Here is a 112,732-nt window from a genome sequence, read left to right as displayed (position 1 = left end):
ACCGAACCGTCGAAGGCGTTGTAGCCCTCGTAGTCGATGAGCTCGTAGAGGCGGGCGCGGGTCTGCATCCCGGGCACCTCCGCCTTGAGGCTCCCCGAGGCGGCGAGCTCGTCGAGCCCGCGCTCGGCGGCGCCCATCGCGATGCGGAGGAGAGACACCGGGAAGATGACGAGGTTCACCCCGACGTCCTGGAGGTCCTGCACGCTGAACAGGTCGCTCTTCCCGAACTCGGTCATGTTCGCCAGGATCGGCACGTCGACGGCGGCGCGGATGGCGGCGAACTCCTCGAGCGAGGCCATCGCCTCGGGGAAGATCGCGTCCGCCCCCGCGTCCACGAGTGCGCGCGCCCGGTTCTGCGCCGCCTCGAGCCCCTCGACCGCCCGCACATCGGTGCGGGCCATGATGAGCAGGTTCGGGTCGCGACGCGCGTCGGCGGCGGCACGGATGCGCTTGAGTGCCGTGTCGAGACCGACCACGGCCTTCCCGTCGAGGTGACCGCAGCGCTTGGGGTTGACCTGATCCTCGATGTGGAGCCCGGCGACGCCGGCGTTCTCGAGCTCCTGCACGGTCCGCGCCACGTTCATCGGCTCGCCGAAGCCGGTGTCGGCGTCCACGAGCGTGGGCAGCGAGGTCATGCGGCTGATCGCCGCCGCCCGGCCCGCGACCTCGGTGAGCGTGGTGAGCCCGATGTCGGGCAGCCCCAGATCGGCGGCGATGACCGCCCCCGAGATGTAGACGCCCTCGAAGCCCTTGTCCTCGATGAGCCGAGCCGAGAGCGGGTTGAAGGCCCCCGGCATCCGCTGGATCGTGCCCGACGACAGCGCGGCGCGGAAGTCGGCGCGGCGCTCGGCGGCGGGCTTCGTCGTGTACAGCATCAGAAGATCCCCTTCGGAGTCTCGGTGGTGATGTCGGCCGTGACGGTGAGCCCGGAGAGCTCCTCGGCGGTCAGGGAGGGCAGGCGCTGCGCGAGGTCGAGGAAGCGCTCGGTCTCCGCCTCCGCCAGCACGCCGGCGGCGAGGGTGCGGAACTTCTGCACGTAGTCGGCGCGGGCGAACGGGCGGGCGCCGAGCGGATGCGCGTCGGCCACCGCGATCTCGTCCACCACCCGCGAGCCGTCGGCGAGGTCGATCTCGACGCGTCCGCCGAACGCCTTCTCGGCCGGGTCGAGCGAGTGGTAGCGGCGCGTCCACTCGGCGTCCTCAGCCGTGGTCACCTTGTTCCACAGCGCCACGGTGTCGGGACGGGCGGCGCGGGCCGGGCTGTAGCTGTCGACGTGATCCCACACCCCGTCCTGCAGCGCGACGGTGAAGATGTAGGGGATCGAGTGGTCGAGCGTCTCCCGGCTCGCCGTGGGGTCGTACTTCTGCGGGTCGTTCGCGCCCGATCCGATGACGTAGTGCGTGTGGTGGCTCGTGTGCAGCACGATGCGCTCGATGTTCGCGGGATCGCGCAGCTCCGGATGCTGGGTGCCGAGACGGCGGGCGAGGTCGATCCACGCCTGGGCCTGGTACTCGGCCGAGTGCTCCTTGGTGTAGCTGTCGAGGATGGCGCGGCGCACCTCGCCCCACTCGGGCAGCGGCACCTCGTACTCCGCATCCGGTCCGTCGAGGAGCCATGCGATCACGCCGTCCTCGCCCTCGTAGATCGGGGTCGGGCTCGTCTGCCCGCGCATCGCACGGTCGACCGCCTCGACGGCCATCTTGCCTGCGAAGGCCGGCGCGTAGGCCTTCCAGGTGGAGATCTCGCCCTTGCGCGACTGGCGGGTGGCGGTCGTGGTGTGCAGCGCCTGGCCGATGGCCTGGTAGATGGTCTCGACGTCGAGGCCGAGGAGCGTCCCGATGCCCGCCGCGGCGCTGGGCCCGAGATGGGCGACGTGGTCGATCTTGTGCTTGTGCAGGCTGATCGCCTTGACCAGGTCGATCTGGATCTCGTACCCCGTCACGATGCCGCGCAGCAGGTCGTCGCCCGTGCGACCGGTGTGCTGGGCGACCGCGAGGATCGACGGGATGTTGTCGCCCGGGTGCGAGTACTCCGCCGCCAGGAAGGTGTCGTGGTAGTCGAGCTCGCGCACGGCGACCCCGTTCGCCCACGCGGCCCACTCCGGTCCGTAGGTGCCGGGCACCCCGAACACCGTCGACCCCGGGCTGTACGGATGCGCGAGCGCCTGGGAGCGCGCGGCCACGACCGAGCCCCGGCTGAGCGAGGCGACGGCGACCGAGGCGTTGTCGATGACGCGGTTGATGACCATGTCGGCGACCTCGGCGTCGACATCGACCCGGTCGGTCGCGACCTGGGCGATCTTGTAGGCCAGCTGCTCCTCGCGGGGCAGAGCGTCGGAGGACGGATGGACGCGGACGGAGTGGAGGTTCACTTCTGTTCTCGTTCCTGTAGGGGGCGGTCGTACCCGTGTTGCCGGGCATGGTCGGTGATGGTCTCGGCGGCGGCGAGGATGTTCGCGAGGCTGCGGTGCAGGTGCACGCGGGTCGCGGCCGCCGCGAGCTCCTCGTCTCCGGCGGCGATCGCCTCGGCGATGAGGCGGTGCTCGGCCGCGGCGTCGCGCAGCCGGTCGGGGTTGTCGATGGCGAGTCGGCGGATGCGCGTGAGATGCGTGCGGACGCCCTTCAGCGACGCCACGAGGAACCCGTTCGCGGCCGACGCGTCGAGCGCGTCGTCGAAGCGGGCGACCAGGTCGTAGTAGGCGTGGCGGGCCGGATCCTCATCCTCGATCAGGCGTGCCGCATCCGCGAACTCGGCCGCGAGGCCCTCGAAGAGCTCCCGATCCGCGCTCCGCGCGGCCAGGCGTGCGGCCTTCTGCTCGAGTGCGTCGCGCACCTCGAAGAGCTCGCGTGCGTCGTCGACCGACACCGGGGTCACCACGAGCCCGCGGCCCGACTGGGCACCCACGAGTCCCTCGGCGGTGAGCGCCGCGAGCGCCGACCTCAACGGAGTGCGCGAGACGCCGAGACGTTCCGACTGCTCGATCTCGCCGAGCACCGTCCCGGGCGGGAGCTCCCAGTCGAGGATCTCGCGGCGGAGAGTCGCGTATGCGCGCTCGCTCGCCCTCATCCTCGACCTCTCTGTATACACAGACCCGTGTTCCGCGGTCGATACTACCGAGTCGGGGCCCCTCTGTATACACAACGAACCCACCCCTCGGCAGTGCCCGGGCGCCGCTAGGGTGCTGACCATGGTGCTCGCAGCTCAGATCGTCGCCGGCATTGCCGCGGCCCTCCACGTCATGTTCTTCGTGTTCGAGTCGGTGCTGTGGACGAAGCCGTCGATCTTCCCCCGCTTCGGCGTCGCCTCGCAGGAGCAGGCCGACACCACCAAGGCCATGGCGTACAACCAGGGCTTCTACAACCTCTTCCTCGCGATCGGGACGGTCATCGGCATCGCCCTGCTCGGCGGGGCAGGCGGCCCCGACCTCGTGATCGCGGGCAAGGCGATGATGCTGCTCACCACGGGATCGATGGCGCTCGCCGGCATCGTCCTGCTGACGACGGGACGGCACTACCTCCGCGCGGCCGCGATCCAGTTCATCCCCGCCGCCGCGGGCTTCGTCCTCACGCTGTTCGCGTGAGGCGCTGAGCGCGGCGGTCCTCGTCCAGCGCGGAATCGGCGTCGGCGCTCTCGACACGCGGGCCGACCTCGGACCACACCGCGTCGAGCGAGAGACCCAGGACGTCGGCGAGCGCCGCGATCGTCGAGAACGCGGGCGTCGCGACCCGACCCGACTCGATCTTGCGCAGCGTCTCGGGCGACACACCAGCATCCAGCGCCACCCGCAGCATCGAGCGCTCGCCGCGGGCGCGGCGGAGCAGTGCACCGAGGCGCCGGCCGCGCTCGACCTCCTCGGGGGTGAGCGGGAGCCTGACCATGGGTCCGATGATAGTACCGGGATAGTTTTACCGGTATTGTTCTCGGCGTGATCGAGATCCTCTCCCCCGCGCAGCTCGACCGAGCGCGCCGCACCGGCGCCCTGGTGGGCGACATCCTGCAGACCCTGCGCGAGAGGAGCTCGCCCGGGACGAACCTGCTCGACATCGACCGGTGGGCCCGCGACCTCATCCTGGAAGCGGGCGCGGAGTCCTGCTACGTCGACTACGCCCCCTCGTTCGGACGCGGCCCGTTCGGCCACTGGATCTGCACCGCCGTGAACGACGCCGTGCTCCACGGCCGACCGCACGACCTGGTGCTCGGCGACGGCGACCTCCTCACGCTCGACCTCGCCGTCACCCTCGACGGCGTCGCGGCGGATGCGGCGATCAGCTTCCTCGTGGGCGACAGCCGTCCCGCCGAGAGCGTCGCCCTGATCGACGCCACCGAGCGCGCGCTCGCCGCCGGCATCGCCGCCGCGACCCCGGATGCGCGGATCGGCGACATCTCGCACGCCATCGGCACGGTGCTGACCGACGCGGGCTACCCCGTCAACCTCGAGTACGGCGGCCACGGCATCGGCTCGACCATGCACCAGGACCCGCACGTGGCGAACGCGGGACGCCCCGGGCGCGGCTACCGCCTCCGCCCCGGACTGCTGCTCGCGCTCGAGCCCTGGGTGATGGCGGACACCGATCAGCTGGTCACGGATGCGGACGGGTGGACCCTGCGCAGCGCCACCGGCGCACGCACCGCGCACACCGAGCACACGATCGCGATCACCCCCGCCGGGCCCGAGATCCTGACCCGCGCGACGCGCTGAGTCGGCTCGCGCACGGGGTTGATGCGGACTCGGTGAACTCTCAGTAAAATAACGATCAGATAACTGGCGGGCCGTTACCGAACCGTTATATATTTCAAGAGCGTTAGTCGTTTGCTGTGGCGACTACCGCGGAATGTGATTGCAGGACACTCTTGGTGCAAGGGAGAGGGCCCGTCGTTGCCTCTACGACGGGCCCTCAATCACGTTAAGGGCGCACGCCGGAGCGGGATGACGGGGATCAGCGCCCGGTCCGCAGGGTAGGACTCGTCCGCCACGATGCCCGGCTGAGCCTCGGGAACCCTCCGGATGACGACGTGCGTCGCCGCGGAGACGAGCGCAGCGGCCTCCCCCTCCTCGTGTCGGAAGTCGACGAAGTCGCCTCCCGCTCTCACCGCGTCGCGCACGTCCGCACGCAGACGCAGCATGGTCGCCTCGGCCACGATGAACCTCGACTCGTGGATCGTGACGATGAAGGACGCCATGGGTGCTCCGCTCCGCACCCTCTACGAGGGCGCAGCACAGTCAACCCACGGCGCGACCGGGATCGTCGTGGATTGACAGCTGCACATCGCCGTGCAGTTGGCAAGGCCCCCCGAGAACGGGGGGTTTCCGTGACTTGTCCGTCCGAGGGCCGTAACGTCGCACACACGTCCATCCGGCCCATCCCGAACGGGTCCCCGGAGTTGTCAAGACGCCCCCACGCCTTGGTCTCTTCCCGAACAGACACGAACGAACGAACGACAAGGTAGGTGTCTTCATCATGGGTTTCCTCCACATCGGCCAGAACGGCTTCGCCGCGCAGATCGACGATCGCGCGCTGGCCCATCTCAAGGTGGTCATCCTCTCCGAGCTGCGCGAGGGTCACAGTCTCGCGTTCACGATGCAGCACACCCGCGACGAGGGCAGCGGACGCGACACGTTCTGGATCAACCAGAGCACCGACCTCCGCTTCCAGTTCCACGGCAACCGTTCCCCGCAGCTCAACCGCGCGTGGCTCAAGGAGCTGGCGGCGACGGCGCGCGCAGGGACGGGGCTGTACCTGACGGAGGAGCCGCTCACCCGGGCTGCCGTCGCCTGACCAGCACGGGCGTCCGCCCTCCGACGGCCCTGCTGGTCGCCTCTCGGCCGACCGCACCGTCGCGGGGCCGACCTAGACTGTCCCTCCGTGCAGTGCTCCTACTTCGACGCCGGCCTCTGCCGGTCGTGCTCGCTTTTGGAGACGCCGTACGCCCAGCAGCTGGCGCTCAAGCAGGCCCGCGTCGAGGACATGCTGTCCACGCACTCCCCCGACTGGCTGCCGCCGATCGCGAGCCCCGAGCAGGGGTTCCGCAACAAGGCGAAGATGGTCGTCGGGGGCACGACGGGGGCACCCACCCTCGGCATCCTCGACGGCCGCGGCCGGGGCGTCGACATCCGCGGATGCGCGCTGCACGTCACTCCCATCCACGACGCGCTCCCCGCGCTCGCCCGCTTCATCACGGTCACGGGCCTGCATCCGTACGACGTCCCGAGCCGACGCGGCGACCTGAAGTACGTGCTCGTCACCGCGAACTCCGACGGTGAGCTCCTGGTGCGCTTCGTCGTCCGGTCGGAGGACGTCGTGTCGCGACTGCGTCGGCACCTGCCCGCACTGCAGGAGGCGCTGCCGAACGCCGTGATCGTCACGGCCAACCTCCTGCCGGAGCACAAGGCGGTGACCGAGGGCGAGCGCGAGATCGTGCTGACCTCGCGCGACCGGCTCACCATGACGCTCGCCGGCCTGCGGCTGGAGCTGCGGCCGCAGAGCTTCTTCCAGACCAACACCCCTGTGGCGGACCAGCTCTACGGCCAGGCCCGCGAGTGGGTGGACGAGCTGTCCCCCGCCTCCGTGTGGGATCTCTACTGCGGGGTCGGCGGGTTCGCGCTCGCCTGCGCCAGCCCCGGCCGAGCGGTGCTCGGGGTCGAGACGAGCGTCGACGCCGTGCTGAGCGCGCGCGCGACCGCCCGCCTCGGAGGCCTCGACGACGTGCGCTTCGAGGCCGGCGACGCGACCGAGGCGGCTCTGCGCTCCCAGCCCGACGAGCATCCGGACCTCGTCATCGTGAACCCGCCCCGTCGGGGGATCGGGGAGACGCTCGCCCGGTGGCTCGACGCCTCCGCCGTCGAGCACGTCGTGTACTCGAGCTGCAACCCCGTGACGCTCGCCCGCGACCTGGAGTGGATGCCCGGGTTCCGGATGCGCCGGGCGCGCGCCCTCGACATGTTCCCTCACACCGCGCACCTCGAGGTCGTCACGATGCTCGAGCGGGTGCGCTGAACGCGGGCGCGTCGCCGATCCGTCGCTGGACGACCATGTCCGGGTAAGGATGACCTAACCTGGTCGGGTGCCAGATCGTCAGCCCCGCGCCCCTCGACCGCAGATCGTGCTGGAGGTGCTCCGTCGCGAGCAGCTCTCCCCTCACCTCGTCCGCCTCCACCTCGGCGGTGAGGGGTTCGACTCGTTCGCGCCCAACGGCTTCACCGACGCGTACGTGAAGATCCACTTCGCCAAGCCCGCGCTCGGGCTCGAGCCGCCCTACGACCTCGACGCGCTCCGCGAGACGCTCGCCCCGGAGGACCTCCCGGTCCGCCGGACGTACACCGTGCGCGCCGTCGACCCGGTCGAGCGCTCGCTGGCGATCGACTTCGTCGTGCACGGCACCGAGGGGATCGCCGGGCCCTGGGCGGATGCGGCGAAGCCGGGCGACCGCCTCGTCCTCGCCGGGCCAGGCGGCGCCTACCGCCCCGACCCCACGGCGGACTGGCACCTGTTCGCCGGTGACGAGTCGGCACTGCCCGCCCTCTCGTCCGCCCTCGAGGCGCTCCCCGCCGAGGCCCGGGGCGTCGCCCTCGTCGAGGTGCACGGCGAGGGCGACGAGATCCCGGTGACGCATCCGGCCGGGGTCGAGTTGCGCTGGTTGCACCGCGGGTCCGCCGTCGCGGCCGGGACGTCGACGGTGCTGTCGGATGCGGTCCGCGGCCTCGAACGACCGTCCGGCCGGGTGCAGGTCTTCGCCCACGGCGAGCGCGAGACCATGAAGGCGCTCCGCGACATCGTGCTCACGCAGTGGGGACTGCCCCGGACGGACGTGTCCCTGTCGGGCTACTGGGCCTACGGCCGCACGGAGGACCGCTTCCAGGCGGAGAAGCGCGAGCCCATCGGGCAGATCCTCCCCCGCTGAGCCCGTCCTCTCGCACGTTCGGCCGTGCCCACGTGGTCTCGCCACCTCGATCGGTGTGGCGGAACCACGTGAGCATGACGGGACGCGGTGATCAGGCCGCAGAGCGCGAGGCGGCGGGACGGCGACGGAGGGAGGGATCGCCCACCTCCGGGCCGCGGTAGACCATGTCCATCGCGCCGATGCTCTCCCCGGGCGGCACGATGGCGTCGATGCGGTCGAGCACCTCGTCCGACAGGCTCACCTCGAGCCCGGCGAGGGTGTCCTCGAGCTGCTCCATGGTCCGCGGGCCGGCGATCGCCGCCGTGACCCCGGGATGCGCGATGACGAACGCCATGGCGAGGTGCGTCAGCTTCACCCCGACCTCGTCGGAGAGCGCGATCAGCTGCTCCACCACGGCGAGGCGCCGCTCGTCGCGGAAGTGCTGCATCCCGGTCCGGGTCGACCGGAACAGGTCATTGTCCTGACCGGCGCGGTAGCGACCCGTGAGCGTCCCGCCGGCGAGCGGGCTGTAGACCAGGGTGCCCATCCCGTACCGCTCGATGACCGGCAGGATCTCCCGCTCGATCTCGCGGTCGAGGATCGAGTAGTTCGGCTGCTCGGTGCGGAACCGCTCGAAGCCGCGGCGTTCCGACATCCACTGCGCCTCGACGATCTCGGATCCGCGCATGGACGAGCTGCCGATCGCCCGCACCTTGCCCTGGCGCACCAGGTCGGTGAGGGCGGACAGGGTCTCGTCGATGTCGGTGTCCGGATCGGGTCGGTGGAGCTGGTAGAGGTCGATGTAGTCGGTCTGCAGCCGCGTGAGCGACCGCTCGACCGCCTCGACGATCCAGCGGCGGGACGCGCCCCTGTGGTTCACGTCATCGTCGACCGGGCCCCAGAACTTCGTGGCCAGCACCACCTGGTCGCGCCGCCCCTTCAGCGCCTCGCCGACCACCTCCTCCGAGTCCCCGTAGCGGTCGGCGGTGTCGACCAGGTTGATGCCGGCATCGAGGGCGCGGTGGATGATCCGGATGCCCTCCGACCGGTCGGGGTTGCCGAGCCCGCCCAGCATCATCGCGCCCAGCGCGTAGGGGGTGACCTTGATGCCGGTGCGGCCGAGTGTGCGGTACTGCATGCGTGTGATCTCCTCGTGTCGTAGGATCGACATAAACGGAACGTTGATCCTGTTACCGGACACACTAAGCGGAACAGCGTTCCGTTTCAAGGGGGTGCATCCATCGATGTCGTCGGAGACCGCCGCGCGGCCACTCCGCGCTGACGCGCGACAGAACGTCGACGCCCTCCTGGAGGCGGCGAAGGACGTCTTCGCCGAGTCCGGCGTCGACGCACCCGTCCGCGCGATCGCGGGCCGTGCTGGGGTCGGCGTCGGAACCCTCTACCGGCACTTCCCGCTGCGATCCGACCTCATCTCGGCGGTGTTCCGACGGGAGATGGACGCCTGCGTCGAGGCCGCGGACGAGCTCCAGGCCGCGCATCCGCCGGGCGAGGCGCTCGACGAGTGGGTGATCCGCTACACGCAGTTCGTGGCGGCCAAGCGCGGGCTGTCCTCCGCGCTCCACTCCGGCGACTCCGCCTACGAGCCCCTCTCCGTCTCCTTCTCGACGCGGCTCGTGCCCACCTTCGCCCGCCTCGCCGCCGCGGCACGCGACGCTGGCGAGCCCGTCGCCGACGTCGACCCCGAGGAGTTCCTCGGGGCGGTGGCAAACCTCTGCCACGGAGGCGGCCCGGACGCCGCAGCCTCGGGACGCGCCGAGCGCATGGTCCGCCTCCTCCTCGCCGGCCTGCGCTCGCCCGACGCCCCGCAGGCGAGCTGAGCGCCGTCGTCAGTCGCCGGTCAGTTCTGCAGGGAGGTCTCGACTCGAGTGCAAGACCCGGTGGATGCGGACGGCGTCGGCATCGTCGGTGTAGAAGAGGATGAAGGGAAACCGTCTGAGCGCCAGGCTCCGTAGCTCGAGGATTCCCGTCTCGGCTGCGTGGCGTGCGGAACCGAGTGAAGGGTGCATCGAGAGCAGATCGCGCGCATCCTGGAGCGCTTGGATCAGGTCGGACGCAGCCTCCCGGGCCTCAGCCTCGAGGTAGCCCTCGAGCGCCCGCACGATGTCCTCGTCCGCACGCCGAGTCGAGACGACGCGGCGAGCGGTCACGCGGCGTGGCCGGGAGCTTCCTGCACCCGGTCACGAAGCCGATCGAAGTAGTCGCCGTCGAGCTCGGAGCCCTCGCCCGATCCCATGCCGTCGATGACGAGTTCGCGGAGCCGGGCACGTGCCTGCTCACGCCTGATCAGCTCGCGCACGAACTCACTGCTCGTGCCGTATCCGCGCTCGCTCACCTGCGCCTCGACGAACTCCTTGAGGGAGTCGGGCAGGGACACGTTCATCGTCGCCATCCTTCAACGATACTGTCGATGACAAGGTTTGTCATCAACGCCACCACCGTCCACGGGTAGCATGGCCGGGTGAGCGATCCGTTGGAACCGAAGCGCGGCCCCGGAGACGACAAGGGGCGGCCGTCGAACACGCGCATCGCGATCTGGATCGGGGTGGCCGCGGTCGCGCTGTACTTCATCGGTTCGGGCGTCATCGGCATCCTGACCAACGGCAACTGAGCCGCGCCCATCAGCGGCGCGATGACGCAGGGGGGATCACCTCGATGGAGACCGCGTTCGCTCTGGGCAGCCTCGGTGCGGGGCTCGTCCTGCTGGTCGTCGCCGTCTCGCTGCGGCTGTGGTCGCTCACGCCGTGGTCCGCGCCCGGCAGCTGCAGGATGGCGCCCGCGGGCGGGGCATCACCGCGCAGCGCAGCGGCTCTGGCCATCCTCGTCGGACGGCCGCGACGGGCTGCGGCCGTCGCACTGGTCGCCCTGGAGGCGGAGGACGCGGTCGTCGTCGGGCGTCCTGAGAGGGATCGGATCCCCGAGCTGCGGATCCGCGATGTCGGTCGCATCGACGCCGACGCTCACCTCATCCTCGATGCCTACAGCACGTCCGGATCGGAGAGACGGTCTGCGCTCTGGAACGCGATCGACACGGTCGGCGAGTCCGTGGCCCGCAATGGGCTCACGGGTCGCCTCATCCGGTGGCCGGCGCGGGTGCTGATCCCGGTCGCGATCATCGCGCTCATCCTGTCGGCGCTGGTGATCGTCCTGGTCGCCCCCAGCGCGATCGCCTGGGCCGCCGCCGTCGGGACCCTCGCCGCGCTCGCGGCGATCATCGTCGTCCCCACTCGCATCCAGCGCCCGACCGCCGCCGCGGCGCCGCTGCTCGCCGACCTCCGGGCTCGTCGGGAGGCCGTGCGCCGCGGTGATTCCGCCGTCTCCAGCGGATCCGCCGCTTCCGTCGAGGACGTCGTGCTCTTCGGGCGCGCCACCCGTCTGCGTCAGACGACCATCGGGCCCGACGGCGTGACGCTGTGGCAGCTGACACGTGCCACCGATCCGGGCGCCCCCCGCGGCCGGATCATCTCGAACGTGATCGAGTTCCTCTCGTGGTGGTCCTGAGCCCCCACTGACGACCAGCGAACGCGCTGGATCAGCCGACGATGATGCCGGCCACGAGGAGGGCGACGCCGGCGAGGCCCACGACGACGAAGGCCGGGTCGACCCAGCCGGCTCGGAGACGGTCGCCCGCTGGGGACGAGAGGATCCCCACAGGGACGCGCTTGAGCATCAGGACGGCGCACGCCGCCGACGATGACGAGGACGACACCCGAGGCGCTCTGCTGCGGCGCGGGATCGTGAATCGAGGACGCCGTGTCAGCCGAGTCCGTGTCGACGGAGTCCGGCACGGCACCTGCCGCGGTCGGGACCGAGGTGGGAACAGCAGCGTCAGAGGCCGGGATATCCGCGGGCGATCTCGCGCCGGCGGTGCCCTCCCCGGCCGAGGACGACCCGCCCGACGAGACGGACGAACCCGACGAACCCGACGAACTGGACGCCGAACCGGGCAGCGGCGGCGGGTCGATGATCAGCTGCGGATACGGCGGCCCGATGGGCTCGAACTCGACCGGCGTCGGGGGTGGCGTGGGCCAGATGTCCGGCTCGCCCGAGAAGTCGCCCTCGAGGGGAGGGACGGGCCCCGGAGGCTCCAGAGGGTCGGAGATCACAGGCGGGAGCGTCGTCGGATCCGGGATCGCGGGAGGCGCCACGCAGCCGGTGACGTCGCGCGGGACCGACACGAGCGGGGATCCACCCGTCTCCCGTTCAGCGGGCGAGAGTGGCGGCGAGGAGGTCCTCGATGAGGTCGGTGGAGTAGCCGTCCGGGTTGGTCAGCCCCGCCTCGTCGTACCAGGACTCGTCGGCCTCCGGATGCGGGCCCGCGACTCCCACGTGTCCGGCGCCGAAGGGCGCGACCAGCACGGCGGGCGCCCCGTCCGGGTAGGTGGCGAGCACGTCGACGTCGGCATCCTCATCGAGGTCGAAGCCGGGTCCGTCCTGGAAGTAGACCCAGCGCTGCTCGCCCCGCCACGTGAGCGGCACCACGGTGTCGCGCGCATCCGGCACCGTCGCGCCGGGCGAGCCCGCCCATCCGTAGGCGTCACCGGGGAGGAGGTCGAAGCCGGGATCACGCCCCGCGAGGTAGGCGCCGAAGCAGAGCCCGAGGTACGACCCGCCGCGTCCGACCCAGTCGCGGACGGCCTGTGCCTGGGGAGCGAGGTCGTCCCAGGTGGTCGCGAGGTCGTCACCGCCCCCGGGCTGCACGTAGAGCTGCGCCTCGGCGAGGATCTCTGCGCTCAGCTCGGTCTCCGTCCCGGGCCCGACGAACTCGACGCGGAACGGGTCGTCGCCGCTCTCGAGGATGCTCGCGATGGTGGGGGCGCAGTCGGGACACCCCTGTGGGCCGTCGTAGACGAGCGCCAGCGGACGGGAGTCGGTCGGAGTGGGGCTCGGGGCCGAGCCCGCGCATCCCATCGTGCCCAGGAGGAGCGCCGAGGCGACGGCGCCCCCCGCGAGTGCCTTCAGCAGGGACGACCGGATGCGCAGCGACACGGACGCGCTCACCCGGCCGCGAAGAGGCCGAAGCCGAGCATCAGGAACCAGGCGATGAAGCCGAGGTAGATGAGGCGCTCGCTGGCGCCGAACACGCGCCGCAGCGGGGTGAAGAACCCGAGGATCACGCCGGCGGATCCGATCGCCATGACGATCGCGCATCCGGTGCTGAGGTTCGCGAGATTGGGGTACCCGGCGTCGTGCAGTGCCCCTCCGGCGAGGAAGCCCGCCGCGGTGACGGAGGCGAAGGCGGCGATCGCGAGGAGGTTGTGCGCTCGTCCTCGGCGGGTGCGCGGCGCCTCGGGCGCATCCATCGGCACGAACGGGATGATGGCCCGCGCCACCGCGAACACGACCAGCAGCACCACGGCCGCGGCCGCGCCCAGCGGCGCGAGGGCGAGCACGCCGCCGACGCCGGCGACCGCCGCGCCGAGCGCCGCGACGAGGTACCCGGCCCGGAACCTCGTGATCCCGTACTGGCTGACGGGGTCGATCCAGGGACGCAGGCCCGTGGGCACGACGTGCAGCACGGCGAGGCTCGCGAGCGCGACGATCGCTCCCGCGACCAGCAGCACAGCCCCCACCCCGATCACCCCATGAGCCTATCGGGCGCCACCCGGCGTCCCCATCCCCCGTCCGGGCCCCCGCCTCCGCCGTGCGTGCGCGCCTCAGGTCCCGTCCGCTGCGCCGAGCGCGGCGGTCACGAGCGGGAACTGCACCGCGAGGGCCTGCCAGAGGATCTCCTCGTCGGTGCCGTCGTAGTCGTGGGCGATGAAGTTCCGGACCGCCCGGATCCCGCGCCAGTCCACGTCTGGATGCGCGGCCCTGAACGACTCGGGCAGCCGGTCGGCGGCCGCCGAGAGGTCGATCAGCAGCGAGCGCGCGATGCGTCGCTGGTCGTCGTCCTCCGGATCGAGGAAACGCGCGCGGCCGCGCCCGACCACCCGACGGGCGCTCACGGCGAAACGCTCGATGTCGGCGAGGAGGGCGGGCACACGCTCGAGGTCGTCGTTCACAGGGCGACGGCCTCGGCGCGGATTCGGTCCATGGTCGGTCCGGTGCCCCTGTCGGACACCACGTCGACCGGCACGGAGAGGAGCTCGGAGACGTCCGCCATGAATCCGGCGAGGTCGAAGACCGATGCGTCCGGTCGCGGATGCACGAGGAGGTCGACGTCGGATCCGGCCCTCGTCTCGCCACGCGCGACCGATCCGAAGACCCGGACGTCCTCGAGACGCCGCGACTCGGCGATCTGGAGGATCGGGTCGCGCAGCATCCGGAGCCGCTCGATCGTGGGCACCAGCAGCACCTCATCGAGTCGCGCGAGCGTCTCCGCCGACGGACGACGGCGGCCCGTCTCATACGCCGCGATGTTCGGCTGGGGCACGCCGGACCGCGCGGCGAGCTCCCGCTGCGTCATCGCGACCTCGAGCCTGCGCTGGCGCAGCGCCTCTCCGCCGGTTCGGTCCTCCATGCCGACGATGATAGCGCTGCGCTATCGTCGCGCGGCCGACCCTCCGGCAACGGCCTCAGGTCAGGCGAGGAGGGCGTGCACGCCCGTGGCGATGGCGTAGATGCCGGCGCCGGCGATCGCGCCGACGACCGTGCCGTTGATGCGAATGAACTGGAGGTCGCGGCCGACCTGCAGCTCGATCTTCTGCGTGGTCTCGCGTGCATCCCACCGCTGGACGGTGTCGCTGATCACCGAGGCCAGGTCGTGCCGGTACTTCTGGACGGCGTATCCGGCGGCATCGGCGATCCAGGCGTCGATCTTCGTCGCCAGCGCCCGGTCGGTCGAGAACCGGACGCCGACGTCGACGAGCGCGGACCTCGCCGCCGACCGCAGCTCGCTCGAGGGGTCAGCCAGCGCCTCTCCGAGCGTCGCCTTGACCGCATCCCAGAAGCGGGCCGCGAACGAGCGCAGGCGGGGGCTCTCGAGGAACTCCGCCTTGATCTCCTCGACCCGGGTCGCCATCGCGGGATCGTGCTGCAGCCGATCGGTGAGGTCGACCAGGTAGCCGTCGATCGCCGTCCGCAGCGGGTGCTCCGGGTCGTCGCGAACGGCGTGCAGCAGCCCGATCACCTCGCGGTGAGCGCGGTCGTCGGCGGCGTCGCCGAGGAACCCGGGCACCCACCGCGGCAGGCGGGTGGAGACGACGCGGCCCAGCGCATCCGGATGCTCGCCGAGCCAGGTCTCGGCCGCGTCGACCAGCGCGTCGACGACCGCGCGCTGCTGGTCCGCGGCGACGAGCTCGGCCCCCACACGACCGAGCGTGGGCGCCCACTCGCGGTCGAACAGGTGCTGTCGAGCGAGCCTCTCGATGAGGCGCTCGACGTCGTCGTCGCTGAGGAAGCGCAGCACACCCTGCGCCATGACCGCGGCCTCGGCGCTCGCCCGCTCGGCGTTCGCGGGGTCGGAGAGCCACGCCCCCACCCGCTCCGCGACGCTGAAGGTCGCGAGCTTCGAGCGCACCACCTCGTCCGAGAGGAAGTTCTGCTCGACGAACTCGCCGAGGCTCGCCCCGATCTCGTCCTTGCGGCTCGGGATGATCGCGGTGTGCGGGATCCGGAGACCCAGCGGATGCCGGAACAGCGCGGTCACCGCGAACCAGTCGGCGAGCGCGCCCACCATCGCCCCCTCCGCGGCCGCGCGCACGTAGCCGAGCCACGCGTACCGGTCCTCCAGCGCGAACGCCACGGCGAAGACGACGGCCGCGATGACGAGGAGCGCCGTCGCGAGCGCCTTCATCCGCCGGAGCGCAGCGCGGCGCTCGAGGTCGGCCGCTCCGAGGAGGGTGTCGCGCGTGGTGGTCATCGTGCTCCTCCCGAACGCCGCACTCCACCGTAGTCACGCCCGCCCGCCCAGCGCCCGCGTGAGGAGGAGTTCGACGGCCGAGTGCACCCAGAAGAAGCGCTTTCCGGCTCGACTCAGCCGCGAAAGAGGGGTGTGCTCGCCCGCAGCGACGGGGGAACCCGGGGAACGACGAACCCCCTGATCCAGGGGATTCGCGGGACCAGGGGGTGAGTGCGGAGACGGTGGGATTTGAACCCACGGTGCCCAATAAAGGGCACTCCACCTTAGCAGGGTGGTGCACTAGGCCGAACTATGCGACGTCTCCCGGCTTTCGCCTCCGCCATCATAGCCGACACGGCGCTCGACGCCGAACGGTGTCACTCGTTGCCGATCGAGCAGGTGTAGTCGGCGGCGGTCTGGCCCTTCACGTCGTCGGGCAGGACGACGGCGCCGGAGGCGTCCAGCTCGCCCGGAGCCGGAGGCGCGGGCGGGGACGCCGGGTCGACGGGAACGGACGGATCCGTCGGCGCGGCAGGAGCCTGCGGATCCGTGGCCGGTGGCGAGGTCGACACGGGGGCGTTCGGGTCGGTGGTCGATGCGAGACCGCCGGTCTGGGTCAGGGTGATCGGCTGATCCGCCGCGAGGGCGGCGAACAGGATGGCGGCGGAGTCCTCATCCGGGGCGACCTTGCCCTCGGGCACCCAGTCGGCGTAGGAGTTCGGGTACGCGACGAACGAGACCTTCGAGAGGTCCATGTCCTTCAGCGCGAGCGCGATCGAGACCATGGTGTCCGGGGAGGCGAGCCGATCCGACAGCGTCATGTTCGACGCGGCCGCCTTCGCAAGTCCGTAGAGCTTCGTGGCGTCGGTCAGCGTCGAGCCCGACTTGATGGTGCGGATCATCGACGACAGGAACACCTGCTGCGAGCTGATGCGTCCGATGTCGCTGCCGTCGCCGACCCCGTGCCTGGTGCGCAGGAAGCCGAGCGCATCCGCGCCCTTGAGGTCCCACGTGCCGGGTGTGAGGAAGACGCCCGTGTAGGGGTCGTCGATCTCCTCCGCGACGCACACGGGCACGCCGCCGAGGGCGTTCGACATCTCGATCACGCCGTTGAACTCGATCATCGCCGCGAACGGGATGCTGAGCCCCGTGAGGCTCTCGACCGTGAGCACCACGCACGGCAGGCCGCCGAGCGACAGGGCGACGTTGATGGGCGCGGTGTACTCGCCGCCGTCGGGGCAGTCGGGCAGCTCGACCATGAGGTCGCGGGGGAAGCTGACGACCGTGGCGCTGCTGTGGTCCTGCGCGATGTGGATGAGCATGGTCACGTCGTTGAGGGCACCGCCCTCGTCCTCGCCGTACGCATCCCCCTGGTTCGTGCGGGTGTCGCTGCCGACGAGCACCATGTTGACGCCGCCGTCGATGGCGTCGATGCTCGGCGGCGGCGCGGGGGCCGCGCCGTCGGATCCCTCGGCGGGCAGGTCGGACAGGAGCGACACCGTGGTGACCGACCGCGTGACGTCCCATGTGGCGTAGGCGGCGAGCGACACCGTGCTCACCGCGACCACCGCGAGCGCGGCGCCGAGGAACGTCAGCACCGGGCGGATGGGATGCGACGTGCGCTGGCGTCCGTGACGGGCGAGCGGACCGCGCGAGCTTCTCCTGGCGCTGATGATCGTCCCCCGTCTCCCCGCGAACGCCTCGGTCTCGGCGCTCTGGCGTCGGTGGAGCACCCACCGCCGTGGGGGTCAGTCTGGCAGAACCGAGGATCCGTCGCGCGGAAATCCGCGCGCATCCGCGTGGCGAGGGCGGTCGTTCGCGGCCGACACCGCGGATGCCCGTCGCTCGTCACGGGATACGGGCAAGCCCGGCGCTATTCCGGAGGGATGGCTCGAATTCCGTGATGAGCGACGCGCTCCTCGGGTTCGGAGGGTGCGGATGCTGTCGCTTCGGCACCGGATGAGCGGAAGCGCGGCGTGGAGGGCGGCGCTGTCGCGCATCCGGTGTCGAGGCGGCGCGAGGTCGCGTCTGCGTCGCGGTGGAGGGCCCGACTGGGCGCGGCGCGGCTCCCGGCGCGCGGCGCGAGCGGCACGCTGTGCGCTGCGCGCCGGCTCGCGGGGAGCGGCACCCGGGGCGGCGGCACGCGGCAGGCGGGACAGCGGCACGCGGCAGGCGGGACAGCGGCACGCGGCGCAGCGGCACCTTGGGCAGCGGCACAACGCACGCGGCACACCGGCAGGCGGCACCGGCACGCGGGGCGGCGGCGGCCGGTGGGCTCAGCGGCCGGCGTTGCCGACGGTGCAGGTCGGGGCGGCGGCCGACTGCCCCGTGATCGTGGGTGGGAGGACGGTGACGGCACCGGCGGCGGCACTCCCCGACCCGGGGGCGGAGGACCCGGGGGCGGCGGACCCTGTGGCGGCGGACCCGCCGGTCGCGGTGGACGGGTCGCCGGAGTCGGGCTCGCCGGAGTCCGACGCGCTCGAGCCGGACGGGGACGGCGTCGGCACCACCCCGGAGGTGTCGGGCGCGGCCGCCACACCCACGGCCGGGACGGCGACGGGCTGGTCCGCGCCGATCGCTCCGATCAGGACGGCCGCGTCGGCGTAGTCGGGTCGCGGCATTCCCGCGAAGTCGCCCTCGTCGGACGGGACGCCGGGATAGCCCGCGAAGACCACGCTGCCGAGGTCGACCTCGCGGAGGGCCGTGCCGATCGAGGCGAGGCGCTCGGGCGACGCAAGGCTCGTCGACAGCACCATGTTCTGCGACGCCGCGCTGGCCAGCGCGTACATGGTCCCGACGTCGCCGAGCGCCGCATCCGACTTGATGGTGCGCAGGAGCGAGGCGAGGAACACCTGCTGCGAGCTGATGCGCCCCGCCTCGCTGCCGTCCCCGACACCGCTGCGGGTGCGCAGGAACTGCAGCGCGTCCATCCCCTGCAGCTCGTGGAGTCCGGCACCGAGGTGGATGCCCGTGAGGTCGTCGTCGATCGGCTGCGCCACGCACACCGGGACGCCGCCGAGCGCGTTCGACATCTCGACGACGCCGTCGAAGCGCACCTCCGCAGCGTAGGGGATGTCGAGCCCGGTGAGCCGCTCGACCGTGAGCACCGTGCAGGGGAGGCCGCCGTACGAGAGGGTCATGTTGAGCGGCTGCGCGTCGAGCGGGTCGAAGGTGCCGCCCGAGGGCGAGGGACAGGCGGGGACGGGCACGACGAGGTCGCGCGGGAAGCTGACGACGGTGGCGTTCGTCCTGTCGGCGGAGATGTGCACGAGCATCGTCGCGTCGCCGAGGCTGCCCTGGGTGTCGCCGAAGTCGGGGCTCTGGCCCTCGCGGGTGTCGCTGCCGACGAGGAGGAGGTTGACGCTGCCGCGGATGGGGCCGTCCGCGTCGGCGGCGGTGCCCGCATCCGCGCCGGTCGACGCGTCGGCCAGCTCGACGGTCTGGATGCGGCTCGAGATCGACCAGGTGGCGTATGCCGCCACGGTGACGGCGCTGACGCCCAGGATGGCCGCGGCCAGGCCGAGCCAGCGCATCACGACGAGCCAGCGACGGGTCGCGTGCTGGCGCCCATGGCGGGCGACGGGCCGGATGCGCGTCGGCCGCCGCACCTCGGCTCGTGTGGTCCGTGCCGAGAAGGTCCTGCGTCGTGGGACGGCGTCGCGTGATCCGGCCGTGGGGTCGAACGGGTCGGTCACGGCTGGTCCTCTCGTGCTCCGGCCTCGGGTGACCGGAACGACGAAAAGAGCATTCTGACGCATGAAGCTGGGAGTTGCGAGGAGTCGCGCCCACCGCCGTCGGTTCGTATCGTGGAAGCATGCTCCTGTTCGTCCCCCGCACCGCCTCGCACCGTCGCGAGCGGGCCTCCTCGGTGCGGAGCTGAGCGGCATGGCGAAGGACGGCAAGGACAAGGAGCCGAAGCGCCGGAAGCGCTCGGCTCAGCGGTGGGCGGGGAGCGACCGCGAGGTCGAGCCCCCGCACCTCAAGGCCGCCGAGGACGCGATCGAAGACGGCGTGCGGATGATCCACCACGCCCTCGTGCTGGCGCTGAAGAACCGGCTGATCGTGAGCGCGCTGCGCGACGGGGAGCCCTACTCCGCCGAACACGCCATCGACCTCGCCCAGCAGGAGCTCGACCGCGTCGTCGCCGAGCAGCAGGATTCTGCGCGGGTCGCCCGGAAGGCCCTCCGGCGGGCCAAGCTCGCGCACGGCCGCGCGATGAGCGAGCACGACTACGGGCAGCTCGACGTCGAGGCGCTCGAGCTCCGCGCGCTCGTCAACGACTCCGTCGCCGAGCGGTTCGCGGCGCAGCGCGAGGACGAGGGATTCCTCTCGTCCCTCATCGAGGAGTCGCGCGGACGCGCGTGGGACGAGCTCGGCGGCGTCGTGCGGTCGCGCCTCGCGCGCGCCGCGTCGATCGCCGACGACCCCGGCTACGCCGAGGCGCGGGCCGAGCGGATGCGCGAGGTCGCGTTCGACCTCGGCGACCTCGCCGTCCGCCCCCGCAGCTGACCCGCGCCCTCACTCCCGGGCGCGGGCGCTTTTGCGCGCGCGGCTGCGCGCGTGCGGAGGCGGATGTGACAGTCGTGGCGGGCTCCGCGCCCAGAAAGCCACCACGAGCGTCAGATCCGCCGCCGGAGTCCCCCGACCTCACGCTCACGTCCTCCCAGCAGGTCCGACCCGAGCGGATCGCCTCGAGCAGGACCGGTCGCGTCACGGATGTGACAGTCGTGGCGGGCTCCGCGCCCAGAAAGCCACCACGAGTGCCAGATCCGCCGCCGGAGTCCCCCGACCTCACGCTCACGTCCTCCCAGCAGGTCCGACCCGAGCGGATCGCCTCGAGCAGGACCGGTCGCATCACGGATGTGACAGTCGTGGCGGGCTCCTCGGCCGAGAAGCCACCACGAGTGTCAGATCCGCCGCAGGGATCCCGCGACGTGACGCTCATGCCCTCCCGGCAGGTCCGCGTGGGCGGATCGCCTCCAGCAGGACCGCTCGCATCGCGGATGTGACAGTCGTGGCGGGCTCCGCGCCCGAGAAGCCACCACGAGTGTCAGATCCGCCGCAGGGATCCCGCGACGTGACGCTCATGCCCTCCCTGCACGTCCTCCGAGTGCGGATCGCCTCGAGCGGGCCGACCGCGTCGCGGATATGACAGTCGTGGCGGGCTCCGCGCCCAGAAAGCCACCACGAGTGTCAGATCCGCCGCCGGGATCCCGCGACCTGACGCTCACAACCTCCCTGCACGTCCTCCGAGTGCGGATCACACCGAGCGGGCCGACCGCGTCGCGGATATGACAGTCGTGGCGGGCTCCGCGCCCGAGAAGCCACCACGAGTGTCAGATCCGCCGCCGGGGCCCGCGACCTGACGCTCGCGTCCTCCCGGCAGGTCCGACCCGGGCGGATCGCCTCCAGCAGGACCGGTCGCGTCACGGATATGACAGTCGTGGCGGGCTCCTCGGCCGAGAAGCCACCACGAGTGTCAGATCCACGGATGGGATTCCGGGACGTGACACTCACGTCCGACGAGGACGGAACACGCTGAGCGAGCCATGCCGAACGGCCCGCCCACCCCGGAGATGACACTCGTGGCGGGCTCGGCGCTCAAGAAGCCACCACGAGTGTCAGATCCGTGGAGGAGAGCCCGGAGACACAGGCCGCATCGGACCCCCACGACACGGGAGCCCCCACCCGAAAGGGGGGACCGGGGCGGCGGCGCGGCAGCTGTCGCCGCGGGAGGGCCGACGCTACCGTGAAGGTGACGCTCGGCACGCATCCCGGGGCAGACGGCCTCACCGACGGAGGCGGTGCGGCGGGCGTCCGCGGAGGGGGCCGCGGGGCATGGAACGGGACAGCACGACCTCGACCCGAGAGGCACTGGAGCACGGGGCGCGACGGCGCTCGCGCCTGCGCACGGGTGTCGTGATCGCCGGCGTGTCCGCCCTCGTGCTGGGGATCGCCGCGGGGGTGGGCTGGTTCCTCGTGCCGCCGTGGCTCGCCACCGTCCCGGGCGACCCGATCGCCTCCGCCACGACCATCGTCGTGACCGCCGACGAGCCGACCGACGGGAGCACCGGGACCGCGGCCGGATCGAGCGCACCCGCCTCCGCGTCCGTCGAGGTCTCGGCGGGATGGACGCCGATCGGCGTCGGACCGTTCCTCCCCGCCGACAGCGCCGTGCTGGTGTCGCCCGACGGCGCGTACCGCGCACGCCTCGAGATCACCGACGCCGGCGCCGACTCCGACGCCACCCCGGGGGCCTCCACCGACCACCTCGACGGCCTCGCGACCGCGGCCTGGAGCCGCGAGTCGCTCGACTCCGGATGCTCGGTGCGCTACACGACGGTCCAGGACGGCGAGGACGCGGTCACCGTCGCCGTGGTCTCTCCCCCGCCTGGCGCGCCCGGCGATGCGGATGCGCGGCTCGTCCTGACAGGGTCGGTGTCCGCCGACGCAGCGGACCTCTACCGCACCGTCACCGCCGACCTCGTCACCTCCGCACGCTTCGGCGACCCCGACCCCGACGCCGACGCCGTGGGCCCGACCCCGGCGAGCCCCTCGAGCCAAAGCCCCGCGACCGGCGGGAGCGCTCCGTGAGCGCGCGGCGGCGTCGGACCCGCGCGGGGATCACCGCGCTGATCGCGGCGGCGGCAGCGCTGACGCTGGCCGCCTGCGGCAGCGTGGAGACCACCCCGGGCTGGGCGCCGCGCCCCGCGGCAGCGGCGGCGGTCGCCCTGTCCGACACCCTGGCGACCGCCGCCGACGCCGTGGCCTCCGGCCTCGACGTCCGCCTGCTGTACAACGCCGACCCCGCCTCCGGCGTGGCCGCGCGGTGGGCCGAGATCCCGGGCGACTCGCCGCTCACCGCCGAGCTCCGCGGCCGGGTCTCCGCAGCGATCGCCGCCCAGGCCGCGGCGACCGGTGTGCCCTACCGTCCCGCCGCCGACGCCCCGGCGCTCTCCCCCGAGGCGCGCGGGTGCGTGCAGGGCAGCACGACGCGTCCCGCCGCCGAGCTCCTCGCCGATCCCGCGTTCACGCCGCCCGGGGGCGGTCCGACCGTCACGGTCGCGTGCGAGGTGCTCGCCGCATCCGGGCCGTTGCTCGTGGAGTCGCTGCGCATCCTCACCGCCACCGGCGGGCAGGTCGCCTCGGACGTCACGACCACCTACTACGCCGAGACCTCGGGCGGCTTCCTCATCACCAGCGACCAGCTGATCACCGACGACGGTCGGCGGGCCCTGCTGACGGACATCGTCGAGTCGCTCAAGGTCGCGGCCGGGGCGATCGAGCCGCGGATGAAGACCGACCCGGCGGGGTTCACGCCGGAGCAGCTCGCGGCATGGTTCTCGCGAGCGGCGTTCACCGCGGACGGGTCGCTCGTGGTCACGGTCCCGGACGGCCTCACCCTGCCCGAGCTCGACGATCTGGCCTCGGTGCCGCGACCCTCTCCGCTCGTGGTGACGGTGCCCGCGGCGGACGCCACAGCGATGCTCACGCCGGAGGGAGCGCAGGTGCAGGCTGCACTCGCGTCCGCTGCGCCGCTCGTCCTGCCGCCCGCGCCCTTCCGCGGGCAGGAGCAGGTCGACTGCTCGTTCTTCGCCTGTATGGCCTTGACGTTCGACGACGGACCAGGGCCGTACACGGCCCAGGTCCTCGACGACCTGGATGCGCGGCGGGCCGCGGCCACGTTCTTCCTCCAGGGCGTCAACGTGGGCCGGTATCCGGAGGCGGTGACCCGGATGGACGACGAGGGGCACCAGGTCGGCAACCACACCTGGAACCATCCCGACCTGACGAAGCTGACCGATCCGGAGATCAAGGACCAGCTCGATCGCACCAGCTCGGCGATCCGCTCGACCGTCGGGCATGCCCCCACCACGTTCCGGCCGCCCTACGGGGCCTACGACGACCGGGTGCTGGCGCAGACGTCGCTGCCCGCGATCCTGTGGTCGATCGACACGAACGACTGGCAGCTCCCCGACGACGCGACGCTCCTCGACCAGGCGGTCACCGCGGCGCGTCCCGGATCGATCGTGCTCTGTCACGACGTGCACGAGAACACCGCACGCATGGTGCCCCCGATCGTCGACGGGCTCCAGGGACGCGGCTTCACCCTCGTCACGGTGCAGCAGCTGCTCGGCGGCACGCCCGCCGCGCACACGACGACCACGCGCGGCTGAGCCCCGTGGTGGCCCTCCGCGGGTCACTCCCCGCCCTTGCGGTGCGTTCGACCCCCTCCCCTAGACTCCTCCGGGGAGGTTGAGATGGCGGGATCGACGGGATCGCTGGGCTCGGGAGGCGACCGGCGGGTGCCGATCGAAGCGCAGAGCGTGGACGCCCCGCTCACCGGGTCCGCGGTGTTCCTCGTGCTCTCGGTCGCCGACGACTCCGCGGCGCTCGACACCGTCCGCTCCGCTCTGGCCGACCTGGACGAGCTCGCGAAGACCGTCGCGTTCCGCGACCTCGGCGCGGCGTTCACCTGCACCGTTGCGATCGGCGCACGGGTGTGGCCGGGGCTCGTGCGGCGCCCCCTTCCCACCGAGCTCCACCCCTTCCGCGTCGTGCAGGGCGCGGTGCACACGGCGCCCTCGACCCCCGGCGACCTGCTCTTCCACATCCGCTCGGATCGCCGCGACCTCTGCTTCGAGTTCGAGCGGCTGCTGCTCGAGCAGCTCGGCTCGGCGGTGTCGGTCGTCGACGAGACCGTCGGCTTCCGCTACTTCGACGCCCGCGACCTGCTCGGCTTCGTCGACGGGACCGCCAACCCCGTCGGGCTCGCACTGCCCGAGGCCACGCTGGTCGGCGACGAGGATCCGGACTACGCCGGCGGCAGCTACGTCGTCGTGCAGCGGTACGCGCATCCGATCGAGACCTGGAACGCGCTCACCACCGAGCAGCAGGAGGCGGTGATCGGCCGCCGGAAGGCCGACAACGTCGAGCTCGACGACGCCGTCGAGGGGCAGAAGTCGCACAAGACGCTCACCACGATCGTCGACGACGCCGGCGAGGAGCACGACATCCTCCGCGACAACATGCCCTTCGGGAGCCCCGCCTCCGGCGAGTTCGGCACGTACTTCATCGGCTACTCGCGCCAGCTGTGGGTGATCGAGCGGATGCTGGAGCGGATGTTCGTGGGAGACCCCCCGGGACTGCACGATCGCCTCCTCGACTTCTCGGTCGCGCGCACCGGGTCCGCGTTCTTCGCGCCGTCGGCGGGGCTGCTCGCGGCGCTCGACGACGACCCTCCCGCGGCTGGCCCTGCGGGAGCAGGAGACGCGTCGGGCGGGGTGGTCGCGCCCGGCGCGCCGGGGACGGCGGGCGGGTCGAGCGCGCCGGACGGGTCGGTCACGCCGAGCGCGCCGGACGCGTCGAGCGGGTCCGTGGCACCGGTGCCGCCGGGCGCGTCGAGCGGGTCCGTGGCACCGGTGACGTCCGCCGGTTCCGCCGAAGCGCCCGCATCCGCCGGCCCGGCCGCATCCGCCGCTCCATCCGCATCCGCCCCTGCTCCTGCTCCTGCTCCTGCGGGCGATTCGTCGCTCGGTCTCGGCTCGCTCCGTCCGCCCCTGCCTCCCGAGAGGACTACGCCATGAACCACCTCTTCCGCGAGCTCGCGCCCATCACGCCCGACACCTGGGCGATGCTCGACGACGAGGCCCGCACCCGCCTGTCCCCCATGCTCGGCGCCCGCAAGCTGGTCGACTTCGACGGCCCGCACGGCTGGGAGCACTCCTCGACCTCGCTCGGACGCGTCGGCGGCGTGGTCGACTCCCCCGCGACGGCCGTGATCGCGCGCAGCCGCGTGGTCCTCCCGCTGGCGGAGGTGCGCGCGGAGTTCACGCTCTCGCGGTCCGAGCTCGATGCCGCCGCCCGCGGCGCGATCGACGTCGACCTCACCGCGCTCGACGAGGCCGCCGCCCGACTCGCCACCGTCGAGAACTCCGCCGTCTTCAACGGCTGGGAGGCGGCCGGGTTCGGCGGCATCATCCCCGCGATCCCCACCGCGACGCTCGTGCGCGAGGACGACCCCACCCGCTTCGCCCAGCAGGTCGCCGCGGCGACCGAACAGCTGAAACGCTCCGGCATCGGCGGCCCCTACGGGATCGCGCTCGACTCCGACGCCTGGGTCAACGTGGAGGGCGGCAGCGACTCGGGCGGCACTCCGCTCATCGAGCACCTGCGCCGCATCCTCGACGGACCGGTGGAATGGGTCCCCGGCATCGACGGCGCAGTCGTGGTGAGCCTCCGCGGCGGCGACTTCGTGCTCGACGTGGGCGAGGACGTCTCCCTCGGCTACGCGCACCACACCGCGGATGCGGTCACCCTGTACCTCGAGGAGACGTTCTCCTTCCGCGTCGCCACCCCCGAGGCCGCCGTCGCCTTCGTGTGATCCGCCCCGCGCCGCGCGCGGTGCGGGCGGCGCGCTGTGCGCGGTGCGGGTGGCGCGGGTGCGCGGTGCGGGCGGGGCGGTTGCCGGTGCTGCGGCGCAGTGCGGGCGGCGCGGGTGCGTAGGCAGGCGTGGGCGTGGGACGTACCGCTCGGTCACCGGGCGGCCGTATTCAGGAGGAACGCGCGCATCCGCCCGTTCTCAGGACGCATCGCCCTGAGAAGGGCCGCAGCTCCTGAAAACGGACGGGCGCGAGGGGCCCGTACGCCACGCAGAGCCCGCGGCACGCGTGCAGCAGGCGGACGCGGCACCGGTGCACCACGAGCAGCACCTGCCACGCGCAGCGGACGGGCGGCGCGGGTGCGCGGGTAGTCAGGCGCGGAGGAAGGAGGCGACGGCGTCAGCCGCCTCGGCGAGGTTCTCGGCGTGGGAGCGGCCGCTGACGCGCGGGCGGGGCTTGAGTTCGTGCTCGCCGTCGTCGATCCACTGCACCCGGATGCTCGGCGAGAGGTCGTAGCCCGGCACCTCGTCGACCGTGCCGAACGGGTCGCGCGTGCCCTGGCAGATCAGGGTCGGCGTCTCGAGGTGCGCGAGGTGGTCGGTGCGCAGCCTCTCCGGCTTCCCGGGAGGGTGGAACGGGTACCCGAGGCACACCAGGGCTGAGACGAGACCCGCGCGGTGGAGGTCGTCGGCGACCATGCTGGCCACCCGGCCGCCCATCGACTTGCCGCCGATCGCGACCGGGCCGCCCACCGCATCCGTCACCTGGTCGACCACGGCGCGGTACTCGGCGAGGAGGGTGTCGGCGCGGGGCGGGGGCTTGCGGCTCCCTTCCCGCCGCGCGGCCATGTACGCGAACTCGAAGCGCGCAGTACGCACTCCGCGGGCGGGCTCGGCCAGCAGCGCGCAGACGCGGTCCATCCAGTCGGAGTCCATCGGGGCGCCGGCCCCGTGGGCGAGCACGAGCACGGGGCCGTCCTCGGGCCCCTCCCACAGCAGCTCCACCACGTGTCCACCCTACGGAGTCGGTTGCCGCGGCCGTCGTCAGCGCACCGGATGCGGGCATCCGCCTGCCCTGAGGGTGCCGCTTGCGGCGGATCGGTGCTCGAGCGGTGGCGCCTTGGCGGAGGGCGTGGGATTCGAACCCACGGAGGCTCTCACCTCACCAGTTTTCAAGACTGGCTCCATCGGCCGCTCGGACAGCCCTCCTCGCCGCCGCGCTCCGCGCGACGACGTCCCGATCCTACCGTCCCCGCCCTTCGGCCGAGGCGCGCCCGGGATGCGGTACCTCCGCGCCCCGGATGCGGTACCTCCGCATGGGAGCCAACTCCGGACTCTCGCGCGGACACGCCGCCACAAGTCCGGAGTTACCTCCAGAGCGCCCGAATCTCCGGAGTTAGCCCAGCACCGAGCGGGACCCAGCTCCGCGCACAGCGCAAGCGCGCGAGCGCGCGCGTCAGAGCGCGCCCGGGCGCACCTCAGAGCGCGGAGAGGGCGGCGGCGACGCCGTCGTCGTCGATCGACGCGGTGGTCTCGGTGCCCACGGCGAGCACGTCCTCGGGCGCCTGCGCCATCACCACGGCACGCCCGCCTCCGGCGGCGGCCCACTGGAACATCTCGATGTCGTTGCGGCCGTCGCCGATCACGCAGACCCGCGTGCGCGGGATGTCGAGCCACGACCGCACCCGCTCGAGCCCGGTCGCCTTGTTGACGCCGTCGGGGGCGATGTCGAGCCAGGCCGTCCATCCGATGGAGTACGACACCTTGTGCAGGCCCATCCGCTCGACGACGTCGAGGAAGTCCTCCATGTCGTGCCCGGGCGAGATCACCACGACGCGCGTCGCGACGACCGCGGCGAGCTCCGAGAACGGCACCACGTGGTACGAGCGCCCGAGCACGCTGTCGGGGAAGGCCTCGGTGCAGAAGAAGTTCCCCTCCGCATCCTCGACCGCGAACAGCGCCTCGGCGAGGTGGGTGCGGATGCGGTTCAGCACCGGACCCGGATCGAACGTCTCGACGTGCTCGCGCCGGTACCCGAGCGGGGCCGACGTGTCGCGCTTCAGCGTGATCGCGCCGTTCGAGCACACCACGTACTCGGGGGCGATGCCGAGCCGGTCGAGCACGGGGAGCGTGGTGTCGACCGAGCGGCCGGTGGCGAGCATGACCTGGTTCCCCAGCGCATCCACCCGCCTGACCTCGGCGCCGACGATGTCGGACAGCGTGCCGTCCTCGTGCAGCAGCGTGCCGTCGATGTCGAGCGCGACCAGCCAGGGCGAGGGAGCAGGATCGGCGGCCACCCTAGGACGCCGCCCGCTTCGGCTCGATGACCTCGAGCCCGCCGAGGTAGGGGCGCAGCACCGGCGGCACGACGACGCTGCCGTCGGGCCGCTGGTGGTTCTCGAGCAGCGCGACGATCCAGCGGGTGGTGGCGAGGGTGCCGTTGAGGGTGGCGACCGGGGCGGTCTTGCCCGACTCGGTGCGGTAGCGGATGTCGAGACGCCGCGCCTGGTACGTGGTGCAGTTCGACGTGGAGGTGAGCTCCCGGTACGTCTCCTGCGTGGGCACCCACGCCTCGGTGTCGAACTTGCGGGCCGCGCTCGACCCGAGGTCGCCCGAGGCCACGTCGATCACGCGGTAGGGCAGGCCCAGGTCGCCCAGCATCCCCTCCTCGAAGGAGAGGAGGCGCTCGTGCTCGGCCTCCGCCTGCTCCGGCAGCACGTACGAGAACATCTCGAGCTTGTTGAACTGGTGCACCCGGAGGATGCCGCGGGTGTCCTTGCCGTGCGACCCCGCTTCGCGGCGATAGCACGTCGACCAGCCGGCGTAGCGCAGCGGCCCGTCCGACAGGTCGAGGATCTCGTCGCGGTGGAACCCGGCCAGGGCCACCTCGCTCGTGCCCGTGAGGTAGAGCTCGTCGGCGGGCAGGTAGTAGATCTCGTCGGCGTGCTCGTTGAGGAAGCCGGTGCCCTCCATCGTCTCGGGGCGGACCAGCGTCGGCGTGATCATCGGCACGAAGCCGCCCTCGATCGCGCGGTCGAGCGCGAGGTTCATCAGCGCCAGCTCGAGCCGCGCCCCGATGCCCGTGAGGTAGTAGAAGCGCGCCCCCGACACCTTCGCCCCGCGCTGCAGGTCGAACGCGCCGAGCATCTCGCCCAGCTCGACGTGGTCGCGCGGCGTGAAGTCGAACGTGGGCTTCGTCCCCACCTCGCGGAGGGTGACGAAGTCGTCCTCCCCGCCCTCGGGCACGCCGTCGACGACGATGTTCTGGATGCGGCGGGCGGATGCGGTGAACGCGGCCTCCGCATCCGTCGCCCTCTGCTGCGCGGCCTTCACGCTCGCGGCCAGCTGCTGCGCCTGGGCGACGAGCGCCTGCTTCTCCTCCTTGGGAGCGGCGGCGACGGTCTTGCCGAACGCGTTCTGCTCGGCGCGCAGCGACTCGTACTCCGAGATGGCGGCACGACGCTCGCCATCGGCGGCCAGGGCCGTGTCGACCAGCTCGGTACTGGAGCCGCGGGCCGCCTGAGACCGCTTGACGACATCGGGGTTCTCGCGCAGCAGGACGGGATCGATCACGCACTCGATCCTACCGACCACCCCGCCCCCGCCCACCCGGAGCGCGCTTCCGCCATGCTCACGTGGTTCCGCCACGCCGACCGATGTGGCGGAACCACCTCCGCATGGCGAGAGGAGAGGCGCTAGCTTGGGCATGTGGACCTGGTCATGGGCGAGGGGGGCGCGCCTCACGACGAGGCGCCCGAGCCCCTCCCGCGCGCCGCCGTGGTCGTGAACCCCGTGAAGATCGACGCGAAGCGCCTGCGCACCGTGGTCGCGGCCGCGGAGCGGGCCGCGGGCTGGGGCGAGACGCTCTGGTACGAGACCACGCTCGAGGACGCCGGCCACGAGGTCGCCCGCCGTGCGGTCGCCGACGGCGCGGCGGTGGTGATGGCCGCGGGCGGCGACGGGACGGTACGCGCCGTCGCGGAGGGGCTCCGAGGCACCGGCGTGCCGATCGGCCTGCTCCCCGTCGGCACGGGCAACCTCCTCGCGCGGAACCTCGGGATGACGCTCACGAACCTCGAGCAGGCGGTCACCACGGTCTTCACGGGCGACGACCATCGCATCGACCTCGGCATGATCGACATCACCCGCGAGGACCGGTCGCACGAGCAGAACGTGTTCCTGGTCATGGCAGGGCTCGGCATCGACGCGAAGATGATCGCCAACACCCGCAGCTCTCTGAAGAAGCGGCTGGGCTGGCTCGCCTACGTCGACGGCGGCATCCGCGCCCTGCCCAGCGTGAAGCCGGTGAAGGTGAAGGCGCAGCTGGACGGGTCGGCGTGGCGGTCGTTCAGCGCCCACACCGTGATCGTCGGCAACTGCGGCTCGCTCCCGGGCGGCATCCTCCTCATCCCCGACGCCAGGCCCGACGACGGCATCCTCGACATCGTCGCCTTCCGGCCCGAGGGCTGGTTCGGCTGGCTGAAGGTCTGGAACAAGCTCACCTTCGAGAACGGCGTCCTCCGCAAGTCGGCCGTGGGCCGCCGGATCATCGACCTCACCCACGACGTGCGGTCGGTGACCTACCGTCGCGGTCACGACATGGCCGTCCGGCTCGACGAGCCCGAGGAGATCCAGCTCGACGGCGACGACTTCGGCCTCGCCGTGGCGCTGCACATCTGGATCGACCCCGGGGCGCTCGCCGTGCGCGTGCCGGCGTCCCCGACGGCGTCCGCTCAGGCGGAGCCCGCGGCCGTCGCGGCATCCACGGCATCCACGGCGTCCGCGGCCCTCGCGGCGTCCGAGGCGGTCGCGGCGGACGGCGTTCCCTCCTCGGCACCGGAGCCGGCGTGACGTTCCGGGTCGCCTTCGTGCCCGGCGTGACGCCGACGAAGTGGGTGCGGATCTGGCGGGAGCGGATGTCGGAGCCGATCGAGACCGCGTCCGTCAGGGTCGACGACCAGCGCGCGGTCGTGCTCGCCGGCGAGGCGGACGTCTGCTTCGCCCGCCTTCCGCTCGACCGCGACGGGCTGCACGCCATCCCGCTCTGGGAGGAGCCCGCCGTGGTGGTCGCGCCGCGCGAGCACGTGATCGAGGCGGTCGACGAGGTCGCGCTCGCCGACCTCGTCGACGAGGACGTGCGGCCCGTGGCGTCGGGCGAGGAGGAGGGCGCGATCGAGCTCGTCGCCCACGGCGGCGGCCTCGTGATCGTGCCGCAGCCCGTCGCCCGCCTCTACGGACGACGCGACGTCGTGGTGCGCCCCGTCACGGACGCGGAGCCCACCAGGATCGCGCTCGTCTGGCCGGTCGACCTCACGGACGAGCAGCGCGAGCGCGTCGACGCCTTCGTCGGGATCGTCCGCGGCCGCACCTCGGCGTCGTCCCGCGGCGGCGAGCCGGCGGCCTCGTCCCCCGAGCGCGGCTCCGCGAGGTCCGGCGGGCGGGGCTCGGCGAAGTCCGGCGGAAGCGGCTCGGCGTCCGCCTCCCCGCGATCCTCGAGCGCGTCCGGCGGCTCGAAAGGGCTGTCCGGCGGCGGGCAGGGCGGACGCCAGGCCCGTCCTTCGCGCGGCGGGCCGTCCCGGCCGCGCCGCGGTCGTCGGTGAACTTTCCCTGCGATCCTCCGACACGCCTTCCGCGCGGCGACCGCCCGGCGTAGGTTTCGGGCCATGAGCGTCCCGGCGACCGCCTTCCGATCCGACGCGCTCTCCGGCGCGTTCACCGACTGGATGCGGACCCGCAGATGGTTCCGGGCCACCGCATCCAACCCTGCCCTGACCCGCGTCGGCGTCTGGGTGCTCCCCGACCCGAAGCACCAGGTGGCCATCGAGGTGCATCTGGTCCACGACGCGACGACCGACGTGCTCTACCAGGTGCCGCTCACGGCGCGGACGGCGCCTCTCCTGGGCGGCGAGGACGCCCTCGTGGAGCAGCTGCCCGACGGGGTCTCGGTCTACGACGGGCCCCACGATCCGGCGTTCGCGCGCGCTCTCCTCACGATGATCCTCACCGGGGGTCGTGCCGGCGACGTCGAGCCCGCCGAGGGCGGGTCTCCCGCCCCGTCCGACGGCCGGACCTCCGCGGTCGGACGCCACGGGCACGTCGACACCGCCGTGCGGGTGGTCGGCTCGCACGTCCTGCGCGGAGAGCAGTCGAACACGTCGATCATCATCGAGACGGTGCACCCCAACGGGAAGCCCGCGACGCCGGTCATCTGCAAGGTCTTCCGCGCCCTCTCGCCCGGCGACAACCCCGACGTCGTCATCCAGTCGGCGCTGTCGGATGCGGGCTCCCGCTTCGTGCCGCGGACGATCGGCCATGTCGAGGGTGCGTGGGCCGATCCGGCGACCGCCTCCCGCGTCGAGGGCAGCCTCGCCTTCGCGCAGGAGTTCATCCCCGACGTCGAGGACGCCTGGCGCGTGGCGCTGCGCGCCGCCGAGCACGGCGAGTCGTTCCGCGACGCCGCCTCGGCGCTGGGCGAGGCGACGGCCGCGATCCACGTCGAGCTGGCGCGCCTGTTCGACACCCGGCGAGCGTCCGCCTCGGACGTCGAGGCGGTGCTCACGAGCATGCGCACCCGCGCGGCGCAGGCGTTCGCGGACGCGCCCGCCCTCGCCGGGGAGCGGGATGCCGTCGCGGCGGTGCAGCGCGCCGCCGAGGACGCCGCGTGGCCCGAGCTGCAGCGCATCCACGGCGACTACCACCTCGGTCAGGTGCTCGCCGTGCCGGGCCGCGGCTGGGTGGTGCTCGACTTCGAGGGGGAGCCGCTGCGCCCGATCGCGGAGCGCAGCGAGCCCGACCTCGCCCTGCGCGACGTCGCGGGGATGCTGCGCTCCTTCGATTACGTCGCCGGCTCGATCTCGAGCGCCGAGCAGGCCACGGCCGAGCAGTCCGAGGCGGCGCGTGCCTGGGCGGACGAGGCGCGCGCGGCCTTCCTCGAGGGGTACGCCGCGCGCTCCGGTCTGGACCTGCGCACGCAACAGGTGCTGCTCGACGCGCTCGAGCTCGACAAGGCCCTCTACGAGGTCAGCTACGAGGCGCAGAACCGCCCGACGTGGCTCCCGATCCCCGCCACCGCCGTGCGCACGCTCGCCCACCGCGCCCGCTGAGGGTCCATCGCTCGTCCTTCATCACGGAATACGGTGAAGCTCGCCGAAGAGAGGGGCGCTTCACCGTATTCCGTGACGAGCGTCAGGCGCCGGCGACCTCGGCGGGCTCGCGGACCGTGCGGAGGGCGCCGGACCACGACTCGAGCTGGTCGAGCATCGTGGCGAGCTGCGCCGCCTGGAAGGGCAGCGGCTCGAACACGGAGAAGTCGCGGAAGTCGTTGATCAGCGACAGCGCGACCTGACCGCGCACGTCGGCGATCTGCAGCTCGCCCATGATGAGGCGCAGGTGCTCGGCCGCGCGGGCCCCGCCCACTCCTCCGTAGCTCACCACGGCCCCGGCCTTGTTGTTCCACTCGGCGTAGAGGTAGTCGATCGCGTTCTTCAGCACACCCGAGGTGCTGTGGTTGTACTCGGGCGTGACGAAGACGTACCCGTCGAAGCGGGCGATCGTCGCCGCCCAGTTCTTGGTGTGCTCGCCGGCGTACTGTCCGCGGGAGGCGGGCACGGCCTCGTCGAGGTGCGGCAGGGGGTAGTCGGCGAGATCGACTAGCTCGTACTCGGCGGTGCCTCGCGCCTGGGCGTTCTCGAGCACCCAGCGGGCGACGGCCTCGCCGTTCCGGCCGGGTCGGGTGCTGCCGAGGATGATGGCGATCCTGGTCATGGGGTTCCTTGTCTCGTGGGCCGGCGAGCGCATCCGCCCGTCGGGAAGACACGGCTCCCGGCGATGGTTGCCGATAGTGCTCAACGGCCCGCGGGGCGGATCCTTCCCGCGGAGGCACGCGCACTTTGCCGTGCGTCAGGCACGTGGAAGGACGTATCGCGAGATGACGCAGGACACCGCGACGAACCCGCTCGACCCCGTCATCCTCGGGCACTGCGCCGCCGAGGAGCGCACGTTCACGCGCGAGATGCTGACCCGGGTCGGCGACCGCTGGACGCTCGTGGTCGTGGCGCAGCTGCGCGACGGACCGGCGCGCTTCACCGAGCTCCTCACTCGCATCGAGGGCATCTCCCACCGGATGCTCACCCAGACCCTCCGATGCCTCCAGCGCGACGGGATGCTCACCCGCACTGCGTACGCGGAGGTCCCACCGCGCGTCGAGTACGCGCTGACCCCGCTCGGCCGCACGCTCCTCGAGCCGCTCGCCGCCCTGATCCAGTGGTCGAACACGCACCGCGAGGAGGTCGCTGCACACCGGGACGACTTCGACCGCTGAGCGTCCCTGCCGCGGCAGCGTCGCCACGGCGGCCTCGGCGTCGGAGGCGCGCCTGCGACACCCGCCTCCGGGGAATAGCGCCTCGACCCGTCGTGTTGAGCCCGTCATAACGTACCGCTCGGTACATAAATAGATGGGATGGACCATGGCAGACCTCGACGGCAAGACGGCGCTCGTGACGGGCGGCACCTCGGGCATCGGACTGGCGGTGGTGCGGCGCTTCGTCACGGAGGGTGCGCACGTCGTGGTGACAGGACGCAGCGCCGGGAAGCTCGACGACGTGAAGCGGGAGCTCGGCGACCGCGTGACCACCGTGCAGGGCGACGTCTCGAGCCTGGACGACCTCGACCGGGTCTACGCCGCCGTCGCCGAGCGCGGCACCGGACTGGACGTCGTGTTCGCGAACGCGGGCGGAGGCGAGTTCGCCGCGCTCGAGGAGATCACGTGGGAGCACTTCACCACGACGTTCGAGTCGAACGTCGGCGGGACGGTGTTCACCGTCCAGAAGGCGCTCCCTCACCTCAACCCGGGTGCGGCCGTGGTCCTCACCTCGTCGAACATCGATGTGAAGGGCAGCGCATCCTTCAGCGTGTACGCCGCGTCGAAGGCCGCGATCCGCAGCTTCGCCCGCAGCTGGGCCGCCGAGCTGGTCGACCGCGGCATCCGCGTGAACGCCGTCGCCCCCGGGCCCATCGCCACCCCCGGCCTGAGCGGCCTCGCCGCCGAGCCGGAGCAGGCCGAGGCGCTCCTCGGAGGCCTCGCATCGGGCGTGCCCATGCGTCGACTCGGGACGCCTGAGGAGATCGCCGACGCGGTCCTCTACCTCGCGTCCCCGCGCAGCTCCTACGTCACAGGCGCCGAGCTGTACGTGGACGGCGGGGCCAGCCAGATCTGACGATGCCGACGTCCTCGCGTGGCCACGGCGGACGACCCGACCCACTGCATCCGGCGCTAGATTCGACGGATCAGCGAGGAGGTCAGATGGCCACGCGAGGACGGCCCCGCGAGTTCGACGTCGAGGAGGCGCTCGATCGCGCGATCGAGGTCTTCTGGCGCCAGGGATACGGCGGGACCAGCCTGACCGACCTCACCGAGGCGATGGGCGTCAGCCGGCCGAGCCTCTACGCCGCGTTCGGCAACAAGGAGGAGACCTTCAAGCGGGCGGTCGACCGCTACGCGGAGATCGACATGGCTTACGTCACCGAGGCCCTGGCCGAGCCGACCGCCCTCGAGGTGGCGCGGCGCTTCCTGTTCGACAACGTCGAGGCGGTCACGACCCCGGGTCGTCCGCCCGGGTGCCTGTCGATCCAGGGCGGGCTCGCGGCGGGGCCGGAGGATGCCGAGATCGTGCGGTTCCTCGCCGACCGACGGTCCGGCGGAGAGGCGAGGCTGGCCGAGCGCTTCGCTCGCGCGCGGGCGGTGGGCGACCTCGCCTCGGACGAGGACCCCGCCGACCTCGCGAAGTACCTCAACACGGTCTCGGCGGGCCTGGCCGTGCAGGCGGCGGCCGGCGCGCCCAGGGACGCGCTCCACCGAGTCGCCGAGCGGGCCCTCCGAGCCTTTCCCGGCACGCCGACCCCCTAGACATCCGATCTCTCGCGGCCGAGAAGGCAACGGCGCGGTAGCATCCCCCTGTGGCCGTGACGGACGAGGCGATCCTCACCATCAAGCAGATGATCCTGTCCGGTGAGCTGCGCCCGGGCGACCGGCTGCCGCCGGAGAAGGAGCTCAGCGAGCGCCTCCGTCTCTCCCGCAACTCGATGCGCGAGGCGGTCAAGGCGCTCGAGGCGATGAAGATCCTCGACGTCCGGCGCGGGGACGGCACCTACGTCACCAGTCTCGAACCCGAGCTCCTCAACGAGGCGATGAGCTTCATCCTCGAGGCTCAGCAGGATCACGAGGCGATCCTCGAGATCTTCGCCGTGCGGCGCATCCTGGAGCCGGCCGCGTCGGCGCTGGCGGCGACCCGGCTCGAGGAGTCCGATCTCGAGGCCCTCCGGCGATCGGTCGACTCGATCACCGCCGACTCGGACGTCGAGGAGGTCGTCTCCCACGACCTCGCCTTCCACGCCGCGATCGCCGCGGGATCGGGCAACCGGTACCTGGCGAGCCTGCTCGACTCCCTCTCGGGACGCACCGTGCGGGCGCGGCTCTGGCGCGGGCTCACCGAGGAGCACGCCACCGAGCGGACGCTCCGCGAGCACGGCGCGATCGTCGACGCCCTGGCCGCCCGCGACGCGGCGCTGGCGGAGGCGCTCACGGTGTCCCACATCGCCGGGATCGAGGGATGGCTGCGCCGATGGTCCGAGCCGGAGAGCTCGGACTAGCTTTCAGACATCGGATGTCTATGATGGAGACATCACACAACGTGAGCGATGTCGCCACCGTCGGCGCCGATCGCTCCGATGACTTCAGGAGGTCTCTGCGATGAAGCTGGCGAGGATCGGTGACGCGGGTGCGGAGCGCCCCGTCGTGGTCACGGCGGAGGGATACCGCGACCTCTCAGCCCTCACCGACGACATCACCGGCGAGTTCCTCGCCGAAGGGGGTCTCGACCGGGTGCGCGCCGCGCTCTCGGCCGGAGAGCTTCCCCTCGTCGACGGCTCCGACCAGCGCGTCGGGGCGCCCATCGCGAGGCCGAGCGCCATCATCTGCATCGGCATGAACTACGCCGCGCACGCGGCCGAGTCCGGGTCCGCCCCGCCCGAGGTGCCGATCCTCTTCCTCAAGACGCCGAACACGGTCGCGGGCCCCCACGACGTGGCGCGCATCCCGCGGAAGAGCACGAAGACCGACTGGGAGGTGGAGCTCGCCGTCGTCATCGGCAAGCGCGCCTCCTACCTCGAGTCGCCCGCGCAGAGCCTCGAGCACATCGCCGGGTTCACGATCGCGAACGACCTCTCCGAGCGGGAGTGGCAGCTCGAGATCTCGGGCGGGCAGTGGTCGAAGGGCAAGAGCGCCCCGGGCTTCACGCCGCTCGGCCCCTGGCTCGTCACCCCCGACGAGGCCCGCTACCAGGATCTCCGGCTCACCAGCCACGTCAACGGCGAGCCGCGCCAGGACTCGCGGACCTCCGATCTCATCTTCGGCGTCGACGAGCTCGTCTACCAGCTCAGCCAGTGGATGACGCTCGAGCCCGGCGACCTCGTCCTCACCGGGACGCCGGAGGGCGTCGCCCTGTCGGGCCGGTTCCCGTACCTGAAGGCCGGCGACGTCGTCGAGCTCGAGATCGAGGGACTCGGGACGCAGCGCCAGGAGTTCGTCGACGCCTGAGCGCGTCGACCTGTCGTTGACTGGATCGAAGAGGAGGAGCATCGACATGGAGTTCGAGGGACTCGTGGCCGTCGTCACCGGCGGGGCATCCGGGATCGGTGCGGCGATCGCCGCACGGCTCGCCGAGGGCGGGGCGTCGGTCGCCATGCTCGACCGCGACCCGTCCGGGGCGGATGAGCGGCACCTCGCGGTGACCGCCGACGTGTCGGACGACGCATCGGTGCGCGCCGCGATCGCCGCGGTGGTCGAGCGGTTCGGCCGGCTCGACATCGTCGTGAACAACGCCGGCATCGGCGCCCAGGGCACGATCGCCGACAACGACGACGACGAGTGGCACCGCGTGTTCGACATCAACGTGATCGGGATGGCCCGCGTGACGCGGGCCGCTCTCCCCCACCTGCGCGAGTCGCCCGCCGCCGCCATCGTGAACACCTCCTCGATCGCCGCCACGGCCGGGCTCCCCCAGCGCGCCCTCTACTCCGCGTCGAAGGGCGCGGTGCTCTCGCTGACCCGCGCGATGGCCGCCGACCACCTCCGCGAGGGCATCCGCGTCAACTGCGTCAACCCCGGCACCGCCGACACCCCCTGGGTGGCGCGCCTGCTCGACTCGGCGCCGGACCCCGTCGCCGAGCGCGCCGCGCTCAACGCGCGCCAGCCCCACGGCCGCCTCGTCAGCGCCGCCGAGGTCGCCGACGCGGTCGCCTACCTCGCCAGCCCCCGCTCGGGCTCCACCACCGGCGCCTCCCTCGCCGTCGACGGCGGCATGCAGAACCTCCGCCTCCGCCCCGCCTGAGCCCGGCGAGGGTGCGGGCAGAGCGTCCTCTCTGAGCTCAGCGGCCCTCACCGCCTGCGGTCACCCCATCCCAGACGGCGGCCTCCCCCGTCGCCTCCCACTCCTCGAACGCGCGCGCGTAGGCCGAGGAAGCTCAGAGGGACTCGGGGACGTCGGGCTCGCCGGAGATGAGGCCGCGGAGCCAGTCGCGGGCCTCGACGAAGACGCCGTCGTCGTAGCGGGAGACGTACTCGACCGGGGCACGGTCGGCGCGCGGGTAGGAGCCGAGGAACGTGATCCGCGGGCTGAAGCGGCGGAGGCCGAGCAGCGCATCCGCGACCCGCTCGTCGCGGACGTGTCCGTCGGCGTCGACGACGAAGCGGTAGCGGCCGAGGGCGTCGCCGATGGGACGGGACTGCAGCAGCGACAGGTTCACGCCGCGGGTGGAGAACTGCTCGAGCATCTCGAGGAGCGCACCGGGCCGGTCGTCGGGGAGCTCGACGATGAGGCTCGTCTTGTCGGCTCCGGTCGGCTCGGGCATCCGCGTGGAGCGGCTCACAAGGACGAAGCGCGTGACGGAGTTGGCGTTGTCGGTGACGTCCTCCGCGAGGACGACGAGGTCGTGGTGCCGGACGATCGCGGGCGGGGCGAGCGCCGCATCCGCATGGTCGGTCGCGAAGAGGTCGAGGGCGGCGGCGACGTTCGACGTCGCGGGGATGTGCCCGTGCGTCGGCAGGTTCGCGTCGAGCCACTGACGGCACTGCGCATAGGCGACCGGATGCGCGCCGACGACCCGCACGTCCTCCAGCGTCGTCCCCGGCCGGGCGACGAGCACGAAGCTCACGCGCACGAGGTACTCGCCCACGATCCGCAGCCCGGGCGTGCGGGCGAGGGCGTCGAGCGTCGCGGTGACGCCGCCCTCGATGGAGTTCTCGATCGCGATCATCGCCGCGACGCTGCGCCCGGACACGACGTCGTCGAGCGCCTCGCCCACGTTGTTGACGCTGCGCCACTCCTGGCCCTGCGCCTCGGGCACCTGCGCCAGCGCCGCCTCCGTGAACGTGCCCGACGGGCCGAGATACGAGTACGTGTCGGACATGCCGCCAGCCTAGCGGCGAGCCACTCCCCTCCCTTCGCTGGTAGGGGCCCGGTCTCACGCCGCCCGCCGTAGGCGGCGACAAGGGGAGGTCGGTCTGGGCCGCAGTCCGTCCCCGTGTCCGAGCGAAGCGAAGGCGGCGGGAAGGGGAGGTCGGTCCGGGTCGCAGGCATCGGGTCTGGCGGGGCGCCGAAGGCGCCGGGACTGCGACCCGGACCGACCTCCCCTTCCCGCCGCCGGTCACACGAACACTGCCGAACTCGGCCCCCCGATGCCAGGATGGACGCATGCACGATCGCGCCGGCACAGTCGCCCTCCCCGAAGACCTGATCGACCCGGAGGCCCTGGTCGCCGCGTACTACGACCTGCATCCCGACGTGACCGACCCGGAGCAGAAGGTCATCTTCGGCACCAGCGGCCACCGCGGCTCGTCGTTCAACAGCGCGTTCAACGAGGACCACATCCTCGCCATCACGCAGGCGATCGTGGAGTACCGCGCCGGGCAGGGGATCACGGGCCCGCTGTTCCTGGGCCGCGACACGCACGGCCTCTCGCTGCCCGCCGAGCGCAGCGCGCTGGAGGTGCTCGCGGCGAACGGCGTCACGGTGTGGACCGACTCGCGTCACAGCTGGACTCCGACGCCCGCCGTCTCGCACGCGATCCTGAAGTACAACCGCGAGGGCCACGACGACCAGGCCGACGGCATCGTCGTGACGCCCAGCCACAACCCGCCCGCCGACGGCGGCTTCAAGTACAACCCCCCGCACGGCGGCCCCGCCGACTCGGATGCGACGAGCTGGATCGCGAACCGCGCCAACGAGCTCATCGCGGCGGGCCTGGAGGGCGTGAAGCGCGCCGAGCCCACACCGGCGGGCACCTACGACTTCCGCGAGAACTACGTCGCCGATCTCGGCAACGTGATCGACATGGAGGCGATCGCGGCGTCGAAGATCCACATCGGCGCCGATCCCCTCGGCGGGGCGAGCGTGGAGTACTGGTCGCTGATCGGGGAGCGGTACGGCCTCAACCTCACGGTCGTGAACGAGACGGTGGACCCGCGGTGGGCGTTCATGACGCTCGACTGGGACGGCAAGATCCGCATGGACTGCTCCTCCCCGTACGCGATGGCGTCGTTGATCGAGCGCCGTCACGACTTCGACATCTCGACGGGCAACGACGCGGATGCCGATCGCCACGGCGTGGTCACCCCCGATGCCGGGCTGATGAACCCGAATCACTACCTCGCCGTCGCCATCCAGTACCTCTACTCGCGGCGCGAGCACTGGCGTCCGGATGCGGCGATCGGCAAGACGCTCGTGTCCAGCTCGATGATCGACCGCGTCGCCGGCTCGCTGGGACGGACGCTGTGGGAGGTCCCGGTCGGGTTCAAGTGGTTCGTGCCGGGCCTCATCGACGGCTCGGTCGGCTTCGGTGGCGAGGAGAGCGCGGGTGCGTCCTTCCTCCGCTTCGACGGATCCGTGTGGACGACCGACAAGGACGGGATCCTGCTCGCGCTGCTGGCGTCGGAGATCCTCGCCGTGACCGGTCGGACCCCGTCGCAGCACTATGCGGAGCTCGTCGCCGAGTTCGGCGACCCCGTCTATCAGCGGGTGGATGCGCCGGCGACGAAGGCGCAGAAGGCCCAGCTGGCGAAGCTCTCCGGCGACGACATCACGGCCGACACCCTCGCCGGCGACCCGATCACCGCGAAGCTGTCGCACGCGCCGGGCAACGGCGCGGCGATCGGCGGCGTGAAGGTCACGACCGACCGGGCCTGGTTCGCCGCCCGACCCTCGGGCACGGAGGACGTGTACAAGATCTACGCCGAGAGCTTCGTCGGGGAGGAGCACCTCCGCGAGGTGCAGGCGGAGGCGAAGCGCATCGTCGACGCCGCCCTCGGCGCATAGCGCCGCCCTCGGCGCATAGCGCCGCCCTCGGCGCCTAGCGCCGCCCTCGGTGCGTAGCGCCGCCGCCTCGACACCGATTCGCACGAACCTCGGCGAATAGGGCGCCGCTTCGCCGGAAACGGTGTCGAAGCGACGGCCCACGCCGAGTGCGAGCAGAGTGGGCGCAGCGGCGGCCGACGCGCACTCCATCACCTCGACACCGGTTCGCACAGACCCCGCCGAATAGGGCGCCGCTTCGCCGGAATCGGTGTCGAAGCGACGGCCACCGGCGCGGGCCGGCGACGACGTCAGGCCGGGAGGGACGCGCCGATGAGGCGGAGGGACTCGTCCCAGACGCGGCGGGCCTCCTCGGGCGAGCGCAGGCGGGAGTAGAGCGGCTGCGGCGCCGGCGCGCCACCGAGGTGGGCGGGGCCGCCGGGACCGTAGAGGGTGCCGCTCACCGCATCCGGAGCGGTGGCGGCCAGGAGCGCGGGGAGCGCGGCGGTCTCCGGGGTGCCGACCAGCAGTCCGCGGGCGGAGAGCCAGCGGATGAGGCGCACCTGCGGGGTGTCGCCCGCGCGGCCCACCTCGGGCCGAGCGGCGAGGAGGCTGGTGGGAGCGACACCGGGATGCGAGAGCACGCTCGTGATCCCCCATCCACCCGCCTCGCTGCGGCGGCCGAGCTCCACCGCGAACAGGCCGAACGCGATCTTCGACGAGCTGTAGGCGCGCATCCCGTTGTAGCTGCGCTCCCACGCGAGGTCGTCCCAGTTGATCGAGCCCTGGTTGGCCGCCACGCTGATCTGCGACACCACCCGTGCCCGCCCCGCCCTCAGCAGCGGGAGGATCCCGGCGACGAGCGCGACGTGGCCGAGGTGGTTCGTGCCGAACTGCACCTCGAACCCGTCCGCGGTCGTCTGTCGCGAGGGCGGAGTCATCAGGCCCGCGTTGTTCACGAGCAGGTGGATCGGCCTCCCCTCGTCGCCCAGCTCCGCCGCGAGCGCGCCGATCGAGGCCAGCGACGAGAGATCGAGCCGTCGGAGCGACACCACCGCATCCGGGGTCTGCGTGAGGATGCGCCCCACGGCGGCCTCCCCCTTGACGGGGTTGCGGACGGGCAGCACGACCTCGGCTCCCGCGGCGGCCAGCCGGCTCGCGATGCGGAGCCCGATGCCGTCGCTCGCACCCGTGACGAGGGCGCGGCGGCCGGTGAGGTCGGGGAGGGTGATGTCGATGGTCCTGCGTGGCATGGTGTGCTCCTTCGTGCGTCGTCCCTCTACGATGCGGCCGGGCGGGAAGCGCCTCCAGGCCCCCCGCATCCACTGATCGCCGTGCAGTGGATAGCCGCTCGGGCAGCGGGTAGAACGGAGGGAGACGTCGGATGAGGAGGACGCTGTGATCGATCGCGCCGGTCTGGCCGACTTCCTCCGACGCCGTCGCGAGGCCCTGCAGCCCGAGGACGTGGGGATGGTGCGGGGGCCGCGCCGCCGCACCGAGGGACTGCGCCGGGAGGAGGTCGCCGTCCTCTGCCACATGTCGACCGACTACTACGCCCGCCTCGAGCGCGGGGGCGGTCCGGCCCCGTCGGAGCAGATGCTCGCCGCGATCGCCCAGGGACTGCATCTCACGATCGACGAGCGGGACCACCTCTTCCGGCTCGCGGGACACCGCGCCCCGCCGCGCGGGTACTCGAGCGACCACGTCAGTCCGGGGATGCTGCGCATCCTCGACCGACTCGTCGACACCCCCGCGGAGATCGTGACCGAGCTCGGCGAGACGCTGCGGCAGACCCCGCTCGGCGTCGCCCTCACCGGCGACACCACGCGCTTCACGGGCGCGTCGCGCAGCCTGGGCTACCGCTGGTTCGCCGACCCCGCGACGCGGGCGCTGTACGCGCCGCGCGATCACGAGCTGCTGTCGCGGATGTGGGTCTCCGGGCTCCGCGAAATCGTGTCGGTGCGGGGCCGTCCGTCGCGCGCGGCGGAGCTCGCGGATGCGCTCCTCGAGGAGAGCCCGGAGTTCCGCTCACTGTGGGACCTGCACGAGGTGGGCGTCCGTCCGAGCGACGTGAAGCACCTCGTCCACCCGGAGCTCGGAGAGCTCGAGCTGAGCTGCCAGACCCTCGTCGACCCGGCGCAGTCGCAGTACCTCCTGGTCTACACCGCCGTCCCCGGCAGTGAGAGCCACGACAAGCTCCGCCTCCTCTCCGTCATCGGCGCGACCTCCTTCGCCCCTCCCCGCTGAGCGCCCCCGCCGCCAGCCCCGACCGGCGGCACGCGCGTCCGCGGTGCGAGCGGATCGGGCAGTCGTGAACCCAGCACCGCGAGCGCCCTCCGCCCCGCGCGCCGATCCATCCCCGGCTCTACGAGTCCCTGGATCTGACAGTCGGTGCGGCCTCCCAGCCGCACAGGCCACCACAACTGCCACATCCACGGACCCAGCACCGCGATCGACCTCCGTCCCGCGCGCCGATCCACCCCTGGCCCTTCGAGCCCGCTCCCGGATCTGACACTCGTGGCGGCCTCCCAGCCGCACAGGCCACCACAACTGCCACATCCACGGACCCAGCACCGCGATCGACCTCCGTCCCGCGCGCCGATCCACCCCTGGCCCTTCGAGCCCGCTTCCGGATCTGACACTCGTGGCGGCCTCCCAGCCGCACAGGCCACCACAACTGCCACATCCACGGACCCAGCACCGCGATCGACCTCCGCCCCGCGCGCCGATCCACCCCTGGCCCTTCGAGCCCGCTCCCGGATCTGACAGTCGGTGCGGCCTCCCAGCCGCACAGGCCACCACAACTGCCACATCCACGGACCCAGCACCGCGATCGACCTCCGCCCGGCGCGCCGATCCATCCCCGGCTCTACGAGCCCCTGGATCTGACACTCGTGGCGGCCTCCCAGCCGCACAGGCCACCACGACTGCCACATCCGCGAACCCAGCACCGCGAGCGCTCTCCGCCCCGCGCACCGATCCACCCCTGGCTCTTCTAGTCCGCTCCCGGATCTGACACTCGTGGCGGCCTCCTGGCCGCGCAGGTCACCACAACTGCCATCTCCACGGACCCAGCACCGCGAGCGCTCTCCGCCCCGCGCGCCGATCCACCCCTGGCCCTTCGAGCCCGCTCCCGGATCTGACACTCGTGGCGGCCTTATCGCCGCACGGGCCACCACGACTGTCACATCCGCCGCCGCACCGCGGGGAGCGCCCGACGGCCGCGCGCGGCGCGCGACCCGGGTTCCACGAATGACGTCCGGATCTGACAGTTGTGGCGGACTCCGCGGCACTCAGGTCACCACGACTGGCAGATCCGCGGCTGCCCGACTCGGCCGGGGGGGCGCTGGAGCGCGCGCACGGTGGATACGACGTCGCCTCGACACCGGATCCCCCGGAGCGGGCGCCAGGGCGCGCCGCTGGGTGGGGATCGGTGTCGAGGCGACGGTGGTTCGGCCCCGGAGGGGTCAGTGGGCGATCACGGGCTCCGGAGCGTCATCCGAAGTCGAGGACGCGGCGGGAGCGGCCGCGGGCGCGCCCGCCGCGGCCGGGCGGGCCTTCCGGCGGAACAGGAGCGCCGACACGACGGCGCCGAGAGCGAAGAACGCGGCGCCCCACCAGTACGCGGTGGAGTAGCTGTGCACCGCCGCGTCGCTCAGCACCTGCTGCGTCACGGGAGCGTGCGACGCGACGAAGTCGGTCGCCGCGGTCGCGGCCAGGGTGTTGAGGAGCGCGGTGCCGATCGATCCGCCGACCTGCTGCGAGGTGTTCACCATGGCCGAGGCGACTCCCGCGAAGTGGCGGTCGACGCCGAGCGTCGCGGTCTGGATCGAGGCCGGCATGATCGACCCCATCCCGACACCGAGGATCATCAGCGGCGGCATGACGTTCGCCGCGTACGAGCTCGAGGAGTCGAGGAAGGTGAGGAGCACCATGCCGGTCGCGGCGACGATCATGCCGAACGGCACCATCACCTTGGGTCCGAGGCGGGGCAGGAAGATGTTCGTCGACAGCTGGGCCGTGAGGATGAGCATGCCGATCATCGGCAGGAACGACACCCCGGTCTGGATCGGCGAGTACCCGAGGGTGGTCTGCAGGTAGTACGTGACGAACAGGAAGATGCCGAACATCCCCGCGCCCGCGATCAGCACCGAGCTGTAGGCGGCGCCGCGGTTGCGGTCGAGCACGATCGACAGCGGCAGCAGCGGATGCGACGCACGACGCTGCCAGAGCACGAACGCGACGAGCAGCACGGCGGAGGCGACGAGCATCCCCCATGTGATGAAGGCGCCCCATCCGTCGGTCTCGGCGTGCGAGAAGCCGAAGACGAGCGCGAAGAGCGCCGCCGACACCAGGATGGTGCCCGGGATGTCGAGCTTCGGCCGCGGGCCGGTGCGGGCCACGTTCGCGACGAAGACGAGCGCGCCGATCACCGCGATCACGGCGATGACGTCGTTGATGTAGAGGTTCCAGCGCCAGCTGAACTGCTCCGTGAGCACTCCGCCGAGCAGCAGGCCCACCGCGCCGCCGGCGCCGGCGATCGCGCCGAAGACGCCGAACGCGCGACCGCGCTCCTTCGGGTCGGTGAACGTGGTCGTCAGCACCGCGAGGGCGGTGGGGGCCAGCAGCGCGCCGAACGCGCCCTGCAGCGCACGGGCGAAGACGAGCAGTCCGAACGAGTCGGCCATGCCGCCGAGCGCGGAGGCGAGGGCGAAGCCGACGAGGCCGATGATGAAGGCCCGCTTGCGGCCGATGAGGTCGGAGATGCGACCGCCGAGCAGCAGCAGGGATCCGAACGCGAGGGAGTAGGCGGTGATGATCCACTGGCGGTCGCCGTCGGAGAACTGGAGGTCGGCCTGCGCGGCGGGCAAGGCGATGTTCACGACGGTCGCGTCGAGCACGACCATCAGCTGAGCCAGGGCGACGGTGGCGAGCGTCAGCCACCGGCGGCTCGAGTGCGCCGGGGTCACGGCGGCGGGAGAAGGAGAGGTCATGCGGGAGACTCTATACGAAACTCGCGAGTTCCGAAACAAGAAAGTTCCTGAACATGGGAGTTCCTGAACTATGATGTTCTCATGACCGATACGACCCTCAGCGCCGAGGACGTCGACTCCACCCCGAAGCTCGGCCGCAAGCGCGATCACTCCCGAGATCCCGAGATCCTCGACGCCGCCCTCGAGGTCCTGGCCGAGAAGGGCTACGAGCGCATGACCGTCGACATGGTCGCCGCGCGCGCTCGGGCCGGCAAGGCCACCCTCTATCGCCGCTGGCCGTCGAAGGCCGAGCTCGTGATCGACGCGGTGGCGTGCATGAAGAACGCGCACCCGGTCGACCTGCCCGACACAGGCACCCTGCGGGGTGACCTGGTCGCGAACATCAAGACCCCCGCGGTGAAGGACGGGGAGCGCAAGCTCCGCATCATGGCGGGGATGGTGTCGCTGATGTCGGAGTCCCCCGAGTTCGCGGATGCGGCCCGCGCCGTGATCGTGGAGCCCCGCGCCGCCGCTCTCCGCACCCTGATCCTGCGAGCGATCGACCGCGGCGAGGTCTCCCCCGACGTCGATGTGCCCCTGCTCGCCCAGATCATCCCGTCGATGACGGCGTACCAGACGCTCATGCTGGGCAGGGCGGTCGACCGGCAGTACATCATCACGCTCGTCGACGAGATCCTGCTCCCGGCGCTCGGGCTTGCGAGCGGCGAGGAGACGACGGCGACCGCGCGCTCCTGAGCGACTCCGCGCGCGGTCATCGAAGCGTCAGGCGATGCTCCAGAAGTGCGCGGTGCCACCCGGGTTCTCGACCGTGATCGCGTTGTCGAGATCGCGGTACTGCGCGTCGACGGTGTGGCCCACGAGCTTGATGGCGACGGTGCCGTCCGGCTGCGCCGTGACCTTCGACACGATCATCGTGTGATCGACGCCGTTGTCGTTCGCGGGATCCCAGTCGAACATCGCGACGTCGCCGACCTTCACCTGGTCGCGCTGGTCGATCGACAGCAACGTCGTGTCGGGCCGGGAGGCGTAGTAGGCGTCCATCTCGTTGCCGCGGATCCAGCTGTAGCTGTAGTCGCCCGTGGTGGCGTAGTCGCTGTACCAGTCGGCATCCTGGGTCCAGCCTCGGGCGAGCATGGCCTGGTTCACGAAGTTGCCGCAGTCGTTGTCGCTGAAGACGCCCCACTCGTCGAGGTTGTAGTCCTTCCAGTACGTGAAGGCGTAGTTCATCTGGGCGTCGACGCCCGTCTGGATCTCGTACCCGTAGGTCGCCGTCGACGTGGTGGTCGCGCCGTCGGCGAGCGTCACCGTGACGGGCACGGCGCCCACCACGAAGTCGACCGAGGCGGGCGTCGTCGCCACGATCTCCGAGTCGGAGACGATGTCGAAGGTGGCGGGCTCCGTACCGAACACGACGCCCTCGGCGTCGTCGAAGCCCGAGCCGGTGATCGTCACGGCCGCGCCCCCCGCGAGCGGCCCGGTCGTCGGCGCCAGCGAGTCGACCGCGACCAGCGGATCGGCCGCTGCCGCTCCCACGGAGAGCTCCGAGGTGCCGCCCTCCGCTCCCGCGCATCCGGCCAGGACCGCAGCCATGACGGCGGCGGACGCGACGGCGAGCCCGGCGCGGACCGACCGGCGGGGACGTGGTGGGCGGGAGACGAGCGGGGTGACGTGCATGGTCCCATGCGAACACATCAGTGTTTGTGTCCCCTATGAGAGGGACACGCATTCGTCTCGCGAGGCTGGTCTCGCCGCATCTGTCGTAGACTCACCCACTTCCGCTAGAATGCGACAAAAGTGACGCCGACCGGCGTCCCCGCAGAGAGTGAGCGACGATGCTTCTCGAGAGAGATCTCATCCAATCCGTCGGATTCCGGAACGTGGCGGAGGGAGGGTCGATCTCCGGGTTCCAGTTCCGGCTGCGGATGCCGTCCTACCGGGGGATGACCGCCTCCCTCATCGACGGGGTCTCGGTCCGCATCCCCGGTCTCGTCGACGTCGGGCATGACGTCCCTCTCTGGACCTTCGCGGGCACGACCTACACGCTGCAGCAGCTGTGGGACTCGGACGGCGTGCGCTGGCCGCTCGAGGAGGCGGCGATCGTCACCGTGCCGCTCCCGGGTGGACTCCCCGACGGCGTGCACGAGCTCTCCATCGAGCTCCGCCTGCGGATGTCCTACATCCCGGAGGAGCACCAGCCGAGCACCTATCAGGTGACCAAGCACGTCACCCTCTCGCCGCAGGCGAACGGCGGACCGTTCCGCTACGGCGTCTCGCTGTACAGCTACATGACCGACTACGGAACGGTCATGGACCTGGAGACCGCGCTCCACTCGATTGCCGACCTGGGTGCGACCGGGGTCGAGATCCTCGGCGAGGGGCACATCCCCGGCTACCCCGAGCCGACCGCGGAGTGGATCGACCGCTGGTTCGCCCTGCTGGAGCAGTATCGCCTCGAGCCGACCAACTACGGCTCCTGGATCGACACCCGCCTGCACTCGAGCGGCCCGAACCGACGGGCCATGACCGCGGCCGAGGGCGCCGCCGCCCTGCAGCGCGACCTCCGCCTGGCGAAGCGGCTCGGGTTCTCCTTCGTCCGCCCGAAGATCGGCGTCGTGTCCGGCGATCTCGTGCCCGATCCGATCTGGACGGAGTCGGTGGAGCGCAGCCTCGACCTCGCCGCCGAGCTCGACGTCGTGATCTGCCCGGAGATCCACTCCCCCACCCCGATCAAGCACGAGGTCGTCGACGGCTACGTCGAGCTCATCCAGCGCACCGGGACGAAGCACTTCGGTCTGCTCCTCGACACCGGGATCTTCCAGGACCGTCCCATCCCGCTCCGGCCCGGCGAGCTGCCCGGACGCCGCCCCGCGTTCCTCGACGGCATCGGCGTCGACCCGGCCGACGTCGCCGACATCGCCGAGTACGTGGTCTTCATCCAGGCCAAGTTCCACGACATCGACGACCAGCTCGAGGACCAGCAGATCCCGTGGCGCCCGGTGCTGCAGGCACTGAAGGACGCGGGCTACACCGGCTACCTCTCGAGCGAGTACGAGGGCGAGCGCGAGCCGTGGCGCTCGATCGAGCAGGTGCGCCGCCAGCACTCCCTCATCCGCGGCATCGCCGACACCCTCGACTGACCCCGTCCCACCCCCGGCTTTGTCCAGGTTTCCGTCACGAATCGGGCGGATCGCGACGGAAACCTGGACAAAGCCACGGGGATGGGGCTGGATCGGAGCATGAGCGATGTGCCCGCCCCGATCCGCACCTTCATCGACGCGACGAACGCCGGCGACTCCGACGCGTTCGTCGCCGCCTTCACCGACGACGGGTGGCTCGACGACTGGGGTCGCGTCGCCCGTGGGCACGCGGCCCTCCGCGAGTGGGATCGCACCGACAACATCGGCAAGCGGTCCCACTTCGACCTGGTCGACATCAGGGAGGAGTCGCCCGGGGTCTGGCTCGCACACCTGGCCGTGACGGGCGACGGGTTCAACGGCACGAGCCCGTTCCGCTTCACGATCGCAGGTGACCGACTGGCGAGCGTCGTGATCGTGCCCGACTGAGCACGCCACCGTGAGGCCGAGGCGACTCAGCCGCGCCTCAGACGGCGGTCGCGAAGGGCCAGCCCGTGTAGGCCTCGGAGAGGTAGCGCTGCCCGGCCTCCGAGCTCGTGACCGTGCGCAGCTCGCCGAGCTGGCGTCGCCGGTCGAACTCGGAGGCGTCGGGGGCGGAGTGCAGCATGCTCGTCATCCACCAGGAGAAGTGCTGCGCCTTCCAGATCCGTTCGGAGGCGGCGGCCGGGTAGGCGTCGAGGGCCCGCTCGTCGCCGCGGCACAGCAGGGCCTCGAGCGCGCGCGTCAGCAGCACGACGTCGGCGATGGCCAGGTTCATCCCCTTGGCGCCCGTGGGCGGGACGGTGTGAGCCGCGTCGCCGAGGAGCACGACCCTGCCTCGCAGCAGCTCGTGCGCGACGAAGCTCCGGAAGCGGAGGACGTCGCGCTGGAAGATCGGGCCGGTCGCCAGCTCCACCCCGGGCACACGCTTCTGCAGCTCGTCCCAGATCTGCTCCTCGCTGAGCGACTCCGGATCGAACCCGGGATCGCACTGGAAGTACATGCGCTGCACGTGCTCGTTGCGCTGACTGATCAGCGCGAACCCGTCGGGCGAGTTGCTGTAGATGAGCACGTCGTTGCTCGGCGGGGCCTCGCAGAGGATGCCGAACCAGGCGAACGGGTACTCCCGGAAGTAGCCGCTGCGCGAGGAGCCCGACACGAACGAGCGGGCCACGCTGCGGGAGCCGTCGGCGCCGACCACCACGTCCGCGGTGATCCGCAGGAGCTCGCCGCCCGCATCCGTCGCCTGCACCACCGGATGGACCGGGTCGGCGTCGTCGATCCCGTCGACGGTGACGCCGAACCGCAGGTCCTGGCCCGCGTCGAGGCGGGCGGCGATGAGGTCCTTCAGCACCTCGTGCTGCGGGTACAGCCACACGCTCCGACCGATCGAGCTCGCGAAGTCGATCCGGTGCATCTCGTCGCCGAAGCGCAGGTCGATGCCGTCGTGACGGTGCCCGTCGGTGAGCACCCGCGTCGAGGCCCCGCTGTCGACGAGGAGGTCGACGGTGCCCTGCTCGAGGATGCCGGCTCGGATGGTGTGCTCGATCTCCTCTCGGCTGCGCTGGTCGACGACGATCGACTCGATGCCGGATGCGGCGAGCAGATGCGAGAGCATCAGACCGGCCGGGCCGGCCCCGATGATCGCCACCTGCGTGCGGACTGTCGTGGTCACGGGACTCCTTCATCGAGGGGGGGTCGAGCGGGGTCGAGCGGGGTCGAGAGAGGTGGCGTCAGCGCTCGTCGTCGAGGGATGCGAACACGTCGCGAGCGAGGGCGAGGGCCGCGTTGGCCGCGGGCAGGCCCGCATAGAGGGCGGTGTGCAGCATGACCTCGGTGATCTGATCTCGGGTCAGGCCGTTCCGCAGCGCCGCACGCACGTGCATCGTGATCTCGGCGTGGTGGCCGCCCGTGACGAGGCTGGCGAGGGTCGCCACACTGCGGGCGCGGCGGTCGAGGTTCGGGCGATCCCAGACCTCTCCCCAGGCGTATCGCGTGATGAACTCCTGGAACGCCGCGGTCTCGGGGGTGATGCGTGCGGTCGCGGCGTCGACGTGAGCGTCGCCCAGCACCTCGCGCCGCACCCGCATCCCGCGGTCGAACCGAGCGCGATCGGAGTCGGAGCCTGGGGCTGGGGCGCTGCCGGTCGACGCGCCCGTCACCAGCGCGGCGATCGCCGCGGCGGTGCTCTCGGGCTGCTCGATCGGCACCAGGTGCGCGGCGTCGTCCACCGACACGTGCGGAGCGCCGAGTGCGTCGGCGAGGCGCGCCAGGTCATCCGGGGTGGTGACCGCGTCGGCGGCTCCGCTCACGGCGACGGTGCGGATGCGGTGGTGCGCGATCTCCGACAGGTCGCCTCGGCGGTCGAAGACCGCCAGGGCCTCCGCCGCGAGCGCGTACGACTCGTCGTCCACGGTCTCGAGCTCGCGGAGCGCGCGGGAGGTGCCGTCGGGCTCACGGGCGACCGAGTCGGCGGCGAACCAGCGCTGGGAGCTGCCCTCGACGAGGGACGAGGTGCCCTGCGTGCGCACCTGCAGGGCGCGGTCGGTCCAGCTCTCGACCGTGCCGATCCGCGCATCCGTGGCGATGAGGGCGAGGCTCAGCAGCCGCTCCGGATGCCGGGCCGCGAGCTCGATGCCGATGGCGCCGCCGAGAGAGACCCCGGCGTAGTGGAACCGTCCCCCGCCGACCTGGTCGACCAGCCGCACCACCGCATCCGCCAGGTCGGACAGGGTCTGGGCCCCACCGGCCCGCGGTGAGGAGCCGTGGCCGGGGAGGTCGAAGCGCAGGATGCGGGTGCGCGGCAGCGCCGCGCGGAGGAAGGGCAGCGTGCTCTCCCAGAGCGAGGTGGTCGTGCCGATCGAGGGTCCGAGGACGAGGAGGTCGGTCGACGCCGCATCCTCGGCGGCGGGTGCGATCGAGCAGGTGAGCACGGGCGGCACGGTCATCGGCGGTCCTCTCCACGGGATCCTGGCTCGGCGACGCGACGGAAGCGGGCCACGGCGGCGTCGACGATGAGCGAGGAGCGGTCGAACACGGTCCTCTCGAGGTCGGCGCGCGACAGCCCGAGCCGGTCTAGGAGGTGGGACGTGTGATCGGACTCCGCGGCGGCGAGCGCTTCCCTCACAGCCGCACTCGCCGCGGACGGGCCGTCGCGGCGGGCGAGCAGGGCGGAGGCGGGCTCGGCCCAGGCCGCGCCGCCCTGCGAGTCGAGCGCGTCGCGCATCCGCTCGACGTCGACGGAGAGGCCTGCCGCGAGCTGTGAGAGCGCGGCGGCCGACTGCAGCGCGAGCACGAGGAGCTCGCGGAGCGGCGGCCACTCGCTGTGCCACGCGCCCGCCGGTCTCTGGTCCTCCGCCACGAGCGCGCCGGCGATCACGGAGAGCGCACCGGGCGCCCGCCGCGCGGCGCTCACGAGCAGCACCGGGAGCACCGGGTTGCGCTTCTGCGGCATGGCCGACGAGGCTCCCCCGGAGCCCACCGCGACCTCCGCCACCTCGGAGCGGGCGAGCTCGGAGACGGCAGCGCCGATCCGCCCTGCCGCACCGACTGTCGCCGTGAGCGCTGCCGCGATGCGGAGGATCGGCGTCCGCTCGGTGTGCCACGAGCGACCGGGGTCGTCCAGCTCGAGCCAGGCGGCCAGGGCGGTGCGCAGAGCGTCGGGCGCGTCGGCGCCCTCTGCCGAGAGCGCGATCGCGGTGCCGGTCCCCACCGATCCACCCAGCTGGACCGGGAGCGAGAGGCGGTCGAGGCCGTCGATCGCCGAGGTCACGCCGTCGAGCCAGCCGGCGGCGGTCGTGCCGAAGGTGATCGGGGCCGCGTGCTGGGTCAGGGTGCGGCCCACCTGGAGCGTGGCGACATGGCGGTCAGCGAGCTCGGCCAGGCGCTCCCCCGCCGTGACGAGGTCGTGGCGGATGCTCGGCAGGCTCCTCGCGACCACGAGGACGAGCGCGGTGTCGACCACGTCCTGGCTCGTCGCACCGCGATGGAGCAGGTCTCGTGCCGGCCCCTCCGCGGGCACCTGCTCGCGCAGCCCGGCCAGCAGGGCGATCACGGGGTTGCCGTGCAGCGCGTTGCCCTCGGCGAGCGCCGCGGCATTCAGCCGTGCGGCGTCGAGGCGCGCGGCCTCGGCGGCCACGTCGACCTCCTCGAGCTCCCCCCAGGCGCGCAGCAGGGCGCGCTCCACGTCGACCATCGCCGCCAGCACGGCGTCGTCGGAGGCCTCGTCGCCGCCGAGCGCGGCGAGCGGATCGAGCGGATGCGCGTCGCCGGTCATCGAGCGATCCCGGGGTACTGGAGGAAGACCGTCTCCCCGTCGCCCTGCAGCCGGATGTCGAAGCGGTAGGAGCCTCCGCCCTCGTGGTGCGCGAGCAGGGTGGAGCGCCGATCCTCCTCGACGGAGGCGAGGAAGGGATCGATGCCGTTGAGCCCGATCTCGTCGTCGAAGTAGGCGCGCGTGAAGAGGTGGTGCAGCAGCCCCCGGGCGAACACCGTGATCAGGACGAACGGAGCCCGACCGGCGCGTCCCGGCCCGGGCTTCAGCGTCGAGAAGGAGTAGTGCCCGCCGCCGTCCACGGCCGCACGCCCGAATCCGGTGAAGGTGAACCCGTCGCGTGCGAGGCTGCCGCGCACCGCGACCGGGCGACCATCCGCATCCGCCTGCCACAGCTCGATCAGGGCGTCGGGTACCGGGTCACCGGCCCCGTCGAGGACCGTTCCGTGCAGGCGGATCGAGCCGGGCGTGCGCGGCGGCACCAGCGAGGGGCCGTCGGCGTAGGGGAGCGCGTAGCCGAAGAAGGGACCGACGGTCTGCGAGGGCGTCTGGGCGAATCCGCTCGCTGCGGGCTCCCCTGCCGCAGGGTGGTGCTCGGCGATGATCTGGTCGCGGTCGTCAGGCATGGTCGGCATCCTCCGGCTCCATCCAGGTGGCTCGCGATCCGGTGAGCACGATGTCCCACCGGTAGCCGAGGGCCCACTCGGGCGAGGTGACGTCGTGGTCGTAGTCGGCGATCAGCCGCTCGCGCGCCTTCGGGTCGGCGATCGACTGGAAGATCGGGTCGAGCGGGAAGAGGCGGTCGCCCGGGAAGTACATCTGAGTCACGAGACGCTGCGTGAACTCGCTGCCGAAGAGCGAGAAGTGGATGTGCGCCGGTCGCCATGCGTTGCGGTGGTTGCGCCACGGGTAGGCGCCGGGCTTGATCGTGGTGAGGCGGTACGAGCCGTCTTCCCCCGTGATCACGCGCCCGACCCCGGTGAAGTTCGGGTCGAGCGGGGCCGGATGCTGGTCGCGCTTGTGCACGTAGCGCCCGGCGGCGTTCGCCTGCCAGATCTCGAGGAGCTGGCCGCGGACGGGCCGCCCCTCGCCGTCGAGCACCCGCCCGGTGACGACGATCCGCTCCCCCAGCGGCTCCCCGGAGTGCTGGATGGTGAGGTCGCTCTCCTCGGTCGCCACGTCGGTGTGCCCGAAGGCGGGCGAGGTGAGCTCGATCTCCTCGGGATCCGCTCGCACGAGCTCGTGGGTGGGGTGGCGGAGGGCCGTGCTGCGGTACGCGCTGAAGGCACGATCCGGATGCTGCCGGCCCTGCGCGGAAGGATCGGCAGCGGCTCGGGCGTGGAGGTCGGCGATCTCCGCGCCGATCCCCCGCTGGTCGTCGATCGCGACCGCAGGCTCAGCCTCCTCCTGCTGCGTGATCAGGTTCGTCATCGCTCGCTCCTCGTGCGCTCCGTTGCGGTCCTGTCAGTGTGCGACGAGCCGTCTCTGGCATTCTCGGCGTTTCCATTGAGCGGAAGGGTTGGCTACGCTCCTGGCATGGCGGGCAATAGGTCGGATGCGCGGACGGCGGCGCAGAAGCTCCTCGCCGTGGCCGATGCGTTCGACGGCCCCGGCGACGGGACCCTGACGCTCAGCGACATCGCGCAGCGCTCGGGCCTCCCGCTCTCCACGACCCACCGTCTCGTCCGCGACTGGGTCGAGTGGGGCGGCCTCGACCGCGACGACGACGGCCGCTACCGGCTGGGACTCCGCTTCTTCTCGCTCGGCGTGCGGGCCCCCACCCAGCGCCGGATGCGCGCGATCGCGCGTCCGTTCCTCGACGACCTGGTCGACCTCACGCACCAGAACGTCCAGCTCGCTGTGCGCGACGGCCTCGCCGCCCTCTACCTCGAGCGGCGTTCGGCCAAGGGCGCGGTGCCCATCATCACCGAGGTCGGCGTGCGCCTGCCGCTGCACGCGACCGGGGTCGGGCTCGTGCTGCTCGCCCACGCACCCGCCGAGGTGTTCGAGTCCGTCCTCGCGGCCGGCCCCCGGCGCTACCTCCCCAACACGATGACCACCGAAGCGGAGCTCCGACCCCGCCTCGCGACCGTCCGCAGCACCGGCCTCGCCACGAGCCTCGACGAGATGACCGAGCACACCTACTCGGTCGCCGCCCCGGTCCGCGGCCGGTCGGGCGAGGTGGTCGCCGCGGTCTCCATTGTCGCCCATCCCGACGACCGAGCGAACCGCGAGTACCCTCTGGCCGTGCGCGTCGCCGCCCGCGGCGTCAGCCGCGCCCTCGGCTGGCGCGGATGACCTCGCAGCGCACCTCCGCACACGGCGGCCCCGAATGGGAAATCCGCGCGAGATCCGGGAGACTCGGCTGTGATGAGTGACCAGAATTCGCCCGAGTGGCGGAACGCCAACGGCCTGCGCCGGAGCGGCCGTCAGCGCCTCGTCAACGCGGCCCGCGCAGAGCTGTCCGCCAGCAGCGCCTACTCGCTCCTGTCCTACGACGAGCTGGCCGCCAAGGTCGGCATGCACCCGCACGCCATCCGGACGATGTTCCCCGAGGAGGACGGCCTCCTCGATGCAGTCAACGACCTCCTGGTGGAGGAGTGCGTGACACGGCTGCGGCATGCGATCGACCAGTTCGAGCCGGAGCCGACGGCGGACGGCCGGAACGCGTTCCTCGACGCGTCCGTGTGCATCGCGCGTGCACAGCCCATCGACCGATCGAGCCTGATCATCCGAGCCCAGCGACGGCTCCTCGCCCTCCGACGCTACGAGACGGCCGCCGCCGTCGTCGAGGGCGAGCGGCGATACGCCCTCGGCCTGACCGACGTGCTCGAAGAGCTGGTCCGGCGCCTGCGACGCCGGTTCCGCCACCCGAGTGCGGCGATCCGCCTCATCATCGGCTCCTACGAGCGCTCCTACGAGGCGTGGCTGATCGGCGGCGGCGCCGACGATCGGTTCCACGAGTCGCCCTTCGTGCAGACGACCCTGCCCGAGCTCCTCCGCGACCTCACCGCCGATCCCCGCGAGTAGCGCGAAGTCTCCCCTCCCTCGCCCCGGGAAGGGGGTGTCCTCGCCGGTCGGCGGGATCGTCACGACCGCCGCAAGCTCGAGACGATCGTCCGCTCCCCGCCCGCGGAGGCGGACGTAGAGTGGATGCGCAGCCCTCCTCTCCGCCGGGGGTTGCCCTCTTGGGAGAATGCGCCGCTGTCGAGAATGAGAGGGAATGCGCATGGGGAAGCTGTTGTGCGGGCCCCACGTCGTCGTGGAGTTCGACGACCGGGTGCTGGCCCACCTTCAGGTCGTGATCACCGCGAAGCTCCGCCGGGGCGAGTCGATGCTCTTCAGCTGGCGCGACAGTCCCGAATCCGGCGACGGGCGCACCGTCGTCTGGCTCCACCCCACGGTCGACATCGCGTTCAAGTACTACGGTCACCGCAAGCCCACGATCAACGGCGCCTGGGTGGATGCGCTCATGCTGGAGGCGAACAAGCCCGGCGGGCTGCAGCTCGTCGAGGAGCCTCAGACCTCCGACGGCGTCCCGCTCGGACATCACAACCCCCTCAGCGCCTCGGGCCACGCCTTGTGAGCCGTGGGTCACCGCGGTGACGGGCGACGCCAGACGGACGCCGACCGAAGAGGGGAGCTTCAGAGCGGAAGGCGCTCGAGCCGGGACCGCAGCTCGATGAGCGCACGAGCATGCGCGTCGAGTCGCACGTCCTCGGCCGACACCAGGGCCAGCTGATCGACGGGGGTGGCCCGGCCGTCGGCGCCCGGCACGACGAAGACGGTCATGCAGGTCGTGGTGAGGTCACGAGCCTCGGGCGTGATCGGGGCCCACGACCACACCTGGACGGCGATGTGCATGCTGCGGGGCCCGGTGTGGATGAGCCGCGCCTGCAGCTCGACGACGTGTCCGATCGGGATCGGGCGCAGGAAGTGGATGCCGCCCGAGTAGACGGCCACCGCGCCGGTGGTCGACCAGCTCGCCGCGGTCGCGAAGGCGGTCTCGTCGATCCACCGCATCACCGTGCCGCCGTGGGCGTTGCCCCCGTAGTTCGCGTCGCCGGGGGCCGCGAGGAACCGGAAGGTGGTGACGGGGGTCGTCCCCGCCGAGGTGTACTCCTCGGCGAGCATCGCCTCCTTGATCTCGCGCCGGGCGGCCAACCGCTCCTCCGCCCGCTCGGCCAGCACCCTCCCCGCGTCGTCGGTCGGCTCCCACTGCGGGACGGGCCGGGGCCACCGGTCCTCGCCGACGGCGACGAACACGAGCAGGCAGTCGAGTGCGGCGTGGAACTCGCGCGTGCGCACGTCCGCGGCCCGCACCGTGACCAGGACCTGCATGCTCGACCGGCCGGTGTGGATGATGCGTCCGGTCGCCTCCACGAGGTCCCCCGGCGCGATGGGGCCGGTGAAGTGGACGTTCCCCACGTACGCCGTGACGCAGTAGGACGACGACCATCCCACGGCGCAGGCGTACCCGGCCTTGTCGATCCACTCGAGCACTCGCCCCGCCGCCACCGTGCGACCATCGGCCGCTGCGTCCTGCGGTGCGGCGAGGAACCGGAGGGTGACCCTGTCGTCCATGGGCTCATCGTAGGGCCCGGAAGGACGACGACGCCCGCTCACTCCCCCAGGTCGGCCGCCGCCCGACGCGCACCGCGGACGGCGAGCGCGACGCTCATGAGCGTCGGGTTCATCGAGGTGGCGGTGGGGATGAGGGCGTTGCCGCCGACGACGAGGTTCTCATAGCCCCACACCCGCGAGTACGGGTCGGCGACCGAGGTGCCGTCGTCGGCCTCCCCCATCCGCATGGTGCCCTGGTAGTGCAGGCTCGATCCCGGCGGCAGCAGACGCGGGCCGGCGACGAACTCGCCCAGCGCCGACCCCGCCCGGGTGAGGCGCTCGGTGGCGGCGGCGATCTCCGCCTCCTCGTCGGCGGTGAGCTCGTAGTGGATGGTCATGTTCGGGAAGCCGGAGTAGTCGAGCTCGGAGTCGTCGAACGTGACGCCGTCCTCGAAGCGGGGGCGCTTCCGCACGCCGTACCCCATGTTCACGTAGCCCCACCTGTTGCCGGCGGCAGGATGCGACGGGTCGAGCTGGAAGGGCGGGGCCTCCGCGTACATCACCTGCACGGAGTACGGGTGGTCGGGCTCGGAGAAGGGGATGCGGTTCACCGCCGCCACCGGGTCGGCGGGGTTGGTCGCGCGGCGGGCCAGCTCGGCGGCGAGGTCGTCCTCGGTGGCGTGGCGGCGCATCCGCTCCTCGTCGAGCGCGACGGTGGAGATCACGACCGGGTGCTCCGTGAGGTAGTGCCCGAGCGCGGTGGGACGGATGCCCGACGCCCAGAGCAGCTGCGGCGACCGGAACGCGTCGGCCGCGACGACGACCAGGTCGGCGGGGAACTCGTATGTCTCGCCCGTGCGGAGGTCCTGCACGGTCACGCCGGTGGCGCGGTCGCCGTCGAGGTCGACGCGGCGCACGAGCGAGAGGTCGCGCAGCTGGAAGCGCTCCGAGAGCGGAGAAGCGGGGGCGATGAGCGGCCCGAGCACCGAGTCCGCTCCGGCCCAGCGGATGCTGCCGTCGGGCAGCGGGTCACCGGCCACGGGCAGCGTGCTGACCCCGTAGCCCTCGGGCAGCTCCGCCCCGAACTCCTCGTCGAGGAGGGTGCGGATGGCCTCGCCGAGCGCCGAGTCGGCGAACGCGGCGCTCTGCACGTGCAGCAGCCGCTCGCCCTCGGCGAGGAGGCCGTCCCACTCCTCGTCCGGGATGAACGGGATCCGCTCGCTGAACGCCGGCCGCGGGGTCGCCGCCGTCCAGTGCGCGCCCTGCCCGCCCACGTTGGTCGCGGCGGCGGCGGCCGGGAAGGTCTCGGCGTGCGCCGATCCCTCTCCCCCGAAGTCGAGCAGGTAGGTGCCGAGTCGGGCGGTGAACATGCCCTCGACGACGACCTCACCGGGGATGCCGAGCGACTCCCGGTACGACCCCGAGAGCGGACCCTGCGACCGCTCCCGCGCACGGTCCTTCTCGTCGGGGTCCGGGATGTTCCGCACGCTCTCGCCGGGGATGGCGGTCAGCTGCGGGCCGGCCTCGAACATGACGACCTGCGCGGTCGGGTGGTTCTCGAGCAGTACGCGGGCGTACGCGGAGCCGACGGGCCCGCTTCCGACGATGGCGACGGTGGGCTGATGCGTCATGGCGATCTCCTTGAGGTCGTGGGGGCAGGTGAGTCGGGGGTGGGATCCGCGGGCGTCGCGCCGGAGATGACGGCGACGCCGTCGCCGTCGGACGCCGGCGCGTCCGCGAGCACCCGGTCCGGCATGAGCACGGCGGCGACGAGGCCGAGGGCGTAGGCGACGGCGAGCGCGAGGAACACGGGCGCGAACACGTCGTGATAGATCGCCGCCACGCTGGCCTGCGTGGCCGCATCCGCGCCGGCGAGGCTCTGCGGCGTGACGCCGGCGGGGTCGAGCCCGGCGGGGAGCATCGCGGCGACCCCGACGCCGACCACCCCGCCGATGACGGCCGTGGTGACGGTGGAGCCGATCTGCCGCACGAGGTTGAGCGTCGCCGTGACCGACCCGGTCTCGGTCCGGCGCACCTCGCCCTGGACGACGGCGACGATGATGCTCATGAACGACCCCGTGCCGAGGCCCACCGCGAACATGACCACCATCGCCACCCAGAGGGGCGTGCCGAGCGGCAGCAGCGACATGACCACGAGCCCGGCGGCCGCCAGCGCGGTGCCGACGAGCGGGAAGACCCGGTAGCGCCCGGTGCGGCTCACGAGGAAGCCGGTCGTGAGGTTGCTGAGGAGCATCCCGAACACGGTGGCGATCGGGACCAGACCCGAGACGGTGGCGCTGGTGTGGAACGTCATCTGCACGTAGGTCGGCAGGTAGAAGGTGATCGAGAACAGCCCCACGCCGATGATGGCGGACAGCGCGACGCCGGCGGAGATCGTGCGGTTGCGGAAGAACCTCAGCGGCAGGACGGGCTCGACGGCGCGGGTCTCCACGACGAAGAACACCGCAAGCGCCACCACGGCGACGACGGTCGCGACGACGGCGGACCCGACGGCACCGGCATCCGTCCACCAGGTCGCCGCGAGGACGAGGGCGACGAGTCCGATCGTGAAGGTCACCGCTCCCGCGGCGTCGAACCGCCGCCGACCTCCCGGCTCGATGTGCGGGACGGCGTAGAGGGCCAGGACGAGCGCGGCGGCGCCGAGCGGCAGGTTGATCCAGAAGACCCAGTGCCAGCCCCAGTAGTCGGTGATGAGGCCACCCGCCACCGGGCCCACGAGGATCGCGATCGGGAACGCGGCCCCGATGACGGAGAGGTACTTGGGCCGCTCACGCGGCGTGGTGACCTCGGCGATGATCGTCTGGCTCATGAGCTGCAGTCCCGCCGAGCTCATGCCCTGCACGACTCGGGAGACGACGAGCCAGCCCATGTCGGGAGCGAGTCCGCAGGCGAGCGAGGCGACGAGGAACAGCACCAGCGAGGTCAGGAAGACCGCGCGGGGGCCGACGGCGTCGCCCAGCTTGCCGAGCACGGGCAGCAGCACCGTGCTGGCGAGGGTGTACCCCACCACCACGAGGCTCATCTGCTGGATCGCGCCGAGGTCGGCGGCGATCGTCGCGAGCGAGGTCGACACCACGGTGTGGTCGAGCGCCCCCAGGAGGGAGACGGTCAGGAGCGAGACGGTGAGCAGGCGGAGCCTGAGCTTCGAGAGTGGCATGCGGTGGCGCCCGATCGATCGGGCGATCGACGCGACTCGGTGTGCCCCGCCGGCGACGTCGCCGACGGGAACGGGCTCGCGGAGCCCCGGCGTCGCATCCATCCTACCCGCTTATGTCGAAATCAAGCAAAAGAATCGGCTCAGTCGAGCTCGGCGAACGTCTCCGCGATCCAGTCGGCGATGATGCCCGCCACGTACGGCATGTTGTCGATCGAGATGTGCTCGGTCCCACCCTCCGGGTCGTCGAACAGCCGCAGTTCGCGCTTCGGGCTGTTGACCGCCTGGTCGTAGGAACGGTGCGCGTACTTCACGTTGATCTGGCGGTCGCCGACGCCGTGCGTGATGAGGAACGGCGCCGTGATCTGCTCCACCACGCCGTCCAGGCGCATCCCCTTCGTCTTCTCGATGAAGTCGTCCATGTCGGACGCGCCCCACACCCAGAACACGTGGTCCCAGTAGTGCGGCACCGGGTTCTCGCCCTCGCGGTTGCGCCTGGCCTCCTGCACCTCGAACCAGTCGTGGTTGGCGCCCCAGGCCACGCCGAGCCTCAGGCGCTTCTCGAAGGCGAGGGCCCGGGGCGCGTAATAGCCGCCGAGCGACCATCCGACGATGCCGATGCGGTCGGGGTCGATGCCGAGCTCGCCGGACGAGCGCTCGAGATGGTCGATGATCGCGGCCGCCCACACCTCGGTGTCGTGCCGCGCCTTCAACCCGCGAAGCCTCAGGGCTTCGCCGGACCCGGGCGTGTCGATCATGAGCGTGGAGATGCCGCGCTCCGCGAGCATCCGCGGGAACCCGGAGTAGTACATCATCTCCTTGGTCGAGTCGAGACCGTTCCACTGGATGACGACGGGATGCGGGCCCGCTCCCGGCGCACGGTAGAAGTACGCGGGAAGCGAGCTGTCCTCGTACGGGACCTCGACACGGGTGACCGGGATGTCGGAGAGCTCGATGTGCTTCAGCAGCAGGTCGATCGACTTCTGGTACGCCGCGTTGCGTCCGGGCCAGCTCGGCGACTGCAGCCGCTCCGCCTGGGAGGTGTAGAGGGAGGCGCGGTAGTAGGTCTCCCCCGCGCCGATGCGGCGCCCGCGCGCCTCGTCGTCCTGCGCCTTTGCGATGAGCCGGTCGGCGACCGCGGCCCACGCGGCGTACAGCTCCGCAGTCCCGGCGTCGTCGCCGTTCTGCGAGGCCAGCAGCACCGGCTTGCAGGCACGGTCGACCTCGTCGATGTAGCCGCCGTTGTTGAGCGTGGCGACGACGGCGAGGCTCCACACGTAGTTGGTCGGGAAGTACATGAACATGGGGTCGCTCCTCGGCGATCGACGATCAGGGACGGGTGCGGACGGTCAGGGACGGGTGCGCAGGCGCGACCGCGGCCGGGCGCGCGGCACGGGTGGTGCGGACACGGCGGCACCGACGGTGTTGACGAGCTCGCCGATGCCCTCGATGACCATCCGGACCTCGTCGCCCTCCTTCAGCGGCGGCGGGGTCAGGGAGCCGTTGCGGCCCCAGAGCTCGGCGAGACAGCCGCCGTGCCCGACGGTGCCGGACCCGAGCACGTCGCCGGGCACGACCCGGGAGTTGCGCGACGCGTACGCCACGAACTCCGGGAACGGCCAACCCGCGTTCGACACCAGGTCGTGGCCGACGAGCTCGCCGTTGACGAAGACCTCCGCACGGATCGCCAGGAACCCCTCGGCGTCGAGGAAGGGGTCGAGCTCGTCGGCGGTGACGATCCACGGTCCGAGGGTGGTGCCGAAGTCCTTGCCCTTGGCCGGCCCGAGACGCACCTTCATCTCGCGGCCCTGCAGGTCGCGGGCCGACCAGTCGTTCAGGATCGTGTAGCCGAAGATGTGGTCGCCCGCCCCGGCCGGGTCGAGGTTCTCCCCATCGGATCCCTCGACCGCGCCGATCACGACCCCCACCTCGAGCTCGAAGTCGAGCCGCTCGGTCATCGGCGGGCGCAGCACGTCGGAGGGCCCGGACACGGTGTGCGGGTTGGTGAAGTAGAAGGTCGGTGCCTCATACCACTCGTCGGCGACGTGCGACCGTCCCTCGACGCCGGCGCTCACCCCCTCGACGTGCTCCTCGAACGCCACGAAGTCGCGGATCGACGCCGGCTTCAGGGGCGCGAGGAGCCGGACATCCGCGAGGGGGGTCGCAGGGCCGAGCCGTGACTGCTCCCACAGGTCGGGCACGGCCGGGAGACCGAGGCGCAGCACCGCGGCGACGTCGAGCCCGCCGGCGAACGGGATCACCCGGTCGCCGTCGACGAAGCCCTCCTCCTCGACGCCGTCGTGCGTCCAGCGGGCGATCCTCACGCCGGCTCCGCCATCCGCTGTGCGATCCCGAAGATCAGGCCGCCGGCATCCGCGTCGCGGTCGCCGTCGATCTGCCACTGTCCCAGCTGGGTGGAGGCCTCGACGACGGCCTTCGCGCGGGGCAGGCGGCGGGCGTGGAACGCGTCCCAGAGCCCCTGGTCGAGGGTGTCGCGCTCGACCAGGAGCTCGGTGAGGACGAAGGCGTCCTCGAGTCCCTGCGCGGCACCCTGCGCGATGGTCGGCGGGCAGCTGTGCGCAGCGTCGCCGATCACGACGACCCGGCCGCGGTTCCACGGCTCCTCGACGACGTGCTTGGTGAACCACGTGTAGTTGGCCGTGGCGCCCGCCTCGAGGTCGGCGCGGATGTCGTTCCACGGGCCGTCGTAGGCGCGCGACTCCTCGAGCATGATCCGGGTGGCCTCCTCGTCGGAGACCCCGAAGCGGTCCTGCGCCTTCTCCACGAGGAACGCGTACATCGTGTCCTCGCCCGTGGGCGTGTATCCGGCGATGTAGACCGGGCCCCCGTAGTACAGCTCGCTGCTCTCGACCGAAGCGGGTCGCGACACGAACGTGCGCCAGATGCCCATGCCGGTCGGCTCGGGCTTGGTCTCGATGCCGATGAGGTCGCGCACGGTCGAGTTGAGCCCGTCGGCGCCGATGACGAGGTCGAACGGGCCGCGGGGCGCGCCGTCGATGTCGAGGGTGACGCCGTCCTCGGCCTGCTCGAGACCGGTCACCTTCGCGCCGTAGTGCAGACGGGCGCCCTCGGCCTCCGCGTGCTCGACGAGGATGCGCGCGAGGTCCGGGCGCGACATGCCCATCGTCGACGGGTAGTCGGGACCGCCGGACTTGACGTCCGGCAGGGCGGCGACGATCGGCGCGCCGGGGCCCGGAGCGCGGAGGTTCAGTCCGACGAACGGGTAGCCCGCGGCCTGGACGTCCTCCCACACCCCGAGCGAGTCGAAGACGCGGAGCGCGTTCCCCTGGAGGGTGATCCCCGAGCCGAGGGTGCTCAGCTCCGGCTTGGCCTCGAAGAGGTCGACCTCGATCCCCGCCTTGGCGAGCTGGATGGCGGCGGCGAGGCCGGCCACCCCGCTCCCGACGATGGCGACTGAGTGGACTGCGGTCATGTCAGAACCTCCCTGTTCTGGACGGAGCTTAGAAGATGATCAGAGCAGCGCGACGGGATTGATCGGCGACCCGACGGCGCCCGTGATCGGAAGCGGCGGCGCCGCGAGGAGCATGTCGTAGCGGCCGGATGCGGCGCACGCCTCCCCGAGCTCCTCGAGGTCCCACATCTCCCCGATGGTGAGCCCGATGTTCGGGATCACGACCTGATGGAGGGGCTGGAACGCGGGGACGTCGAACTCGTTCGGACGCACCTCGAATCCCCAGGTGTCGGTGGCGATCGCGGCGATGTCGGTCCGCCGGAGCCAGCCGGCGGTGGTGAGCGAGAGGCCGGGGGCCGGTCCGCCCGCGTAGTCACCCCACCCGTCCCGCCGCGCACGGCCGTACTGACCCGTGCGGACCAGGACGATGTCACCGGCCCCGACGACCGACGACGGACCCTGCGCCGCGATGCAGCCCTCGAGATCCGCGACCGTGATCGCGTATCCGTCGGGCAGCTCGCCGGACGTCGGCTCGCGGAACCGCCCCACGTCCAGCAGCACGCCCCGCGAGACGAGGGCGTCGGCGGCGTGCTCGATCCCCGTCACGAGGTCGCCCTCGCTGGTCACGACCTCCCCCGCCCGGCGTCCGTTCCAGGCGAGCCCGTGGTCGAAGATGTGCCCGAGGCCATCCCACTGCGTGGAGCATTGCAGCGGCATCGAGATCACGTCGTCGGCCCCACCCATGCCGTGGGGGAAGCCCTGGTTGGCGCGCTCCGCATCCGTGCCCGTGTCGGTCATCGTATGCACCGGGTTGGTGCGGCGGCGCCACCCCTTCTGCGGGCCGTTCGTGTCGAACGCCTGCGCGAGCGAGATGACGCGACCCTCGCGCACCAGGCCCGCGGCCTGGATCCGCTTCTCCGGCGTGATGAGGTTGAGCGTGCCGAGCACGTCGTCCTCACCCCACCGTCCCCAGTTGCGGTAGGCCTCGGCCCTGGAGCCGATCTCGCCCTCGGGGTCCGACCGGTCCAGGTCCGCGGGATCCTCGCTGATCGTCATCGCGGTACGCCTCGCGGTTCCGGTCAGCCCTGTCCCTGGTGGGCGTAAGGGTTGAGCAGAGCCTCGCGGATCTCGTCGGGCACGCCCTCCTCCGTCGCCGACGGTCCGTCGGCGGGCGGGAACGACTCGGTCATCGACATCGGCATCACGCTGTTGCGGTACATGTTGTTCGACCCCTGCGAGGGCTTCCACGTGTTGGGCTCCCAGTCGGGCACGTAGTTCCGGTAACCGCCGGTGTTGAGCTCGATCCGGAGGCTCGACGGCTCGCGGTAGTAGAGGAAGTTCTGCTCGCCGATGCCGTGGATCGACGGACCGTACTCGATCGGGTAGCCGTTCTCGCCGAGGATGTCGGCGGCGATGAGCAGCTCCTCCCGGGTGTCGACCCAGAAGGCGTAGTGGTTGACACGGCCGGCGCGGGTGGACCCGTCGAGGACGACGCCCAGGTCGTGCGACTTCTCGTTGGTGGTGAGCACCGAGAACACCGAGATCGGCGCCTCGTCGAGGACGGTGCGAGCCATGATCCGGAAGCCGAGGACCTCGTTGTACCAGCGGGCGAAGGCGTCGACGTCGCTCGTGGCGATCGTCACGTGGTCCAGCTGGCGAGGTGCACCCGCGACCTTGCTGCGGCGCGAGGGACGGTCGGGGTAGCTCGAGGCGGCCTCGCCCTCGGTGTCGTGGTGCTTGGAGACGTCCCAGTGGAGCGTCATCGAGTGGCCCCAGGGACCGGTGAACCGGTAGGCGCGCCCGATGTGCGGCACGTCGTCGAGCCATTCGCCCTGGACGCCGGCCTCCTCGATGCGGCGAGCGGCCTCGTCGAGGGCCTCGCGGCTCGAGGTGCGCCACGCCATGGTCTGGAGCGAGGGCTCGTCGCCCGGCACGACGACGACCGAGTACGCGTAGTAGTCGCCCCAGCACCGGAGGTAGACGGCTCCGCCCACACGGTCGACCTCGAGGAGGCCCACCTGCTTCGTGTAGAAGTCCACCGAGGCCTCCACGTCGGGCGAGGTGATGGCCACGTACGAGAGGTGCGAGAGCAGCTTGATCATCGTCGATCGTCCTTTCCGTAGGGGCGAGGAGCGCCCCGGCATCCACTTTTGTCGAAATGCGACGGATGCGGAAACGGTTTCTTCCTATGTCCCGGATAATCGAGGCTTATGTCGGGCGCCCGAGCAGCTCGCGGGCGCGTCGATCGTCGGCCAGCAGCTGCGACACCTCGTCGGGGAGCGCCTCGTCGCCGAGCGCCGCGATCACGCGCCGCAGCGCCGATCGCTCTCGCGACTCGAGGGGACGCGGCGGCTCGGTCCGCCCCTGCTCGGTGTCGCGGCGGACCACCGACTCCTCACCCAGGAGCTCCACCTCGAGTCGCTGCGGACCGAGGGTGCCGACACGCATCCGAGGGACGGCGCTCGCCTCCGCGAGCACCCTCGCCTGCACCGTCGACGAACGCCCGCCGGACAGGTCGACGATCGCGAGGACGCCCTCCGCGCTGCGAGCGTCGACCGCAGCGCCCAGCACACCGCCCCACCGCCTCGTCCAGCCCAGGCAGTCTCGGAGCAGCTCGGGGAGCACCCTCGCCGGGCCCGCGCAGCTCGCCACCACGACCTGCAGCTCGGGGACCGGGAGAGTCCGGCGCACGTCGTCCTCCCGCAGCCACGCGCGGTCGAGCACGATCGGCGTGCTGCGGGAGGCCTCGATGAGCTCCGCCCCACGACGGGGATCGGACCTCCGCGGCCGGGAGACCACGACCCCCGCCGCTCCGGCGCCGATCGCGCGCAGGACGCGGTCGCTCCACCCGTCCTCGCCGGAGACCGCGACGATGGCCCCCTGCACGCCGTCCGCGGGCTCGACGATGCCTCGGAGCTCCTGTCCCGCCGCCGCGAACCGCGGAAGGGACGTGTGCACGCCGATCACGGACGCACCGCCGTCCGCTCGAGCACCGACGCGGCCACCGCATCCGCGAGGTCGATGGAGTAGCGGGCGTCGTCGAGGAGTTCGTCGTACTCGACGGCCACACGACCTTCGATGAGGTCGGCGAGGGCGCGCCACTCCGCCTCGTAGCCGTCCTCCTCCGCCCGCAGGTAGCGAGTCTCCGGGCCCGCGCCCGACCTCACCCGCACCGCCGCGCTGCCCGCGTGCACGAACGACGGCGGGAACTCGACCTCGAGGTCGTCGAAGTCGGTGCCGATCGAGATCCGCCAGAGGGCATCGGCACCGCCGGGCTGCATCACCGCGGTCAACTGCACGAGGATGTCGCCGGCGAGGAGACCGAGGCAGTAGCCCAGAGGGCTGACCGGCCGCGCGTACACGACGCGGTCGATGTGCGGTGCGACGTCGCGGAGCAGGGGGAGGTCGTGGATGCACAGCCCCAGGACGAGCTGGCGGAGCACCGCCGCGGCGATGGTGGGATCGTCCCAGTCGGGCAGCGGACGACCTCCGGCGGGGGCGCCGGCCCCGCCGTTCGCGTCGGTCGGCACGCTCACCAGTTCGTGATAGCGCCCGTTGGGAGGAAGGGAGACGGTGGCGGAGAAGGTCTGGACCCGGCCGCCATGGGCGACGAGATGATGCTTCGCCCTGGCCCAGGCGGGATCGAAGAGATGGTTCGTGCCGACCACCACAGCCGTCCCCGTCGCCCGGCAGGCGGCGATCACCGCCTCCGCCTCCTCGGCGTCGACGGCCAGCGGCTTCTCGCAGAACACGGCGCGCTTGCCCGCCTCGACAGCGGCCAGCACCTGCTCGGCATGCAGGTGCGGTGGAGAGCAGACGGCGACGACGTCCACGGTCGGGTCGTCGAGCAGGTCGTCGATACCGGTGGAGTGACGCAGTCCGTGCCGTTCGCCGAGACCCGCGGCACGCCCGCTTCCGGCGTCGGCGACGTGGCGCGGCTCGAACGCGCCGAGGCGGGCGACGGTGGGCAGATGGAGCGCCGAGACCCCCGGGCCCGAGCCGATGAATCCGACCCCGTAGATCATGCGTCCTCCCCTTCGCCCTCGTCGTCGAGGCGACTTATGTCCAACTCTCCCATAAGTGGGTCCAGTTAGAAGCAGAACTCGTCGAAGTTGTGGGATCATCGATGCATGGCCACCGAGTCCACCCTCCGCTTCGCCGCGCAGACCGACGAGGTGACGAGCCTCCTCCGGGTCGTCAACCTCGTGCGCACAGGCGAAGCCACCACGCGTCCTGAGATCAGCCGGGTCACGGGCCTCGGCCGCGGCGTCGTCACCCAGCGTGTGGACCAGGCCATCGAGCTCGGCTATCTGGCCGACAGCGAGTTCGCCCCCTCCACCGGAGGACGCGCGGCACGTACGCTGCGCTTCCGGTCGGAGCAGGGACGCATCCTCATCTTCGCCCTCGGAGCGCTCCACATGCGGGTCGGCATCGCCGACCTCGCGGGCCAGCTGCTGGATCAGGACCAGAGCCGGTGGGACATCGCCCAGGGCCCCGCCGCGACGATGGACACCGCGCTGGCCATGATGGACACCCTGCTCGAGCGCCAGGCCGAGGTCCCGGTCTGGGCCGTGGCCGTCGGGCTTCCCGGTCCGGTCGACTTCGACTCCGGACGGCCGGTGGCGCCGCCGATCATGCCCGGCTGGAACGGGTTCGACGTCCGACGGCGCTTCGAGGAGCGCTTCGACGCTCCCGTCTGGGTCGACAACGACGTGAACCTCCTCGCCTTCAGCGAGCGCGCCCATCGCTACCAGCACGACGACCTCATCTACGTGAAGATCGGCTCGGGCATCGGCGCTGGGCTCCTCTCGCATGGCCGGATCCACCGCGGAGCGAACGGCGCTGCCGGCGACATCGGCCACGTCCGGGTCAGCGGCTCGGACGTGCTCTGCCGCTGCGGCAAGACCGGATGCCTGGAGGCCGTCGCCGGTGGCTGGGCGCTGGTCCGCGACGCCGACGCGGCGCTGGCCGACGGAGCGAGCGGCTACCTCGGGCGCCGCGTGCAGGAGGGCGCCTCCCTCTCGCCCGAACTCATCGCCCGGGCCGCGGAGGACGGCGACGCCCTCGCCATCTCCCTGATCCAGCGATCGGCACGCACCGTCGGCGAGGCCATCGCGGCGCTCGTCAACATGTTCAACCCCGGCGTCATCGTGATCGGCGGTGCCGCAGCCGCAGCCGGAGAGCTCTACCTCGCCGAGGTGAGGCAGCGCGTCTACGAGCTGTCGCATCCGCTCGCCACCCGCGACCTCCAGATCGTGGCATCGATCGACGACGAGCGCGAGCCTTTGCGGGGCGGCGCCGAGCTGGCCCGCGAAGAGCTCTTCGATGTGACCTTCCCCCGCTGGTTCGCCCTCGGCCGCCCGACCGTCCAGAGCGCTCTCACCGCGGCGTAGCCGCGCGGCGTCCTCGGGCGCTCTGGACCGCTGATCTCAGCCGCCCGCGGCGAGAGGGGCGAGCACGTGCTGGACCTCCCAGCCGTTGAGCATCGTGCTGGTGGGCGGATGCGGGCTGAGGTCGCTCTCGACGACCACCCAGCCGTCGTAGCCGTTCTCGGCGAGGGCCCTGACGAAGGCGGGCGAGTCGACGAGCAGGGGCTCGGTGGCGAGCTCGGTGAACCAGCGCGGCACCGCCCGCGAGCCGCCCGCCCGCAGCACCGTGAAGTCGCCGGCGGGCAGGAGGTAGTCGTCGACGTCGTCGACGGCCGCCGCGTTCTTCAGGTGGACGTGCACGACGCGATCGGCGTGGCGCCGGTAGAGGTCGATCGGGTCGATGCCCGCGATGGTGAGCTCGGCTGTGTCGAGCGCGAGCCCGACCGACGCATCCGAGGCGGCCAGCAGTCGCTCGAGACCGTCGTCGCGGCGCAACGAGGAGAGGAAGTCGACGTGGAGGGCGAGCTTCACCCCGAGCGGCTCGAGCGCCGCCGCGACCGCCTGCCACGACTCCGCGAGAGTCCGGATCGCCGCCTCGTCGAGCGGGGCGGACTGACCCGCGAGAGGCGCGGGCCGCACCACGAGGACGTCGCCGCCCAGCTCCGCGAGGGCCGTGGCGAACCACGTCGCGTGACCGACGAGGCCGTCTCGTGCAGACGGGTCGAGCGGATCGTCGCCGTGCGTGAGGTCCTCGCCCAGGCGCAGCGCAGGGTCCCAGTACCAGCTGCTCACCGAGTCGAGCGCCGCGGCCCGGACGAACTCGCCGAAACCGGCGATCGAGCCGAAGTTCGCCTCTATCTGCCGCGGATTGCCGAGCGGTTCCCACCGTCCGCTCCCCGCGGAGAGCTCGACCCCGGTGAAGCCGGAGGCGGCGATCACCTGGAGGGCCCGGCGGTGCTGGCGACGGCGGACGAAGTCGTCGAACTGCGGCTTGAACTGGTTGATGGCGTAGCCCCAGCGGATCACTTCGCCACCTCCTCTGCTGCGACGCGCTCGAGCACGTTCTTGGCATACCAGGCGGCGATCGCGGTGCTCTCGGCGTGGTCGCCGCCGAGCTTGTTCGCCTTGTCGTGCTCGACGCTCAGGTACCCGTCGAAGCCGCGCCGGGCCACCGCGCGGATGAAGCCCTCGAAGTCCACCAGCCCGCCCTCGTCGCCCATCTCGTAGAACCAGCGCTCGGTCGTGTCGGCCATGATCTCCGAGTCGGGACGCCGTCGGTAGTCGCCGATGAGGTCGTGGTTCCGGGTGTCCTTGAAGTGGAAGCCGCTCACGCGGTCGGCGTACGCCTCGTAGAACTCGATCGGGTCCACCGAGGCGATGCAGTGCTGCGCGGTGTCGACGAAGAGGTGGACGTACTCGGGGTCGGTGTGCGCGTAGAAGGTGTCGAGCTCCCACCGCGACTGGATCCCGCAGAAGAACTCGTGGTGGCAGGTGAGCCTCACCCCCGCATCCTTCGTGATGGCGCCGACCTGGTTCCACAGGTCGGCCGTGATCTTGAGCTTGTCCTCCGTCACGGGCTCCATGTCGTAGTAGAGCGTCGCGGGCATGACGATGATGTTGTCGAGCTGGATCCCCGACCAGCGATCCATCGTCACGCGGAAGTCCTCGAGGATGTTCGCGTGCGTCGCCGGGATGTGGGGAGCGTAGTTCCGCGGGTCGTAGTCCGCGGCGTGGAAGGTGTTCACGATCCGATCGAGCCCGTGCTCCTGCACGTACTCCTGGTAGTTCGCGACCGAGCCGTACTCGCCCATGATCTGGTACCAGCGGAAGTCGAAGGTGTCGATCGCGTCGTAGCCCACGGCGGCGACCTGCTTGAGGAACCGGTCCATCGTGGCGCGCGACTCCCACTGGTCGATCGGACCGTGGGGCGACTGGCTGCGCCAGTGGTCCATGTAACTCCACTTCATCGTGGCCTCCTCCGCTACTTCTTCCTAAATCCGACATTAGCATGTACATTGCTGACGCAAGTGGCCCATCCGGTACACGAGGAAGTGCACGCCCCCATGACCCTGCCCGCCCTCCGCGACGACGCGCTGACCGTCGACGGCGCCGATGTCGTCGTCCGGCTGTCGCTGCCGTGGATCCGGTCGTTGCCGCTCTCGAGCGTGCTCGACCTCGCGCTCTCGATCGACGGCGCCCCCGTCGACGACCTCCTCGTCGACCTCGGTGGTCGGCTGATCGCCCCCGGCGAACTCGCCCAGGAGACGCGCTGGTGGTTCCTCCAGGACAGGCTGGTGCTCCGCGCATCCACGATCCTGCCGGAGGGCGTGCACGACGTGCTCGTCACCTTCCGGCTCGCCATCCCGTACCTCCCGGCCGGGCCGGATGCGCCGCTCACGCTGCCGTTCGAGGTGCGTTGCGAGCTCACCGCCCGCCCGGAGACGTCTCATGCTCGCGCCTCGGAGGTGTCCCGTGACGTCCTCTGACGCGCTCGACGCCCTGCCCGCCGGATGGACCCTCGCCGCCAGCTCCTTCAACTGGACCCCCGAGGTCATCCGGGCAGAACGGTCCGCGCGCGACATCATCGCCGGCGTCGCGCACGACGGCGTCGCGAGCGTCATCGAGCTGGAGGCGGGGCAGGCGCTCCGCTCCTTCCCCGATCCGACGCCCGAGGAGCTCGACGAGCTGTCCGGAGCGCTCGCCGCAGCGGGCGGGCGCATCGGGATCTTCGGAGCGAGCATCGACGACTGGAACAGCCCCACCCGCCGGCGCAGCGACGACGAGCGCTTCGAGTTCCTCCTCCCCCAGCTGCACGCGGCGAGCCGTCTCGGAGCGCTCGGCCTGCGCCTGCCGCTCGGCCAGGCCGGGCCGGCGCTCATCGAGCGACTCCTGCCGCTGCTCCACGAGCACGACCTCGTGCTCTTCGAGGAGGTGCAGGGATCGCAGACGCCTTCCTCCCCCGAGTCCGCCGCCGCGTACGACCATCTCGTCGGACTGGATGACCCGCACCTGCGTCTCGTGCTCGACATCAGCATGCTCATGCCCGCGCTCCCGGTCACGTACCTCGAGCGGCTCACCGCCGCGGGTCTGCCGCAGGCGTTCCTGTCGCAGCTCACCGATCGGTGGCGCGACCCCCAGACCCGGCTCGCCGTCCTCGCGCTCCTCCGCGAGGGCGGCGTGCCGCCCCACCTGCACACCCTCTACATGGACATGGTCGTGCGCTTCGGACGGTCGGACGTCTCGGAGCTCGCCGACGTGCTGCCCTTCGTCTCGGCCGTCCACCTCAAGTTCTGGGACCTCGACGACCAGGACGGTCGCGTGAGCGACCCCCTCCGCGCCGTGGGCGAGGCGCTCGCGGGCGTCGGCTTCACCGGCACCCTGGCGAGCGAGTGGGGCGGACACGCCTGGCTCGACGACGACCCGACCGCCATGACACGCGCCCACCTCGACCTCGCGCGGCACTCCCTCCTCGTGGGGGCCGCACGCGCATCCGCCGCACCACAAGGAGCACGATGACCACCGCCACCGACAAGCCCGTCCTGGACGTCCTCATCCTCTCGGGACACATGACGACCGAGCACGACAACGAGTTCCGAAGCTTCCGCAAGCACAACGAGTGGATCACGACCCTGCTCGAGGACACCGGCAGGTTCAAGGTGCGCGTGGTCGAGGATCCGCGCGGCCTGCCCGCTGCGGTGATCGACAAGTACGACGTGCTGATCGTCGTCTTCGAGGGGCGTGATGGCTACCACGACATGGCCACCGGATTCGGCGCCGAGACGGATGCCGCGATCCTGAGGTTCGTCCACGACGACGGCAAGGGGATCGTGTGGTTCCACGGCTCGGCCGCGCAGGAGGACCGCTGGGGCTACCCGGAGGAGTACAACGTCATGCGCGGGGCGAAGCTCAGCGCCTGGGAGACGGGCCTCCGCCCGCGCCCGTGGGGTGAGGCGCTCCTGCGCACCGCGGAGCCGCGGCATCCGATCACCGAGGGGATCAACGAGACGTGGACCGTCACGGGTGACGACATCCTCGTCGGCGTCCAGATGTACGAGGGCGCCCAGGTGCTGCTGACAACCTTCGACGATCTCGAGGCGTACGAGAAGGCTCCGGTGTGGCCGATGTCGCACTATCCCGTCGACATCCCCGAGGGTGGGATCGCCGAGCTGCCGGGCATCAACACCGACCAGCCCCTCGCCTGGATCAACGAGTACGGCGCGGGCCGCTCCTTCACCATCACGATCGGCCACGACATCGACACCTTCCGGCGGATCGAGTTCATCCGCATGTTCCCCCGGGGCGTCGAGTGGGCCGCCACCGGCGAGGTCACCCTCACCGGCCCCGACCGCCGCGGCGACCGCCGCATCAACCCCTGGCCCTACTACAACCGCGAGGGCTGATCCGCCCCCGTCCGCGCTGCATCCGCCGACCGGCGGGATTCGTCGCGCTCAGCCCGGAGGCCGAGAGGCAACTCCGGAGATTCGGCTGCGACTGCGCCAACTCCGGACTTTCGGCGGCGTGTCCGGCCGAAAGTCCGGAGTTGGCGCACCCGGGAGCGCTGCCGCCGCCTCGCGGGTCACGCGCGAGGCGCGCCCCGCCCGTGCGTGGGGACGAGAAGAGGGGCGGTGGCCACCACACCACCGCCCCTCGGGTCCGTGCGGCCGGGGGTCCCCACCCCGGGCCGCGCGGCTCAGTCCGCCTTCGTGGAGAAGGCGGAGTCGAAGAGGGCGTGCGGGGGCGTGATCGCGTTGAGCTTCCGCACGAACGCGAGCGCCTCGGGCGCGCCCACGAGCCGGTCCATGCCGGCGTCCTCCCACTCCACGCTCGTGGGCCCGTCGTAGCCGATGGAGTTGAGCGCACGGAACAGCGGCTCCCACGGCACGGCGCCGTGGCCGGTCGACACGAACGTCCAGCCGCGACGGGGGTTCGCCCAGTTCAAGTGCGACCCCAGCACGCCGTTGCGGCCGTCGAGGTTCGTCACGGACTCCTTGCAGTGCACGTGGAAGATGTGGTCGGCGAAGTCGAGCACGAACGCGACGCTGTCGAGCTGCTGCCAGACGAAGTGCGACGGGTCGAAGTTGAACCCGAACGAGGGCCGATGACCGATCGCCTCCAGCGTGCGCTTGGCCGTCCAGTAGTCGTACGCGATCTCCGACGGGTGCACCTCGAGGGCGAACCGCACCCCGACCTCCTCGAACACGTCGAGGATGGGGTTCCATCGCTCCGCGAAGTCGCGGTATCCGGCGTCGATCATCTCGTCGGATGCGGGCGGGAACATCGCCACGTACTTCCAGATGCTCGACCCGCTGAAGCCGTTGACCGTCTTCACTCCGAGCGCGGCGGCGAACCGCGCCGTGTCCTTCAGGTCCTCGGCGGCGCGCTCGCGCACTCCTTCGGGTGAGCCGTCGCCCCACACGCGGTCCGAGAGGATGTCGCGGTGCCGCTGGTCGATCGGGTCGTCGCAGACCGCCTGGCCGGTGAGATGGTTCGAGATCGCGTAGACCTCGAGCCCGTGCCGCGCGAGGATGTCGCGTCGGCTCTGGACGTACTCGGCGTCGTCCCAGCGGGAGACGTCGATGTGGTCGCCCCAGCAGGCGATCTCGAGTCCGTCGTAGCCCCATTCACCCGCCAGTCGCGCGACCTCCTCGAAGGGGAGGTCCGCCCACTGGCCGGTGAACAACGTGATCGGGCGGGTCATCTCAGCTCTCCTGTCCTGTCTTCTCCACGGCGTCGACCGTGGCCAGCGCATCCACCCAGGCCGAATCGCGCACGGCGCTGGCCTCGACCGAGGCGAGCACCCGCTGCACCGCGAGCCCCTCCTCGAACGTCGGATGCGCATCCTGGCCGGACGCGATCGCCTCGACCAGATCCTTCGCCTGGTGAACGAACCCGTGCTCATAGCCCAGCATGTGACCCGCGGGCCACCATGCGGCGACGTACGGATGCTCGGCCTCGGTCACGAGGATCCTCGTGAACCCCTGCAGCTCGTCCGGCGCGGTGCGGTCGTAGAACTGCAGGGTGTTGAGGTCCTCGAGGTCGAACGCCAGCGCTCCCCGGTCGCCCGAGACCTCGAGGGTGAGAGCGTTCTTCCGCCCCGTGGCGAAGCGCGTCGCCTCGAACGAGGCCAGCGCGCCGCTCTCGAGCCGTCCGGTGAAGAGCGCGACGTCGTCGACCGTGACGTCGCCGTAGCCGTCGGATGCGGTGCCGGAGAGACCGGATCCGGATCCGAGGAGCGGGCGCTGCTTCACGATCGTGTCCATCGTGCCCGAGACCGAGGCGATCCGCTGACCGGTCACGAACTGGGTCATGTCGATGATGTGCGCGCCGATGTCGCCCAGGGCTCCCGAGCCGGCGTGCTCCTTCTGCAGCCGCCAGGCCAGGGGCATCTCGGGGTCGACCAGCCAGTCCTGGCGGTACGCGGCCCTCACCTGCTGCACCGTGCCCACCTTGCCCGCGGCGACGAGGTCACGGAGGAGCGTCACGGCAGGCACGCGCCGGTAGGTGAAGCCCACCATGGCGCGCACGCCGGACTGGGCTGCACGGTCGGCGGCGGCCGTCATGGCCTCCGCCTCGGCGACCGTGTTGGCGAGCGGCTTCTCGCAGAGGACGTGCTTGCCCGCGTCGAGCGCGGCGATGGCGATCTCCGCGTGGGAGTCGCCCGGCGTGACGATGTCGACGATGTCGATGTCGTCCCGCGCGATCACCTCGCGCCAGTCCGTCGCCGACTCCGCCCAGCCCCACTTCTGGGCGGCCTGAGCGACGGCGGCGGCGTTGCGTCCGACCAGCACCGCCCTCTCGACGTCTTCGGGCAGGTCGAAGACGGCGGGCGCCTGGCGCCAGCCCACCGAATGGGCCGCTCCCATGAACCCGTAGCCGATGAGGGCGACCCGGAGGCTCATGCGAGCACGACCTCGCGCTCGACCGGCACGCGGTTGGTCACGTATCGGCCGGGGGCGATCTGCATGTAGAGCAGCCGCATCGTGAGGACGACCTCGACGGTGAGCTTCTCGCCCGCCGCCGGGACCTCGTCGAGCGAGATCGCGACGTCCGGCCGGTCAGCGACGAACCAGAGCGTGTCCCACTGCTCGGGCAGCTCCTCCACACGGTAGGAGGTGCCGTTCAGCACGAAGCGGATGCGGTCCTTCGGCACCTCCACGCCGTTGACGGACGCCGAGACGTCGTCCACGGCCGAGAGCCAGAGGCTGCGGTACCAGGGCAGCTGCACGGAGACCGCGATGCCGTCGTCGGTGCGACGGACGTCCTTCTCCGCGAAGAGGGAGTTGTGAGTGGCCATCGGTGTTCCTTACTTGAAGGTGTCTTCGAACGTGTCGTGCGCCACCGGCGGGACCGGCTCCAGCGTCTGCACGGTCTCGGGGCTGTAGGGGTGGTTCGGGGCCGGGACGGGCTCGTCGGCCGGCGGCATGAAGACGGGCTTGCCGTCGTCGCCGAAGTACATGAGGTCGAGGTCGAACGCGCCCTGGTTCTTCAGGCCGAAGCTGACCCAGTTCTCCTCGAAGGGAGCGCGGGCGAGCTCGTAGCAGCGGAACTTCCAGAACCTCCACTCGCCGTCCTGCTTGAGGAAGTCGATCGCGTACTTGCACCAGACCCAGTGGGCCCAGACCTTCTTGCCGAGCACCTCCTCCGGGGAGTACATGTCGGGGAACGCCTTGGCGACCTCGGGATCGGTCAGGCCCGACTCGGTGCCGGCCATGAGCCAGACGCCCTTCGCGGTCTGCCCGTCGCCGGCCACCTCGACCACGGGGGTCGTGGTGGCGTGCAGGATGAGCTTCCCGACCGGGTGCGGGCGGTCGCGGTGGTAGCGGGTCACGCTCTCCCACGTCGTGTACTGGCCGGCGTTGGTGTAGCGGGCCCGGATGCCCGGGGTCCCCTCCTTCACCCACAGTGGGATGATCTGCTCGTCCTCGAACGCGTTGTGGAGGTACATGTACCGGTTGAACAGGTTCTCGACCTGTCCGCGATCCTCCGCGCGCTGGGCGAGGCCGCGCGCGGCGCTGACCTCGTCGCGCAGGCGGGCGATCTCCTGGGCGAGCTCGGCGACCGAGGGCTCTGCGATGTCCGTCATCAGTGTGTTCCTCCTGCTCAGGCCGAGACGGCCACGGTCTCTTCGATCGCACGGCGCATGAGCGCGTGCTGCTTCTTCACCAGGTCGATCGGGTCGGCCTCGCCGAGGTCGGAGAACGCGTGGCCCTCCCACTCGCTCGAGAGGTAGCCCTGGTAGCCGCCCTCGACGAACTGCTTCACGATGCGCGGGATGTCCATCGCCGGCTCCTGGCCCGTCTCGTCGATGTCGTAGAACTTCGCGTGCACGTGGAAGATCTGCGGCATGATGTCGAGCCACTCCTCCGGCGGGACGAGCCCGTGCATGTTGAACGCGAGCCGGGTGAACGGCCCGAGGCGGGCGAAGTCGAAGCCCTCCGAGGTGAGGAAGTCCTCGAACTTCTGGTTGCGCACGTGCATGGGGGTGGGCTCGTGCCAGATCTCGTCCATCACCTCGAAGTACTGCTCCGGCATGCCCATCTGCCGCAGCGTGGTGAGCAGGCGCGGCGAGAGGCTGTGCATGGTCGACGAGAAGTCGGCCGTGAAGCCGAGGCGGTCGCTCTGCAGCTCGTCGTAGACCCCGCGGATGCCGAGCACCTTCGGGTCGTTCGGGCCGGAGGGCGCGTGGATCTCGTAGCCCAGCTTCTGGTCGTACTTCTCCGCGAGCGGGAGCAGGCTGCGCAAGAGCTCCTTGCCCGCGGAGCGGATGACGATCCGCTTGAATCCGAGCGTGTGCGCGGTCTTCAGCTGCCGCGCCAGGAACTCGTGCTCCTCGTCGGGCGACATGTCCTGGCCCTTGCGGCGGCCCATGTCGAGGTTGGTGCCGATCGCGCTGGCCTCGAGACCGTACTTCTCGAGGCTGTCGAACCAGAGCTTCGTGAACTCCTCGTCGACGTCGGGGTAGGTGCGCAGCATCTGCGCGATGTTGAACTCGACGCCCGGCCCGAGCCCCTCGTCGGCCGCGGCCTTGATGAGGGTCTCGGGGGTGTAGATCCCCGCCGCGAACTCGCTGGTGAGCGAGTACAGCGTGATGCCGAGCTTGATGCCGGTGCCGGCGATTCCGTCTGCCATGGCTGTCTCCTGGATGTGGTGGTGCGGGTTCAGTGGATGGGCGCGGCGAGGTGCGACGACAGGACGGCGCGGGCCTCGGCGGGGTCGGTGATCATGCGCGACCCGGCGTCGACGGCGGCGGAGCGCTGCACGGCCTGCTCCCCGCGGATGATGTCGAAGGGGCTCTCCCAGTGGTTCCAGTGCCAGCCCTCGTACTCGCTCGAGACGGCGCCGCTGTAGCCGTGCTCGATGAGGTAGCGGATGAGGCCGCGCACGGGCACAGAGGGCTCCTCGCCGTTCTCGTCGATGCCGAAGAACTTGCCGTGCACGTGGCGGATCCACGGGGCGATGCCGTCCCACGTGTCGATCCGCGCGGGACCGAACAGGCCGGTGCCGTTGATGCCGAAGTCGACACCGAGGTCGGGGCGGCCGTACTGGTGGGCGAGGCCGATGAACGCTCCGAAGCGCTCACCGTGAGCTTCCTGCGTCTCGGGCGGGCCCTCGCGATAGGTCTGCTGCCAGAGGTCGCTCACCGCGGTCAACAGCTCCTCGCTCGCGCCGCGGCGGCGGTAGGCCTCGAGCAGTGACGGGGCGAAGCCGACGACCGTCGCACCCCAGTCCGCCGTGAAGCCGAGGAGGGGGGAGTCGATGCGCTCGAACGCGTCGCGGAGCTTGATGATGTCCTCGTGGCGGCCGTGGTGGTGCGCATGCACCTCGAGGGCGAGCGTCACGCCGGTGCGCTCGGCGACCGGGAGGATCTTCTCGAAGAACTCCGGCGGCAGGCCGGTCGGGGTGATGCGCGCGAGCGGGAAGCCGAGCTTCGCGGCCGCCTCGACCTGCGGGGTCATGTACTCGACGACCTCGTCGATGCTCATCATCCGCCGCGGGTCGACGGCCCAGTCGCCGTTGCCGGCGAGCGAGGTGGGCACCAGGTCGAGCTCGGCGAACAGGTCCTTCAGCCACCCGACGAACTGGTCGTCGAGGTGGGGGAAGTCGCGGATGCTCGAGAAGCCGATGATCTCGACGCCCGGACCGTAGCCCTCGGCCGCGACCTTGCGGAGCAGCCCCTCGAGGTCGTACTCGCGGGCGTGGAAGGCACGGGTGAAGCTGTAGAGCGTGACGCCCTGGATGGGCGTGCCGAGCGCGTCCGTCATGACGCCACCGCCTTCATGGTCTTCTCGTTGTGCTCCTCGATGCGCAGCACTCCGTGGTCGGTCACGATGTAGGGGATGTAGAGCTTGAGCGCGACGCGCACCTCGTGCTCGGCATCCGGGTCGTCGACCGGGATGTCACCGGTCACGACGACGGAGTCGGTGGGGAACCACCACTCGTCGATGACGCCCTCGAGCTCGCTGAGCCTCCAGTCGCGGCCGTTCATCGTCCACACCAGGGAGTCGGCGGGGGCGGCGACGCCGTCGACGCTGAACTCGACCTCGGAGACCGAGGCGGCGGGGAGCGAGCGGTACCAGGGCAGTCGCACCTCGACGGCGGTCTTCCTGCCGTCGGTCTTGAGCGTATCCTGCTCGATGATCCGATCCGGAATCACCATGACCTCCTTGTCATCGTCCCCGGGCCCACCAGGGGCTGGCGACGGCTTTGTCCTTCTTCTGTCATCGTAATGTCGAATTCCGACATAAGTCAATCACCGGCGCGGGCGGCGATGAGGGCGCGAGCCCCCTTCACCGCGAGGGCGACCGAGGTGAGCGTGGGGTTGCACGCGGTCGCCGTCGGGATGACGTTGTTCCCGGCCACGAACAGCCCCGACACCGCCCAGACCTCGCTCGTGGGCCCGCAGACGCTCTCGCCGTCGTCGGTCTCCCCCATCCGGGTCGTCCCCTGGTAGTGCAGGGACGCGCCGAGCGGGAGCTGGAACGGCCGATCGCCGAGGGGCTCGCCCACGGCATCCGCCAGCAGACGGATCTGCTCGTCGGCGCGCCCGATGGCGTCGTGGTCGGCCTCGGTCAGCGAGTAGTGCACGCGGATGCCGGGCATGCCGTACGCGTCGGGCTCCGTGTCGGAGAAGGTCAGCCGATCGTCTCGACGGATGTCCTTCGCGCAGAACAGGCCCAGCCCCACGATCGAGCCGGGGGCGACCGGATCGTCCTCGGCGAGCGGGACCGGGGACGCGTCGAGCTGCATGATCTGCCCGTGGAAGGGCAGGTCGTCGGTGAAGGGCACCCAGCTCACGCCGCTCGACTCGCTGAGCGCGCCACCCCCGCCGGTGGTCGCGGGCTCGGTGCCCGCCTCGGCCGGGTCGATCCCGGTGATGCGCGACGCGTAGACCACCTGCGACTGGTCGTTGAGGTAGCGGCCCAGCGCATCCGGGCGGATGCCGGAAGCCCAGAGCAGCTGCGGGGTGCGGAGGGCATCGGCCGCGACGACGACGGAGCGGGCGGCGATCGTGTGGTCCTCGCCGGTCCGGCGGTCGGTGACGGAGACGCCGGCGGCGCGACCGTCCTCGACGAGCACGCGGGTCACCAGGGTCTCGTCGATCAGCCGGAAGCGCGGGTTGGCGCGCGTGACGTCGCCGAGCACCACATCCGACCCCGACCAGACGAGCCGGCCGTCCTCCCGCCGGTGCACGGCGAGCGGCATCCGCTGCACCTTCGACGCCGCGACGCGGCCCTCGCCGACGGCGGCGGCGAGGCGCTCGCGCAGCAGGTCCCCGAAGGGGGCGCCGTCGAACGCGTCGCGCGTCACCCCGAGCAGGCGTTCGGCCTCGTCGAGCAGCCGGTCGAGCTCGCCGTCCGCCTCGAGGAAGCCGATCCGCTCGCTCGCCCCCGGCCGCGGGCAGGCGGCGGTCCAGTGGGCGCCCATGCCGCCCACGTTGCTCGACATCGCGGCGAGCGGCAGTCCGTCGCCCTCGGTGGCGTAGGCGCCGTCGGGCAGGAGGAACGTGCCGGGGCGCGCCTTGCGCCGCCCTTCCGCGAGCGCGGTGGGGCTGTTGAAGGTCGCGTCCCCCGCGCCCGGCCCCTCCGACAGCAGCTGGGCTCTCGCGCGGTCACCGGCGTCGACGATGTTCTTGACGTGGGCGCCGGGGGGCGAGGTCACGGTCGGACCCACCTCGAGCATCGCGATCGTCAGCTCCGGGGCGTCCTCGCTGAGGATGCGGGCGTACGCGGCGCCGGTGGGACCGCTGCCGACGATGACGACGTCGACCTCGGCGGGGTACCGGCTCTCGCTCATGCTCGGGCGGCGACGTCGCGGATGAGCGCCACCGAAGCGTTGCTCTCCGTCGTCGGGTAGTACTCGAGGCCGATCGGGCCGTCGTAGCCCGCGGTGCGGAGGGTGCCGAGGCGCTCCTCCCAGTCGAGGTCGCCCGTGCCGGGCTCGCCGCGGCCGGGTGCATCCGCCAGCTGGACGTACTTGATGAGGTCGCCGCCGTTCGCGAGCTCGGCGGCCATGTCCTCGCCCTCGACGGCGGAGTGGTAGATGTCGTAGAGCACGCCGAAGAACGGCGAGTCGACACCGCGCGCGACGTACACCGCTTCCGCGGTGCGATCCAGGAGCGACCCCGGGTGGTCGACGCGCACGTTGACCGGCTCGAGGACGAGCGTGATGCCCGAGCCGTCGATCTGGGCGATCGCCTTCCGGTAGATCTCGATGAGGTCGTCGAGCTGCGTCTGGCGCTTCGATCCCCCGAAGCCCGTCCCGCTGCCGACGACGATGCGCGGGCAGCCGAGCTCCTGCGCGATGGCGACGCCCTCGTCGAGCTTGGCGTAGAACGCGGAGTGGTCGCGCGGCGGGATCATGAACTGCGTGCGCGGCTCGGCGAGCTGCGCGACGAGGGTCGTGCCGGTCTCCTCGAGCGCCGCCTTCACGGCCGGGACGTCCTTCGGCTTCGCCGGGGCGTCGACACCGGTCGGTCCCCAGAACTCCACGGCGGTGAAGCCGGCCGCGGCGGCCGCGCGGACGCGGTCCTGGTAGTCGCCGGCCTCGGTGTAGAGGAGCTCGATGTTGGGCGCGAGTACGTACATGGGATCACTGCTTTCGTGACGGAGGCGGATGCTGGACTGGTGCGGGCGTAGGGCGTCAGCCCTTGAGGCCGCCCGCGAACCCCTGCATGAACTTCTTCTGCGCGAACAGGAAGAAGGCGAGGATCGGGATCATCGAGACGATCACGATCGCGAAGATCTGGTTCCACGACGACACCAGCGAGCCGATGTAGTAGTACATGGCCACGGGGAGCGTCTGGTTCGCCGATCCGCCGAGGAAGATCAGCGACGTGAAGAAGTCGTTCCAGACGATGAGGCCCGCGAGCACGGCGACCGTGCCGGTGGCCGGCGCCATCAGCGGCAGCACGATCCGGAAGAAGATCTGCGTCCGGCTCGCGCCGTCGATCGCCGCGGCCTCCTCGTACTCCATCCCGAGGCTGCGGAAGAAGCCGGCGTAGAGGAAGATCGCCAGCGGCAGGAGCATCCCGGTGAAGAGCAGGATCATTCCCCAGACCGACCCGGTCAGTCCCACCGCCCGGGCCCCGATGTAGAGCGGAACGGTGCCGAGCTGGGTCGGCAGCACGATCGCGATGAGGAAGAGGTAGAACACCCACCGGCTCCAGCGACGTGTGCTCCGCGAGATCACGTATCCCGTGAGCGAGCCGAGGAGGATCAGCAGCACGATGCATCCCGCCGTGATGATGACGCTGTTGATCAGGCCCATCACCACGTTGGAGTTGCCGGTCGCCGAGAGGACCTTCGTGAAGTTCGAGAAGTCGGGCGACGTCGGCGGCGCGAGCGTCGAGGAGGTGATCGCCTCGCGATCCGACTTCAACGCGGTGGTGATGAGGAAGTAGAACGGAGCCAGGAAGACGATGGCGAGCAGCCAGAAGCCGACTTCGCGGACGGCCGTGAGCTTGGTGTAGCGGAACATGGTCAGTTCTCCGTTCGGCCGCTCGTCGCCCGCTGCTGGATGACCGCGAAGACGAGGATGATGACGGTGAGGACGAGGGCGAGAGCCGCGCCGTAGCCGAAGTTGCCGAGCGCGAACGACTCCTTGTAGACCTGCGTGGCGAGGGTCTCCGTCGCGCCGGCGGGGCCGCCGCCGGTGAGGGCCATGATCTGGTCGAACACCCTGAGCCCGTTCACCAGCCCGAGGGTGGTCGCGATGGCGACGGCGGGACGGATGCCGGGGAGCGTCACGTGCCAGAAGCGCTGCCAGAGAGTGGCGCCGTCGATGGCGGCCGCCTCCTCGACCTCGATGGGGACGGAGGAGAGCCCGGCCATGTAGATGACCATCGCGATGCCGGTGTTCTGCCACACCAGGACGATCAGGACGGTCCAGATCGCCCACTGGGGGTCGGCCGTCCAGGACTTGGCGTACTCGCCGAGCCCCATGCCCCGCAGGGCGAGGTTGATCGGACCGTTGAAGTCGAAGATGAACTTCCAGATGTACGACACGGCCAGCGGGCTGAGGACCACCGGCATGAAGAACAGCACGCGCAGGACGTAGCGCGACTTCAGTCCGCGATTCAGGCCCAGACCGAGGGCGAGGCCGGCGACGTTGCTGAGGATCACCGACCCGAAGGCGAGGAAGAGGGTGTTGAGGAGGGCCCCGAACTTCGTGGAGTCCTGGAAGATCTTCACGAAGTTGTCCAGGCCGATCCAGTCGAACGCGCCGATGCCCGACCAGTTCGTGAAGGCGAAGAACCCGCCGATCGAGGTCGCGACGTAGTGGATCGCGAGGACGAAGAGGATCCCGGGGAGAGCCCACCACCAGTAGCCGAACTTCAGTTCGCGCGAGCGCCTGCGGCGGGGCTCCGCCGCGCGGTCTGCTCGCTGTCGTCCTTCCGCCGTGGTGGTGGTGGTGCGGTCGGAACGGGTGGAGAGGGTTGTGCTCATCGTGTCCTCATCGTCATCGATGCCGAAGAGCCGGCCGGGGGATCGCTCCCCCGGCCGGCGTCAGGTCACTGGTCCCAGGCGGAGTCCATGTCGCCGAGCACCTGGTCGACCGTCTTCTGACCGGTCAGCAGGCCCTGGACTCCCGTCTGGAGCGCCTGGTAGACCGAGGGGTTCGGCCAGACGTTGGCGGGCAGCGGCGCGTAGCTGCCGTCCTTGATCAGGTCGACCACCGTGGAGTAGACCGTGTCGGACAGGTCCATGTCCTGGTAGGCCGAGACCGGCAGCTCCCCCGAGAACTCGAAGTACTTCTGCTGCGCCTCGGGGGTCGCCAGCCAGTCGAGGAACTTGTTCGCCGCGTCCTTCGCCTGCGACTTCGCGTTGATCGACATCGTGTAGTTCGAGCTGGCGAGGATGTAGGGCTTGCCGCCCGTCGCCGCCGGGAAGGGCTGGATCTTGAAGTCCGCCTCGGCCGGAGCCGCCTGGGCGATCTCCACCGCGGATCCGGACGGGATGAAGCCGCCGATGGAGGTTCCGCCGGCGAGGCCGTTGGTGATGGCGTCGAAGCCCGCACCCTCGACGCCGGGCTGGAAGCACTTGCCCGCGTTGAGGTCGAGGATCGCCTGGAGGGTGTCCTTCCATCCCTGCGTGTCGGCGAAGGTGGTCTTGCCGTCGGCGCGGTCCTGGTTCCAGTCCGGGTTCTCGCCGTAGACGCGCGATGCCGCGATGGCCTGGGCGGTGAGGCCGGCGTTCGGTCCGGCGGCGCCGGCGACCGCGAACATCGACTTGCCCTGGTCCGCGAGGGCGGAGCAGTCCTTGTACAGGTCGTCCATCGTGGTCGGGAACTCCGTGATGCCGTTCATGCCGGCCGTGCCCATGCTGGCCACGATCGAGCCGATGGTGAAGTCGAGGGGCTGGCCGTAGGTCTTGCCGTCGTACTGGAAGACGGACTCGCTGCCCTTGGGGATGAGGGCGGTCGCGGTGTCGCCCAGCGGCTCGAGGAAGCCGGCCTCGGCCAGGGGCACCAGGCCGCGGGCGTCGCCCGATCCGGGGGTGGTCTGGATGACGTCGGACGCGTTGCCTGCGGAGAGCTGCGTGCGGATGGTCTCGCCGTACTTGTCGTTCGGAGTCGGGTTCGTGGTGATGGTGACGCCCGCGTTCTCCTGCATGTAGAGCTCGGCGAGCGACTGGTACGGGCTCTTGAGGTTGTTGGAGGTGGCGAAGGTGAACGAGAAGGAGTTCTGGTCTCCGCCCGAGTCCGAGCCGCCGCTGGAGCTGGAGCATCCTGCGAGGATCAGGGCCCCGGCGGCGACGGACGCCACCAGGCCGGTGCGGAGGACGCGAGAGCGACGATGCTGTGTCATGTCCCAGCCTTTCTGACTTCGTTGTCGGCGACTCGTCCGTCCGAGGCACCTGCTGTAACGGCAGTCTCTCATCCCTTGTGCTAGAAAAGCACATAAGTTCTTTCGATATGCGGCATAAGGCTCAGCGCCCTCATCCGTCACCCCTTGGTAGAGTCGCGGAAGCGCTTCTCCTGACCCAGAGGATCACATCGACGTGACCGAAACGACACCGCTCTCGCGACTCGACCTCAACCTCCTCGTGGCCCTCGACGCGCTTCTCACGGAACGCAGCGTCACGCGCGCCGCGGAGCGTCTGCACCTGACCCAACCCGCGCTCAGCGCCTCGCTCGCGCGGCTGCGCACCCACTTCGGCGACCCGATCCTCGCCCGGCGCGGCAACACCTACGAGCTGACGCCGTTCGCACTGCGACTGTCCGAGCACACGACGACCGCGCTGGAGTCGGCCCGGAGGGTGTTCGAGAGCCAGGCCATGTGGTCGCCCGAGCAGTCGTCGCGCGAGTTCTCCGTCTACGGATCGGACTACGGCTTCGCCACGATCGGGACGGTCGCCGCGACCCTGGCCGCCGAGCGCGCTCCCGGGGTCCGGTTCCGTTTCATCCTGCACACCCCCACGGTCGTGGAGGACGCGCCGAACAAGCTCAGGTCCGCCGACGCGATGCTCCTCCCCCACGGGTTCCTCACCGACATGCCCTACGTCGACCTCTGGCACGACGACTGGTACGCGGTCGTGTCGGCGGAGAACCGCCGCGTCGGCGAGCGGCTGACGATGGACGACCTGGCCGAGTCGGCGTTCGTCATGACCTACTCGTCACGGAGCGCGTTCACGTCGGCCGCGCGCCAGATGCAGCAGCTGGGCATCGAGCCCCATGTCGACGTGGTCGTCGAGAGCTTCCTCGCGATCCCGTTCTTCGTCCTCGGCAGCGATCGGGTCGGTCTCATCCAGGGAGCCCTCACCCCCTACGTCTCCGCCCTGAGCGGCCTGCGGATCGTGCGCCTGCCCTTCGCCGCGACGCCCATCATGAACGCGCTGTGGTGGCATCCGGTGCACGGCAACGACCCGGAGCACGCCTGGATGCGCGGCCTCTTCGCGGAGGCCGGCCGGCGCCTCGAAGTCGAGGAGCGCGCCTCCGCCTGAGCGCGCCGGTCCTCGGGGCGTCGGTGACCGTCGAAAGGTCGCGTGAGAGCGTGCAGGAGCCGTCTATCGCGCCGTGTTGCCTCTGACGGTACCTTTCGACGCTCTCCGCGGCGGAGGGAGGGACGGGCTACACGGCCTCGAGGAGGACCGCGGCGCCCTGGCCGCCGCCGCCGCAGATCCCCGCGGCGCCCAGCGAGCCCGCGCCGAGGGCGGCGAGCTGGCGGGCGAGAGTGCCGACGATACGGGTCCCGGACGCGCCGATCGGGTGCCCCAGGGCGATCGCGCCGCCGTGGGCGTTGACGATCGCGGGGTCGACGCCCAGCACGGACGTGGAGTGCACCGCGACGGCGCCGAAGGCCTCGTTGATCTCCACCGCGGCGAGATCCGACGACGACCGGCCGGCCCGCTCCAGGGCACGGCGGATGGCGTTCGCGGGCTGGGCGTGGAGCGACACGTCGGGTCCGGCGACCATCGCCGAGGTCACCACGCGGGCCAGCGGTGTCGAGGCGAGGGCCACCCGCTCGCTGACGAGGACGATCGCGGCCGCGCCGTCGGTGATCTGCGAGGAGTTGCCCGCCGTGATCGTGCCCTCGGGCGAGAACGCGGGGCGCAGCGCGCCGAGGCTGTCGGCGGTGGTCTCCGGCCGGACGCCGTCGTCGGCGCCGATCACGGTCGATCCGCGCCGGGACGGGATCTCGTAGGGCTCGATCTCGCCGGCCTGGAAGTCGGCCGAGGCCGCGAGACGCTGGTGGGACTGCGCCGACCACTCGTCCTGCTCGCGGCGGCCGAGGCCGAGCGCGGAGTTGTAGGTCTCCGTCGAGGCCCCCATCGAGACGCGCTCGAACGCATCCGAGAGGCCGTCGACCTCGAGGGTGTCGACGAGCTCGACGGCGCCGTACCGCTTGCCCGCTCGCGATCCCGACCAGGCGTGCGGCGCCAGCGACATCGACTCCTGACCCACGGTCACGACGATGTCGGCGTCGCCGTCGTCGATCAGCCGCGCGGCCTGGGCCACCGCGAGCGTGCCCGACAGGCAGACCGCGTTGAGGGTCAGTGCGGGGACGGTGAGCGGGATGCCCGCCCCGACGGCGGCTTGCCGGGCGGGGTTCTGACCCGCGGCGGCCTGCACGACCTGTCCGCCGAGGACCTGGTCGACGGCGTCGGGGGCGACCCCGGCACGGGCGAGCGCCGCGCGGATGGCGTGGGCGCCCAGGGCGGTCGCGGGCACGCTGGCGAACGAGCCGGTGAACTTCACGAACGGGGTGCGGGCGTAGCCGGCGATCAAGGCGGTCATGCTCCGACCCTCTCATGCAGGTCGACGGTGAACGGGGCGCCGGTGCGGCCGGCCACCTCGTCGACGTCGTGGCCGGGCGCAACGGCGCGGAGCACCAGCGCCCCGTCCTCGACGTCGAACACGGCGAGGTCGGTCACGATCCGGTTCACGACCCCCGCCCCGGTGAGCGGCAGGTCGCACTCCTCGACGATCTTCGGGCTGCCGTCCTTGGCGTTGTGGTCCGTGATCACGATGACGCGAGGCGTCCCGGCGACGAGGTCCATGGCCCCGCCCATGCCCTTCACGAGCTTGCCGGGGATGGTCCAGTTCGCCAGGTCGCCGTTCGCGGCCACCTGGAGGGCGCCGAGGATCGCGACCTGCACGTGCCCGCCGCGGATCATCGCGAAGGAGGTGGCCGAGTCGAAGACGCTGGCACCCGGCAGTAGCGTCACCGTCTGCTTGCCCGCGTTGATGAGATCCGCGTCCTCCTCCCCCTCGAACGGGAAGGGCCCCATGCCCAGGATGCCGTTCTCGCTCTGCAGGGTCACGCTGACGCCGGGCGGGAGGTTGTTGGCCACCAGGGTCGGGATGCCGATGCCCAGGTTGACGTACTCTCCGTCGCGCAGCTCGGAGGCGGCGATCGCCGCCATCTCATCCCTCGTCCAGGTCATGGTCGTTCTCCTCTCAGGCGACTCGCGGACGGACGGTCCGCTGCTCGATGTCCTTCACCCGGGGCCGTGCCGTCACGAGATGCTGGACGAAGACCCCGGGGGTCATCACCTCGTCGGGGTCGAAGTAGCCGTCCGTGATGACGTGCTCGGCCTCGGCCACCGTGACCCGTCCACAGGTCGCGACCAGCGGGTTGAAGTTGCGGGACGTGCGGCGGTACGCGAGGTTCCCCTCGGTGTCCGCCACCGCGGCATGTACGAGGGCGAGGTCGGCGACGATGCCGCGCTCCTGCACGTACGTGCGCCCGTCGAACTCGGCGAGCGGCTTCCCCTCCGCGACCGGAGTGCCGACGCCGGTCGCGGTGTAGAACGCGGGGATGCCCGCCCCGCCCGCGCGCATCCGCTCGGCCAGGGTGCCCTGCGGGACGAACTCCACGTCGAGGGTGCCGTCGAGGTACTGAGAGGCGAACAGCCTGTTCTCGCCCACGTAGGACGCGAGGACCTTGCGGACCTGCTTGTTCTCGAGCAGGATCCCGAGCCCCTTGCCGTCCACGCCCATGTTGTTCGACACGATCGTGAGACCCGTCACGCCCGAGTCGCGCACGGCCTCGATGAGGTCGGTCGGGTTGCCGCTCAGCCCGAAGCCGCCCACCGCGATCACCATGTCCTCGGCGAGGAGCCCCTGCAGGGCCTCGACCGCGCCCGGTCTGCGCTTGTCCATCGGTCCACTCCTTCGTGTGCGCTCTCCGGCACGCTAGCTCCGATCGGAGACGTCGGGCGGGGCAGATCCGTACCTCTCTTATGGGGACCGCCCTCTTCACATCGTGGGCAGCTCCTGCGAGGATGGCCCACATCATGGGAACGGATGCGGACACCACGGCCGGTCGGGACGGCACCGGCGGCACCCAGGCGCTCCACCGGGCCCTCGCCCTGGTCAGGGCAGTCGGAGAGGCGGATCCGCGCGGCCTCTCCGCCGGGAGCGCGGCGGAGGAGACGGGCCTCACCCGCTCGACCACCTCCCGACTGCTGCGCGCCCTCGCGGCGGAGGGCTTCCTCGACCACGATCCCTCCAACGGACGGTGGTACCTCGGGCCCGAGCTGTACCTCCTCGGATCGCGCGCGGCCCGCCGCTACGACATCGCCGACCTGGCGCATCCTCACGTGCGCAGGCTGGCGCAGGAGACGGGCGAGAGCGCCTTCCTGTCCGCGCTGCGCGGGACAGAGACCGTCTGCCTCCTGCGCGAGGAGGGCAGCTTCCCGCTGCGCTCCTTCGTGCTGTCGGAGGGCGTGCGGTTCCCGCTCGGCGTCGCGTCGGCCGGGATGGTCTTCGCCGCCCTCCTCGACGACGCGGACCTCGACGACTACCTGCGCGGCGATCCGCTCGCCGCTCAGTGGGGCCCGCAGCACAGCGCGGACGAGGTGCGTCGACACGTCGCGATCACGCGCGAGAACGGCTACGCCCTGAACCCCGGGCTCATCCTCGAGGGGAGCTGGGGCATGGGCGCCGTCGTCTTCGACCGCTCGGGCGCGCCCGCCTGGGCGCTCAGCCTCACCGGCGTCGAGTCGCGCTTCAAGCCCGCCCGCCAGCCGGAGCTCGGCGCCCGCCTCCTCGAGGAGGCCCACGCCCTCACCCAGGCCCTCCGCACCACTCCCCGCCGCTGAGCCTCCCTCTTTTCGCCACACTCCTGGCCTTTCGCCACGCGCATGCGCATGGCGAAAGGCCACGCGCGTGGCGAAAGCTGTGTCCACGCTCGCGAGGCGCGTCCGGGTCAGACGGCGGACGCGCGGGGGGCGATCGCGGTGGCGGCGACGGCCGCGGGGTCGTCGAGGAGGGGGCCGAAGGCGAGCTCGGCCGCGCCGATGAGGAGCTGGCGCGAGCGCAGCTCCGCGCGCTCGATCCGCACGCCCTCGGCGAGACGGGTGAACGAGGCGCGGGCGACGCGCTGGCGCAGCCGCTCCGGATCGGCGGAGAACATCGTGCCGAGGAACCCACCGAGCACGACGAGCTCGGGGTCGAAGACGCTGATCAGGTTCGAGATGCCGAGCGCCAGACGGTCGAGCTGGCGCTCGATCTCGTCGTGCACCTCGGGATCGTCGCTCGACGCGATGATCTGCTCGAGCTCGTCGGCGTCGATCGACTCGCGCCCCAGCACCGCGAGCAGGCGCACGAGGCTCACCTCGGTCTCGAGGCACCCGGTCCGCCCGCAGAAGCAGGCGCGCCCGCCGACGTGCACCGACGTGTGACCGAGCTCGGCGGCGAACCCCCGGGCGCCGGAGAGCGCGTGACCGTCGACGATGACGCCGCCACCGATGCCCGACGTGGATCCGTTCAGGTAGACCATGTTCTGGACCCCGCGGCCGATGCCCCACAGGCGCTCGGCCACCGTGCCGAGGTTGGCGTCGTTCGCCGCGAGGGCCGGGTAGCCGAGCGCCGCCGCCATCGGCGCCGCCAGCGGCTCGTCGCGCCACTCGAGGTGGGGCGCCAGGGCGATGACGCCCTCCTCGGCGGTGACGAGCCCCGGCACCGCCAACCCCACGCCGACGACGTGGTACTTCTCGTCGAGCTCCCCGCGCATCCCCTCGACGATCGCGGAGACGATGTTGATCGTCTCCTGCACCGTGGGGACGCCGCTGGTCTGGAAGCGCACCCGCTTGTGCACCACCCCGCCGAGACCGACGACGCCGATGATGATCGCATCCACGTCGGGGTTGACGGCCAGCGCGACCACGTTCTCGTTCGCGTGCACGAGCGGACTCGGGCGGCCCACCGTCCCGGTCTCGCTCGGCTCGGTCTCGTACGCCAGACCGAGCGCGGTGAGCTCTCCGACGAGTGCACCGATGGTCGAGCGGTTGAGGCCCGTGAGCCGTGTGAGCTCCGCCCGCGAGTGCACGCCGCCGTGATGCAGGATCGACAGCAGCGTCCGGAGGTTGTTCCGCCGGATGCGGTCGTTCGGCGACCCGCCGGTGAGAGAAGGGGCGGACCCTGCGGTCACTCGCATCGCGCTGCCCCTCCTCTCGTCCGGGTCCAGGCTATCGGCCGGAACGACGCTTGTTGATGATGTCGAACGCGACGGCCAGGAGGAGCACGAGGCCCTTGATGGCCTGCTGCCACGCCGCATCCACCGACAGGATGGACAGACCCATGTTGAGCACGCCCATCACGAGGCCACCGATCACGGCTCCCACGACGGTGCCGACACCACCCTGCACGGCCGCGCCGCCGATGAAGACCGCGGCGATCGCATCCAGCTCGTAGCTCTGCCCGGCCGACGCGACGGCGCTGCCCGCGCGGGCCGTGGCGACCACGCCGGCGAGGCCGGCCAGCACCCCCATGTTGACGAAGATGCCGAAGTCGACCCAGCGCGTCTTGATGCCGCTCATCTCCGCGGCGAAGCGGTTGCCGCCCATCGCGTAGACGTGACGACCGAACGTCGACCGGTTCAGTACGAAGGTGTAGAGCAGGATGAGGGCGGCCAGGATGATGAGGATGATCGGCGTCCCGCTGTAGCCGCTCAGCAGCCAGGCGAGGGCCATCACCGCGACGACCGCGATGATGCTCTTCGCCCAGGCCGACCCGGCGGGCTCGCGAGGCAGCTCGAGCTTCTTCAGGGTGCGGCGCTTGACGGCGACCTGCACGATGAAGGCCGCGGAGGCGAGGAGACCGAGCAGGAGCGTGAACGTGTCGCGTCCGCCGATCTCGCCGAGGAAGTCCGGCACCCAGCCGGCGCCGATGGCGGTGAACTCCGCGGGCAGTCCGCTGATCGTGCCGCCGGTGAGCAGCACCAGGGTAAGCCCGCGGAAGATCAGCATGCCCGCCAGGGTCACGATGAACGCCGGTATCCCGACGAAGGCGACCCAGAAGCCCTGCCAGGCGCCGATGACCGCGCCGACGACGAGCGAGAGCAGCACGGCCGCCCACCAGGGCATCCCCCAGTTGTTCATCGCGAGGGCGGCGACCGCCCCGACCAGCGCGACGACCGACCCGACGGAGAGGTCGATGTGGCCGGCGATGATGACGATCACCATGCCGATGGCGAGGATGAGGACGTAGGAGTTCTGCTGGATGAGGTTGTTGACGTTGCCCGGCATGAGCAGCCGGCCGCCGGTGAGGATCTCGAACAGCAGGATGATGACGGCCAGCGCGGCGAGGATGCCGTATTGACGGAGATCGATCCGGCGCCGCCGCGGAGACTTGACCTTGCTGGGGCCGACCGGCTCGGTCGGCGCCTCGGTGAGTGTGTTGGTCATCGACGCGCTTCCCTTCCAGCGGTCATGTGACGCATGAGCGTCTCCTGCGTGGCGTCCTCCCGGGCGACCTCGCCCGTGATGCGCCCTTCTGCGATGGTGTAGATGCGGTCGGAGAGACCGATCAACTCGGGCAGCTCCGAGGAGATGACGATGACCGCCTTCCCCTGCGCCGCGAGCTCGTTGATGATGCCGTAGATCTCGTACTTCGCTCCGACGTCGATGCCGCGGGTGGGCTCGTCGAGGATGAGCACGTCGGGCCCGGTGAACATCCACTTGCTCAGCACGACCTTCTGCTGGTTGCCGCCCGAGAGCTTGCCCACGATCGAGGTCACACTGGGGGCCTTGATGTTCATCTGGCGGCGGTAGTCGTCGGCGACCTGGTACTCGCGGTTGCGGTCGATGATGCCCAGGCGGACGAGCTTGCCCAACGCGGCAGCGGACACGTTGACCGTGATGTCGCCGATGAGGTTGAGCCCGTACCGCTTGCGGTCCTCGGTGGCGTAGGCGATCCCGTTGCGGATGGCCTCGTTGACCGTCCTCGTGGAGATCTCCTTGCCCGCCTTGAAGACGCGCCCCGAGATGTTCGTGCCGTAGGACCGGCCGAACACGCTCATCGCGAGCTCCGTGCGTCCCGCACCCATGAGTCCGGCGAACCCGACGATCTCGCCTGCCCGGACGTAGAAGGAGGCGTCGTCGACGACCTTCCGCTCCGTGTCGACCGGGTGGTACGCGGTCCAGTTCTCGACGCGGAAGTACTCCTCGCCGATCTCCGGCGTGCGCGGCGGGAACTGGTTGTCGAGCGGTCGGCCGACCATGGCGCGGATGATCCGGTCCTCCGTCGCGTCCGGCTCGTCCATCCGGAACGACTCGATCGTCCTCCCGTCGCGGATGATCGTCACGGAGTCCGCGATCCGCCGGATCTCCTTGAGCTTGTGGGAGATGATGATGCAGGTGATGCCCTGCTCGCGCAGCTGGTCGATGAGGCCCAGCAGGTGCTCGGAGTCGTCGTCGTTGAGCGCCGCGGTGGGCTCGTCGAGGATGAGGAGCTTCACCCGCTTCGACAGCGCCTTCGCGATCTCCACGAGCTGCTGCTTGCCGACCCCGAGCTCGAGCACCGGCGTCGCCGGGTTCTCGTTCAGGCCGACACGCGCCAGGAGCTCGGCCGCCTCGCGGTTCGTGCGGTTCCAGTCGACGAAGCCGCGCTTCGTGATCTCGTTGCCGAGGAAGATGTTCTCCGCGATGGAGAGGTAGGGGCTCAGGGCGAGCTCCTGGTGGATGATGACGATGCCGTCGCGCTCGGAGTCGTTGATGGTGCGGAACTCGACCTCCTTGCCGTCGAACTCGATCGAACCGCCGAACGAGCCGTGCGGGTAGACGCCGCTCAGCACCTTCATCAGCGTCGACTTGCCGGCGCCGTTCTCGCCGCAGATCGCGTGCACCTCACCGCGCTCGACCGTGATCGAGACGCCGTCCAGCGCCTTGACGCCGCTGAACTCCTTGGTGATGTCACGCATCCGCAGGATGGGATCAGCCATGGGCTGCCTTCCGTGGGTGGGGACTTCTGTGGTGGGGAAGAGAGGCCGAGGCGACGGCGGACCGGAGAGTGATCGGTGCGCCGCCGCCTCGGTGGTTCAGCGAGCCCTGCCGGCTCGCACGGGATCAGAGTCCGACGTCGGACGCCTGGAGGAAGCCGCTGTCGATGAGCAGCTTCTGGACGTCGTCCTTCACGACCACCTGCGGGTCGAGGAGGTACGCCGGGACGACCTTCTCGCCGTTGTCGTAGGTCTCGGTGTCGTTGACCTCGACCTCCTGACCGCCGTTGATCTGCTGGATCATCTGGAACACGCGGTCGCCGAGCTCGCGGGTGTCCTTCCAGACGGTCATCGACTGCTCGCCGTCGAGGATCGCCTTGACGTTGGCCTTGTCGGCGTCCTGACCGGTGATGACAGGCCAGCCCTCGCCGGCCTTGTAGCCGGCCGACTTCAGCGACTGCTCGATGCCGAGCGCGAGGCTGTCGTTGGGCGAGAGGACGACGTCGACCTTCTGGCCGCCGCTGTAGAACGACGACAGGCGGTTGTCCATCTCGGCCTGTGCGTCATCGGAGCCCCAGCCGAGGATTCCGATCGACTTCCAGCCGTCCTCCCCCTCGGGGATCTTGCCGGAGGGGACCACGAGCTGTCCGCTCTTCACGTAGGGCTCGAGCACGTCCCAGGCGCCGTGGAAGAAGAAGCCCGCGTTGTTGTCGTCGGGGCTGCCCGCGAAGGGCTCGAAGTTGTACGGGCCCTTGCCGTCCTTGAGCCCGAGCTGCTCCTCGATGTACTGGCCCTGGAGCTGGCCGACCTTGTAGTTGTCGAAGGTCGCGTAGTAGTCGACGTTCGGCGAGCCGTTGATCAGGCGGTCGTAGGCGATGACCGTGACGTCCTGCTTCTTCGCCTCGTCGAGCACCGGGCCGAGGGTCTCCCCGTCGATCGCCGCGATCACGAGGATCTTGGCGCCGCTGGCGACCTGGTTCTGGATCTGCGAGATCTGCTGCTCGGTCTTGTTGTCGGCGTACTGCAGGTCGACGGTGCAGCCGGCATCCTGCAGCTTCTTCTGCAGGCCCTCTCCGTCGTTGATCCAGCGCTCGAGGCTCCGCGTGGGCATCGAGATCCCGACGTTGCAGTCCGCGCCGGCGGAATCGGTGCTGCCCGATCCGCCTCCGGAACTGCAGGCGGCGAGAGTCGCGGCGAGGCCTCCCACGACCGCGAGCGCCAGCAGCTTCTTGGTGAAGGACACTTCATTACCTCCTCGTAATGGCCGACCTCGACGTGAGGCCGGGCTTGTCGGAGGACAGTCTTACGCGAGTTTGTTCTTCGGCGCAACATTGGATTTTCCGCTTTTCGCCGCTTTGACATCGGCGTATTGGCGGGTTTATGTTCTGGCTCGTAACTTTTGGCACCCACCAATGACGCTGCAAGGAGCCTCGGATGTCCCTCACCCCCACCCGCGACGACAAGTTCTCGTTCGGACTCTGGACCGTCGGCTACAACGGCGCCGACCCGTTCGGTGGCCCGACCCGCGCCCCGCTCGACGTCGTCCACGCCGTCGAGAAGCTCTCCGAGCTCGGCGCCTACGGGCTCACGTTCCACGACGACGACCTCTTCGCCTTCGGCTCGACGGACGCGGAGCGCGACACGCAGATCGGCCGCCTCAAGCAGGTCCTCGCCGACACCGGCGTGATCGTCCCGATGGTGACCACGAACCTGTTCTCGGCGCCCGTGTTCAAGGACGGTGGCTTCACCTCCAACGACCGCGCCGTGCGCCGCTTCGCCCTCCGCAAGGTGCTCCGCAACCTCGACCTCGCCGCCGAGCTCGGCGCGAAGACCTTCGTGATGTGGGGCGGCCGCGAGGGCGCCGAATACGACGCCGCGAAGGACATCCGCTCCGCCCTCGAGCGCTACCGCGAGGCCGTGAACCTGCTGGGCGACTACGTCACCGACAAGGGGTACGACATCCGCTTCGCCATCGAGCCGAAGCCGAACGAGCCCCGCGGCGACATCCTGCTCCCCACCGTGGGACACGCCCTGGCGTTCATCGAGACGCTCGAGCGACCCGAGCTGGTCGGCCTCAACCCCGAGGTCGGACACGAGCAGATGGCCGGCCTCAACTTCGCCGCGGGCATCGCCCAGGCGCTCTACCAGGGCAAGCTCTTCCACATCGACCTCAACGGCCAGCGCGGCATCAAGTACGACCAGGACCTGGTGTTCGGGCACGGCGACCTGCAGAACGCGTTCGCGCTCGTCGACCTGCTGGAGAACGGCGGACCGAACGGCGGACCCGCCTACGACGGCCCGCGTCACTTCGACTACAAGCCCTCCCGCACCGAGGACGAGACCGGCGTGTGGGACTCCGCCGCGGCGAACATGCGGATGTACCTGCTGCTGAAGGAGCGCGCAGCCGCGTTCCGCGCCGACCCGGAGGTGCAGGAGGCGCTCGAGGCCTCGCGCGTGCTCGAGCTGGCTCAGCCCACGCTCGGCGAGGGCGAGAGCTACGACGACCTCCTCGCCGACCGCAGCGCCTACGAGGACTTCGACGCCGACGCGTACTTCAACGGCCGCGGCTTCGGCTTCGTGCGTCTGCAGCAGCTCGCCGCCGAGCACCTGCTCGGAGCACGCTGACGCTCTAGTCTGATCCTGTCCGTACCTGGTCGAAGGAGACCGCACATGCCCCTCGTCGCCGGCGTCGACTCGTCGACCCAGAGCTGCAAGGTCGTCGTCCGCGACGCCGAGTCGGGTGAGCTCGTCCGCTCAGGCCGAGCCGCGCATCCGGCGGGGACCGAGGTCGACCCTCAGCACTGGTGGGACGCGCTCCGCGCGGCGCTCGACGACGCCGGGGGCCTCGCCGACGTGGCCGCGATCTCCGTCGCGGGCCAGCAGCACGGGATGGTGGTGCTGGATGCGGACGGCCGGGTCATCCGGCCCGCCCTGCTCTGGAACGACACCCGGTCGGCGGCCGCCGCCTCCGCCCTCATCGACGAGTTCGGGGCGGAGGCGCTGGCGAGCCGCACCGGGTCGGTGCCGGTCGCCTCGTTCACCGCGACCAAGCTGCGCTGGCTGCGCGACGCCGAGCCGTCCGCGGCCGAGCGCGTGGCGGCCGTCGCGCTGCCGCACGACTGGCTCACCTGGCGCCTGCGCGGGTTCGGACCGACGGGCGAGAGCCCGCTCGGTCCGGTGCTCGAGGAGCTGGTCACCGACCGGTCGGATGCGTCGGGCACGTCGTACTGGAACCCGGCGACGGGCGACTACGACCGGGAGCTGCTCCTGGCCGCGCTCGGCCACGACGCCGTGCTGCCGCGGGTGCTCGGCCCGCTGGAGTCGGCGGGGACGACAGCGGCGGCGCCTTCCGACGGGGTGCCGGCCGGCATCGTGGTCGGACCCGGTGCCGGCGACAACGCCGGGGCGGCACGAGGGCTCGGCGCCGGCCCGGGCGACGCGATCATCTCGATCGGCACGTCCGGCACGGTGTTCGCGGTGACGCCCGCGCCCTCTGCGGACGGGACGGGCGCGGTCGCCGGGTTCGCCGACGCCTCCGGTGTCTACCTCCCGCTGATCGCGACGCTGAACGCGGCACGCATCCTCGACTCGATCGCGGCGCTGCTCGGCGTCGACCACGCGGAGCTCGGCGACCTGGCCCTCACGGCGCCCGCCGGCGCCGACGGGCTCGTGCTGCAGCCGTACTTCGAGGGCGAACGCACCCCAAACCTGCCGGACGCGACGGCGACGCTGTTCGGCATGACGATCGCCTCGACCACACGGCCCGGACTCGCCCGCGCCGCCATCGAGGGGATGCTGTGCGGACTCGCCGACGGGCTCGACGCCCTCCGCGCGGTGGGGGTGCGGCCTGCGCGGGCGCTCCTCATCGGCGGCGCGGCGCTGAACCCCGCCGTGCAGCGGATCGCGGCGGAGGTGTTCGACGTGCCGATCGCGGTGCCCACCCCGGGCGAGTACGTCGCCGACGGCGCGGCCCTGCAGGCTGCCGCCGTGCTGGCGGGCGCGTGGCCGACCTGGCCGCTCGCCCTCGAGACCGAGCTCGCCCCCGCCACCGTCCCCCTCATCCGCTCCCAGTACGCCGCCCGCCGCCCCGCCTGACCCGCCCGCACCCGCACTCCTGCCCCTCCCCTCCTCCTCCGCCTCTGGGCTAACTCCGGACTTTCGGCCCGACACGCCGCCAAAAGTCCGGAGTTGGCTCGCATCCGGCTGAAAGTCCGGAGTTAGCCCAGCGGTGGGCAGGGCGCGGGCGGGGGCGGGGCGGAGGGGGAACAGTCCGGAGCGGGGAGTTCGCCGGATGCTGACATCGGGGTCGGCGGGCGGGGTTAGCCTGGGCGCGTGACGCAGGCACCCGAGATCACGACCGTCGGAGGGCTCCGCGCCTCCGGCCACGTCCAGAAGCCCCTCCGCGCGGAGATCCGCGACAACCTCCTGGCCAAGCTGAGGAACGGGGAGGACCCGTGGCCCGGCCTCCACGGCCTGGAGGACACCGTCATCCCCCAGCTCGAGCGGGCCCTCCTCGCCGGGCACGACGTGGTGCTGCTCGGCGAGCGCGGCCAGGGCAAGACCCGGCTGCTGCGCACCATGGTGGGCCTGCTCGACGAGTGGACCCCGGTGATCGACGGATCCGAGCTCGGCGAGCATCCGTACGAGCCCATCACCCACGCCTCCCAGCTGCGAGCGCTCGAGCTCGGCGACCGTCTGCCCGTCACCTGGCGTCACCGCGACGAGCGCTACGCCGAGAAGCTCGCCACCCCCGACACGAGCGTGGCCGACCTCATCGGCGACGTCGATCCCATGAAGGTGGCCGAGGGCCGCAGCCTCGGCGACCCCGACACCATCCACTTCGGCCTCATCCCGCGCAGCCACCGCGGCATCGTCGCGATCAACGAGCTGCCCGACCTGGCCGAGCGCATCCAGGTGGCGATGCTCAACGTGATGGAGGAGCGCGACATCCAGATCCGCGGCTACGTGCTGCGGCTGCCGCTCGACGTGCTCGTGATGGCGAGCGCCAACCCCGAGGACTACACCAACCGCGGGCGGATCATCACCCCGCTGAAGGATCGCTTCGGCGCCGAGATCCGCACCCACTACCCGCTCGAGCTCGACGCTGAGATCGCGGTCATCCGCCAGGAGGCCGATCTGGTCGCCGAGGTGCCGGATGCGCTCATCGAGATCCTCGCCCGGTTCACCCGGAACCTGCGCGAGTCGTCCTCGGTCGACCAGCGCAGCGGCGTGAGCGCGCGCTTCGCCATCGCCGGGGCGGAGACGATCGCGGCCTCCGCCCTCCACCGTGCCGCGGTGCAGGGCGAGTCGGATGCGGTGGCCCGCGTCGTCGACCTCGAGACGGCCGTCGAGGTGCTGCGCGGCAAGATCGAGTTCGAGGCGGGCGAGGAGGGCCGCGAGACGGAAGTGCTCACCCACCTGCTGCGGACCGCCACCGCCGAGACGGTGCGTCACCACTTCCGCGGGCTCGACTTCGGCCCGCTCGTCGACGCGATCGAGGCCGGGGCGATGATCACGACCGGCGAGCGGGTGGCCGCCCGCGACGTGCTGTCGGGGCTGCCCGCGCTCGGCGAGTCCGACCTCTACGACCGGATCTGCGAGCGCCTGTCCGCCACCTCCGACGGCGAGCGCGCCTGCGCCGTCGAGCTCGCCCTCGAGGGCCTCTACCTCGCCCGCCGGGTGGGCAAGGACACCGACGGCATCGAGACGGTCTATGGCTAGGCAGAAGGACCGCACGCGGTTCCGCCGCTACGAGGGCGGCGATCCGCTCGCGCCCCCGGTCGACCTCGCCGAGGCTCTCGACGCGATCGGCGCCGAGGTCATGGCGGGATCGTCGCCCGAGCGGGCGATGCGCGAGTTCCTCCGTCGAGGCGGCCGCGACCGGCGCGGGCTCGACGACCTCGCCCGACGCGTGGCGGAGAAGCGCCGCGAGCTGCTGCAGAAGCACGACCTGAGCGGCACGATGCAGCAGGTGAAGGAGCTCCTCGACCGCGCCGTGCTCGAGGAGCGCAACCAGCTCGTCCGCGACGTCGACCTCGACGACACCGACCGCGCGTTCTCGCAGATGCGCCTCGACAGCCTGCCGCCCTCCACCGCGGCGGCGGTGAGCGAGCTGCGCGACTACCAGTGGGCGTCCTCCCAGGCCAGGCAGGACTACGAGGAGATCAAGGACCTCCTCGGCCGCGAGATGCTCGACCAGCGCTTCGCCGGCATGAAGCAGGCCCTCGAGAACGCGACCGACGAGGACCGCGCCGCGATCGACGCCATGCTCTCCGACCTCAACGACCTGCTCGAGAAGCACCAGCGCGGCGACGACACCCCCGAGGACTTCGACCGCTTCATGGCGGAGCACGGGCAGTACTTCCCGGAGGACCCGAAGGACGTCGACGAGCTGCTCGACGCGCTCGCCGCCCGGGCCGCCGCCGGCCAGCGGATGCTCAACTCGATGTCGGCCGAGCAGCGCGCCGAGCTCGCCCAGCTCTCGGCCCAGGCGTTCGGCTCCCCGCAGCTGATGCAGTCGCTCGACAGGCTCGACTCGAACCTCCGCTCCCTCCGCCCCGGTGAGGACTGGTCGGGATCGGAGGGCTTCTCCGGCGACGAGGGCCTGGGGCTCGGCGACGGCACGGGCGCCCTGCAGGACCTGGCCGACCTCGATGCCCTCGCCGAGCAGCTCGCGCAGTCGCACGACGCCTCCCGCCTCGACGACGTCGACCTCGACGCGGTCGCGCGCCAGCTCGGCGATGACGCCGCCGTCGACGCCCGCACCCTGCGCAACCTCGAGCGGGCGCTGCGCGAGAACGGCACCCTCCGCCGTGATGCCGACGGCGCGCTGAAGCTCAGTCCGCGGGCGATGCGCCAGCTCGGCCGCTCGATCCTGCGCGACGTCGCGACCCGCATGTCGGGCCGCCAGGGCCAGCGCGACACCCGCAACGCCGGGGCGTCGGGCGAGCTCTCGGGCGCGACCCGCGCGTGGGAGTTCGGCGACACCCAGCCGTGGGACATCCCCCGCACCGTGCTCAACGGGGTCCGCCGTCGGCTGGGTACCGGCGGGGCGGATGCGTCGGGACGCCTCATCGCGATCGACGACATCGACGTCGCGGAGACCGAGGCGCGCACGCAGGCGGCGGTGGCGCTCCTCGTCGACACCTCGTTCTCGATGGCGATGGACGGCCGCTGGGTGCCGATGAAGAGGACGGCGCTCGCGCTGCACACGCTCATCCGCTCGCGCTTCCGCGGCGACCACCTGCAGCTGATCGGCTTCGGCCGGCATGCCCAGGTGATGGACATCGAGGAGCTCACCGGCCTCGATGCGATGTGGGACAAGGGCACGAACCTCCACCACGCGCTGCTGCTGGCCAACCGGCACTTCCGCAAGCATCCGAACGCGCAGCCCGTGCTGCTCATCGTCACCGACGGCGAGCCCACCTCGCACCTCGAGCCCGACGGGTCGGTGTTCTTCGACTACCCGCCGCATCCGCTCACCATCGAGAAGGCGGTGCGCGAGCTCGACGCCTCGATGCGCCTCGGCGCGCAGACGACGATCTTCCGTCTCGGCTTCGATCCGGGCCTCACCCGCTTCGTCGACGCCATGGCCCGGCGGGTGGGCGGCCGCGTGGTCGCCCCCGAGCTCGACGACCTCGGCGCCGCCGTGGTCGGCTCCTACCTCGGCAGCCGCGGCCGCGGCGCCGGAGGCGGCGCCGGCGCCTCCTTCGACGAGTGGCCCGGCTCCCCCGGCCTCTGGACCGGCTGACCGCGCCGTCCGATCGCACCCTCGTCTGCCGGTGGCCGTCGAAAGGGACGCTGAGAGAGGACACGGCGCCGTCTACGCGACATCGCGGCTCTCAGCGTCCCTTTCGACGGCGACCGCAGCGGGTCAGGCGCCAGCGAAGGCCTGAAGGCGGGTAGTGAAGGCCGTCCACGACTCCAGCGTCGAGTCCTTCCGCTGCACGGCGAGGGGGAGCTCGACGGTGGAGTCGCCCGCGGCGGCGGTCACCGTCACGGTGAGGCCGTCGACCGCGGCGCTGCGGACGCCCGCCGGAGGAGCGACGGCGACGGGACTCATCTCCCCGGGCGCCCCCAGCCACAGCACGAGACCGTCCTCGCCGGCAGAGGCGACGACGTCGGTCGCCGCGCCCGGCTCCCAACGAGCGTCGGCCGACGAGACGAACCGCTCCGCGGCGAGGTCGAGCGCGAGCGTGCGCGACACCAGCACGACCGCGGCGTCGGGCCGAAGCCGCTGCACCGAGGCCACCCGCCGCTGACCCCCGGACCGGCGGCCGAGCCGGAACACCAGCACGACGACCACGAGCACCGCGATGACCGCGGTGACGCCGGGCACCAGCGCGCCGTCGCCGAAGATCGCTCCCTGCATCAGCCTGCGTAACCGGGGGCGGCGGGGAGCCCGAAGAACTCCTCCAGGGTCTCGACGCCCGTCGCGTGCATCTCGGTCGCCAAGGGCACGCCGACGTACCGGAAGTGCCACGGCTCGTACTCGTAGCCCGTCACCTGGGTCTTGTCGGCCGGGTAGCGGAGGATCCAGCCGAATCGCCAGCCGTTCTGCGCCAGCCACTGCCCCGCCGCGGTGTTCGCGAAGCAGAGCCCGTCCGTCGAGCAGCCGCTCACGGTGTCGAGGATGTCCATGGCGAGGCCGGTCTGGTGCTCACTGAAGCCGGGTCGGGCGGAGGTGAGGTCGGCGCCCGCGACGCCGAGCTGGTCGACGTAGTACTGGTAGGCGCGCACCTGCACGCTGTAGGAGCGGTAGCCGCTCTGGGCCACGAGCTGCACACCGATCTCGCCGAGGGCCGCCTGGAACATCTGCTCGAGCGAGGCCGCCGCCTCGGCGCGCATCTGATAGCCGTTCGGGTTCGGCATGTCCGCCGGGAGGTCGACGAGGTCCGGGGGGACGAAGTCGGCGCCGTCCTGGATGGGGCGCAGCTTGTTGACCACGACCCAGGTGCTCAGCGGGTCGTCGAGCGACTGCGCCGTGCGGTCGAACGCGGGCGGCGCCGGCGGCTCGGTCAGCTCGGGCGTCGGGGTCGGGGTGGGCGTGGGCGTGGGCTCCGGCATGGTGCTCGCCTCCGGGGTGGGGGATGCGGATGCGGTGGCGGAGGACGCGAGATCGGAGGCGACGGGGGCGGCTCCTCCTCCGATCACACCGGTGACGAGGAGGACGGTGACCACGACGCCCGCCAGGACGCCGAGGGATCCGACCGCGGCGAGAGCGGCGACGAGACGACGACGGCGGTACATCCGCCTCCGCTCCCGTTCCCTCGCCCTCGACACCCGGCCATGCTACCGGTGCCGCATCCGAGCCCCTCTCCGGCCCCTCCAAGCCGGGACTCAGCGCGCGTTCGGGCCGGTCAGATGGGGAGTTCTCCCCATGCCGCGGTTTTGGTCCGAAAAACCGAATCATGTTTGAATTACCCCCAGATGCGGGGATCCGTCACCCGAAGGCGCCCCCTGTAGCAGCAGCCCTCCGCCACCCGGGGAGGGCTCTGTGCGTTGACGCTTGCCCACGAGACGAGACGACTCCACCCGACGATTGGGAGACCCGTGAGGCTGTTCGAGACCATCCGCCACCACAAGGCGGCGACCGCGACCGTGGCGACGACCGCCGCCGTCGCGATCGGGGTCACGACGATGGCGTTCGTCTACCAGGGCGTCACCACGGCCGACGTCGAGCTGAACGACGGCGGCGTCTGGGTGACGAAGCCCTCGGCGCTCCTCGTGGGCCACCTCAACGCGCAGGCGCAGGTGCTCGACGGCGGCACGAAGATGGGGTCGAGCTCGTTCGACATCCTCCAGTCGGGCGACACGGTCCTGAGCGTGGACACCGCGACCGCCACGCTGACGACCATCGACCCGGTCACCGTGACCCTGGGCAACCCCGTCACCCTGCCGGCGAGCGCGACCGTCAGCCTCGGCGACCAGACCGTCGCCGTCGTGGAGGGCGAGTCCGGACTGCTGTGGGCGATGCCCGCGTCGCAGGCGCCGAACTTCCTCGCCGATCCCGACAACCCCACCTACTCCCTCGGCTCGGGCGGCACCGCGACGGTGGGGGTCGACGGTGTGGTCCACGGTCTCGACCGCAGCACCGGGCAGCTCGTCGACATCCCGACGCTCGACAACGGCCAGCCCGGCGACCCCGTCACGCACGCTCTGCCCGCGATCCCGGAGAACGCGCAGCTCACGCTGACCGCGGTGGGGTCCAAGGGCGTGCTGTTCGACAGCGCCACCGGGACCGTGGTGACCGACTCGGGGTCCACGATCGAGGTCCCGGATGCTCAGGGCGGCGTGGTGCAGAAGCCCGGCCCGGACTCCGACGTGGTGCTCATCGCGACCGGGACGTCCCTCATCGAGCAGCCCCTGGGCGGGGGCGACCCCGTCGTCGTCGACGCGGGCAAGCCCGGCACCGCCACCGCTCCGGTGAGCCTGGGCGGCTGCGCCTACGCCGCATGGGCCGGGTCGGGGGCGTACGTCCGCGACTGCGCGGGCGAGGAGAACGACGTCGCGCAGCAGATCGAGGGGATCTCCGCGAACGCGCAGCTCACCTTCCGCGTCAATCGCAACGTCGTCGTGCTGAACGACCTCTCCACCGGCACCGTGTGGCTGGTCGATCAGGACATGAAGAAGGTCGACAACTGGGACGACATCGCGCCGCCGCCGGATGAGACGCAGACCAACGAGGAGGACGACTCCACCCAGGAGGAGCTGCAGGTCCTCCTGCCCGAGCGCAGCGAGCAGAACAACCCGCCTGTGGCGCAGGACGACCAGTTCGGGGTGCGCCCGGGTCGGACCGTGATCCTCCCGGTGATCGACAACGACTCCGACCCGGACGGCGACCTGCTCACCGCGACCGTCGACGGCGGCGGCGACCTGGCCATCGGCCGGGTGGAGCGGATCCTCAACGGCGCGGCCCTCCAGATCGTGGTGAAGGATGACGCATCGGGGAACGCCACCTTCACCTACACGGTCGACGACGGCCGCGGCGGCACCGACTCCGCGACGGTCACCCTGTCGGCGAAGGCGCCGGGCGAGAACGACGCGCCCAGCCAGAAGCGCGTGCCGACCGTCCTCGCCGAGCTGGGCGCGACGGTCACCTACAACGCGCTGCCCGACTGGATCGACCCCGACGGCGACGACCTGTTCGTGCGCTCCGCGGTCGCTCAGGGCGCCAACCAGGTGCAGTTCACCCCCGACGGGAAGATCACCTTCACCAGCCTCGACCCGGACCCGGGCCGCAAGGACATCACGGTCACCGTCTCCGACGGGAAGGCCGACACCGAGGGCACCATCCACGTGGAGGTCCGCGACGCCGGGAGCCTGGGCCCGGTCACGAACAACGACCTGGTGGTCGCCAAGGCGGGCGAGCCCGTGACGGTCTCGCCCCTGCAGAACGACTCCAGCCCGAGCGGCGCACCGCTCCGCCTGGCCAAGGTGAACGAGGTGCCGGGCGCCACCATCCTCCCGGACTACACCACCGGCACCTTCTCGTTCACGGCGCCCGCCGCCGGCCAGTACTACACGGAGTACCTCGTCACGAACGGGCCGAAGTCGGCCTCGGGCCTGATCCGCATCGTGGTCGAGCCCGCCGACGACACCGACGAGCCGCCGGTGGCCGTGCAGGACCGCGCCCTCCTCCCGGTCGGCCGCTCCACGCTCGTGAACGTCCTCGCCAACGACACCGATCCCAACGGGAAGATCCTCGGCGTGCAGTCCGTGAACGTGCCGGAGGACTCCGGCATCTCGGTCGAGGTCCTCGAGCACGAGACGCTCCGGGTCACCGACACCGCGGGCAGGGGCACGCCGGTGACGTTCACGTACACCGTCACCAACGGCACGAAGTCGGCGGTCGGCGAGGTGTTCGTGCTGCCGATCGCACCCCCGGACCGGCTGCGACCGCCGGTCGCGACCGACGATGAGGTCACGGTGCGCGCCGGCGACGTCACGACGATCAGCGTCCTGTCCAACGACTACCACCCGGACGGCGACACGATCTCGCTCTCGCCGACGCTCGTGGAGCCGCTGATCGACCCGGCCGACGGCGACCTGTTCGTCGACCAGGACACCCTCCGCTTCAAGGCGGGTCCGAACCCGAAGACCGTCTACGCCACCTACGAGGTCGTCGACAGCCAGGGCCAGAAGGACGCCGGGTACGTCACCATCCACATCCTCGCCGCCGACGGGCAGAACTCTCCCCCGCGGCCGCAGGACGTGACCGTCCGTGCGCTGCAGGGCACGACCGTCCGCATCCCGATCCCGCTGAACGGCATCGACCCCGACGGCGACTCGGTCACCCTGGTGGGCCAGGACGCGGCACCCGCCAAGGGCCGGATCACCGAGGTCGGCGAGGCCTGGCTGGTGTACGAGGCGTACCCGGATGCGGTGGGCACCGACACCTTCACCTACAAGGTCCGCGACCACCTCGGCGCCACCGCCACTGCCTCGGTCCTCGTCGGCATCATCCCCTCGGGGAGCGCGAACCAGCGCCCGTACGCGCAGAAGGACACCGTCTCGGTGCGTCCCGGACGCACGGTCGCGGTCGACGTGATGGCCAACGACTCGGACCCCGACGGCGACCCGATCGCCATCCGCGAGAACGGGCTCGGGGCGCCCGACGGGGTCACCGCGTCGGTCGCCGGAGGCCGTGTGCTCGTCCAGGCTCCGCAGGAGCCGGGCGACTACCCGATCACCTACACGATCGTGGACCAGTACGGCGCCACGGCGGTGGGGAACCTCGTCGTGACCGTCAGCCCGGATGCGACGCTCCTCAGCCCGATCGCCCGCGACGACACGGTCCCGATCGCCGACATGGTCGACCGCACGTTCGTCGACGTCAACGTCCGCGAGAACGACGACGACCCGGACGGCACCATCGAGGCCCTCCAGGTGGGCTCGGCCGACCCGTCGGCCACCCCGCAGCCCGACGGCCTGCTGCGGATCGACCTGCTGCCCACCGCGCAGATCGTCACCTACACGATCACGGACCAGGACGGGTTGACCGCCTCGGCGTTCGTCTTCGTGCCCGGCCTCGACTCGCTCCCCCCGACCCTCAAGCCCGGGATCGAGCCGATCGAGGTGAACAGCGGCGAGAACATCCAGCTGAACCTCGCCGACTACGTGCTCGTGGCGGAGGGCAAGACCCCGCGGATCACGCAGACCGACCGGGTCTCGGCCTCGCACAACGACGGCTCGGCCCTGGTGGCCGGCGACGCGACGCTCTCCTACACGTCCGCCGCGGGCTACTACGGCCCGGATGCGATCAGCTTCGAGGTCACCGACGGCACCGGTCCGGATGACCCCCAGGGCAAGAAGGCCGTGCTCGTGCTGCCGATCTCGGTGGTGTCGACGACCAACATCTCGCCGACCTTCCTCGGCACCACGATCGACGTGGCGCCGGGTGAGGACGCTTCCGCGCCCTTCAACCTGCGGACCATCTCCCGCGACCCCGATGAGGGCGACCTCGAGAAGCTGCAGTACTCGGTGCAGGGCCAGCTGCCCCAGGGCATCTCGGTCGACATCGACGGCCAGAACCTCACGGCCCGCGCGGCGGGGAACGCCGCCCAGGGGCCGAACCAGGTGACCATCCAGGTCACCGACGGCACGAGCCAGCCGACGACCGGCACCCTCACCGTGAACGTGCTGACCTCGACGCGCCCGCTGCCCTCGGCGACGGACGACGTCGTCCCGCAGACCAACCAGGGCCAGACGGTGAACGTCGACGTGCTCGCCAACGACTTCAACCCGTATCCGGAGAACCCCCTCACGATCATCTCGAGCACGGTCGAGACGGGGAACGGGAGCTCGAGCGTGAACGGCTCGCAGGTCGCGGTGACACCGGCGGCCGACTTCGTGGGGACGATGGTGGTGCGCTACCGGATCCAGGACACGACGGGCGATCCGAACCGGCAGGCCGACGGCCGCATCCGGCTCACGGTGCAGGGCCGCCCGGACACGATCGGGACCCCCGGGGTGACGAGCATCCAGGACCAGACCGTGGTGCTGTCGTGGACTCCGCCGATCAACAACGGCGCGGAGATCCAGTACTACACGGTCTCGTCGAACCAGGGCTTCAGCCAGCAGTGCGCCTCGACGACGTGCACGCTCTCGGGCCTGACGAACAACGTCGAGTACACGTTCACGGTCACGGCCACGAACTCCGTGGGCACGAGCGACCCGTCGCCGGCGTCGGCGCCCGCGCGTCCTGATGCGAAGCCGGACCAGCCTCAGCCGCCGACCCTGACGTTCGGCGACAAGGCCGTGACGGTGAACTGGGTGACGCCGCCCACGCACGGGTCCCCGGTGGAGTCGTACAACCTCGAGATCTCGCCCGCCCCGGCGCGTGGCGCCATCTCGAAGACCGGCGTCACCGGCAACTCCGTGGTGTGGGAGGGACTCGAGAACGGCACCGCGTACCAGGTGCGCGTGCAGGCCGTGAACCGGGCGCCGGACCCGTCCGACTGGTCGGGCTGGTCCACCGCGGAGATCCCGGCCGGGAAGCCCGGCGTGCCGGGCACCCCGTCGGTGTCGCGTGCGGACTCCGTCGGCTCGCAGGTGCAGATGACCGTGTCGTGGGGCGCCGCCGACGCCAACGGCGACGCGGTGAAGTCGTACGACCTGAACGTGTATCAGGGCGGTTCGCTCGTCAACACGGTCACCACGACCGCCACCACCCAGAACGTCTCGGTGGCCACGTCGGAGACGGACTACACGTTCTCCGTCACGGCGACCAACAAGGCGGGCACCTCGGATCCGTCGGCGCAGTCCGCGCCGCGTCGAGCCTTCACGCCGCCCGAGGCCCCGCGGCTCACGAACGCCTCCGAGGGCGACGGCCAGATCACGAACATCACCTACACGCCGGGCTCCCTGAACGGCGCCCGCTCCAACGAGGTCACCTACCAGTACCGCCTCAACGGGGGCGGCTGGAACAACCTCGGGGCCTCCGGATCGAGCGTCCCGGCCCCGAACAACGGGACCTACTCGATCGACCTCAGAGCGGTGACGAGCGCCGACGGCTCGACCTACGGCAGCGGCGCGAGCAACGCGATCGGCAACCTCCGTCCCTACGGACCTCCCGGAGCCCCGTCGGTCTCGGGAAACGGCGGGGCACAGTCGGTCAGCTTCAGCTGGACGGCGCCGGGACCGAACGGTCGCGACATCGTGGGCTCCCGCTACCGGATCAACGGCGGCGGCTGGAATGCCGCGGGCCCGAACGGCAACGTGAGCGCGGGCAACGACTACGACCAGTCGTTCACCATCGACGTGCAGGTGCAGGACAGCAACGGCACCTGGAGCGATACCCGATCGGCGAGCGCCAGCACCGATCCGCGGCCGCAGCCGAAGGTGTACATCTCCCGCGGCGGCTCCTGCAGCTCGCAGAGCCCTCCCCCGACCGGATCGAGCGGCGTCAAGAACTGCTACATGATCCGGGTCACGACCGAGGGCTGGACCGGAGGCGGCAACGTCACCTGCTCGTGGGCCTCGTCGGCGGGCGGCTACACGGAGTCGGTCCCGAAGAACGGCAGCAAGCAGACGCTGTGGTGGTCCGAGGACACCCCGGGGACGCAGTACTCGCTCGAGCACCACGCCGGGAACATCCAGTGCGACGGGGTTCAGGCGCAAGCGAGACGCTGAGCGCCGCCTCAGACCATGATCGAGACCAGAGCATGACCCAGACCAGGGGGAACGGAAGCAGATGACGATGACACCGGAGCAGGCGACCTGGTTCGCCGGCACCTTCGACCGCCTCGTGCAGAACGTCGGGCAGGCCGTGCTAGGAAAGCAGGAGGTGATCCGGCTCACGCTCATGGCGCTGATCGCCGAGGGGCACATCCTCCTGGAGGATGCACCGGGCACGGGCAAGACCAGCCTCGCCAAGGCCCTCGCCGCGACCGTGCAGGGCACGCATCAGCGCATCCAGTTCACGCCCGACCTGCTGCCCTCCGACGTCACGGGTGTGACGATCTACGACCAGAAGACCGGCGCGTTCGAGTTCCACCGCGGCCCGATCTTCGCCTCGATCGTCCTCGCCGACGAGATCAACCGCGCCTCGCCGAAGACCCAGTCGGCCCTGCTGGAGGTGATGGAGGAGTCGCGCATCACCGTGGACGGCGTCGTGCACGAGGTGGGCCGCCCGTTCCTCGTCATCGCCACGCAGAACCCCATCGAGCAGGCGGGGACCTACCGCCTCCCCGAGGCGCAGCTCGACCGCTTCCTCATCAAGACCTCGATCGGCTACCCGGACATCGCCAGCGTCGAGCAGATCCTCGCCGGGTCCGCGGTGCGGAACCCGTCGGCGACCCTCTCCGCGGCGATCACCACCCAGGCGGTCGCCGACATGGCCGACCTCGCCTCCACGGTCCACGTGGACAGCGCCGTCCTGCGGTACGCGGCGCAGCTCGCCGAGGAGACCCGGAACGCGCCCGAGGTGCGCCTCGGCGTCTCCGTCCGCGGCTCGATGGCGATCATCCGCGCGGCGAAGGTGTGGGCAGCCGCGCAGGGCCGGCCTTTCGTGCTCCCGGACGACATCAAGGACCTCGCCGCACCGGTGTGGCTCCACCGCTTCGTGCTCGATCCCGAGGCCGAGTTCTCGGGCACCACCGCCCCGCAGGTGCTCTCGCGCATCCTGGCCGACGTGGCCGCGCCGCAATCGAGGCAGCCCGTCGCATGACCTTCGTGCGCACCACCCTCGCCCGTGCCGGAGCGGGAGCCGCCAGGCTGCGTGACAGCCGGGCGGCACAGTGGTGCCTGGAGACGGCCCTCCCCCGCATCGTCGGGGTCTGGCGGAGGGTCTGGGGCGTCGCCGGCCCCATCCTGTCGATCCCCTCGGCCTTCGGCTGGGCGGTGCTCGCCGCCGCCGTCGTCGCCCTCGTCCTCGGCGCGGTGTTCGGCTGGCTCGAGCTGACCACCATCGGGTTCGTGGGCCTCGTGGTCCTGCTCGTGGCGGTCGGGTTCGTGGTGGGGCGGTCCTCGTTCCGCGTCGACCTCGATCTCGCCCTCACCCGCGTGGTGGTCGGCGAGCGCGCGGTCGGCCGCATCGCGGTGACCAACACGGGCGCCCGGTCGACCCTCCCCGCCCGGATCGAGCTGCCCGTCGGCGCATCGTTCGCGTCGTTCCACCTCCCCCGGCTCGAGCCGAACGGCCAGCACGACGATCTCTTCGGCATCCCCACCACCCGCCGGTCGATCATCACGGTGGGCCCCGTCCGGTCCGTGCGCGGCGACGCGCTCGGACTGCTCCGCCGCGA

Annotated in this window: 105 protein-coding genes and 2 tRNA genes (2 of these 107 cut by a window edge); 43 read left to right on the top strand and 64 right to left on the bottom strand. The window is 71.3% G+C overall.

The window, feature by feature from the left end; genetic code table 11:
- The 3 genes in view from prpB to IEX69_RS15430 are tightly spaced (each overlapping or abutting the next) and all read right to left on the bottom strand, a layout consistent with a single transcriptional unit that may run on beyond the window.
- Window positions 1-875, bottom strand: partial view of a methylisocitrate lyase gene (prpB, locus tag IEX69_RS15440; protein WP_085018389.1) — the 5' portion only. The gene continues 58 nt to the left of window position 1, outside the view; 875 of the gene's 933 nt are visible here — the first part of the coding sequence; its start codon is at window positions 873-875; the stop codon falls past the left edge of the window.
- Window positions 875-2,371, bottom strand: a complete 1,497-nt coding sequence (locus IEX69_RS15435; protein WP_085018387.1) for an MmgE/PrpD family protein — start codon at window positions 2,369-2,371, stop codon at window positions 875-877. Before IEX69_RS15435 ends, prpB begins: the two co-directional genes overlap by 1 nt.
- Window positions 2,368-3,066 carry a GntR family transcriptional regulator gene (locus tag IEX69_RS15430; RefSeq protein WP_085018386.1) on the bottom strand — a complete coding sequence of 233 codons (699 nt, stop codon included), beginning with the start codon at window positions 3,064-3,066 and terminating at the stop codon, window positions 2,368-2,370. The genes IEX69_RS15435 and IEX69_RS15430 overlap by 4 nt, the downstream gene beginning before the upstream one ends.
- Before the next feature lie 121 nt (window positions 3,067-3,187).
- On the opposite strand from IEX69_RS15430, the gene IEX69_RS15425 reads away from it, so the two are divergent.
- Window positions 3,188-3,580 (top strand): DUF1304 domain-containing protein, encoded by a 393-nt coding sequence (locus IEX69_RS15425; RefSeq protein ID WP_085021311.1) that lies wholly within the window; start codon window positions 3,188-3,190, stop codon window positions 3,578-3,580.
- Here IEX69_RS15425 and IEX69_RS15420 read toward each other — a convergent pair.
- A complete protein-coding gene (locus IEX69_RS15420; protein ID WP_085018384.1) occupies window positions 3,564-3,878 on the bottom strand; it encodes a helix-turn-helix domain-containing protein in 315 nt (104 codons plus the stop codon). The genes IEX69_RS15425 and IEX69_RS15420 overlap by 17 nt on opposite strands.
- Window positions 3,879-3,925: 47 nt before the next feature.
- On the opposite strand from IEX69_RS15420, the gene map reads away from it, so the two are divergent.
- Entirely contained in the window at window positions 3,926-4,699 is a 774-nt protein-coding gene (gene map / locus IEX69_RS15415) for a type I methionyl aminopeptidase (RefSeq protein WP_085018382.1), read from the top strand.
- Window positions 4,700-4,899: 200 nt separating this feature from the next.
- On the opposite strand, the gene IEX69_RS15410 is transcribed toward map, so the two are convergent.
- Complete coding sequence (locus IEX69_RS15410) at window positions 4,900-5,181, bottom strand: hypothetical protein (RefSeq protein WP_085018380.1); 282 nt, start codon at window positions 5,179-5,181, stop codon at window positions 4,900-4,902.
- Window positions 5,182-5,459: 278 nt separating this feature from the next.
- Here IEX69_RS15410 and IEX69_RS15405 point away from each other — a divergent pair, with 278 nt between their 5' ends.
- The 3 genes from IEX69_RS15405 (at window position 5,460) to IEX69_RS15395 (ending at window position 7,899) form a co-directional block, all read left to right on the top strand.
- On the top strand, window positions 5,460-5,777 hold the full coding sequence (locus tag IEX69_RS15405) for a DUF7882 family protein (protein ID WP_085018378.1): 318 nt from the start codon (window positions 5,460-5,462) through the stop codon (window positions 5,775-5,777).
- A gap of 87 nt (window positions 5,778-5,864) precedes the next feature.
- On the top strand, window positions 5,865-6,995 hold the full coding sequence (gene rlmC / locus IEX69_RS15400; protein WP_085018377.1) for a 23S rRNA (uracil(747)-C(5))-methyltransferase RlmC: 1,131 nt from the start codon (window positions 5,865-5,867) through the stop codon (window positions 6,993-6,995).
- A 67-nt stretch (window positions 6,996-7,062) separates the two neighbouring features.
- Window positions 7,063-7,899: a siderophore-interacting protein gene (locus IEX69_RS15395; protein WP_085018375.1), complete on the top strand. Its 837-nt coding sequence runs from the start codon at window positions 7,063-7,065 to the stop codon at window positions 7,897-7,899.
- A 91-nt stretch (window positions 7,900-7,990) separates the two neighbouring features.
- Here IEX69_RS15395 and IEX69_RS15390 read toward each other — a convergent pair whose 3' ends face one another.
- Complete coding sequence (locus IEX69_RS15390) at window positions 7,991-9,016, bottom strand: aldo/keto reductase (protein ID WP_085021310.1); 1,026 nt, start codon at window positions 9,014-9,016, stop codon at window positions 7,991-7,993.
- Window positions 9,017-9,122: 106 nt separating this feature from the next.
- Here IEX69_RS15390 and IEX69_RS15385 point away from each other — a divergent pair, with 106 nt between their 5' ends.
- Window positions 9,123-9,716 carry a TetR/AcrR family transcriptional regulator gene (locus IEX69_RS15385; protein ID WP_085018373.1) on the top strand — a complete coding sequence of 198 codons (594 nt, stop codon included), beginning with the start codon at window positions 9,123-9,125 and terminating at the stop codon, window positions 9,714-9,716.
- 9 nt (window positions 9,717-9,725) lie between these two features.
- On the opposite strand, the gene IEX69_RS15380 is transcribed toward IEX69_RS15385, so the two are convergent.
- Together IEX69_RS15380 and IEX69_RS15375 are read right to left on the bottom strand one after the other, a co-directional pair.
- Window positions 9,726-10,046, bottom strand: coding sequence for a type II toxin-antitoxin system RelE/ParE family toxin (locus IEX69_RS15380; protein ID WP_085018371.1), 321 nt, complete (start codon window positions 10,044-10,046; stop codon window positions 9,726-9,728).
- Window positions 10,043-10,288 carry a ribbon-helix-helix domain-containing protein gene (locus tag IEX69_RS15375; protein WP_085018370.1) on the bottom strand — a complete coding sequence of 82 codons (246 nt, stop codon included), beginning with the start codon at window positions 10,286-10,288 and terminating at the stop codon, window positions 10,043-10,045. The genes IEX69_RS15380 and IEX69_RS15375 overlap by 4 nt, the downstream gene beginning before the upstream one ends.
- Window positions 10,289-10,357: 69 nt before the next feature.
- On the opposite strand from IEX69_RS15375, the gene IEX69_RS15370 reads away from it, so the two are divergent.
- On the top strand, window positions 10,358-10,507 hold the full coding sequence (locus IEX69_RS15370; RefSeq protein ID WP_157127077.1) for a hypothetical protein: 150 nt from the start codon (window positions 10,358-10,360) through the stop codon (window positions 10,505-10,507).
- A gap of 44 nt (window positions 10,508-10,551) precedes the next feature.
- Complete coding sequence (locus IEX69_RS15365) at window positions 10,552-11,397, top strand: hypothetical protein (protein WP_085018368.1); 846 nt, start codon at window positions 10,552-10,554, stop codon at window positions 11,395-11,397.
- Between the two features lie 31 nt (window positions 11,398-11,428).
- Here IEX69_RS15365 and IEX69_RS15360 read toward each other — a convergent pair whose 3' ends face one another.
- From IEX69_RS15360 to IEX69_RS21115, 9 genes are all read right to left on the bottom strand, one after another.
- Window positions 11,429-11,605: a hypothetical protein gene (locus IEX69_RS15360; protein WP_157127076.1), complete on the bottom strand. Its 177-nt coding sequence runs from the start codon at window positions 11,603-11,605 to the stop codon at window positions 11,429-11,431.
- Between the two features lie 494 nt (window positions 11,606-12,099).
- Window positions 12,100-12,897 (bottom strand): BPL-N domain-containing protein, encoded by a 798-nt coding sequence (locus tag IEX69_RS15355; protein ID WP_217348667.1) that lies wholly within the window; start codon window positions 12,895-12,897, stop codon window positions 12,100-12,102.
- Window positions 12,894-13,478, bottom strand: a complete 585-nt coding sequence (locus tag IEX69_RS15350; RefSeq protein WP_085018366.1) for a DUF998 domain-containing protein — start codon at window positions 13,476-13,478, stop codon at window positions 12,894-12,896. The genes IEX69_RS15355 and IEX69_RS15350 overlap by 4 nt, the downstream gene beginning before the upstream one ends.
- Window positions 13,479-13,553: 75 nt before the next feature.
- Window positions 13,554-13,901 (bottom strand): HepT-like ribonuclease domain-containing protein, encoded by a 348-nt coding sequence (locus tag IEX69_RS15345; RefSeq protein WP_157127075.1) that lies wholly within the window; start codon window positions 13,899-13,901, stop codon window positions 13,554-13,556.
- On the bottom strand, window positions 13,898-14,359 hold the full coding sequence (locus tag IEX69_RS15340; RefSeq protein ID WP_085018365.1) for a helix-turn-helix domain-containing protein: 462 nt from the start codon (window positions 14,357-14,359) through the stop codon (window positions 13,898-13,900). Before IEX69_RS15340 ends, IEX69_RS15345 begins: the two co-directional genes overlap by 4 nt.
- Window positions 14,360-14,419: 60 nt before the next feature.
- Window positions 14,420-15,700 carry a DUF445 domain-containing protein gene (locus tag IEX69_RS15335; RefSeq protein ID WP_085018363.1) on the bottom strand — a complete coding sequence of 427 codons (1,281 nt, stop codon included), beginning with the start codon at window positions 15,698-15,700 and terminating at the stop codon, window positions 14,420-14,422.
- Window positions 15,701-15,913: 213 nt separating this feature from the next.
- A tRNA-Ser gene (locus IEX69_RS15330) sits at window positions 15,914-16,004 on the bottom strand.
- A 52-nt stretch (window positions 16,005-16,056) separates the two neighbouring features.
- Complete coding sequence (locus tag IEX69_RS15325) at window positions 16,057-17,277, bottom strand: LCP family protein (RefSeq protein ID WP_229756379.1); 1,221 nt, start codon at window positions 17,275-17,277, stop codon at window positions 16,057-16,059.
- 678 nt (window positions 17,278-17,955) lie between these two features.
- The gene (locus tag IEX69_RS21115) at window positions 17,956-19,374 is read right to left on the bottom strand and encodes an LCP family protein (protein WP_174604391.1); all 1,419 of its coding nucleotides are present in this window, start codon (window positions 19,372-19,374) and stop codon (window positions 17,956-17,958) included.
- Between the two features lie 190 nt (window positions 19,375-19,564).
- Between IEX69_RS21115 and IEX69_RS15315 the strand changes: the two genes are divergently transcribed.
- From IEX69_RS15315 to IEX69_RS15295, 5 genes are all read left to right on the top strand, one after another.
- Window positions 19,565-20,188: a hypothetical protein gene (locus IEX69_RS15315; RefSeq protein ID WP_085018359.1), complete on the top strand. Its 624-nt coding sequence runs from the start codon at window positions 19,565-19,567 to the stop codon at window positions 20,186-20,188.
- Window positions 20,189-21,517: 1,329 nt separating this feature from the next.
- A complete protein-coding gene (locus IEX69_RS15310) occupies window positions 21,518-22,273 on the top strand; it encodes a hypothetical protein (protein ID WP_085018357.1) in 756 nt (251 codons plus the stop codon).
- Entirely contained in the window at window positions 22,270-23,856 is a 1,587-nt protein-coding gene (locus IEX69_RS15305) for a polysaccharide deacetylase family protein (RefSeq protein ID WP_085018356.1), read from the top strand. The genes IEX69_RS15310 and IEX69_RS15305 overlap by 4 nt, the downstream gene beginning before the upstream one ends.
- 84 nt (window positions 23,857-23,940) lie before the next feature.
- A complete protein-coding gene (locus tag IEX69_RS15300) occupies window positions 23,941-25,266 on the top strand; it encodes a Dyp-type peroxidase (protein ID WP_157127073.1) in 1,326 nt (441 codons plus the stop codon).
- Window positions 25,263-26,063: a family 1 encapsulin nanocompartment shell protein gene (locus tag IEX69_RS15295; RefSeq protein ID WP_085018354.1), complete on the top strand. Its 801-nt coding sequence runs from the start codon at window positions 25,263-25,265 to the stop codon at window positions 26,061-26,063. Before IEX69_RS15300 ends, IEX69_RS15295 begins: the two co-directional genes overlap by 4 nt.
- A 369-nt stretch (window positions 26,064-26,432) precedes the next feature.
- Here IEX69_RS15295 and IEX69_RS15290 read toward each other — a convergent pair whose 3' ends face one another.
- The 4 genes from IEX69_RS15290 to serS all read right to left on the bottom strand — a co-directional run bounded on the left by IEX69_RS15290 (window position 26,433) and on the right by serS (window position 29,633).
- Window positions 26,433-27,068, bottom strand: coding sequence for an alpha/beta fold hydrolase (locus IEX69_RS15290; protein ID WP_085018352.1), 636 nt, complete (start codon window positions 27,066-27,068; stop codon window positions 26,433-26,435).
- Window positions 27,069-27,181: 113 nt separating this feature from the next.
- Window positions 27,182-27,269, bottom strand: a tRNA-Ser gene (locus tag IEX69_RS15285).
- Window positions 27,270-27,538: 269 nt separating this feature from the next.
- Complete coding sequence (locus IEX69_RS15280; protein ID WP_217348666.1) at window positions 27,539-28,357, bottom strand: HAD family hydrolase; 819 nt, start codon at window positions 28,355-28,357, stop codon at window positions 27,539-27,541.
- 1 nt (window position 28,358) lies between these two features.
- On the bottom strand, window positions 28,359-29,633 hold the full coding sequence (gene serS / locus IEX69_RS15275; RefSeq protein WP_085018350.1) for a serine--tRNA ligase: 1,275 nt from the start codon (window positions 29,631-29,633) through the stop codon (window positions 28,359-28,361).
- A gap of 135 nt (window positions 29,634-29,768) precedes the next feature.
- Here serS and IEX69_RS15270 point away from each other — a divergent pair, with 135 nt between their 5' ends.
- The 3 genes from IEX69_RS15270 (at window position 29,769) to IEX69_RS15260 (ending at window position 33,163) form a co-directional block, all read left to right on the top strand.
- Complete coding sequence (locus IEX69_RS15270) at window positions 29,769-30,911, top strand: diacylglycerol/lipid kinase family protein (RefSeq protein ID WP_229756378.1); 1,143 nt, start codon at window positions 29,769-29,771, stop codon at window positions 30,909-30,911.
- A complete protein-coding gene (locus IEX69_RS15265) occupies window positions 30,908-31,660 on the top strand; it encodes a LysR family transcriptional regulator substrate-binding protein (protein WP_217348665.1) in 753 nt (250 codons plus the stop codon). Before IEX69_RS15270 ends, IEX69_RS15265 begins: the two co-directional genes overlap by 4 nt.
- 63 nt (window positions 31,661-31,723) lie before the next feature.
- Window positions 31,724-33,163: a maltokinase N-terminal cap-like domain-containing protein gene (locus tag IEX69_RS15260; protein WP_085018348.1), complete on the top strand. Its 1,440-nt coding sequence runs from the start codon at window positions 31,724-31,726 to the stop codon at window positions 33,161-33,163.
- A gap of 82 nt (window positions 33,164-33,245) precedes the next feature.
- Here IEX69_RS15260 and IEX69_RS15255 read toward each other — a convergent pair whose 3' ends face one another.
- On the bottom strand, window positions 33,246-33,824 hold the full coding sequence (locus IEX69_RS15255; protein ID WP_085018346.1) for an NADPH-dependent FMN reductase: 579 nt from the start codon (window positions 33,822-33,824) through the stop codon (window positions 33,246-33,248).
- A 163-nt stretch (window positions 33,825-33,987) separates the two neighbouring features.
- Here IEX69_RS15255 and IEX69_RS15250 point away from each other — a divergent pair, with 163 nt between their 5' ends.
- From IEX69_RS15250 to IEX69_RS15225, 6 genes are all read left to right on the top strand, one after another.
- Complete coding sequence (locus tag IEX69_RS15250; protein ID WP_085018344.1) at window positions 33,988-34,380, top strand: winged helix-turn-helix transcriptional regulator; 393 nt, start codon at window positions 33,988-33,990, stop codon at window positions 34,378-34,380.
- 145 nt (window positions 34,381-34,525) lie between these two features.
- A complete protein-coding gene (locus IEX69_RS15245; protein ID WP_085018342.1) occupies window positions 34,526-35,275 on the top strand; it encodes an SDR family NAD(P)-dependent oxidoreductase in 750 nt (249 codons plus the stop codon).
- Between the two features lie 86 nt (window positions 35,276-35,361).
- Window positions 35,362-35,964, top strand: coding sequence for a TetR/AcrR family transcriptional regulator (locus IEX69_RS15240; protein ID WP_085018340.1), 603 nt, complete (start codon window positions 35,362-35,364; stop codon window positions 35,962-35,964).
- 50 nt (window positions 35,965-36,014) lie between these two features.
- Window positions 36,015-36,707: a FadR/GntR family transcriptional regulator gene (locus tag IEX69_RS15235; RefSeq protein WP_085018337.1), complete on the top strand. Its 693-nt coding sequence runs from the start codon at window positions 36,015-36,017 to the stop codon at window positions 36,705-36,707.
- Window positions 36,708-36,807: 100 nt separating this feature from the next.
- The gene (locus tag IEX69_RS15230; RefSeq protein WP_085018335.1) at window positions 36,808-37,653 is read left to right on the top strand and encodes a fumarylacetoacetate hydrolase family protein; all 846 of its coding nucleotides are present in this window, start codon (window positions 36,808-36,810) and stop codon (window positions 37,651-37,653) included.
- 46 nt (window positions 37,654-37,699) lie between these two features.
- Window positions 37,700-38,446 (top strand): SDR family NAD(P)-dependent oxidoreductase, encoded by a 747-nt coding sequence (locus tag IEX69_RS15225; protein WP_085018333.1) that lies wholly within the window; start codon window positions 37,700-37,702, stop codon window positions 38,444-38,446.
- Window positions 38,447-38,579: 133 nt separating this feature from the next.
- On the opposite strand, the gene pheA is transcribed toward IEX69_RS15225, so the two are convergent.
- Window positions 38,580-39,524, bottom strand: coding sequence for a prephenate dehydratase (gene pheA, locus IEX69_RS15220; protein WP_085018331.1), 945 nt, complete (start codon window positions 39,522-39,524; stop codon window positions 38,580-38,582).
- A gap of 284 nt (window positions 39,525-39,808) precedes the next feature.
- On the opposite strand from pheA, the gene pgm reads away from it, so the two are divergent.
- Complete coding sequence (gene pgm, locus IEX69_RS15215) at window positions 39,809-41,428, top strand: phosphoglucomutase (alpha-D-glucose-1,6-bisphosphate-dependent) (RefSeq protein ID WP_085018330.1); 1,620 nt, start codon at window positions 39,809-39,811, stop codon at window positions 41,426-41,428.
- 287 nt (window positions 41,429-41,715) lie between these two features.
- On the opposite strand, the gene IEX69_RS15210 is transcribed toward pgm, so the two are convergent.
- The gene (locus IEX69_RS15210) at window positions 41,716-42,657 is read right to left on the bottom strand and encodes an SDR family oxidoreductase (protein WP_085018328.1); all 942 of its coding nucleotides are present in this window, start codon (window positions 42,655-42,657) and stop codon (window positions 41,716-41,718) included.
- A gap of 145 nt (window positions 42,658-42,802) precedes the next feature.
- On the opposite strand from IEX69_RS15210, the gene IEX69_RS15205 reads away from it, so the two are divergent.
- A complete protein-coding gene (locus IEX69_RS15205) occupies window positions 42,803-43,651 on the top strand; it encodes a helix-turn-helix transcriptional regulator (protein WP_085018326.1) in 849 nt (282 codons plus the stop codon).
- A gap of 1,220 nt (window positions 43,652-44,871) precedes the next feature.
- Here IEX69_RS15205 and IEX69_RS15200 read toward each other — a convergent pair.
- The gene (locus IEX69_RS15200) at window positions 44,872-46,398 is read right to left on the bottom strand and encodes an MFS transporter (RefSeq protein WP_085018324.1); all 1,527 of its coding nucleotides are present in this window, start codon (window positions 46,396-46,398) and stop codon (window positions 44,872-44,874) included.
- 81 nt (window positions 46,399-46,479) lie between these two features.
- Between IEX69_RS15200 and IEX69_RS15195 the strand changes: the two genes are divergently transcribed.
- On the top strand, window positions 46,480-47,133 hold the full coding sequence (locus tag IEX69_RS15195) for a TetR/AcrR family transcriptional regulator (RefSeq protein WP_085018322.1): 654 nt from the start codon (window positions 46,480-46,482) through the stop codon (window positions 47,131-47,133).
- Between the two features lie 27 nt (window positions 47,134-47,160).
- On the opposite strand, the gene IEX69_RS15190 is transcribed toward IEX69_RS15195, so the two are convergent.
- A complete protein-coding gene (locus IEX69_RS15190; RefSeq protein WP_174604390.1) occupies window positions 47,161-48,072 on the bottom strand; it encodes an amidase domain-containing protein in 912 nt (303 codons plus the stop codon).
- Between the two features lie 158 nt (window positions 48,073-48,230).
- On the opposite strand from IEX69_RS15190, the gene IEX69_RS15185 reads away from it, so the two are divergent.
- Together IEX69_RS15185 and IEX69_RS15180 are read left to right on the top strand one after the other, a co-directional pair.
- Window positions 48,231-49,535, top strand: a complete 1,305-nt coding sequence (locus tag IEX69_RS15185; protein ID WP_085018319.1) for a C-glycoside deglycosidase beta subunit domain-containing protein — start codon at window positions 48,231-48,233, stop codon at window positions 49,533-49,535.
- A gap of 99 nt (window positions 49,536-49,634) precedes the next feature.
- Window positions 49,635-49,961, top strand: a complete 327-nt coding sequence (locus IEX69_RS15180; RefSeq protein ID WP_085018317.1) for a nuclear transport factor 2 family protein — start codon at window positions 49,635-49,637, stop codon at window positions 49,959-49,961.
- A 37-nt stretch (window positions 49,962-49,998) separates the two neighbouring features.
- Here the strand turns inward: IEX69_RS15180 and IEX69_RS15175 are convergent, their stop codons facing one another.
- From IEX69_RS15175 to pcaH, 5 genes are read right to left on the bottom strand one after another with little or no spacing between them, the layout of a single operon-like run.
- Window positions 49,999-51,186 (bottom strand): 4-hydroxybenzoate 3-monooxygenase, encoded by a 1,188-nt coding sequence (locus IEX69_RS15175; protein WP_085018314.1) that lies wholly within the window; start codon window positions 51,184-51,186, stop codon window positions 49,999-50,001.
- A 58-nt stretch (window positions 51,187-51,244) separates the two neighbouring features.
- Window positions 51,245-52,459 carry a bifunctional 3-oxoadipate enol-lactonase/4-carboxymuconolactone decarboxylase PcaDC gene (gene pcaDC, locus IEX69_RS15170; RefSeq protein WP_085018313.1) on the bottom strand — a complete coding sequence of 405 codons (1,215 nt, stop codon included), beginning with the start codon at window positions 52,457-52,459 and terminating at the stop codon, window positions 51,245-51,247.
- Window positions 52,456-53,787 (bottom strand): lyase family protein, encoded by a 1,332-nt coding sequence (locus tag IEX69_RS15165; protein WP_085018311.1) that lies wholly within the window; start codon window positions 53,785-53,787, stop codon window positions 52,456-52,458. The genes pcaDC and IEX69_RS15165 overlap by 4 nt, the downstream gene beginning before the upstream one ends.
- The gene (gene pcaG / locus IEX69_RS15160; RefSeq protein ID WP_085018309.1) at window positions 53,784-54,410 is read right to left on the bottom strand and encodes a protocatechuate 3,4-dioxygenase subunit alpha; all 627 of its coding nucleotides are present in this window, start codon (window positions 54,408-54,410) and stop codon (window positions 53,784-53,786) included. The genes IEX69_RS15165 and pcaG overlap by 4 nt, the downstream gene beginning before the upstream one ends.
- Window positions 54,403-55,215 (bottom strand): protocatechuate 3,4-dioxygenase subunit beta, encoded by an 813-nt coding sequence (gene pcaH / locus IEX69_RS15155; protein ID WP_085018307.1) that lies wholly within the window; start codon window positions 55,213-55,215, stop codon window positions 54,403-54,405. The genes pcaG and pcaH overlap by 8 nt, the downstream gene beginning before the upstream one ends.
- A 105-nt stretch (window positions 55,216-55,320) precedes the next feature.
- On the opposite strand from pcaH, the gene IEX69_RS15150 reads away from it, so the two are divergent.
- The 3 genes from IEX69_RS15150 (at window position 55,321) to IEX69_RS15140 (ending at window position 57,370) form a co-directional block, all read left to right on the top strand.
- Window positions 55,321-56,082, top strand: coding sequence for an IclR family transcriptional regulator (locus IEX69_RS15150; protein ID WP_085018305.1), 762 nt, complete (start codon window positions 55,321-55,323; stop codon window positions 56,080-56,082).
- A gap of 72 nt (window positions 56,083-56,154) precedes the next feature.
- Window positions 56,155-56,814, top strand: a complete 660-nt coding sequence (locus tag IEX69_RS15145) for a hypothetical protein (protein WP_085018303.1) — start codon at window positions 56,155-56,157, stop codon at window positions 56,812-56,814.
- Window positions 56,815-57,013: 199 nt separating this feature from the next.
- The gene (locus IEX69_RS15140) at window positions 57,014-57,370 is read left to right on the top strand and encodes a DUF7882 family protein (protein ID WP_229756377.1); all 357 of its coding nucleotides are present in this window, start codon (window positions 57,014-57,016) and stop codon (window positions 57,368-57,370) included.
- A 59-nt stretch (window positions 57,371-57,429) separates the two neighbouring features.
- Here the strand turns inward: IEX69_RS15140 and IEX69_RS15135 are convergent, their stop codons facing one another.
- The 10 genes from IEX69_RS15135 to IEX69_RS15090 form a co-directional block, all read right to left on the bottom strand.
- A complete protein-coding gene (locus IEX69_RS15135; RefSeq protein WP_085018301.1) occupies window positions 57,430-58,368 on the bottom strand; it encodes an acyl-CoA thioesterase in 939 nt (312 codons plus the stop codon).
- 38 nt (window positions 58,369-58,406) lie between these two features.
- Window positions 58,407-59,978, bottom strand: coding sequence for a GMC oxidoreductase (locus tag IEX69_RS15130; RefSeq protein WP_085018299.1), 1,572 nt, complete (start codon window positions 59,976-59,978; stop codon window positions 58,407-58,409).
- The gene (locus tag IEX69_RS15125; protein ID WP_229756376.1) at window positions 59,975-61,627 is read right to left on the bottom strand and encodes an MFS transporter; all 1,653 of its coding nucleotides are present in this window, start codon (window positions 61,625-61,627) and stop codon (window positions 59,975-59,977) included. The genes IEX69_RS15130 and IEX69_RS15125 overlap by 4 nt, the downstream gene beginning before the upstream one ends.
- A 38-nt stretch (window positions 61,628-61,665) precedes the next feature.
- On the bottom strand, window positions 61,666-62,826 hold the full coding sequence (locus tag IEX69_RS15120; RefSeq protein ID WP_085018297.1) for an alpha/beta hydrolase family protein: 1,161 nt from the start codon (window positions 62,824-62,826) through the stop codon (window positions 61,666-61,668).
- A gap of 45 nt (window positions 62,827-62,871) precedes the next feature.
- Entirely contained in the window at window positions 62,872-63,846 is a 975-nt protein-coding gene (locus IEX69_RS15115; protein ID WP_085018295.1) for a fumarylacetoacetate hydrolase family protein, read from the bottom strand.
- Window positions 63,843-64,976 carry an FAD-dependent oxidoreductase gene (locus tag IEX69_RS15110; RefSeq protein WP_085018294.1) on the bottom strand — a complete coding sequence of 378 codons (1,134 nt, stop codon included), beginning with the start codon at window positions 64,974-64,976 and terminating at the stop codon, window positions 63,843-63,845. Before IEX69_RS15110 ends, IEX69_RS15115 begins: the two co-directional genes overlap by 4 nt.
- A gap of 39 nt (window positions 64,977-65,015) precedes the next feature.
- A complete protein-coding gene (locus IEX69_RS15105) occupies window positions 65,016-66,011 on the bottom strand; it encodes a cyclase family protein (RefSeq protein WP_085018292.1) in 996 nt (331 codons plus the stop codon).
- A gap of 23 nt (window positions 66,012-66,034) precedes the next feature.
- A complete protein-coding gene (locus IEX69_RS15100; RefSeq protein WP_085018290.1) occupies window positions 66,035-67,057 on the bottom strand; it encodes a VOC family protein in 1,023 nt (340 codons plus the stop codon).
- Window positions 67,058-67,163: 106 nt separating this feature from the next.
- The gene (locus tag IEX69_RS15095) at window positions 67,164-67,922 is read right to left on the bottom strand and encodes a hypothetical protein (RefSeq protein WP_085018288.1); all 759 of its coding nucleotides are present in this window, start codon (window positions 67,920-67,922) and stop codon (window positions 67,164-67,166) included.
- Window positions 67,919-68,980, bottom strand: coding sequence for a Gfo/Idh/MocA family protein (locus tag IEX69_RS15090; protein WP_085018286.1), 1,062 nt, complete (start codon window positions 68,978-68,980; stop codon window positions 67,919-67,921). The genes IEX69_RS15095 and IEX69_RS15090 overlap by 4 nt, the downstream gene beginning before the upstream one ends.
- Before the next feature lie 105 nt (window positions 68,981-69,085).
- Between IEX69_RS15090 and IEX69_RS15085 the strand changes: the two genes are divergently transcribed.
- Complete coding sequence (locus IEX69_RS15085) at window positions 69,086-70,348, top strand: ROK family protein (protein ID WP_085018284.1); 1,263 nt, start codon at window positions 69,086-69,088, stop codon at window positions 70,346-70,348.
- 36 nt (window positions 70,349-70,384) lie between these two features.
- Here IEX69_RS15085 and IEX69_RS15080 read toward each other — a convergent pair whose 3' ends face one another.
- Together IEX69_RS15080 and IEX69_RS15075 are read right to left on the bottom strand one after the other, a co-directional pair.
- Complete coding sequence (locus IEX69_RS15080; protein WP_085018282.1) at window positions 70,385-71,350, bottom strand: sugar phosphate isomerase/epimerase family protein; 966 nt, start codon at window positions 71,348-71,350, stop codon at window positions 70,385-70,387.
- Window positions 71,347-72,291 carry a sugar phosphate isomerase/epimerase family protein gene (locus IEX69_RS15075; protein ID WP_217348664.1) on the bottom strand — a complete coding sequence of 315 codons (945 nt, stop codon included), beginning with the start codon at window positions 72,289-72,291 and terminating at the stop codon, window positions 71,347-71,349. Before IEX69_RS15075 ends, IEX69_RS15080 begins: the two co-directional genes overlap by 4 nt.
- Before the next feature lie 96 nt (window positions 72,292-72,387).
- Here IEX69_RS15075 and IEX69_RS15070 point away from each other — a divergent pair, with 96 nt between their 5' ends.
- Genes IEX69_RS15070 through IEX69_RS15060 form a run of 3 tightly spaced genes read left to right on the top strand, consistent with a single transcriptional unit; the run spans window position 72,388 to window position 74,724 of the window.
- Window positions 72,388-72,810 carry a hypothetical protein gene (locus IEX69_RS15070; RefSeq protein ID WP_085018278.1) on the top strand — a complete coding sequence of 141 codons (423 nt, stop codon included), beginning with the start codon at window positions 72,388-72,390 and terminating at the stop codon, window positions 72,808-72,810.
- On the top strand, window positions 72,797-73,840 hold the full coding sequence (locus IEX69_RS15065) for an IolE/MocC family protein (protein WP_229756375.1): 1,044 nt from the start codon (window positions 72,797-72,799) through the stop codon (window positions 73,838-73,840). The genes IEX69_RS15070 and IEX69_RS15065 overlap by 14 nt, the downstream gene beginning before the upstream one ends.
- Window positions 73,837-74,724, top strand: a complete 888-nt coding sequence (locus IEX69_RS15060; protein ID WP_085018274.1) for a ThuA domain-containing protein — start codon at window positions 73,837-73,839, stop codon at window positions 74,722-74,724. The genes IEX69_RS15065 and IEX69_RS15060 overlap by 4 nt, the downstream gene beginning before the upstream one ends.
- A 290-nt stretch (window positions 74,725-75,014) precedes the next feature.
- Here IEX69_RS15060 and IEX69_RS15055 read toward each other — a convergent pair whose 3' ends face one another.
- The 12 genes from IEX69_RS15055 to IEX69_RS15000 form a co-directional block, all read right to left on the bottom strand.
- Window positions 75,015-76,022 carry a sugar phosphate isomerase/epimerase family protein gene (locus IEX69_RS15055; RefSeq protein WP_085018272.1) on the bottom strand — a complete coding sequence of 336 codons (1,008 nt, stop codon included), beginning with the start codon at window positions 76,020-76,022 and terminating at the stop codon, window positions 75,015-75,017.
- Window position 76,023: 1 nt separating this feature from the next.
- A complete protein-coding gene (locus tag IEX69_RS15050; RefSeq protein ID WP_085018270.1) occupies window positions 76,024-77,223 on the bottom strand; it encodes a Gfo/Idh/MocA family protein in 1,200 nt (399 codons plus the stop codon).
- Window positions 77,220-77,618 carry a C-glycoside deglycosidase beta subunit domain-containing protein gene (locus IEX69_RS15045; RefSeq protein ID WP_085018268.1) on the bottom strand — a complete coding sequence of 133 codons (399 nt, stop codon included), beginning with the start codon at window positions 77,616-77,618 and terminating at the stop codon, window positions 77,220-77,222. The genes IEX69_RS15050 and IEX69_RS15045 overlap by 4 nt, the downstream gene beginning before the upstream one ends.
- A gap of 9 nt (window positions 77,619-77,627) precedes the next feature.
- Entirely contained in the window at window positions 77,628-78,407 is a 780-nt protein-coding gene (locus IEX69_RS15040) for a nuclear transport factor 2 family protein (protein WP_085018266.1), read from the bottom strand.
- Between the two features lie 17 nt (window positions 78,408-78,424).
- Entirely contained in the window at window positions 78,425-79,453 is a 1,029-nt protein-coding gene (locus IEX69_RS15035) for a sugar phosphate isomerase/epimerase family protein (RefSeq protein WP_085018264.1), read from the bottom strand.
- A gap of 29 nt (window positions 79,454-79,482) precedes the next feature.
- Complete coding sequence (locus tag IEX69_RS15030; protein ID WP_085018262.1) at window positions 79,483-80,586, bottom strand: sugar phosphate isomerase/epimerase family protein; 1,104 nt, start codon at window positions 80,584-80,586, stop codon at window positions 79,483-79,485.
- Entirely contained in the window at window positions 80,583-80,981 is a 399-nt protein-coding gene (locus IEX69_RS15025; protein WP_308420506.1) for a C-glycoside deglycosidase beta subunit domain-containing protein, read from the bottom strand. Before IEX69_RS15025 ends, IEX69_RS15030 begins: the two co-directional genes overlap by 4 nt.
- Before the next feature lie 89 nt (window positions 80,982-81,070).
- Window positions 81,071-82,618, bottom strand: coding sequence for a c-glycoside 3-oxidase CarA (gene carA, locus IEX69_RS15020; protein WP_085018260.1), 1,548 nt, complete (start codon window positions 82,616-82,618; stop codon window positions 81,071-81,073).
- Entirely contained in the window at window positions 82,615-83,409 is a 795-nt protein-coding gene (locus tag IEX69_RS15015) for a TIM barrel protein (RefSeq protein ID WP_085018258.1), read from the bottom strand. Before IEX69_RS15015 ends, carA begins: the two co-directional genes overlap by 4 nt.
- A gap of 55 nt (window positions 83,410-83,464) precedes the next feature.
- Window positions 83,465-84,301, bottom strand: coding sequence for a carbohydrate ABC transporter permease (locus IEX69_RS15010; RefSeq protein WP_085018256.1), 837 nt, complete (start codon window positions 84,299-84,301; stop codon window positions 83,465-83,467).
- 2 nt (window positions 84,302-84,303) lie between these two features.
- Window positions 84,304-85,269 (bottom strand): carbohydrate ABC transporter permease, encoded by a 966-nt coding sequence (locus tag IEX69_RS15005; protein WP_085018254.1) that lies wholly within the window; start codon window positions 85,267-85,269, stop codon window positions 84,304-84,306.
- Between the two features lie 65 nt (window positions 85,270-85,334).
- On the bottom strand, window positions 85,335-86,630 hold the full coding sequence (locus IEX69_RS15000) for an ABC transporter substrate-binding protein (RefSeq protein ID WP_085018252.1): 1,296 nt from the start codon (window positions 86,628-86,630) through the stop codon (window positions 85,335-85,337).
- A 193-nt stretch (window positions 86,631-86,823) separates the two neighbouring features.
- Between IEX69_RS15000 and IEX69_RS14995 the strand changes: the two genes are divergently transcribed.
- Window positions 86,824-87,765: a LysR family transcriptional regulator gene (locus IEX69_RS14995; protein WP_085018250.1), complete on the top strand. Its 942-nt coding sequence runs from the start codon at window positions 86,824-86,826 to the stop codon at window positions 87,763-87,765.
- A 127-nt stretch (window positions 87,766-87,892) separates the two neighbouring features.
- On the opposite strand, the gene IEX69_RS14990 is transcribed toward IEX69_RS14995, so the two are convergent.
- From IEX69_RS14990 to IEX69_RS14980, 3 genes are read right to left on the bottom strand one after another with little or no spacing between them, the layout of a single operon-like run.
- Window positions 87,893-89,059 carry an acetyl-CoA C-acyltransferase gene (locus IEX69_RS14990; RefSeq protein WP_085018248.1) on the bottom strand — a complete coding sequence of 389 codons (1,167 nt, stop codon included), beginning with the start codon at window positions 89,057-89,059 and terminating at the stop codon, window positions 87,893-87,895.
- Window positions 89,056-89,709 carry a CoA transferase subunit B gene (locus IEX69_RS14985; RefSeq protein ID WP_085018247.1) on the bottom strand — a complete coding sequence of 218 codons (654 nt, stop codon included), beginning with the start codon at window positions 89,707-89,709 and terminating at the stop codon, window positions 89,056-89,058. Before IEX69_RS14985 ends, IEX69_RS14990 begins: the two co-directional genes overlap by 4 nt.
- Before the next feature lie 13 nt (window positions 89,710-89,722).
- On the bottom strand, window positions 89,723-90,427 hold the full coding sequence (locus IEX69_RS14980) for a CoA transferase subunit A (protein WP_085018245.1): 705 nt from the start codon (window positions 90,425-90,427) through the stop codon (window positions 89,723-89,725).
- 134 nt (window positions 90,428-90,561) lie between these two features.
- Here IEX69_RS14980 and IEX69_RS14975 point away from each other — a divergent pair, with 134 nt between their 5' ends.
- A complete protein-coding gene (locus IEX69_RS14975; RefSeq protein WP_085018243.1) occupies window positions 90,562-91,368 on the top strand; it encodes an IclR family transcriptional regulator in 807 nt (268 codons plus the stop codon).
- Window positions 91,369-91,475: 107 nt separating this feature from the next.
- On the opposite strand, the gene IEX69_RS14970 is transcribed toward IEX69_RS14975, so the two are convergent.
- The 4 genes from IEX69_RS14970 to chvE form a co-directional block, all read right to left on the bottom strand.
- Window positions 91,476-92,705, bottom strand: coding sequence for an ROK family protein (locus IEX69_RS14970; protein ID WP_085018242.1), 1,230 nt, complete (start codon window positions 92,703-92,705; stop codon window positions 91,476-91,478).
- A 31-nt stretch (window positions 92,706-92,736) separates the two neighbouring features.
- Complete coding sequence (gene mmsB, locus IEX69_RS14965) at window positions 92,737-93,954, bottom strand: multiple monosaccharide ABC transporter permease (RefSeq protein WP_085018240.1); 1,218 nt, start codon at window positions 93,952-93,954, stop codon at window positions 92,737-92,739.
- Window positions 93,951-95,489, bottom strand: coding sequence for a multiple monosaccharide ABC transporter ATP-binding protein (gene mmsA / locus IEX69_RS14960; protein ID WP_085018238.1), 1,539 nt, complete (start codon window positions 95,487-95,489; stop codon window positions 93,951-93,953). The genes mmsB and mmsA overlap by 4 nt, the downstream gene beginning before the upstream one ends.
- 124 nt (window positions 95,490-95,613) lie before the next feature.
- Window positions 95,614-96,729 carry a multiple monosaccharide ABC transporter substrate-binding protein gene (gene chvE / locus IEX69_RS14955; RefSeq protein WP_114703197.1) on the bottom strand — a complete coding sequence of 372 codons (1,116 nt, stop codon included), beginning with the start codon at window positions 96,727-96,729 and terminating at the stop codon, window positions 95,614-95,616.
- Window positions 96,730-96,920: 191 nt separating this feature from the next.
- On the opposite strand from chvE, the gene xylA reads away from it, so the two are divergent.
- The 4 genes from xylA to IEX69_RS14935 all read left to right on the top strand — a co-directional run bounded on the left by xylA (window position 96,921) and on the right by IEX69_RS14935 (window position 103,236).
- A complete protein-coding gene (gene xylA / locus IEX69_RS14950; protein ID WP_085018236.1) occupies window positions 96,921-98,111 on the top strand; it encodes a xylose isomerase in 1,191 nt (396 codons plus the stop codon).
- Window positions 98,112-98,156: 45 nt separating this feature from the next.
- A complete protein-coding gene (gene xylB, locus IEX69_RS14945; RefSeq protein WP_085018234.1) occupies window positions 98,157-99,581 on the top strand; it encodes a xylulokinase in 1,425 nt (474 codons plus the stop codon).
- A 237-nt stretch (window positions 99,582-99,818) separates the two neighbouring features.
- Window positions 99,819-101,207 (top strand): MoxR family ATPase, encoded by a 1,389-nt coding sequence (locus IEX69_RS14940; RefSeq protein ID WP_085018232.1) that lies wholly within the window; start codon window positions 99,819-99,821, stop codon window positions 101,205-101,207.
- Window positions 101,200-103,236 carry a vWA domain-containing protein gene (locus IEX69_RS14935; RefSeq protein ID WP_085018230.1) on the top strand — a complete coding sequence of 679 codons (2,037 nt, stop codon included), beginning with the start codon at window positions 101,200-101,202 and terminating at the stop codon, window positions 103,234-103,236. Before IEX69_RS14940 ends, IEX69_RS14935 begins: the two co-directional genes overlap by 8 nt.
- A 123-nt stretch (window positions 103,237-103,359) precedes the next feature.
- Here IEX69_RS14935 and IEX69_RS14930 read toward each other — a convergent pair whose 3' ends face one another.
- Both IEX69_RS14930 and IEX69_RS14925 read right to left on the bottom strand, forming a co-directional pair.
- Entirely contained in the window at window positions 103,360-103,857 is a 498-nt protein-coding gene (locus IEX69_RS14930; protein WP_085018228.1) for a hypothetical protein, read from the bottom strand.
- Window positions 103,857-104,768, bottom strand: coding sequence for a M15 family metallopeptidase (locus tag IEX69_RS14925; RefSeq protein ID WP_229756374.1), 912 nt, complete (start codon window positions 104,766-104,768; stop codon window positions 103,857-103,859). The genes IEX69_RS14930 and IEX69_RS14925 overlap by 1 nt, the downstream gene beginning before the upstream one ends.
- 270 nt (window positions 104,769-105,038) lie before the next feature.
- Here IEX69_RS14925 and IEX69_RS14920 point away from each other — a divergent pair, with 270 nt between their 5' ends.
- The 3 genes from IEX69_RS14920 to IEX69_RS14910 all read left to right on the top strand — a co-directional run.
- Window positions 105,039-111,119, top strand: a complete 6,081-nt coding sequence (locus tag IEX69_RS14920) for an Ig-like domain-containing protein (RefSeq protein WP_085018224.1) — start codon at window positions 105,039-105,041, stop codon at window positions 111,117-111,119.
- A 61-nt stretch (window positions 111,120-111,180) separates the two neighbouring features.
- Window positions 111,181-112,155 carry an AAA family ATPase gene (locus IEX69_RS14915; protein ID WP_085018222.1) on the top strand — a complete coding sequence of 325 codons (975 nt, stop codon included), beginning with the start codon at window positions 111,181-111,183 and terminating at the stop codon, window positions 112,153-112,155.
- Window positions 112,152-112,732, top strand: partial view of a DUF58 domain-containing protein gene (locus tag IEX69_RS14910; protein ID WP_085018219.1) — the start only. It continues 715 nt past the right edge of the window; the window shows 581 of its 1,296 coding nt (coding positions 1-581); its start codon is at window positions 112,152-112,154; its stop codon lies beyond the right edge, outside the window. The genes IEX69_RS14915 and IEX69_RS14910 overlap by 4 nt, the downstream gene beginning before the upstream one ends.

Source organism: Cnuibacter physcomitrellae (assembly GCF_014640535.1).
GTDB lineage: Bacteria > Actinomycetota > Actinomycetes > Actinomycetales > Microbacteriaceae > Cnuibacter > Cnuibacter physcomitrellae.
Note: the sequence above shows the minus strand (reverse complement) of the source record. Positions and strands in the feature narration are given on the sequence as shown.

Bases quoted from the DNA above. Each gene is read 5' to 3' on its own strand.
- IEX69_RS15150 (WP_085018305.1), top strand. From the start codon at position 55,321: ATGGCGGGCAATAGGTCGGATGCGCGGACGGCGGCGCAGAAGCTCCTC.
- IEX69_RS15005 (WP_085018254.1), bottom strand. From the start codon at position 85,269: ATGAGCACAACCCTCTCCACCCGTTCCGACCGCACCACCACCACCACG.
- IEX69_RS15310 (WP_085018357.1), top strand. From the start codon at position 21,518: ATGGAACGGGACAGCACGACCTCGACCCGAGAGGCACTGGAGCACGGG.
- IEX69_RS15315 (WP_085018359.1), top strand. From the start codon at position 19,565: ATGGCGAAGGACGGCAAGGACAAGGAGCCGAAGCGCCGGAAGCGCTCG.
- IEX69_RS15145 (WP_085018303.1), top strand. From the start codon at position 56,155: ATGAGTGACCAGAATTCGCCCGAGTGGCGGAACGCCAACGGCCTGCGC.
- IEX69_RS15230 (WP_085018335.1), top strand. From the start codon at position 36,808: ATGAAGCTGGCGAGGATCGGTGACGCGGGTGCGGAGCGCCCCGTCGTG.
- IEX69_RS15025 (WP_308420506.1), bottom strand. From the start codon at position 80,981: ATGGTGATTCCGGATCGGATCATCGAGCAGGATACGCTCAAGACCGAC.
- IEX69_RS15140 (WP_229756377.1), top strand. From the start codon at position 57,014: ATGGGGAAGCTGTTGTGCGGGCCCCACGTCGTCGTGGAGTTCGACGAC.
- IEX69_RS15430 (WP_085018386.1), bottom strand. From the start codon at position 3,066: ATGAGGGCGAGCGAGCGCGCATACGCGACTCTCCGCCGCGAGATCCTC.
- IEX69_RS15260 (WP_085018348.1), top strand. From the start codon at position 31,724: ATGAGCGTCCCGGCGACCGCCTTCCGATCCGACGCGCTCTCCGGCGCG.
- IEX69_RS15090 (WP_085018286.1), bottom strand. From the start codon at position 68,980: ATGATCTACGGGGTCGGATTCATCGGCTCGGGCCCGGGGGTCTCGGCG.
- IEX69_RS14915 (WP_085018222.1), top strand. From the start codon at position 111,181: ATGACGATGACACCGGAGCAGGCGACCTGGTTCGCCGGCACCTTCGAC.
- IEX69_RS15135 (WP_085018301.1), bottom strand. From the start codon at position 58,368: ATGGACGACAGGGTCACCCTCCGGTTCCTCGCCGCACCGCAGGACGCA.
- IEX69_RS15000 (WP_085018252.1), bottom strand. From the start codon at position 86,630: ATGACACAGCATCGTCGCTCTCGCGTCCTCCGCACCGGCCTGGTGGCG.
- IEX69_RS15410 (WP_085018380.1), bottom strand. From the start codon at position 5,181: ATGGCGTCCTTCATCGTCACGATCCACGAGTCGAGGTTCATCGTGGCC.
- IEX69_RS15070 (WP_085018278.1), top strand. From the start codon at position 72,388: ATGACCCTGCCCGCCCTCCGCGACGACGCGCTGACCGTCGACGGCGCC.
- IEX69_RS15105 (WP_085018292.1), bottom strand. From the start codon at position 66,011: ATGACGATCAGCGAGGATCCCGCGGACCTGGACCGGTCGGACCCCGAG.
- mmsA (WP_085018238.1), bottom strand. From the start codon at position 95,489: ATGGCTGATCCCATCCTGCGGATGCGTGACATCACCAAGGAGTTCAGC.
- IEX69_RS15075 (WP_217348664.1), bottom strand. From the start codon at position 72,291: ATGAAGTGGAGTTACATGGACCACTGGCGCAGCCAGTCGCCCCACGGT.
- IEX69_RS15035 (WP_085018264.1), bottom strand. From the start codon at position 79,453: ATGGCAGACGGAATCGCCGGCACCGGCATCAAGCTCGGCATCACGCTG.
- IEX69_RS14930 (WP_085018228.1), bottom strand. From the start codon at position 103,857: ATGCAGGGAGCGATCTTCGGCGACGGCGCGCTGGTGCCCGGCGTCACC.
- IEX69_RS15030 (WP_085018262.1), bottom strand. From the start codon at position 80,586: ATGACGGACGCGCTCGGCACGCCCATCCAGGGCGTCACGCTCTACAGC.
- IEX69_RS15210 (WP_085018328.1), bottom strand. From the start codon at position 42,657: ATGCCACGCAGGACCATCGACATCACCCTCCCCGACCTCACCGGCCGC.
- IEX69_RS15300 (WP_157127073.1), top strand. From the start codon at position 23,941: ATGGCGGGATCGACGGGATCGCTGGGCTCGGGAGGCGACCGGCGGGTG.
- IEX69_RS15255 (WP_085018346.1), bottom strand. From the start codon at position 33,824: ATGACCAGGATCGCCATCATCCTCGGCAGCACCCGACCCGGCCGGAAC.
- pcaH (WP_085018307.1), bottom strand. From the start codon at position 55,215: ATGACGAACCTGATCACGCAGCAGGAGGAGGCTGAGCCTGCGGTCGCG.
- IEX69_RS14970 (WP_085018242.1), bottom strand. From the start codon at position 92,705: ATGCGAGTGACCGCAGGGTCCGCCCCTTCTCTCACCGGCGGGTCGCCG.
- IEX69_RS15055 (WP_085018272.1), bottom strand. From the start codon at position 76,022: ATGACCCGCCCGATCACGTTGTTCACCGGCCAGTGGGCGGACCTCCCC.
- IEX69_RS15010 (WP_085018256.1), bottom strand. From the start codon at position 84,301: ATGTTCCGCTACACCAAGCTCACGGCCGTCCGCGAAGTCGGCTTCTGG.
- IEX69_RS15240 (WP_085018340.1), top strand. From the start codon at position 35,362: ATGGCCACGCGAGGACGGCCCCGCGAGTTCGACGTCGAGGAGGCGCTC.
- IEX69_RS15295 (WP_085018354.1), top strand. From the start codon at position 25,263: ATGAACCACCTCTTCCGCGAGCTCGCGCCCATCACGCCCGACACCTGG.
- IEX69_RS15125 (WP_229756376.1), bottom strand. From the start codon at position 61,627: ATGGATGCGACGCCGGGGCTCCGCGAGCCCGTTCCCGTCGGCGACGTC.
- IEX69_RS15225 (WP_085018333.1), top strand. From the start codon at position 37,700: ATGGAGTTCGAGGGACTCGTGGCCGTCGTCACCGGCGGGGCATCCGGG.
- IEX69_RS14980 (WP_085018245.1), bottom strand. From the start codon at position 90,427: ATGGACAAGCGCAGACCGGGCGCGGTCGAGGCCCTGCAGGGGCTCCTC.
- carA (WP_085018260.1), bottom strand. From the start codon at position 82,618: ATGAGCGAGAGCCGGTACCCCGCCGAGGTCGACGTCGTCATCGTCGGC.
- IEX69_RS15040 (WP_085018266.1), bottom strand. From the start codon at position 78,407: ATGACGGACATCGCAGAGCCCTCGGTCGCCGAGCTCGCCCAGGAGATC.
- pcaG (WP_085018309.1), bottom strand. From the start codon at position 54,410: ATGCCTGACGACCGCGACCAGATCATCGCCGAGCACCACCCTGCGGCA.
- IEX69_RS15365 (WP_085018368.1), top strand. From the start codon at position 10,552: ATGGAGACCGCGTTCGCTCTGGGCAGCCTCGGTGCGGGGCTCGTCCTG.
- IEX69_RS15130 (WP_085018299.1), bottom strand. From the start codon at position 59,978: ATGACGCATCAGCCCACCGTCGCCATCGTCGGAAGCGGGCCCGTCGGC.
- IEX69_RS15385 (WP_085018373.1), top strand. From the start codon at position 9,123: ATGTCGTCGGAGACCGCCGCGCGGCCACTCCGCGCTGACGCGCGACAG.
- IEX69_RS15060 (WP_085018274.1), top strand. From the start codon at position 73,837: ATGACCACCGCCACCGACAAGCCCGTCCTGGACGTCCTCATCCTCTCG.
- IEX69_RS15180 (WP_085018317.1), top strand. From the start codon at position 49,635: ATGAGCGATGTGCCCGCCCCGATCCGCACCTTCATCGACGCGACGAAC.
- IEX69_RS15245 (WP_085018342.1), top strand. From the start codon at position 34,526: ATGGCAGACCTCGACGGCAAGACGGCGCTCGTGACGGGCGGCACCTCG.
- xylA (WP_085018236.1), top strand. From the start codon at position 96,921: ATGTCCCTCACCCCCACCCGCGACGACAAGTTCTCGTTCGGACTCTGG.
- xylB (WP_085018234.1), top strand. From the start codon at position 98,157: ATGCCCCTCGTCGCCGGCGTCGACTCGTCGACCCAGAGCTGCAAGGTC.
- IEX69_RS15185 (WP_085018319.1), top strand. From the start codon at position 48,231: ATGCTTCTCGAGAGAGATCTCATCCAATCCGTCGGATTCCGGAACGTG.
- IEX69_RS15190 (WP_174604390.1), bottom strand. From the start codon at position 48,072: ATGCACGTCACCCCGCTCGTCTCCCGCCCACCACGTCCCCGCCGGTCG.
- IEX69_RS15085 (WP_085018284.1), top strand. From the start codon at position 69,086: ATGGCCACCGAGTCCACCCTCCGCTTCGCCGCGCAGACCGACGAGGTG.
- IEX69_RS14990 (WP_085018248.1), bottom strand. From the start codon at position 89,059: ATGACCGCCTTGATCGCCGGCTACGCCCGCACCCCGTTCGTGAAGTTC.
- pgm (WP_085018330.1), top strand. From the start codon at position 39,809: ATGCACGATCGCGCCGGCACAGTCGCCCTCCCCGAAGACCTGATCGAC.
- pheA (WP_085018331.1), bottom strand. From the start codon at position 39,524: ATGTCCGACACGTACTCGTATCTCGGCCCGTCGGGCACGTTCACGGAG.
- IEX69_RS15375 (WP_085018370.1), bottom strand. From the start codon at position 10,288: ATGGCGACGATGAACGTGTCCCTGCCCGACTCCCTCAAGGAGTTCGTC.
- IEX69_RS15250 (WP_085018344.1), top strand. From the start codon at position 33,988: ATGACGCAGGACACCGCGACGAACCCGCTCGACCCCGTCATCCTCGGG.
- IEX69_RS14985 (WP_085018247.1), bottom strand. From the start codon at position 89,709: ATGACCTGGACGAGGGATGAGATGGCGGCGATCGCCGCCTCCGAGCTG.
- IEX69_RS15405 (WP_085018378.1), top strand. From the start codon at position 5,460: ATGGGTTTCCTCCACATCGGCCAGAACGGCTTCGCCGCGCAGATCGAC.
- IEX69_RS14935 (WP_085018230.1), top strand. From the start codon at position 101,200: ATGGCTAGGCAGAAGGACCGCACGCGGTTCCGCCGCTACGAGGGCGGC.
- IEX69_RS15335 (WP_085018363.1), bottom strand. From the start codon at position 15,700: ATGACCACCACGCGCGACACCCTCCTCGGAGCGGCCGACCTCGAGCGC.
- IEX69_RS15015 (WP_085018258.1), bottom strand. From the start codon at position 83,409: ATGTACGTACTCGCGCCCAACATCGAGCTCCTCTACACCGAGGCCGGC.
- mmsB (WP_085018240.1), bottom strand. From the start codon at position 93,954: ATGACCAACACACTCACCGAGGCGCCGACCGAGCCGGTCGGCCCCAGC.
- IEX69_RS15050 (WP_085018270.1), bottom strand. From the start codon at position 77,223: ATGAGCCTCCGGGTCGCCCTCATCGGCTACGGGTTCATGGGAGCGGCC.
- IEX69_RS15425 (WP_085021311.1), top strand. From the start codon at position 3,188: ATGGTGCTCGCAGCTCAGATCGTCGCCGGCATTGCCGCGGCCCTCCAC.
- IEX69_RS15100 (WP_085018290.1), bottom strand. From the start codon at position 67,057: ATGATCAAGCTGCTCTCGCACCTCTCGTACGTGGCCATCACCTCGCCC.
- IEX69_RS15165 (WP_085018311.1), bottom strand. From the start codon at position 53,787: ATGACCGGCGACGCGCATCCGCTCGATCCGCTCGCCGCGCTCGGCGGC.
- pcaDC (WP_085018313.1), bottom strand. From the start codon at position 52,459: ATGACCGTGCCGCCCGTGCTCACCTGCTCGATCGCACCCGCCGCCGAG.
- IEX69_RS15120 (WP_085018297.1), bottom strand. From the start codon at position 62,826: ATGTTCATGTACTTCCCGACCAACTACGTGTGGAGCCTCGCCGTCGTC.
- IEX69_RS14975 (WP_085018243.1), top strand. From the start codon at position 90,562: ATGGGAACGGATGCGGACACCACGGCCGGTCGGGACGGCACCGGCGGC.
- IEX69_RS15340 (WP_085018365.1), bottom strand. From the start codon at position 14,359: ATGGAGGACCGAACCGGCGGAGAGGCGCTGCGCCAGCGCAGGCTCGAG.
- IEX69_RS15420 (WP_085018384.1), bottom strand. From the start codon at position 3,878: ATGGTCAGGCTCCCGCTCACCCCCGAGGAGGTCGAGCGCGGCCGGCGC.
- IEX69_RS15110 (WP_085018294.1), bottom strand. From the start codon at position 64,976: ATGACCGCAGTCCACTCAGTCGCCATCGTCGGGAGCGGGGTGGCCGGC.
- IEX69_RS15390 (WP_085021310.1), bottom strand. From the start codon at position 9,016: ATGCAGTACCGCACACTCGGCCGCACCGGCATCAAGGTCACCCCCTAC.
- IEX69_RS15195 (WP_085018322.1), top strand. From the start codon at position 46,480: ATGACCGATACGACCCTCAGCGCCGAGGACGTCGACTCCACCCCGAAG.
- IEX69_RS15045 (WP_085018268.1), bottom strand. From the start codon at position 77,618: ATGGCCACTCACAACTCCCTCTTCGCGGAGAAGGACGTCCGTCGCACC.
- IEX69_RS15200 (WP_085018324.1), bottom strand. From the start codon at position 46,398: ATGACCTCTCCTTCTCCCGCCGCCGTGACCCCGGCGCACTCGAGCCGC.